This window comes from Thioclava sp. NG1 (assembly GCF_003122275.1).
In the GTDB taxonomy this organism is placed as follows: Bacteria; Pseudomonadota; Alphaproteobacteria; order Rhodobacterales; family Rhodobacteraceae; genus Thioclava; species Thioclava nitratireducens.
The window spans coordinates 337,470-446,864 of sequence record NZ_QFBB01000001.1 but is presented as its reverse complement, the minus strand read 5'-3'; the positions used below and the strand labels follow the sequence as shown (position 1 = coordinate 446,864).

Sequence of the window (109,395 nt, the reverse complement as noted above, 5' to 3'; positions counted from 1 at the left end):
GAAGAGCATTTCGGCCTCGATCGCCTTCTGAAGCTCTGCGAGGGGCTCGCGCCGACGCTGCATGCGATGAAGGTGGGGCGTGTGATTGCGCGGCCGTTCATCGGCGAGAATGGCGAGTTCACCCGCACGCCGAACCGCCGCGATTACGCGATCCCGGCACCGTCTCCGACGCTGCTGGACTGGGCCTATGATGCGGGCCGCGTGACACATGCGATCGGCAAGATCGGGGATATCTTCTCGCATCGCGGCATCACCCATCTGCACAAGGGCAAGGGCGATGCCGATCTGGCCGATCACCTGATCCGGCTGACGGGTGAGGCTGAGGAGGGCTCGCTCACCTTCGCCAATTTCGTCGAGTTCGACAGCCTCTACGGCCATCGCCGCGACATCTCGGGTTATGCCCGCGCGCTGGAATGGTTCGACACGGTGGCGGAGCAATTTCTCGACCGCCTGCAACCGGGCGATCTGGCGATCTTCACCGCCGATCACGGCAATGATCCAAGTTGGCGCGGCACCGATCACACCCGCGAACGCGTGCCTGTTCTGGGCGCGGGCCCGGGTATCGGGTCGCGCAGCGTGGGGAATGTGGGCTATGTCGACCTAGCGGCCTCGCTCGCCACGCATCTGAACATTCCGGCGCAAGGGCCGGGCAAAAGCTTTCTGTGAGGGACAAGACCATGAGTGACCATCTGACCGTCGTCAAACATCCGCTGGTGCAGCACAAACTGACCTTGATGCGCGAGAAGGACACCTCGACCGCGTCCTTCCGCCGTCTGCTGCGCGAGATCAGCCTGCTGCTGGCCTACGAGATCACGTCGGAGTTGGAACTGACCTCGAAGAACATCGAGACGCCGCTTCAGGAAATGGACGCGCCGATCCTCGCGGGCAAGAAGCTCGCGCTGGTCTCGATCCTGCGGGCGGGCAACGGTCTGCTGGATGGGGTGCTGGAACTGGTGCCGGCGGCGCGCGTGGGGTTCGTCGGTCTCTACCGTGACCCCGAGACGCTGAAGCCGGTCGAGTATTACTGCAAGCTGCCGAGCGAGCTCGAAGATCGTCTGACCATCGTGGTCGACCCGATGCTGGCCACCGGCAACTCCTCGGTCGCGGCGATCGACCTGATCAAGGAAAAGGGCGCGAAGAACATCCGCTTCATGTGCCTGCTGGCCGCCCCCGAGGGCGTCGCGCGCATGAAAGAGGCGCACCCGGACGTGCCGATCGTGACCGCCGCGCTCGACGAGAAGCTCAACGAGCACGCCTATATCGTGCCGGGTCTGGGCGACGCGGGCGACCGGATGTTCGGGACGAAGTAAGGGCAACGTCCTTTACTCAAAGGAAAACCCGGCTATCCTCCCCCTAGATAGTTTAGGGGTTGTATATGCGATTGAACGCAGGAGCAGCGGTCGGTCTGGCCGCAATTCTCACGCTGGGGCTGGGAGGCTTCGCATCGGAATTGCGGGCGCAGCAATATGCGCCCGCCGAGATGCCCCCGGCAAGCTATACCGAGCCGCAATATGTCGACAGCGAGGGCTGCGTCTTCGTGCGCGCCGACTATGGTGGCGCCGTGCGCTGGGTGCCACGAATGAATAGCGACCGCGGCATCGTCTGCGGCTATAAGCCTACGATGACGCTGGCGGCGAAGCCTGCAACCGCGAAACCTGCCACCCGGGCTAAGGTGGCAACGCGCGCTCCCTATTCGCCGACCCCTGCGTCCCCGCCCGCGCCGCGCGGCAGCGCGCGTGTCGCACAGGGTGAGCGTCGGTGGGCTCGCGCCGATCGTAACCCGCGCGCCCCAGCCGGAGAACGGCTGGACGAATGCCTTCGAGGACGGGCGCCTCAACCCCTATCGCGGTCCACGCACCGTCCAGGGCAACGAACAGATGCGGGCGCGCTGGACCGAGGAGACGCCGATGCAGCTACGGCCCACCGCGACGCCCGATCAGGTCTATGTCGAAAGCTCTCACCCGCCGGTGCCGAAAACCCGGATCGTGGTGGTGCCGACCGTCACTGTGTCGAACAAATCGGTCGCGCCGGTCAGCTCGAACGGCAAGCAATATGTGCAGGTCGGCAGCTTCGCCAATGTCGCGAATGTTGCGACCGCGACGAAGCGTCTGCAGGCGCTGGGCCTGCCGGTCGCGACGTCCAAGACGCAGGAGCTGACTGTGGTCTATGCCGGGCCGTTCTACGATACCGCGAAGCTGAACTCAGCGCTGGCCTCGGCGCGTCGAGCGGGCTTTCCCGATGCGCTCGTGCGGTGAGGAAGTATGACGACCGAAGCAAGATCGAGCGGCCCTTCGGGGCCGTTTTTCATTGCGCTGAGCAGATATCCTGCAGGGCCACCCATTGCGCATCTTCGAGAACCGGCTTCGGCGCGGGCTGGCCCTTGAACGGATCGGCCTCGATCAGGCCCAGCACGGACTCTCCGGTCGGATCGAGCGCGTAGGCGTAGGGCGTCGCGCTGACCCCGGCCTCGCGGAAGGCGCGCAGAAGCGTGTCGCCATCGGCGCGAGCAGGCGGACGCTGCAACAGGTCCTGCGCATATTCGGCCAGTCCGCTCTCGGGAAGGTCGCCCGTCGTCAGCAGCCGCAGCGCCGCCGCGGGCCCGAGACGGTCGAGCATCCGGTGCAGCGGGCGTTCTCCGGCGGCGCTGTTCTGCGCGGCGATGATGTAGCCCGCGACGACCTCGGGCGTGTCCGGCCCGTTGATCGTGTCGCGACCGACCACGGTCATCCCGCCGGGCAACAGCCGCGCCCCTTCGAGCGCCTGCGGCAGGACCGCGATCGCCGATTGTCCGGGCAGTCGCTCGGCGAGGGCCGAGAGCGCGCGATCGCCGCCGGGGCTGTGACAGGCAGCGCCCGTCATCTTTACCATCTCCGACAGCAGCTTACGCCCGATCTCGACGCGTTTTGCCTGGGGTGCGACGCGCGCGGCATGATCGACCAGCGCCGAGGGTAGCCAGAACAGCGCCACCGCGCCGACTGCCAGCAGAACCGCCCCGATGAGCACGCCGCGCAGCCGCCCCGGATGCGGGCGCTGTGCGGCGATCATCGCGTGAACCTTCTCGATCGCGGCGATCATCGTTTCGTCTTCGACCTCGAGCTCTTCGCCCGGCTCCTCGGATGGGGCGAAGATCGCGGGGCGCTTGCCGGGATTGCGCCGGTGCATCGCGGGCAGCGACCAATGTGCGAGTGCCGTGCCGGAGCGCACCTCCGACAGCACAAGCGTCGCGTCGCCCAGCGAGAGGATCACCTCGCGGCGTTGTGCGTCCGCATCGGGACGCCATATGCCGATCGCCTCGAGGCGCTCATATTCGGAAAGGGCGGTCATGCGGGCCCGTTACTGCTCTTGTTTGTCAAGAGGATAGCCGATCCTGCCGGGGGGTCAATCAAACAGCCCTGTCTGCAACGTAAGCCGCCCCGCACGGAAGGCCGAGCGGGGCGATCTGGGGCGCAATTCAGAGTGGAGTGCGCGGGATGCGTGGTGCTGCCCGCGCTCTCGTCCGTCAGGGGCGCAGATAGGCGTAACCGTCGCGCTGCAGATCGACGAGGTAGGCCGCGCCGGACGGGACGATCTCCGCCTCTTCGACCATCGGAGGCTCCTTGCCGAGCTTCTTCGTCATACCGGCGAGCGTGTTGGCGCAGGCGCGGAAATGGATCGGCTGGCCCAGCATCGCCATTTCCTCGATCCGGGCTTTCACCGGCGAGGTATCGGCGCGCAGCATGTTGAGACCGGGCCCGTAGGTGACCAGCTCGATCTGCACGTCTTCGCCCTGGTCCTTGTAGTATTGGATCATGTTGAGCGCGTTGTTGAGCGCCATGTTCATCACTTGTGGGTCGGCGCTGTTGACCTGAATCGCGATCTTCTCGTTCGCCATCGCGGGCAACGCCCAAACCATCGCCGCGAGCGCGAGCCCGAGGCGCAGTCCTCCCTTGTCCATCGTGATCTCCCTTTCACTTCAATGGAAGCTCAGCCTCGACGTGCCGGGGTCGAAAAGCAAGCGATTGCACGGATCGCTCCGCAAATTTCACGTCCTCGTGATGGATGGCTGGCGCTCTCGGCCCGGCTACGGACGCGCGCGGTGCGCCCATCCGGGCGATTGACCGCATGAGTGCGAATGTCTATCTGCTGCCTTGCGCGGATGGCTGGATGGCCGCGAGCGCCCGTAGCCCCGCGCAATGCGGGCAGCCGGGTGCCCGAGGAAAGTCCGGACTCCATGAAGCAACGGTGCCGGGTAACGCCCGGGCGGGGAAACTCGACGGAAAGCGCCACAGAAAACAGACCGCCCCGGTTTCGGCCGGGGTCAGGGTGAAACGGTGGGGTAAGAGCCCACCGCGGGACTGGCAACAGGACCGGCACGGCAAGCCCCACCGGGAGCAACGCCGAATAGGGATCGTGTGCTGCGCCGCTTGCGGTGATGGCAGGGGAGCTTCGCCCCGAGCGATCCGGGTTGGCGGCTGGACCCTGCGAGCAATCGCAGGGCGAGAGGAATGGTCATCCACGGGGGCGCGAGCCCTCGGGACAAAATCCGGCTTACAGGCCGTCCGCGCAAATTCCGCTTCCAGTATCGCCAGAAAACGCGGGCATGGAACAAGCTCCCACCCGCACGGGTTTCCGCCATTGCGGCACAGCGAGCGCGCGTTGAAGCACAGGCCTCGCCATGATCGTGACTTGCGTTTCGGACCGAATTAACCACGCTCGAAGCAAAAGCAAACAAAGCTGAGACGAACAGGGGAGAGAGATTGCCATGGGCTATACGATCGACAAGGTGATGACCGGGGCATTCGACGAGGTCGAGGCGAAAGTGCGCGAGGGATTGGCTGATGCGGGCTTCGGCGTGCTGACCGAGATCAACGTCTCGGCCACGATGAAGGCCAAGCTCGACAAGGACATGCCGCGCTACAAAATCCTCGGTGCCTGCAACCCGAAGTTGGCCTACGAGGCGATCGGCTTCGCGCCGCGGATCGGGGCGATGCTGCCCTGCAACGTGGTCCTGCGCGAGGTCGAAAACGGGATCGAGGTCAGCGCGGTCGACCCGGTGGCTTCGATGCTGGCGGTCGAGAACGACGATCTCGTGGAAGTCGCCAGCCAGGTGCGCCAGATGCTCGCCGACGTGATCGCCAAACTGTAGGCCGCACGAGTTTTTTCTAGCCAAGCGCGCCGACGCGCGCGAAGCTGTCGCAACAGGAAACCGAATTTCGGGGGAATGATATGAGCTTCGTGAAGACATTGGCCACGCTCGCGGTGGGCTTCGCCGCTGCCAAGGGCGTGGAGCGTTTCAACAAGATGGGCGGTCTCGACGGCATGAAGGACGCGCTCGGCAAGGCGGGCGAACCCGGCGGTATGGGTGACCAGATGGGCGAGTGGGCCGAGAAGATGGGCATGCCCGGCGGCAAGGAGACCGTGCGCGGTCTGTTCGGCCAGTTCGGCTCTCAGGCGGCCTCCGCGACGGCTGCGACCGAGGCGGGACTGGGCGCGCTGATCGGCGCCATGACCGGCGCTGCGAAGACGGGCGCGGGCAATATCTCGGAAATGCTCGGCGCCGTGACCTCCGGCACGCCGGTCAACGCGATGATGGAAGATCAGGCCAAGCTGATGATCCGCGCAATGATTCAGGCCGCGAAAGCCGATGGCGAGATCGACGACAAAGAGCGGCAGACCATTCTCGACCATCTGTCCGATGCCTCCGATGAGGAAATCGCCTTCGTGAAGGCCGAACTCGACGGCCCGATCGACATCACCGCTCTGGCCAATGCCACCTCGGATCACATGAAGTCGCAGGTCTATTCCGCAGCGCTTCTTCCGATCACAGTCGATACCGAGGCGGAGAAGCAATATCTGGCGAATCTGGCTGCCGCGCTGGGCCTCGAGACGGAGAAAGTCGCCCAGATCCACGAGACGATGGGCAAGCCGCTGATCTGAGCGGAGAGAGCCTTCCGGCTTTATGGGGCGCGGGCGAAGAATTTTCAGCTTGCGGCCCGGTTTGCCGGTTGACTCCGCATCGCGCATCGCTAAAAGGCGGGCTTCAAGGATTCCGCGGGTGCGTAGTTTTTTCGATGCCCGGAGCTAGGAGATAGACAATGGCGAAGCCGACGACGATCAAGATCCGTCTGAACTCGACGGCGGGCACCGGGCACTTCTATGTGACCAAGAAGAACGCCCGCACCATGACCGAAAAGATGACCGTGAACAAATACGATCCGGTCGCGCGCAAGCACGTCGAATACAAGGAAGGCAAGATCAAGTAAGATCGCCTGACCTTGACGGTTAGAAGGCCGTGCCTCCGGGCACGGCCTTTTTCTTTTTGTATTGGAAGCTGGCTGCCCGGATCAGCCGCGAAGTCGCCCGGGCCGCGCCCGACCTCTCCCCCGGGGAGGGCGCATTGGCGATGTCGTCGCGGGTCTATGTGTCTTGCGGGCTTGCGAGATAAAGCACCCTGCCATAGGCGGGGAAAGCGCCCACCCGAGGTCGGGCGCGGCCCTCTGGAGGCTCAAAATGGAGTTACCGGGGTTTCCCCGGTGCATTGCTCGCGCAATCCGCGTTCGCCGCTTCGGTGGCTTCTCTGGAGTCCCCGATCTGCGCCTTCAGCGCAGGCTGCGGCTCACACCAGCCACAGCGAGAGGTAAAGCGCTGCGAGCCCGCTCAGAATCGCCCACAGCGTGTTGCGCGTCGCGATCCCGACGCCGAGCGTCGCGAAGGCCGCGATCATCCGCGCGGGGTCGGTCTCACCGCCGGTACCTGCGGGCCACAGCACCAGCGGGGCCACGAGCCCCGGCAGCACCGCAACCGGCGTGTAGCGCAGGTAGCGCAGCGCCCATTCGGGCAATTGCCGGTCGCCGAGAAACCCCATGAAGGAATAGCGCAGGAAGTAGGTGCCGATCCCCAGTGCGACGATGATTCCCCAGACCAAAGCGTCCGAATAGCCGTTCATTCCCGCACCGCCTTTCTACGCGCCACCCAAAGCTCGACCTGCGCGCCTGTCACCATCGCGGCGACGGCGGCGATCATCAGCCCAACGCCCGAGGGCAGGAAGCTCAGCGCCAGTGCGCCCACGACCGAGACGGCCGCCGCGGCGACATGGGCCAACGTGCGCAGCGCCGGCCCGATCATCGCAAGAAAGGTGATCGGCACCGCGAAATCGAGCGCGAATTCCGGCGGGATCTGCGCGCCGACCAATGCGCCGACAAGGGTCGCGACATACCAGTTCGGGCAGACCGGGGAGCAGACGCCCGCGTAATAGGCCAGCTTCTCGGCGCGGCTCAGGTCGGGCTCGGCCTCGTATTCATTGGCCGCCATCGCATAGGCCTGATCGACCATGAAATAGGCCACCAACGCTTTCTGCCACGTCTTCGCCTTGCCGAAATGCGGGGTGAGGGCCGCCGAATACATCGCCATGCGCAGATTGACCGCAAGCGAGGCTGCGAGGATCAGCACGACCGGCGCGTGATCGCCCATCAGTTGCAATGCGGTGAACTGCGCGGCGCCCGCGATGACCATCACCGAGAAGCCCATCACCTGGACCAGATCGAGCCCCGCACTGGTTGCGGCCACGCCGAACAGGAGGCCGAAAGGCACGATGACCAGAAGGAACGGCAGGCCATGCCGAAATCCGCGCCAATAGGCGGCCCGCACCGCGCCTTTCGGGGCCGTCCCGTTCGCAGTCATGTCCGACATGATGCTTGTCTCCCGTTCTCAGTTGCGGGACAGATAGGGAAGGATGCGGGCAAAGGCAAAGCGCGCGATTGTATTGGAGGCAATCATCTTGACCGCTGGCGAAGAAGTCGGGCCGCGCGTGGTCGCGGTGATCCTTGCGGGCGGGCAGGGCCGGCGCATGGGCGGCGTCGACAAGGCGATGGTGATGCTCGCCGGACGCCCGCTATTTGCCCATGTCGCAGCACGGATCGGTCCGCAGGTGGCAGGGCTCGCGATCTCCGCCAATGGTGCGGCGGTTCGATTCGCTCCGATCCCCGTTCTACCCGATCCGCCCCAAAGGCAGGGCGAGGGCCCCCTGGCGGGGCTCCTGAGCGCGCTGGATTGGGCGGCGGAGCAGGGCGCGGATATGCTGCTCAGCGTTCCCGTCGACACACCTTTCCTGCCCCGCGACCTCGTTGCCCGGCTGCGCGCTCCCGGCGGCGCGGCTTACGCCGCCTCGGCCGGTCGCGACCACCCGAGCGTCGCGCTGTGCCCGGTCATGGAGCGGCCGCGGATAGCCGAGCTGTTCGCCTCGGGCGAACGCCGATTGCGTGCGGCCTTCCCGGAGGCGACGCGGGTGGCGTTCGAGGGCAGCCCAGACCCGTTCACCAATCTCAACACGCCCGAGGATCTCGCCACGGCGGCCGCGCATCTGGCTGAGGCGACCCGGTGACCCAGGTGTCGATCCGGCACGGGCTCGCACGCGAGCATCGCGCAGCGGCGGCGGAGCTTTACTGGCAGGCATTCGGCGGCAAGCTCGGCCGCGTGATGGGGCCGGAGCAGCGCGCCTTGGGCTTCATCGCCGAGGTGATCGATCCGAGCCACGCGCTCTCGGCGCTCGATGGCGATGGCGCGCTGGTCGGGGTGGTCGGGTTTCGCACGCTGCGCGGCTCCTTCGTCGGCGGTAGCTGGGCCGATCTGCGCAGCCATTACGGGCGCGGTGGCGGGCTCTGGCGCGGCGCCTGCCTGCATCTTCTGGCCCACGATCTGCCCGAAGGCGGAATGATGGTCGACGGGATCGCCGTCCACCCGGAACTGCGCGGCGCAGGCATCGGGCGCGCGCTGATCGAGGCGCTGTCCCACGAGGCGCGCAGGCGTGGCTACCGGGCGCTCTGTCTCGACGTGATCGACGAGAACCTGCGCGCACGCGCCTTGTACCAACGGCTGGGCTTCGAGGTGACGGGGCGGCGCAGTTCGCGACTGACGCGGCTGGTCTTCGATTTCCGTTCGGTGCAACTGATGCGCCGCGCGCTCTGAAGGCTCCGCCGCGCCCTTTCGTATTGGCTCAAATATCCCCGGGGGGGCGAGGGCGAAGCCCGAGGGGCTGGCCCGTCAGTCGAAACTGCCGGTGACGCGCCCCAGCAGCATGAAGGCGCGGGCGGTGCGGGTTTCGGCCATCTCGGCGATGTCCTGATCGGAGGCGTTCTTCTCGAACTCGGCGAAGGTCCGGTCGAACTGGCGCAGGAAGTGATGCGCCACGTCGCGGAAGATCGTATCGCCGCGCATCCGGCCCGCGCTGAGCGCCAGCGACGAGCGATCGCGAATGCCGCCGAGGCTGGTGATCTCGCGGCCGCGCTCGCCTTGCGCAAAACGACGCCATAGTTCGGGCCGGGCGCGGTCGGGCTTGAGGTCGTCCATGTAGATGCCGTCCTGCGCGAGCAGGTTCAGCACATCCTGCGCCGAGCGCAGCAGCTTTGCCGTCGAACGGTCTTCGAGCGCGCGGCGTAGCGCGCGGAAGCCCTCGGTATCGTCGGGCGAATCCGGGAAGTTCAGCGCGCGGACGAAATCCGCGACCGAGAGCGGCGCGCGGAGGTCCTCCGCCGGGGTGCCGAGCGCCAGCATCGGTTCGCTGTCATCGGGTCGGGGCGGGGGCGGGGCGACCAGCGCCGCCTTGCGGTCGGCGGAGGGCTGGCTTGCCTGCACATCGCGGCGCGAGGCGAAGGTCGCGATCGTGGTCTCCGCCTGACGGGCGACGGCAGCGATCTCGTCGAGCTTCTTCTCGACATTCTGATCGGTACGCATCGCCTGCTGATTGAGCCAAGCGGTACGCATCGCCTCGATCGATTGTCGCAGCGCGGCGGTTTCGGCGCGCATCTCGCGGGTAGCGCGCGCGGTCACGGCGGCGACCCAGACCATCACGATCGGCACCGCCATCCCCACGACGAGGCTGACGGTGGCAAACAGCGACGCGGCGCGCGCGATCCCGGGTGCGAAGAACCAGAAGGCCGCGACCAGGAAGACCCACAGGATGCTCAGCCCCAGCGCGATCCATTCCGGCGCGCCGGGAAAGCGTGTCTTGAGGCGCGGACGACCGGCAGGCGGGTGAGATCCGCCGGGCATGGCGAACCGATCCTTGTCCTGCTCTGCGGGTCCTTCCATTCAGGCTCTCCGTCAGTGGCGCACGGGCACATGCTCAGAGGCAGCCGCGCAGGGGCGTCCGTGTCAGGCGAAAACGATCTTGAGGATTTCGTAAGCCTTGTCGCCACCCGGCGTGCGAACCTCGACAGAGTCGCCCTCGTCCTTGCCGATCAGCGCGCGCGCCAGAGGCGACTTCATGTTGAGCTTGCCCTTCTCCAGATCGGCTTCGGGTTCGCCGACGATCTGGTAGGTCTTCTCTTCGTCAGTGTCCTCGTCGACGATGGTCACTGTCGCGCCGAATTTCACGGCGCCCGACATCTTCGACGGGTCGATTACCTCGGCACGGCCCAGAAGCCCTTCGAGCTCCTTGATCCGGCCTTCGATAAAGCCCTGCTTCTCGCGTGCCGAATGGTATTCGGCATTCTCCGAGAGGTCGCCCAGTTCCCGCGCTTCCGCGATCGCGGCAATGATCGCGGGACGCTCTTCGGACTTGAGCTTTTTCAATTCTGTGTTGAGCGCGTCAAAACCTGCGCGCGTCATCGGTTGTTTGTCCATGGAAGGCTCCCGAACTCGGAACTGTCCCCAATTCAGGGCATCTAAATCTGCTCTCACCCCCGGAAGTCAAGTGGACAGCGCGATTTTCGCGGCGAATTGCCGATCTCGTCAGTTCGGGAAGGCGGCGCAATTTGGCGCAAGATTGTTGCGCGGCATCGCAGCGTAACAATTGCCTCGTTACGCGAGGTAGGCTAGGCAGGACGCCAGCTAGGACGACCAGCAAGGGGTTCGACAGACATGACCGACGTGACGCGCGAGTCGATGGAATATGATGTGGTGATCGTGGGCGCGGGGCCTGCAGGGCTTTCGGCGGCGATCCGCCTCAAACAGATCGACCCGGAGCTCGAGGTCGTCGTGCTCGAGAAGGGCTCGGAAGTGGGCGCGCATATTCTGTCGGGCGCGGTGCTCGACACCAGCGGGTTGGATCAGCTGATCCCCGACTGGAAGGACAAGGGCGCGCCGATCACCGTGCCGGTCAAGAAGGACAATTTCTATGTCCTCGGAGAGGCCGGAGCGATGCGCATTCCGAACTGGCCGATGCCGCGCCTGATGTCGAACCATGGCAAATACATCGTCTCGATGGGCAATGTCTGCCGCTGGATGGCCGAGCAGGCTGAAGCCCTCGGAGTCGAGATTTTCCCGGGCATGGCAGCGTCGGAAATCGTCTGGGATGGAGACCGGGTGGCCGGTGTCGTCGCGGGCGAATTCGGCAAGAACCCCGATGGCACCGAGGGTCCGGGCTACGAGCCGGGCATGGAACTGCGTGGCAAATACGTGATGATCGCCGAGGGCGTGCGCGGCTCGCTCGCCAAGGTGGTGATGGAGAAGCACAACCTCTCCGACGGTCACTGCCCGCAGAAATTCGGCCTCGGCATGAAGGAAATCTGGGAGATCGACCCCGAGAAGCACCGCGAGGGCACCGTGACCCATACGATGGGCTGGCCTTTGGGCGGCAATGCGGGCGGCGGGTCGTTCATCTATCACCTCGACAACAATCAGGTCTATGTCGGCTTCGTCGTGCACCTGAACTACGAGAATCCGCATCTCTACCCCTATATGGAGTTCCAGCGCTTCAAGCATCACCCGATGGTTGCGGAGCTGCTGGAGGGCGGCAAACGCGTGGCTTACGGCGCGCGGGCGATCTCGGAAGGCGGCTGGCAGTCGATCCCGAAACTGACCGTACCGGGCGCGGTGCTGCTGGGCTGTTCGGCGGGGCTCGTGAACGTGCCGCGCATCAAGGGCAACCATAACGCGATGCTCTCCGGCATCGCGGCGGCGGAAGCCGCGGCAGCCGCGATCAAGGGCGGGCGTTCGGGCGACGAGCTGACCGAGTACGAGACCGATCTGCGCTCCGGTCCGATCGCCGAAGACCTCAAGAAGGTCCGCAACGTGAAGCCGATGTGGTCGAAATGGGGGATGGTCCCCTCGCTCGTCCTCGGCGGGCTCGACATGTGGACCAACGATCTCTTCGGCTTCTCGCTTTTCGGCACGCTCAAGCATGGCAAGTCGGATGCGAAAGCGACCGGCGAGGCGAAAAACTTCAAGCCGATCGACTATCCCAAGCCCGACGGCAAGCTGAGCTTCGACCGCCTGACTAATGTCAGCTTCTCCTTCACCAACCACGAAGAGAGCCAGCCCTGCCACCTGAAGCTGAAGGACGCGTCGGTCCCGATCTCGGTGAACCTGCCGAAATATGACGAGCCCGCTCAGCGCTATTGCCCGGCGGGCGTCTACGAGGTGGTCGGCGAGGGCGACGACGCGAAGTTCCAGATCAATTTCCAGAACTGCGTCCACTGCAAGACCTGCGACATCAAGGATCCGAGCCAGAACATCAACTGGACCACCCCGCAAGGCGGCGACGGGCCGAACTACCCGAACATGTGATCGCGAAAGGGGCCTGCGGGCCCCTTTTTCGTTTCCACCCCTCCTCGCCCCCATCACAACGCCGTGTCTGTGACGGCGGCTTCCCGCGTGCGGTGGTTCGGCTCATTGTAATGCCCGCAGCGCCCCGTTACGCTCGATTTCGACCCGAATGAGAGGACCGTTTCGTGCCGAGTTTTAAGACCCCGCTGCGCCTTGCGCTCTTCGCCCTCTTGATGGGCTCCACCGCGCCCCTGCCGCTGTTCGCTCAGGATGCACCGACGGCCGGCAGCGCCGAGGATGCCGCGCAGGCTGCCGATAGTGCTGCTGCCAAAGGCGATGCAGGCGACACCGCGAATGACCCGAGCCCTGCGGAGGCGGGGGCCTATCTCGCCGCGCGCATCGCGTCGCAGCAATTCGATTTCGCCGAAGCCGCGCATTACTACCGCCAGTTGATGGCCAGCGGCGATACCAGTGGCACGACGGCAGAGGCCACGCTCGTCTCGGAGATCGCGATCGCCGATTTCGACCGTGCCAAGCCGCTTGCGCAGCAGATGGTCGAGGCCGGCACCGGAAGCCAGATCGCGGCGCTGACCGTGCTCGCTGCGGACGCGCATGACAAGAACTGGAGCGCCGCGCTCAAGTTGCTCGACAGCGATGCCGATCCGGGGCCGCTCGTGGGCGGGCTGACTAAGGCCTGGGTGCTTGCGGGCGACGGCAAGATGTCCGACGCCTCCGCTGCCTTCGACGAGGTCGGCAAGCAACAGGGCCTCGCAGCCTTCGCGGGTTTCCACAAGGCGCTCGCACTCGCGCTCGTCGGCGATTACGAGGGGGCTGATGCGATCCTCTCGGGCGAAGATGGCGAGAAGATCACCTCGACCCGTCGCGGCGTTCTGGCCCATGTCGAGGTGCTCTCGCAACTCGAGAAGAACAAGGAGGCGCTGAAGCTGATCGAGGATCGCTTCGGCAAGGATCTCGACCCGCAGCTTAAAGATATCCGCTCCAAGCTGGAGGCGGGCGACACGCTGCCTTTCGACGTTGTGCGCAATGCGTCCGACGGCGTTGCAGAGGTCTATTACTCGGTCGCGCAGGCGCTGATCGGGGATGCGCCCGACACGTTCACGCTGGTGCATTCGCGGCTGGCCAACATGATCCGGCCCGACATGGATGACGCCACTCTGCTGACCGCGTCGATGCTCGACCAGCAGGGCCAATACGATCTGGCCATCGAAGCCTATGCCGATATCAAGCCCGACAGCCCGATCTACCACGCCGCCGAAATCGGGCGCGCGGAATCGATGGTGCGCGCGGGCCGCAACGATGCGGCGATCGAAGTGCTCGAGAACCTGTCGCGCAGCCGACCCAACCTCGTCGGCGTCTGGACCGCTCTGGGCGATACGCTGCGCCGTGAGAGCCGCTTCGCCGAGGCTGCGAAAGCCTATGACAAGGCGATCGACCTGCTCGGCCAACCCGAGCCGAAGGACTGGTTCGTCTGGTATTCGCGCGCCATCGCGCAGGAACGCTCGGGTAACTGGGACGAGGCCGAGAAGGGTTTCCGCGAGGCGCTGCGCCTTTCGCCCGATCAGCCCTCTGTGCTGAACTATCTGGGCTATTCCTACGTGGACAAGGGCGAAAACCTCGACGAGGCGCTCGACATGATCCGCAAGGCCGCCGCCGAGCGTCCCGATGCGGGCTTCATCATCGACAGCCTCGGCTGGGCGCTGTTCAAGCTTGGCCATTACCAAGAGGCGGCCCAGAAGATGGAGCGAGCCGTGGAGCTCGAGCCGCGCGATCCGCTGCTCAACGACCACTTGGGCGATGTGCTCTGGGCCGTGGGCCGCCAGCGCGAGGCGAAATTCCAGTGGCGCCGCGCGTTGTCCTTCGCGACCGACGATGCGGAGACCACCGAGGAACTCGATCCCGATGCGATCCGCCGCAAGATCGAGGTAGGTCTGGACCAGCAGCGCAAGGAGCAGGGTCTGCCACCGCTCGAGGATAAGGGCCCGAGCAAGGATAGCCCCAAGGCCGCCCCCGAAACGCCCGCGAGCGATGCGAATAATTGACGCTTTCGCGCCTGCGAAGATCAACCTGACGCTGCATGTCATCGGCCAGAGGGCCGATGGCTATCACCTGCTCGACAGCCTCGTGGCCTTCGGGCCGATGGGCGACCGGCTCGTGCTGCGCGAAAGCGGCATCCTGTCGCTCAGTGTGACGGGCCCGGAAGCGGCAGGTGTGCCTGCCGATCCGTCGAACCTCGTGCTGAAGGCCGCAGCGCTTCTGTCGCGCCCGGCGGGGCAGGGGGCGGAAATCCATCTCGACAAATATCTGCCACCCGCCTCGGGCATCGGCGGTGGATCGTCAGACGCGGCGGCTGCGCTGCGGGCGCTGGCTGCGCTTTGGGACCATCCGCTGCCGGCGGAGACCGCACAACTTGGGGCAGACGTGCCGATGTGCCTGACGCCACGCCCCCAGCGCGTGCGCGGCATTGGTGAGGCGCTCGACCTCGTGTCGCTGCCGCCGCTGCCCGCGCTACTGGTGAATCCGCGTGTGGAGGTGCCGACGCCGGCGATCTTCAAGGGGCTAGATTCGAAGGACAATCCCCCGATGCCCGACGTGCTGCCGACATTTACTGGCGCGCCTGACTGCATCGACTGGCTGGCCACGCAGCGTAACGATCTGCAGGCGCCTGCCATCGCCTCGGCCCCCGTGATCGGGGAGGTGCTGGACGCGCTCATGACGCTCCCCGGCTGTCGTCTCGCGCGCATGTCGGGCTCTGGTGCGACCTGTTTCGCGCTGTTCGAGACGCTGGACGCCGCGCAGGCTGCGGAAGCCACGCTGGCTCAGCGCCACCCTGGCTGGTGGCGGGCCTCCGGCATGCTCGGCGATCAGACGCAAAAGGCGCAGCCCCATAGCCGCGCCTCTTCTTCTTGACCCAAATATCCCGTGGGGAGCCCGCAGGGCGGGGGGTAGTGCCCCCTCAGCGCAACCGCGCCACCACGTAATCGGCCAGATCGTCCAGCATCTGCCGCAGCTCACTTTCCGGCAGGATCTGCAGGCGCTCGCGCCCGCGATCGGCCCACTCGAGGGCTGCGGCGCGGGTCTCTTCCAGCGCCCCGGTCGCCTTCAGCAACTCCAACGCATGCTCCAGATCGCCCTCGCGCTGATCGCCCTTGTCGATGGTGCGGGTCCAGAAAGCGCGGGCCTCGCCGTCGGCCTTGGCCAGCGCCTTGATCAGCGGCAGCGTCAGCTTGCGCTCGCGGAAATCGTCGCCCACGTTCTTGCCCATCGTCTTGGCATCGCTGAGATAATCCAGCAGATCGTCGACCACCTGGAACGCGATCCCGAGGCTTTCGCCGTAATCGTGCAGCGCCGCGATCTGTTCCTCCGGCGCGCCGGCCAGAACCGCGCCCGCCTCGGTCGCCGCCGAGAACAGAGCCGCCGTCTTGCCGCGCACCACCTTGTAATAGGTGTCCTCGGTCGTGTTCAGGTCTTCGGCCGCCGAGAGCTGCAGCACCTCGCCTTCGGTGATGACGGCGGAGGCGTTCGACAGGATAGACAGAACCCGCAGGTTGTCTGTATCCGTCATCAGCTGGAACGACCGCGCGAAAAGGTAATCGCCAACCAGCACGCTCGACTTGTTGTCCCAGAGCAGGTTCGCGGTCGGGCGGCCCCGGCGCTGCTTGCTCTCGTCGACCACATCGTCATGCAGCAGCGTTGCGGTATGGATGAATTCGACCGCCGCGGCGAGGTTGTGGTGCAGATTGCCCTCGTAGCCGCACAGCCGTGCCGCCGCCACCGTTAGCATCGGCCGCAGCCGCTTGCCGCCCGCGCCGACCAGATGGGCGGTCACTTCGGGGATGCGCGGCGCGTTCTCCGAGGCCATGCGCTCGGCGATCAGCGCATCCACCGCCGCCATGTCGTCGGCCAAGGCTTCCGCGAGCCGGTCATGCGGTTTCGCTGTGTTGTCGGGCTTGTCGTCGAGGCTCATGTTCATCCCTTCGATCTGCCTCATCTCGACAGCCCTCGCAAGGGGCCGTAAGTGAGGGATATGAAAGAGCTACTGCGCAGCACGGACCCGGTGAAACTGGCCATGGCGACCGCCCTTCTCGAGGGCGAGGGTATAAGCACGTTTCAACTCGACGTCCATACGAGCGTGCTGGAAGGCTCGCTTGGGATTCTCCCGCGCCGCCTGATGGTGCGTGACAGCGACATGTTCATGGCGCAGGCGGTGCTGCGCGATAACGAGATAAAATCGGATTGAGCGCATGGATCGGTTCGCGCCCGAAGATCTGACAGTCGATGGCTTTCTCGGCGGGCGGTTGCGGATCGCCCAGCCGCGCGCGGGCTACCGCGCCGCGATGGACCCGGTCCTGCTGGCGGCGGCCTGTCCAGCGCAAGCGAGTCAGTCGGTTCTCGAGCTCGGCTGCGGGGCAGGGGTGGCGAGCCTGTGTCTTGGCTGGCGGGTGCCGGGGCTTGCGCAAAGCGGGCTGGAACTGCAGCCGGACTATGCCGATCTCGCGCGGCGCAACGCGGCGGATAACGGGATCGCGCTCGAGGTGATCGAAGGCGATCTGGCGCAGATGCCCGCCGAATTGCGGGCGCGCAGTTTCGATCACGTCATCGCCAATCCGCCCTATTTCAGCCCCGAAGACGGGACGCCCGCCGCCGATCCCGGTCGCGAGCGCGCGCAGCGGGAGGCGACGCCGATCAGCGCATGGCTCGACGCGGGGTTGCGGCGTCTCAAGCCCGAGGGGCGGATCACGCTCATCCAGCAGGCCGACCGGCTGGCAGACCTTCTGGCGGGGCTCCAGGGGCGCGCGGGCGCGATCACCGTCCTGCCGATCTCGCCGCGGGTGGGGCGCCCGGCGCGGCGGGTGATCGTGACGGCGCGCAAGGGGGTGCGAACGCCGCTGCAGCTTCTCGCGCCGCTGATCTTGCACGCGGCGCCGATGCATTCACACGATGCGGAGGATTTGACGGATATTGCGCGCGAAATTCTGCGCGAAGGTCAAAAATTGCCTATTCCTCGTTAGTGCTTTCGCAAGATTTCGCGAAAATGATGGAGATGCCCCGTCACTATACGACATTTCCGTGACACGACTCAAAAGCTGTGCTGCAATCGACGGGCTGACAACTGGAGAGGAGACTGCCATGTCGCTTGGTTCGCATATCACCGAACTTCGCAAGAAACATGAGGCTCTGTCGATGGAGGTAGAGCGCGCTGCGCGCAGACCCGGCGTCGACGATCTTGAAATCGCTCAGATGAAAAGGCAAAAACTTCGGCTGAAAGAGGAAATCCGCCGCCTCGAAACGGCCTGAGGGCCCTCCCACGAGTTTAACCGGGCCGTCCTTTGGGCGGCCCGTGTCATTATAACGGGGCCGTTCGAGAGGGCGCCTACTCAGGCCGAACCTTTCCGCGGTATCTCTTGCCCGGTCATGTCCGGCGGAGGGGGCGAGGCGCGCCGACCCCGACCGCCAAGCGCCGCCAGCCCCGCGCCCCCGGCGATCATCGCTGCCGCAATCAGCAGGGTCGGGCGCGCGCTCGCGATCCCTACGGCGACCAGCACCAGCGTCGAGACCAGCGGTGCCGCATAGGAAGCCGTGCCTAGCAGCTGAATATCGCCGCGCTTCACGCCAAGATCCCATGTGTAGAAAGCGAGCCCGACGGGCCCCAGTCCCAATCCGATCACCGAGGCCCAGCCGACCGCGCTTTGTGGCCAGATCGTTGGCTCCAGCGCCAGATGGGCGACGGCGGACAGCGCTGCGCTCGCCAGACAATAGACCGCGACCGCCGCCGTCGGCACCGCGCCGAAGCGCCGCGACAGCAGCGAATAGCTCGACCATGTCAGCGCGCAAATCAGCGCCAGCCCATAGCCGGGCAGCGCCTCCGGATCGGCGGAGATCCCGCCTCCCAGGATCAGCGCGGCGCCCCCGAAGGCCAGTATCGCGCCCGCGACATGCCAAAGGGTCAGCCGCTCGCCGGGCAGCAGCCCGGAAAACAGCACGATCAGCAACGGCCAGAGATAGGCAATTAGCCCGGCCTCGGCCGGAGGCGCGAGACGTAGCGCCGAGAAATACAGGAAATGATATCCGAAAAGCCCCGCGGTTCCGGCGAGATAGACCTTCCACGAGACATGCCGCAGTTGCCCTAGCGCGCCGGTCGCGAACAGCCAGATTATGCCCACCGCGCCGCCAAGGGCGAAGCACAGCGCGTTCAGCATCAGGGGCGGCACCGGATCCGATCCAACGGTGAACAGCGCCAGGAGCGCCCACAGCAACACTGCCGTGAACCCGATCGAAGTGGCCTTGCCGCGCGTCATCCTGCCCCCGCCAAAACAAAGAGGCCCGCAAAATGCGGGCCCCCGTCGAGAATGCCAAGAGGCGAAATCAGATGAAATACTGACCGCCATTCGCGGTGATCGTCGAGCCGGTGATGAAGCCCGCATCGTCGGAGACGAGGAACACCACGCAGCGCGCGATCTCTTCGGGCTCGCCCAGACGCCCGACCGGGATCTGGCCGATGATCGACTCACGCACCTTCTCCGGCACCGCCATGACCATTTCGGTTGCGATATAGCCGGGGCAGATCGCGTTCACCGTGATGCCCGCGCGGGCGCCTTCCTGCGCCAGAGCTTTGGTGAAACCCAGATCGCCCGCCTTCGCTGCCGAGTAGTTCGCCTGCGCGAACTGGCCCTTCTGGCCGTTGATCGAGGAGATGTTCACGACGCGGCCAAACTTGCGCTCGCGCATCTTCGTCCAGAGCGGATGGGTCATGTTGAAGATGCCGCTGAGGTTGGTGTCGATCACCTCGCTCCACTGCTCGCGGGTCATCTTGTGGAAGGGCGCGTCACGCGTGATGCCGGCGTTGTTGATCAAAACGTCGATCGGGCCGACTTCGGATTCGATCTGCTCGATGCCCGCCGCGCAGGCGTCGTAATCGGCGACCGACCACTTGTAGGTCTTGATCCCCGTTTCCTCGGTGAACTTGGCCGCAGCCTCGTCATTGCCGGCATAGTTCGCGACGACCGTGTAGCCCGCCGCCTGAAGCGCCTTCGAGATCGCCGCGCCAATGCCGCGCGATCCGCCGGTGACCAATGCAACTCTCGACATGATTCCTCCTCCAATGGATTACCCCTTGAAACGCTGTTACCGAAAATGACAAGAGCGCGCAACAAAGTTGCGCGCTCTTTTTGCAGATGCAGCATTTTTTTGCCGTTAGAGGCCTTCAATACACATTGCGACGCCCATGCCGCCGCCGATGCAGAGCGTGGCGAGGCCTTTTTTCGCGCCTTGGCGCTTCATCTCGAAGAGCAGGGTGTTGAGGATTCGCGCGCCGCTTGCGCCGATCGGGTGGCCGATGGCGATGGCGCCGCCGTTGACGTTCACCTTGCTGACATCCCAGCCCATATCCTTGTTCACGGCGCAAGCCTGCGCCGCGAAGGCTTCGTTTGCCTCGATCAGGTCGAGATCGGAGGCTTTCCAGCCCGCTTTTTCCAGCGCTTTGCGAGAGGAGGGGATCGGACCGCAGCCCATGATCGACGGGTCGAGGCCGGCAGTCGCGTAGGACGCGATGCGGGCCAGCGGCGTGAGGCCGCGCTTCTCGGCCTCTTCTTCCGACATCAACAGCACTGCTGCCGCGCCGTCGTTGATGCCGCTCGCGTTGCCCGCGGTCACCGAGCCGTCCTTGGTGAAGGCGGGGCGCAGCTTCTGCATGTTCTCGATGGTCGCGCCGTGGCGGATATATTCGTCCTGATCAACGACGATGTCGCCCTTGCGCGTCTTCACGGTGAAGGGTGCGATCTCGTCGGCGAACTTACCCGCCTTCTGCGCGGCTTCCGCCTTGTTCTGCGAGGCAAGCGCGAATTCGTCCTGCTGCTCGCGCGAAATCTGCCACTGGGTCGCGACATTCTCGGCGGTCTGGCCCATGTGGTAGCCGTTGAACGCGTCCCACAGCCCGTCCTTGATCATCGAGTCGATCATCTTCATGTCGCCCATCTTCTGGCCCGCGCGCAGATGCGCGACATGGGGGCTGAGCGACATGCTTTCCTGACCGCCGGCTACGACGATATCGGCATCGCCGCACATGATATGCTGGGCGCCGAGCGCAACGGTGCGCAGGCCCGAGCCGCAGACCTGGTTGATGGACCAGGCGGCGCTTTCGATCGGCAGGCCCGCGTTGATATGGGCTTGGCGGGCGGGGTTCTGGCCTTGGCCCGCGGTCAGCACCTGACCGAGGATCGTTTCGGACACATCGGACTTCTCGATCCCGGCGCGGGCGACGACGGCCTCGATCACGGCGGCGCCGAGGTCATGTGCGGGCGTATTGGCGAACGCGCCCAAAAACGAGCCGACGGGCGTGCGCGCGGCCGAGACGATGACGACATTGGTCATGGGATCCTCCTCATCACTTAAGCGGGCGCGAAAGCGCGTCCGTTCTGCTGCTGCGCAGCATGGCGGATGGAGGCGAGAGGTCAAGCTTAATCCCGTCGCTCGGGAAATTGTTAGCGCAAGTTTATTGCGCTTTCGCCGGGGTCATGCGCGCCTTCTCTGCGGCTCGGGCGTCTGGCTCCACGGAGGGTGGATCGTCGGCGCGCCAAAGTAATAGCCCTGCATGCAATCGATGCCGAGGCTCGCCAGATATTCGGCATCCTCCAGCGACTCGACCGCTTCGGCGATCGTGAACATCTCAAAATGGCGCGCTACATCGAGCAGCGATTTCGTCAACGCCTGATTGTCCGGATCGTGGGAGATGCCGCGAATGAACTGACCGTCGACCTTGATGATGTCGAAGTAGAAATCCCTAAGGTAGCGGAAGGAGGTGTAGCCCGCCCCGAAATCGTCGAGCGCGAAACTGACACCTCGGGCCTGCAGGTCCTCCATGAAGATGCTGACCAGCTCAGGCATTTCCATGGCCGAGCTTTCGGTAATTTCGAGTATGAGGCGATCGGCGACCGTTTCATCGAGTGCGAGGCCGCGATTGAGCACCTTGGTCCACGGCGCGTAGCCGATAGAGCGCGCCGACATGTTGACCGAAAGGCGCAGATCCGGTTGCCCGAGAAGCGCCTTTAAACCGAGTTCGAGCGAGAGGCAGTCGAGCTTTCGCCCGACCTCCGTGCGTTCGATCGCGTCCATGAAATCTTTGGCCGGGATAATCCGCCCGCGGTCGTCGAGCACACGGATCAGCCCTTCATAGAAGGCAGGACGGTCGGGACGACAGGTTTGGATTACGGGTTGAAAGGCCAGCATGACGTCGTGCCTATCGATCGCCGCGTGCACCATGGTAATGGACTGTCGTCTTTGCTCCGCAGCCGCGAAGCTCAGTGGGCTGTCTTCGTCACGATGCACGGGCATGGCTTTCGCGTTTCGAATCGTCATGTGCCCCTCCTTCACCTTCGCAACAAGCATCCCCGCAAGTGCCTAAGAAGCGGTAAAGAGGGGGAAAGGCATCGGACTCGTGGTTAACAAAAAATTCTTCTGCAGCGTTAAGCCGTTCGTAACCGCCGGTTGCCTAGGCTGAGTCTTGATGGAACAGAATGGGCGATAACGAAAATGGGGCAGCCGGAAATGCGCGGTACCAGCGAGGTGCCTTTCGCGCTGGAAGAATTGTTCTACTCGCGCACCGACACGCGCGGTGTCATCCAATCGGGTAACGAAATTTTTCGCCGCACCGCGGGCTTCGAGTGGTCCGAGATGATCGGTGCCCCGCATAAGATCGTGCGCCACCCCGATACGCCGCGCGCGGTGTTCCGGGTGCTGTGGGATGCGATCAAAGAGGGCTATCCCATGGGCGCCTATGTGAAAAACAGGGCGAAAGGTGGCGGTTGGTACTGGGTGTTCGCGGTCGTCATGCCAATCGAGCGCGGTTATGTTTCCGTCCGGCTGAAGCCGACGAGCGACCTCTCCGATCGGATTCATTCATTCTATCGCGAGCTCTCTGCGCGCGAGCGGGCAGAGGCCCTCGACCCGGGGGAGAGCGCGGGTCTGCTTCGCGATTTCGCAGAGCGTGGCGGCTACTCCAACTACACTGCCTTCATGGCCTATGCTCTGGCGCTTGAACTGACCGAACGGGATCGCCGCCTCGATCGAACTGCCGATGAGAATACGCGGATGCTGGCCGAGTTGAACACCGCGATGGGACGGCTAACGAAGGAACAATTCGGACTTTTGCGCAGTTTCGAGGCGCTGCAATCCGTGCCCAACAATATGCGGATTGTCGCTTCGCGGTTGGAACCATCCGGGGGGCCTGTGTCCGCAATCTCGGAAAATTACAAAGCCTCGTCTGCCGTTATTTCGGAACGGCTGCGCAAATTCGTCGCCGGCCGCGACAATCTTTGTGGCCAGATGGCCTACCAGGTTGCGCGCGCCGTGTTTCAACTAGGATGCGCTCGTGTTCTCAACGAGATGAGCGAAAATTTCATGGGCGAAGAGGCGCAGCCTAGCCAACCTCGCGAAGGTCATACCCGCGACGAGGAGCGCACATTACTTCAGTCTCTCGTCGTCAGGGGCACTGCCGATGCGAATGCCGCGATGCGCCAAGCGGCGGAACTCGCTGACGATATGATGGACCAAAGTCGAGATCTTCGTCGCCAGTTGCTCGGGCTCGACACGATCCGGGTTCTCGGGCGGGTCGAGTGCGGGCGCATGCGGGATACCAACGGTGGGCTCGCGGCCACAATAGACCAACTCGACAGCTTCCATGACGACATCAAGGGACGGCTCGAGGCTATCCTTTCTCTATCCGAAGAGATCGAGCATTGGTTAGGGCGCTACCTCCGAGCCGAAAGAACCGCGGCATGAGCGTGTCTTAGGGCTTATGGCTGTGCCATCACGGCCATGAAGCGTCCAGAGCGATGTGGCACTAGCAGTGCCACATCGCTCAAAGAAAATACGCGAGGTTTCGCGAAGCGCGGAGCCCACGGGGCGCCATCGGGTGTCCGAACGCATGCGCCATGTGAGGTGGAATGCGAAGTACAGTATATGCGAAGTACTGTATAAATGCGCAGCACAGCATCTACGAGAATACCGCGATGGCGCAGCGGTTCGCCTTAAACCACACGCGTCACGGCGTCATCGCGCCTCAATCCTCGTCGATCAATGCCTGAATGACCTTCTTCGCCTCGGGCGAATCCCATTCCGCCCCGCCGATCATTCGTGCAACCTCGTGGCCGTTTTTGTCGACCAGAACCGAAACCGGCAGTCCCAGCACTCCCATCGCGCGGGCGGCGAAATTGGCGTCGTCGTGGAAACGGGGCAAGACGTCTATGCCTTCCTTGTCGAAGAAGGCGGCGACTTTCTCGGGCGAGTTCGATCCGCCCGTGGCGATCGTCATCACCTGAAACCCATCTTCGCCGAACTCTTTTTGCAGCGCATTCAGCGAAGGCATCTCCTCGCGGCAGGGCGGACACCACGTCGCCCAGAAATTGATCAGCACAACCTTGCCTTCGAAATCTTTCATCGAATTCTCGTCGCCGCTTTCATCGGTCACCGTGAAGGGCGGCAGCGGCAGCGGTTCGTCATAGGTAACGAGGGATTCCATCTGCCCCGATTTAATCGCATCGAGATCCGCGGCCTGCGCAACATTTGCACCCAGCGCCAGCGCCGTATAAAGGACGAGAAACCGTAACATATAGCCTCCTAGCAAGGGCCTTCGACCATGACCGATCAGACCGACGAGAACAAGTCCTCCAACGCGATGTGGGGCGGGCGTTTCGCCGCGGGGCCTGATGCGATCATGGAGGCGATCAACGCCTCGATCGGGTATGATCAGCGGCTCTACGCGCAGGACATTCGCGGCAGCCGGGCCCACGCCGCGATGCTCGCTGCGCAGGGCATCATCAGCGACAAGGATGCCGAGGCGATCGGGGAAGGTTTGCTCACCGTCTTGTCCGAGATCGAAGCGGGCGGCTTTCCGTTCTCGACCGCGCTCGAAGACATCCACATGAATGTCGAGGCGCGGCTGAAAGAGGTCATTGGCGAACCGGCGGGGCGGCTGCACACGGCGCGATCGCGCAACGATCAGGTCGCGACCGATTTCCGCCTCTGGGTGCGCGAACAATGCGACGCCGCGATCTCGGGTCTCGACACGCTGATCCGCGCCGCGCTGACCCGGGCCGAGGAAGGCGCCGATTGGGTCATGCCCGGCTTCACCCATCTGCAGACCGCGCAGCCGGTGACTTTCGGCCACCACATGATGGCCTATGTCGAGATGTTCGCGCGCGACAAATCCCGGTTCACTGATGCGCGCAAACGGATGAACGAATCTCCTCTAGGGGCGGCGGCGCTTGCTGGCACAGGTTTCCCGATCGACCGTCATGCCACGGCCGAGGCGCTCGGTTTCGATCGGCCGATGGCGAACTCGCTCGACGCGGTGTCGGATCGCGATTTCGCGCTGGAGTTCCTGTCGGCCTCTGCGATTTGCGCGGTGCACATGTCGCGCCTAGCCGAAGAACTGGTGATCTGGTCCTCCGCGCAGTTCCGTTTCGTCGCGATGTCGGACAAGTGGTCGACGGGCTCGTCGATCATGCCGCAGAAACGCAACCCGGACGCGGCAGAACTGATCCGCGCCAAAATCGGACGCATCCTCGGGGCGTCGGTCGCGCTGTTCACCGTGATGAAAGGGCTACCGCTCGCCTATTCCAAGGATATGCAGGAAGACAAGGAACAGGTCTTCGACGCCGCCGACAACCTGATGCTCGCGCTCGCCGCGATGGCCGGGATGATCGGCGACATGACCGTCAATGCCGACAAGCTGGAGGCCGCGGCCTCGGGCGGGTTCTCCACCGCGACTGATCTGGCCGACTGGCTGGTGCGCGAGGCGGGGCTACCGTTCCGCGACGCTCACCATGTCACCGGTTCGCTGGTCGCGATGGCCGAGGAGCAGGGCTGCGATCTGCCCGATCTGAGCCTCGAGCAGATGCAATCGGTTAACCCGGCGATCACCGAGAGCGTGTTCGACGTGCTCGGGGTTCACAACTCGGTCGCCTCGCGTCAGTCTTACGGGGGCACCGCGCCCGATCAGGTGCGCGCGCAGGTCGCCCGCTGGAAGGAACTGCTTGGATGAACTTTGCGGTCCCTTTCGTGCTGATCGGCCTTCTTGGCGGCTGCGCCGCCGACCCGGCCTTGCATACGCATGTCGGCATCAATCGTGACGGCATCAAAGTCTATCCCGCCGCGACGGCGCGTGTCGGCATCATGACGCTGTCGGTGACTCCATGACCAAGACCCTGACCCTCGCCCTGACGCTTCTTCTTTCGCTCGCTGCCTGCGGTGTCGACGGCCCGCCCGTTCCTCCGTCCGAGGCGGACAGCGCGCAATCCCAGCAGGCTTCGGCCCAGTAATCGAGACCTCTCATGGATCATTTCCTTTATCGCGACGGCGTCCTTCATGCAGAGGATGTGCCGATCCCCGAGATTGCGGCGGCCGTGGGCACGCCGTTCTACGTCTATTCGACCGCCACGCTGGAGAGGCATTTCAAGCTGTTCGAAGAGGCGCTTGGCTGGACCGAACACCTGATCTGCTTCGCGATCAAGTCGAACTCGAACCTCGCCGTACTGAAGGTGCTGGGCGATCTCGGCGCGGGGATGGACGTGGTTTCGGGCGGTGAATATCGCCGTGCGCGGGCGGCTGGCGTGCCGGGCGAGCGGGTGGTGTTCTCGGGCGTGGGCAAGACCCGCGAGGAGATCGCCTACGTTCTCGAAAACGGCATCCGCCAGTTCAATGTCGAATCCGAGCCGGAGCTACTGGCGATTTCCGAGATTGCCGCGTCGATGGGCGTGACCGCGCCGATCGCGCTGCGGGTGAACCCGGATGTCGACGCGAAGACCCATGAGAAGATCGCGACCGGGAAATCCGAGAACAAGTTCGGCATCCCGATCGCCAAGGCGCGCGCGGTCTATGCCGAGGCTGCGAAGCTGCCGGGCATCGATGTCGTCGGCATCGATGTGCATATCGGCTCGCAGCTGACCGATCTGGAGCCGTTCGAGGCGGCTTTTCTGAAGGTCCGCGAACTGACCGAGACGTTGCGCGCGGATGGCCATGATATCCGTCGGCTGGACCTCGGTGGCGGCTTGGGCATTCCCTATGAGCGCTCTAACTCCGCGCCGCCGCTGCCCATCGAATACGGGCAGGTGATCCAGCGCACCGTGGGCGATCTGGGCTGCGAGATCGAAATCGAACCGGGCCGCCTGATCTCGGGCAATGCCGGGCTGCTGGTCTCCTCGGTGATCTGGCTGAAAGAGGGCGAGGGACGCGATTTCCTCATTCTCGACGCAGCGATGAACGACCTCGTGCGGCCCTCGATGTATGGCGCCTATCACGATATCGTCCCGGTGCTCGAACCAGAGCCGGGCACCGACTCCGCGCCTTACGACATCGTCGGCCCGGTATGCGAGACCGGCGACACCTTCGCCAAGGCGCGCAACCTGACGCCGCTGGGCCCGGGCGATCTGGTCGCCTTCCGCTCGGCGGGGGCCTACGGCGCGGTCATGTCGTCGGAATACAATTCCCGCCCGCTGATCCCCGAGGTTCTGGTGCGGGGGGGCGAATTCGCTCTCATTCGGGCAAGACCGAGCTTTGAGGAAATGCTCTCCCGCGATACGATCCCGGAGTGGCTCTGATCCGTAGGAAGGGAATCAGGGCCGACGGATAGGGAGAGAATGCCGGTCAGGAACTGGTTCAGCAAAGCTTCGCGCGATACCGCGACGAAGGAGGACGGGCAGGCCGCTCTGGCCCCGCTCGCCCGGCCTATTTTGCTGACTCATGCCGGGATGATCTTCGAGCGAGGGCTGGCCGCCTTCTGGCCGCTTCTCTCCGTTCTCGCGCTGATCGCCACCGCCATCGCCTTCGCGCTGCCCGCCTATCTGGGGCCGGGCGGGCGCTGGTTCTGGCTGGTCGCGCTGATCGCGTCGCTCGTGGCTTTGGGCTGGGGCGCGTGGCGGATGCGTTGGCCGCGCCGGACCGATGCGATCGCGCGTCTCGATGCGACGTTGCCGGGCCGCCCACTTTCCGCGCTGACCGACGAAATGGCGCTGGGGCAGAACGATCCCGCAGCCCGCGCGCTCTGGATGGCGCATCTGCGGCGCATGGCGAAAGCCGCGCAAGCCGCCCGCGCGCCGCGGCCGAAACCCGATCTCGCCCGCCGTGATCCTTATGCACTGCGTTTGACTGCGCTCACGGCCTTGGTCGTCGCGGTGATCTTCGGGGTGCCGCAGCGACTGTTGCATCCGACCGAGGGGCTGCCGACGCCTGCAGGCTCTGCCGAGGCCGCGATGGGACCGAGCTGGGAAGGCTGGGCCGCGCCGCCGCGCTATACCGGCAAGCCGGGGCTCTATCTGAACAAGGTCGAGGGCGACGAACTGATCGTGCCCGAGGGCACCCGTTTCTCGATCCGGCTGTACGGCTCGTCCGGCGCGATCGGCTTTTCCGAGAGCGTTTCGAATCCGGCCGCGCTGCCCGAACAGGGCGCGGCGCAGACCGCCAGCGGCATCGAGACCCACGAATTCGAAGCGGTCCGCGACGGGCTTTTGGAGTTCAAGGGCCCCGCCGCGCGCCGCTTCAACGTGGTGGTGCGCCCCGACGAGGCGCCCTCGGTCGCGCTGGCCGGTACCCCCGACCGCCGCGCCGATGGTAAGCTGAGCCTGCCCTTCACCGCGCAGGACGACTACGCCGTGACCAAGGGCCATGCGGTGATCTCGCTCGATCTGGCGAAGGTCGATCGCCGCTACGGTCTGCAGATCCCGCCCGAGCCGCGAGACGATCTGATCTATGATCTGCCGCTGCCGATTTCCGGCTCGCGCGCCGATTTCACCGAGAGCCTTGTCGAGGATGCCGCGAAGCATCCTTGGGCGAACCTGCCGGTGAAGCTTACGCTCGATGTCGAGGACGGGCGCGGCCAGACCGGCACCTCCGGCACGCAGGAAATCATCCTGCCCGGCAAGCGCTTCTTCGACCCGCTCGCCGCCGCGCTGATTGAGGTGCGCCGCGATCTGCTGTGGTCGCGCGACAACCGCGGCTATGCCGATCAGCTTCTCCGCGCGATCTCGAACCGGCACGAGGGCTTCATCAAGCGCGAGGAGGTGTATCTGATGATCCGCCTCGTGATCGGGCGGCTCGACGATCCCGACCTGTCCCCCGAGGCCCGCGACGAGATCGCCGAGGCGCTGTGGAAGATGGCGGAGCTTGTCGAAGATGGCGGCTTGGCCGATGCGTTGGCCGCGATGCAGAAGGCGCAGGAGAAGCTTTCCGAAGCGATCCGCAACGGGGCCTCCAAGGACGAAATCGCCAAGCTCATGCAGGAGCTGAAACAGGCCACCGACAATTACATCCGCATGCTCGCCGAACGCTCGCAACAGCAGGATCAGGGTCCGCAATTTGGGCAGCAACCGCAGCAGGGACAGCAGATAACCGGCGACCAGATCCAGCAGATGATGGACCAGATCCAGAAGCTGATGGAGGAAGGCCGGATGGCCGAGGCGCAGGAATTGCTCGATCAGCTCTCGCGGATGATGGAGAACCTCAAGGTCCAGCAGGGCCAGAACGGTCAGGGCGACATGCCCGGTGGTCAGGCGATGCGCGACATGCAGGACACCTTGCGCAAGCAGCAGGAGCTTTCGGACGACGCGTTCCGCGACCTGCAGGACCAGTTCATGACCCCGGAGGAGCGCCAGCAGCAGGCCGAGAACGGTCAGCAGGGCCAAGAAGGTCAGCAGGGCCAAGAAGGTCAGCAAGGGCAACAGGGTCAGCAGCAAGGTCAGCAGGGGCAACAAGGCCAGCAGGGTGAGCAAGGCCGACAAGGTCAGGGCCAGCAGCCCGGCAACCAGCCCGGCCAAGGCCAGGACGGACAAGCGCAGCGCGACGGCCAGGGGCAGGGCGACCAGCCCGGCATGAACGGCGGGCAGGGCGGTGTGGACGGCCAGAGCCTCGCGGATCGCCAACGTGCGCTCCGCCGCGAACTCGACCGCCAGCGCGGGCTGCTGCCGGGCTTTGGCAACGAGGCGGGCCAGCAGGCCGAGAAGCGTTTCGACGATGCGGGGCGCGCGATGGATCAGGCCGAGCAGGCCCTGCGCGAGGGGGACAATTCGGCGGCGATCGACCGTCAAGCCGACGCGATCGAGGCGCTGCGCGAAGGGATGCGCGCGTTGGGCGAGGCGATGCGCAACGAACAGGCGCGCCGCGACGGTCAGCAGCCCGGCCAGCAGGGCAATCAGCAGGCGGGCCAACCTGGACAACTCGGTGGGCGCGAGATGCCACGCGATCCGCTGGGCCGGGCGCAGGGCGAGGGCAACCAGCTCGGCACGGATCGTCAGATGCTCAACGGCGAGGATGTCTATCGCCGGGCGCAGGACCTGCTCGATGAAATCCGGCGCCGCTCGGCCGATCGTCTGCGCCCCGAGGAAGAATTGGATTACCTCAAGCGGCTGCTCGATCAGTTCTCGAATGCGGGCTGATGCCGGGCGCGCATAAGTTCAACTTATGCGCGGCGTCGAAATATTAGGAAAACTTATTCGGTGAAGCCGTCCGAGGCCGTCTCGGGCGAGAGGCGATGGGTGAGGATTTGGAGCTGGTCGTCGAGCCAGATGCGCCCCTCGTCCACCGCGACGACATATTGCGTCAGCGGCGATTTCAGCGCCGGGACCTTCGCTGCGATGTCCGGCGCGAAAGCATAGAGCAGCGCCAAGACCGCAGTCACGGCCATCACGAAGATGAAGCCCCGGCTGAAGCCAGAGCGACGGCGGCGCGCCATCTCCGGCGAGAATTCGGCGACGCTGTCGCCTTCGCGATCGGAGGTCGCGGTGAGGGTCGAATTGATCTCGTCGATATCGGGCAGGCGTTCGCGCCCGCGGATCGTCTGCAGGTCCTCATCGTCCTCGCCGAGCAGGTCGGCCACGCGATCTTCTTCGCGCTCGGCGTCGGGATCGCGGAGGTCGGAAAAATCCTGTGCGCGTTTGCGACGGCGCGCCAGATCGGCGGCGGCGGCCTCTGCGGCGCGTTCAGCATCTTCGCTGGTTTCGCGTTCTTCGAGGTTCAGCTCCTCTTGCGTCTGCAATTCGCTCGAGCCTTCGGCGCGGCGCTGCGCGGCTTCGCGCTCGGCCTCTTCGCGCAGGATCGACAGGAGCCCGTCATCGAGCGGTTTGCGCGGTTTGGCCCCGACGCGCGGGGCGGGGCCTAGGCCCGGCTCGTCCTCGTCATCTTCCTCGGCCTCCGGCGCCGCGACCATCGCCGCGACGGCTGCATCGGTATCATCGTCGCTTTGCTGCGTCACCACCGGCTCGGGCTCGGGCAGATGGGTCGCCGTGTCGTGGCTGGGTTGCTGTTCGGGCTCCGGCATCGGCGCGGGCTCGGACGGCTCCTCGGTCGCCTTTGAGGCAACGGGCGCCTCTGTCTCGGCTCGGGAGGTTTCGGGTTCTGAGGCCGTTTCGGTGTCGGGATCCGGATCCCAGCCTGCCGGCGGGGCCGCAGGGCCTGTCGGGTCGCTGTCGGCAGAGAGCATATCCTTGCTCGGCTGGAACCAGCCATGCCCGCAATTGGAGCATTGCACATCCCGTCCGCCGTCTGGGATGACGGCGTCATCCACTTCGTATTGCGCACCGCAATTGGGGCAAACCAACCGCATATTGTCCCATCCCTGCCCGTGTTGGCGTTTTGCCGTTCTGGCCAACCACTGTCTTATGTTGTAGCAAGCGCGGGCGGAATGTCCAAATGATTTGGGCCGCTTAATTCGCGAAACGCGCACCAAATAGAGGGGCTGGCAGTGATCGAGCTGCAAAATGTGGCGATGAGCTATAGCGGGGCGGAGCTATTGAGCGATATGTCCCTGACGCTTGCCCCAGGGTCATTTCATTTTCTCACCGGGCCGTCGGGCGCGGGGAAGACCACATTTCTCAAATTGTGCTACGCGGAGCTGCTGCCGACGGCGGGTCATTTGTCTCTGTTCGGCAAGGATGTGCGCACGATGAGCCGCGACGAAATCGCGGGGCTGCGCCAGCGTATCGGTGTCGTGCACCAGGACTGCCAGTTCCTCGATCACCTCTCGGTGGAGGAAAACGTGGCGCTGCCGATGACGGTCAATCGCCGCACCCCCGACATGACCCAGCTGCGCGAATTGCTGGCGTGGGTCGGGCTGAAGCGGCAGGCAAATGCGCTGCCGCCGCAGCTGTCGGGCGGGGAGCGCCAACGGGTTGCATTGGCGCGGGCCGTCATCATGTCGCCCGACGTGATCCTTGCGGACGAGCCGACGGGGAACCTCGATTGGGAGATGTCGCTGCGGCTGCTGTCTTTGCTGGTCGAGCTGAACAAGATGGGCAAGACGGTGGTGATCGCGACCCACGATCTGAACCTGATCCGGCAGGCGAAGCCGCAGGTCTCGGCGCGGGTGCTGCGGATCGCGAAGCGCCATCTGCATACGGCGGGGGCCGATCTGTGAAGCTGACCATGCTGACATTCGCATCCGAGACCACAGGGCCGGATCGTGTCGTGCCGCCGACCGGGTTTACCGCGCGGCTGACCCTGTTCACGGCCGCCGCGATGGCGTTTCTGGCGGTTTTTGCGCTCGCTCTGTCGCTGGCGACCGGGCGGCTTGCCGATCGCTGGGCGGATAGCCTCGCGCGGTCCGCCACGATCCGCATCTCCGCCCCGCCCGAGCAGATGGATGCGCAGGTCGCCGCCGTGCAGGAGGTGCTGAAGACGACGCCGGGTGTCGCCTCGTCGCGGGTGTTGGGCGATGACGAGATGAAGGGGCTGCTGAAGCCGTGGTTCGGTCCCGATCTGCCGGTGGATGCGTTGCCGTTGCCGAAGCTGATCGCAGTGACCGAGACCGGCGCGGGCGTCGATGCCGAGGGGCTGCGGCTGCGGCTGCAGGCTGAAGCGCCCGGCGCGATCTTCGACGACCATACCCGCTGGCGGCGCCCGCTGGTGGCCGCCGCGCAGCGGATCCGGACGCTGGGGCTGCTCTCGCTGCTGCTGATCTTCGGCGCGATGGCGGGGATGATCACGCTTGCCGCGCAGGCCGCGCTGGCCGCGAATGGTCAGGTGATCGCGACGCTCCGGCTTGTGGGCGCGCGCGACGCCTTCATCGCGCGGGCCTTCGTGCGCCGGTTCACCACGCGCGGGCTGATCGGTGCGGTGGCGGGCACGGTGTTGGGGATGCTCGCGGTGGCGCTGCTCCCCTCGACCGAGGCCGCGGGCGGCTTTCTCACCGGCCTGGGCTTTTCCGGGGCCGCATGGCTCTGGCCATTGATCATTCCGCCGATCGCCGCGATCGTGGCCTTTGCCGCCACGCGTTTCGCCGCGCTGCGTATGCTCAGGAGACTTCGCTGATGTCCGATCCTTCGCACCGACCCGGAAAGGTCACGCCGCTGACCCATGTGATGACCGGAGTTTACTACGTCCACATTGCGCTCGCGACGGTGCTGATCGGGGCGTGGGGCCTTGTGTTTCAGGTGCTGCCAAAGGGGCGGGACGGGGTGCATCGCGTGGCCGGGATCTGGACGCAGCATCTGTTGACGATGGCGCGCGTCTATCTGGGTTTGCGCTACGAGTTGCGCGGCACGCCGCCGCAGGGCGACTGCATCATCGCGGCCAAGCATCAGAGCTTTTTCGACATCCTTATCCTCGCCAATCACCTGCCGCGCCGGGCTTTCGTGATGAAGAAGGCGCTGTTGAACGTGCCGGTGATGGGCTGGTTCGCGCACAAGGCGGGCTGCATTCCGATCGATCGCTCCAAGGGGTCGGAGGCGATGAAGGTGATGCTTGGGGCGGTCGAAGAGGCGCGTGCGACGCATGGGCTGGGCCAACTGATCATCTATCCCGAGGGCACGCGCGTGCCGCCGGGCGAGAGACGCCGTTACAAGCAGGGCGTGGGGGTGGTGGCGGAGGCCACGAAGCTGCCGGTCGTGCCCGCCGCGACCAATGCCGGGCTGTTCTGGAACAAGCGAGGCTGGCCGATTCGCTCGGGCGTGGCGGTGACCGAGTTCCTGCCGGTGATCGACGCGGCTGGCTCGGCACCACAGACGTTGGCGGCGGTCGAAGCGGTGGTGGAGCCGCGCTCCGATGCGCTCATGGCGGAGGCCGGGTTCGAGCTGCCGAAGCCCTGAGTGGATGGCGGGGGAGGGAGCCTCCGGCGGGGATATTTTAGCCAAGAGGAAGAGGTGCGGCGGCGCCGCGAAGCGCGGGCGCGGAACACGTTGGCGTGATCATCCCTCGCGTAGATCGGCGTCGAGGATCGGGTCGATCAGGCCGGGGAAGCGCGCTTCGAGGTCGTCCCGGCGCAGGGTGAGAAGGCGGCCGCGGCCGTTCGGATTCGGCTCGTTCCGTATTACGCCGGATTCCCGCAAGACCTTGAGAATATGGGATTTCGTAGATTTCGGAACGCCCGCGCCCGCAGAGCTGCAGGCGGCGGCTTCAAGCGGGCCCTCGCGCAGGTTGCGGGCGATTTCGCGCCGCGCCGGATCACTGAGCGCGAAGAGCACTTGCGACAGCGACAGCGAGTCTGCGGGCGGGTGAGGAAGTTCGGGGGGTGTGCTCATGGTTCGACAATACTTGAACCATCGGCTGTGTCGAGTATGTGGAGGTTCAACAATTTTCGAACCTATCGCATCAGGAGACAGCGATGACCGATGAGACCCGTCCCGGCCCGCGCCCCACCTCTCCAAATCCGCCAACGCGGAGCCGCGCGGGCTTCGTTCTGGCCCTTGCAGGGCTCGTGCTGATGCTGGCCGGGGCCAGTGCGCCGTCGCCCTTCTACCCGGTGCTACAGGCGCAGATCGGCTTTTCCTCGGCGATGATGACGGGAATCTTCGCGATCTATGCCGGGGCTCTTCTGGTGACCCTACTGGTCTTCGGGCGGCTCTCCGACCGCCTCGGGCGGCGGCCCGTCCTTTCAGTGGGGTTCGTTCTGCTGGCGGTCGGGATGCTCGAATTCCTCCGGGCCGATACGGCCACGACGCTGCTAATGGCGCGGGTGTTGCAAGGATTGGCGAGCGGTCTGCTGATCTCGACGCTGAGCGCGAGTTCGACCGATCACGAGCCGCCGGCGCGGCCCGGACTGGCGGCGGTCTGGAATGCAGTTGCGCCCTTGGCGGGGCTGGCACTCGGCGCGCTCGCGGGTGGGGCATTGCTGGCCTATGTGCCCGCGCCGCGTTTGGTGACCTTCCTTGGGCTTGCTCTGGTCTATGCCGTGCTGGCGCTGCTGGTCTGGCTGCCGCCGGAGACCGCGCCGCGCCATGCGGGGACGCTCGCCTCGCTGCGCCCGCAGGTCTCGGTCCCGCCGCATATTCGCGCAGCGTTCCGGCGGGGCGCGCCTGCCGTCGTCGCGGGGTGGGGGACCGGCTCGCTGTTCCTGTCGCTGGGCGCGCCCATCGTGGCGCAGGTCTTCGAGGTGCACACGGCGCTGGCGCAGGGCGCGATCGTGGCGCTTTTGGCGGCGACCGGAGCGGCCTCGTGCTATGCGACGCGCAATCTGGCGCCACGCCGGATTGCGCTTCTGGGCACGGACGGGTTGGTGCTGGGCACGCTGCTTTCGCTGGCGGCGCTGATGACGGAGAGTTTTCCGCTCTATATCGCGAGCGTCATTCTCGCCGGGATCGGGTTCGGCACCTGCTTCGCAGGGGTGTTACGTTCGCTTGCGCCGCTGGCTGCGCCGGATGAGCGTGGCGGCCTGTTCGCGGCACTGTTCACACTGGCATATTCGGCCTTCGGGGTGCCTGCGGTGCTCGCAGGGCTGGCGGTGCCGGAACTGGGACTGCGGCTGACGACCGAGATTTATGGCGCGGTCATAATCGCGCTCGCGCTCGGGGCGGGGCTGATGCGCAGGCAGGCGGAGCCGGCGTGAGGCCGGCGCTGGTCTTCGCGTATCGGGAGGAGTTTCGGTTTAGGCCGAAAGCCCCTTCGCGCCCATGTCGAGGAACTTCTTGCGCCGGGCCTTGATGAGATCGGCGGGCTTCTTGCCCTCCAGCTCGGCCAGCATCAGCGAGATTTCAGAGCCGACCGAAGCGATGGTCGCCTTGGGGTCGCGCTGTGCGCCGCCCATCGGCTCCGAGATGATGCGGTCGATCACGCCGAGCTTCTTGAGATCTTGCGCGGTCAGGCGCAGCGCCTCGGCGGCTTCGCGCATCTTCTCGGCATCCTTCCAGAGGATCGAGGCGCAGCCCTCCGGCGAGATCACCGAATAGACGGAATGTTCCAGCATCGCGACACGGTCGCCGGTGGCGAAGGCCACGGCGCCGCCCGAGCCGCCCTCGCCGATGATGACCGAGATCAGCGGAACCCCGATCTGCAGGCATTTCTCGGTCGAGCGGGCGATGGCTTCGGACTGGCCGCGCTCTTCCGCGCCCTTGCCGGGATAGGCGCCGGGCGTGTCGATCAGGGCGACGACGGGCAGTCCGAAGCGGGCGGCCATGTCCATCAGGCGGATCGCCTTGCGGTAGCCCTCGGGGCGAGCCATGCCGAAGTTGCGCTCGATGCGGCTCGCGGTGTCGTTGCCCTTCTCGTGGCCGATCACCATCACCGGCTTGTCGCCGAGACGCGCAAGGCCGCCCATCACCGCATGGTCGTCGGCGAAGTTGCGATCGCCTGCGAGCGGCGTGTATTCGGTGAAGAGCTGGTCGATATAGTCCTTGCAATGCGGCCGGTCGGGATGGCGCGCGACCTGGCATTTCCGCCAGGGCGACAGATCCTTGTAGAGATCGCGCAGCATCGTCTCGGCCTTCTTGTCGAGGGCCGACGCTTCCTTGTCGACATCCATCTCTTCGCTTTGCCGGGCCAGCGCGCGCAGCTCTTCGGCTTTGCCTTCGATCTCTGCCAGCGGCTTTTCGAATTCGAGATAGGTCATGGATCACTCCGCATCCGGAAACTCGGGCCCTTAATGTCTTCAACGCTCGGGAATTGCAACTGGGTGGCGCATGGGCAGCCTATCGCAGATGTGCGGGTGGCGGGAGCCTGCTAGATAGGCGGGGCCGCGCGGAGCGCTAAACTGCTCGGGGCGAGGCTCGGTTAGCTTTCAATGGAGGGTGCGATGGCCTACGAGGTCGAGATACGGACGCTGCCGCCGGTGCGGTTGGCGGGTTTGGCGCATACCGGGCCCTATCCTGCGGTGGCGCCAGTGTTCCAGAGGCTCGTTTCGCTGATTCCCGAGCCGTCTCGGGCGGAGGTCGAGCATCCGGCGATGATCGGGCATGACAATCCGCGCACGGTCCCGGCGGAGGATCTGCGTTCGCATGCCTGTTTCATAGTGGGCGAGGGGTTCGTGATCTTCCCGCCTCTCGAGGAAATCCGCTATCCCGCAGGGAGATATGCGACCCTGACGATCGCAGGGCCCTATGACCAGTTGCCCGAGGCGTATCGCTGGCTGGCGCAGGAGTGGTATCCCGCGTCGGGCGAAGCGCCGCGCGGTCTCGATCGCTACGAGGTCTATCTGAACGATCCCTTCGAGCCGAAGCCCGGAAATCTGCTGACGGAGATTCGTTTGCCGCTCAAGGACTGAGCGGTGGCGGTCTGTCACGGGGCGGTCGAACGGGGCTGTTAAGAAAGGTTACGCGGCGAGAGTGCCCGATTCCAGAAAACGGAAACGCCCCGGCACGGGGCCAGGGCGCTCCTTTTCCCTCATGCGGCCGGGCCTCCCCTCCCAACCGCTCCGGGATTCGATAACTATATCGCGATTCGTTCGCGCGCGGCTTAATCTTTAATCATTTCAGCTTGTCTTACAATCACTTCAGCTTGTTTGATCGACGCTATGTCAACGAGACGGCCTTTGTAAACCGTCGCGCCTTCCCCGCGTGCCTTGGCTTCTTCCATCGCTGCGAGGATTTCGCGCGCCTCGGTGACCGCCTCATCTGACGGCGTAAAGACCTCATTTGCAAGGGAAATTTGTTTGGGATGGATCGCCCATTTGCCGACCATGCCCAGAGTCGCCGAGCGGAGCGCCTGCGCGCGGAACCCGTCATCGTCGGAAAAATCGCCAAACGGGCCATCGACGGGCAGAATCCCGTGCGTGCGGCAGGCGGCGACAATCGCGGCCTGTGCCCAGTGCCACGGGTCGGACCAATGCTTCTCGCCGTTGCGCAGCATGTAGTAGTTTTCCTGCGTCCCGCCGATGCCGGTGGTCTGCATTCCCATCGAGGCGGCGAAGTCGGCCGCGCCGAGGCTCATCGCCTGCAGACGCGAAGAAGATGCAGCGATTTCCTCGACATGCGCGAGACCGGCGGCGCTTTCGATGATGACTTCGAGCGAGATTTTCTTGCTGCGGCCCTTCGCGGTTTCGATCGCCGTGACCAGCGCGTCGACCGCATAGACATCCGCCGCACAGCCGACTTTCGGGATCATGATCTGGTCTATGCGCTCGGAACCTTCTTCGAGCAATTCGACCACGTCGCGATACCAGTAGGGGGTGTCGAGACCGTTGATGCGCACCGAGAGGTACTTGTTGCCCCAGTCGATCTCGTGGCTGGCCTGAATGATGTTGCGCCGCGCCTGCGCCTTGTCATCGGGGGCGACCGAATCCTCGAGGTCGAGATTGATCACATCGGCGGCGGAAGCGGCCATTTTCGGGAAGAGCTTGGTGTTCGAGCCGGGGCCGAAGAGCTGGCAACGGTTCGGGCGGGCAGGGGGCGTAGGTTGAACGCGGAAGCTCATGAAGCGGCCTTTCGCAATGAAGTTACGTTTTTTGTTGCGGATTGGGTATATTGTTGCGCGGACGCATGCAAGGCGATTTTGCAGGCGCAGAATCGAGGCCGCACTGCAGCATCCGATGCGCCTCGAAATCCGCGTGATGCACGAAATTGCGTCGCGATGGCGCTTTTATCGAAGGATCTTCCGTTTTTGCGTGAATATTGCACGGAAATCCCCAAGAAATTTTTGCGTCGCGTCCTAATATCATCGACAAACAAAGACAAAACACAGGGAGACCCGCATGTCGCTGATCGACACCCCTTATCTGCTGTTTCTGGGCGATGCCCACGATCCATTGGCCGCGAAGGTGGCGCAGGGGATCAAGGACTGGCGGCCTGAATACGCCATCGGCCAGTACCGGATGGAGGGATGCCAAGCCGACATGGGCATCCCCGATCTGGATATCAAAGAGGCGGTCGCGAAGGGTTGCAAGACGCTGGTGATCGGCGTTGCTAACCGCGGCGGCGTGATTTCGCAGGCCTGGAAGAAAGTGCTCGTCGAGGCGCTGGAGGAAGGGCTCGACCTCGCGTCGGGGCTGCACAACCTGCTGCGCGACGAACCCGATCTGGTCGCCGTGGCCGATGCCTGCGGGCGTCAGTTGCATGACGTGCGCATTCCGGCGGTGAAATATCCGATCGCGAACGGCGAGAAGCGCACCGGCAAACGCTGCCTCGCCGTGGGCACCGATTGCTCGGCGGGCAAGATGTATACCGCGCTTTGCATGGAGCGCGAAATGCGCGAGCGCGGCATGAAGGCCAGCTTCCGCGCCACTGGGCAGACCGGGATCCTGATCACCGGCGACGGGGTGCCGCTCGATGCGGTGATCGCGGATTTCATGGCTGGCTCGGTCGAATACCTGACACCTGACAACGATCCCGACCATTGGGACCTGATCGAAGGGCAGGGGAGCCTGTTCCACATCTCCTATTCGGGCGTGACGATGGCGCTGATCCATGGCGGTCAGCCCGACGCGCTGATCCTCGCCCACGAGCCGACGCGCACCCATATGCGCGGGCTGCCGGGCTACCAGCTGCCCTCACTGCAAGAGCTCAGCGACATGGCGCTCGCGCTGGCGAAGGTCGCCAATGCCGCCTGTCAGGTGGTCGGCATCTCGGTCAATACCCAGAAGATGGGGGAAGACGAGGCCAAGGCCTATCTGGCCAAAGTCGAGGAGGAAATGGGCCTGCCCGCGACCGACCCGTTCCGCTTCGGCGCGGGCAAGCTGGTGGACGCGCTCGCCGCGATCTGATTGTCTCGCCTGTGACACCCGTCGGATGCCTCCGGCGGGGATATTTTGACCAAGTCGAAGGGGGCGCGGATGATCCGGGTAAGCCATGATACGTTCAAGCTGGCGCAGGTCTTCACTATCGCGCGCGGCTCGCGCACCGAGGCGCATGTACTGAGCGTGACCATAGAGCGCGACGGCAAGATCGGGCGCGGCGAATGCGTGCCCTATGCGCGCTACGGCGAAAGTCTCGACAGTGTGACGGCGCAGATCGAGAGCCTGCCCGAGGGGATCAGCCGCGCCGAGTTGCAGGATGCGCTGCCCGCCGGTGCCGCGCGCAACGCGGTGGATTGCGCGCTGTGGGACTGGGAAGCCAAGAAGAAGGGCGTGCCGGTCTGGGAGCTTGCGGGGCTGGAAAAGCCAGAACCGCAGGTCACGGCCTACACGCTCTCGCTCGACACGCCCGACAAGATGCGCGCGGCGGCGGCCGAACATGCGCATCGTCCGCTGTTGAAGATCAAGCTCGGCACTCCCGAGGATATGCCACGTCTGCGCGCGGTACGCGAGGGCGCCCCGGAGGCGAAGATCATCGTCGACGCGAACGAGGGCTGGGAGATGGAAACCTTCCTCGACATTCAGGGCGAGTTGAAAAAGCTGGGTGTCGCCCTTGTGGAGCAACCTCTGCCCGCGGCGGGGGACGAGGCGCTCTCGGAAATCGAGCGGCTGGTGCCGATCTGTGCGGATGAGAGCTGCCACACGCGCGACGGGCTTCTCAACCTCCGCGGTAAGTATGACGTCATCAACATCAAGCTCGACAAGACCGGCGGGCTGACCGAGGCGCTTCGGTTGCGGGCGCTGGCCCGCGCCGAGGGGTTCAAGGTCATGGTGGGCTGCATGGTCGGGTCGAGCCTCGCGATGGCTCCGGCGATGCTGGTCGCGCAGGGCGCGGATTACGTCGATCTTGACGGCCCGCTGCTTCTGGCCGAAGACCGCGACGTGCCGCTGCGTTACAAGGGCAGCGTGGTCGAGCCGCCGGAGCCGGAACTCTGGGGCTGAGTTTGCAAGGAGCGAGAACATGAGCCGGATCGTCTATCTCAACGGAGAGTATATGCCCGAGGAAGAGGCCAAGGTTTCGGTCTTCGACCGGGGCTTCGTCATGGGCGATGCGGTCTATGAAGTGACCTCCGTTCTGGATGGCAAGATCCTCGAATTCGAAGGTCACATGAACCGGCTCGCCCGCTCGTTGGCGGAGCTGGAAATGACGTGCGATCTGACCCGCGACGAATGGATCGAGATCCATCGCGAACTGGTCAAGCGTAACGATCTCGAAGAAGGGATGATCTACCTCCAGGTCAGCCGCGGCAATGCGGGCGATCGCGATTTCCACTACCCGCCAGAGGGCACGCCCCCGACCGTGGTGCTGTATACGCAGTCGAAGCCGAACCTCGCCGACGATCCCAAGGCGAAAGAGGGCATCAAGGTGATCTCGCTGCCCGACCTGCGCTGGCATCGCCGCGACATCAAGACGGTGCAGCTTCTTTACCCTTCCATGGCGAAGATGGCGGCCGAGAAGGCGGGCAAGAATGATGCGTGGTTCGTGGAAGATGGCTTCGTCACCGAAGGCTCGTCGAACAACGTCTATATCGTCAAGGACAACAAGATCATCACGCGGCACCTGAGCCACGACATCCTGCACGGGATCACCCGCGCCTCGCTGCTGAAATACGCCGCCGAAGCGCAGATGGAGATCGAGGAACGCCCGTTCACCATCGAGGAAGCGCAGGCGGCGGACGAAGCCTTCTTCACCTCGGCTTCGGCCTTCGTGATGCCGGTGGTCGAGATCGACGGCGAGACGGTGGGCGAGGGCGTGGTCGGTCCGGTCGCGGTGCGACTGCGCGAGATCTATCTCGACGAGAGCCGCAAGGCCGCGATCTGATCCGCGCCGAGGCGCAACATCCTGTAGTTAAAAAGAAAAGACCCCGGCCAGCCCAACCGGGGTCTTTTCCTGTCATGCGGGCGGTGTCTCTCAGGCCGCCGCATGAGCGCGGAATTGGAAGGCGTCGGGCGCGAGTTGCTCTGGCGCGACGCCGGTGATGACGAGCTCGGCCCGGCCGTCGATCACGACCAGCGTGCCTTCGGCGCAGGTGCGGAAGGTGATGTCGTCGTGGCGCGGCGCAGCGCCGGTGAAGTCGAGGGCGATCGCGTCTCCCGGCTCGAACCCGTCGATCCGCGGGAGCGGTTCGGGGCCCGCGGCAGGCGCAGGGTTTTCTTTTGCGTGGGCGCCGGCCTGTTGGTTCGAATGCGCCAGCAAGGTTTCGATGCGCGACATCACGGCAGCGTCGAGGTCTTCCGAGGCGTCCGACGCTTCGGGCGTCTGGTCCGACCGGGCGCCATGCGACGGGTCAGCGGCGATCGCTGCAGCGTCGGAGGCGACGCGAACCTGACGCTGGCGCGGCAGACCCTCGGCCCAGCCGAGAAGGCATAACGCGATGGTGGTGGCGATGAACAAGGCGAGCATGGTTTCTCCTGAACTTGCCCTGATCGTCGCGATATTTGATCGCTTGCGCAAAAGCTTTGTGACGCCGAAACCGCTCCATTGTTCAGATGTCGTTAACCATCGGCCGGCATGGCGCGGATTGGTGCCGTGTCCCGGGACGGCCGGATTTCGGGCGCTTTACCAAAACGGAAAGAGGCCGCGCGGTTGGCGGCCTCTGATACGATTCGAGTGGCGGTCAGGCGTAGCTCGGCTGGCCGTAATTGATCCCGTCTGTGCCGTAGATCGCACCGCCCGCCGCCTTCAGCGCGGCATATTCGACATCCTTGAGCGTCGCGACCGTCTGGCCGTTGATCGAGACGATGGAATCGGTGCCGCTTTGCGAGACGGTGAAGTCGGAGATCTGCGCGAGGTCGTCGACCTCGATGCCGAGATACTCGCCGGGTGCGGCCGGGATCGGGTCGGTCTGTCCGAAATCGGTCACCGTCACCGGCGCATCGCCCTCGTGCCAGTCGACCCCGAACCAATCCGACCCGGTGCCCCGGTCATCGTGTCGCCGTCATCGCCGTTCAGGTAGTCGTTATTGGCGCCGCCATCGAGCAGGTCGGGGACACCGTCCAGATCGCTGGCATAGAGCTCGTCATCGCCATAGCCGCCATACAGCGCGTTAGCCCCTTCCGCATCGAAGAGGTAGTCAGCGCCGAGGTTGCCGCGCAGCGTGTCGTCGCCCTGGCACTCACGAAAGCGTCGATGGAATGTGATCAAAATGTGGCTGCGCATGCGTCTGGCGGAAACAACGTGCGCCTGCAGTCGTCACTGTCGCTGATTACAGTCCGCTCTGCGCCAGGACGCGGGTCAGAATCGGCGCAAGGCGGTCCGCCCACGCCGCCTGCTGCTCCGGCGTCGCGATCAGGTCGTTGCGCAGCTCGATCAAAACGTTCGGGCGGCGATGCGCCAGCGCGTGACGGTCGATCGAGTCACCCTCAAGATGCCCAAGATAGGGCTGGTTGTCGCCCACGCAGAGATCCCCCTCGGCCTCGAGGGCCGCGATCATCTCATAGGCGAGGCGCGGATCGGCCGGAGCGTGCAGGATGCCGACATCCCACGGCCGGGGCGGGCGCCCGCGCAGGCGAGGCGTGAAGGAGTGGACGGCACAGATCACCGTATCCTCGCGCCGCGCCGCGAGCCGGGCATATTCCGCATGATAAGGACGGTAGAGCCGGTCCAGTCGTCGCTCGACCTCCGCCGCGTCGGCATGGCGGTTCGCGGGGACGATCGTGCCGTCATAAAGCTTCATCACCAGCGTGGGGTCGTCTTCGCCGCGGTTCGGGTCGATCACCAGCCGCGAGAAGTCGCTGGCAATCATCGGCGAGTCGAGCCGCTCCGCCAGTGCCTCCGACAGCCCCAGCGCGCCGACGTCATAGGCTATGTGTCGCGCCATATCCTCGGCGTCGATGCCCAGGTCGCCACCGCCCACCCAGCCGGGCACGGTGTTGCGCGCATGATCGCACGTGACCAGCCAGCGTCCAGTGCGTGCCTCTCCCGTGATCGAATAGGGCTGTTTTTCGTTCATCTTCTCTTCACGCTTGCTCGATATGGCTCAGATAACGGGAAAGATTGCGCCACGCCAGTTGCGGCCCGGGGCAAATTGCGCCATACGCTTACTTGGCCCACGAAATGACATCAATTTGAACGGAAAACGAGGACGCATGAGACGCCTTCGCAACGTGAAGATCGTGGCTACGCTGGGCCCTTCTTCGTCGGACTATGACAGCATCAAAGCTCTGTTCGTTGCAGGCGCGGACGTGTTCCGCCTGAACATGAGCCACGGCAGCCACGAGGAACATCGCGCCCGCCACGCCATCATCCGCCAACTCGAAGCAGAGTTCGGCCGCCCGATCGCGATCCTCGCGGATCTGCAGGGCCCGAAACTGCGCGTCGGCACTTTCGCCGCGCATGGCGCCGAGCTAGAGGACGGCGACAAGTTCCGCTTCGATCTCGACGAGACGCCTGGCGCAACGCACCGTGTCTGCCTGCCGCACCCCGAGATTTTCCAGGCGCTCGAGCCGGGCTCGGAACTGCTGGTGAATGACGGCAAGATCCGCCTCGTGGTCGACGAATGCGGCGATGATTTCGCCAATTGCACCGTCACCGTGGGCGGCACGATTTCGGACCGCAAGGGCGTGAACGTCCCCGACGTGGTGCTGCCGCTGGCCGCGCTCTCGGAGAAGGATCGCAAGGATCTGGAATTCGCTTGCGAGATGGGTGTCGACTGGCTCGCGCTGAGCTTTGTGCAGCGTCCCGAGGACGTGCAAGAAGCGCGCGAACTGGCCAAGGGCCGTGCGGCGATCCTGTCGAAGATCGAGAAGCCTTCGGCGGTCCGCTGCTTCGACGATATCCTAAAGGTCTCCGACGGGATCATGGTGGCGCGCGGCGATCTGGGCGTGGAGCTTCCGGTGCAGGCCGTTCCGCCGATCCAGAAGCAGCTGATCCGCAAGTGTCGCACCTGGGCGAAGCCGGTGATCGTGGCGACGCAGATGCTTGAATCGATGATCGAGAGCCCGATGCCGACCCGCGCGGAGGTCTCTGACGTCGCGACCGCGATCTACGAGGGCGCGGATGCGGTGATGCTCAGCGCGGAATCCGCTGCAGGCAACTACCCGGTCGAAGCGGTCGAGACGATGAACAACGTCGCGATCTCGGTCGAGAAGGACCCGACCTATCGCGAGGTGATCGAAGCGTCGCGCCATGCGGCCCGCCAGACCGTCGCGGACGGGATCGTGGCCGCCGCCCGCGAGATCGCGGAAACCACGGATATCGCCGCGATCTGCGCCTATACGCAATCGGGCCAGACCGTCGGGCTGATCGCGCGGGAGCGTCCGCGTGTGCCGATCATCGCGCTGTCGCCGATCGAGGCGACGCTGCGCCGGGTCTCGCTGACTTGGGGCGTGCATGCCGTGCCGTGTGGCGAGCTGGAGCGGTTCAAGCAGGCCGTGGTCAACGCGGCCCGTGCCGCGCGCGATTTCGGCTTCGCCGACGAGACGCAGCAGATCGTGGTCACCGCCGGTGTGCCCTTCAACGTGCAGGGCACCACGAACATCCTGCGCGTCGCGCCCTGTGATGAGCGATTGATTTACCGCACCGACCCTGAGTAACCTTTCCCGAAAGGGGTGGTGACAAGGGCACAGGCGATGGATCTTTCTTCGATCGATACCGATCTCCTGCTGACGATCGGGCTGGCGATCGCGATCTTCGCGATCCCGGCCGCGATCTCCGCCTTCTCCGATGGCCGCCCCCCGCGGGCGGCCACCGTCGGAATCGTGGTGGCGGGCGCGCTGATCGTGATCGCCTTCTACGCCCGTCCGGGTGGCTACACGCTCAGGATGGTGCCCGAAGCGGTGGCGCGTACATTGGCCCGCGTGGTCAATCGCTAATACGGTCCCCGGTGCCTTCGACCGATCCGGATTTTTCCCTTGCCAAACCGCCCTGCGGCGTCTAACAGGCCCTCTCTGAACCCGCGCGGCCGGCCTATGTGGCATGCCGAGTCGCGCTTCCACACCCTGCAAAGGAGCTGTAAATGCCCAAGATGAAGACGAAATCCGCTGCCAAGAAGCGGTTCAAGTTCACCGCGACCGGCAAGGTCAAGGTCGGTCCGGCCGGCAAGCGTCACGGCATGATCAAACGCTCGACGAAATTCATCCGCGAAACCTCGGGCACCATGGTGCTCAGCGAGCCGGATACGAAGATCGTCAAGAAATACATGCCCTACAACCGCTGAATTCGGGAGACTTGAACAATGGCACGCGTCAAATCCGGTAAGGTCACCCACGCCGCGCACAAGAAAGTGCTCAAGAAGGCGAAAGGTTACTATTCCTCGCGCTCGCGCAACTTCCGCACTGCGACCCAGGCGGTCGACAAGGCGAACCAATACGCGACCCGCGACCGTAAAGCCCGTAAGCGCAATTTCCGCGCGCTCTGGATCCAGCGTATCAACGCCGCCGTGCGCGCCGTCGATGCCGATCTGAGCTACTCGAAGTTCATCTTCGGCCTGAGCAAGGCCGGGATCGAAGTGGACCGCAAGGTTCTCGCTGATCTCGCCGTGCACGAGCCGGAAGCTTTCGGCGCGATCGTCGAGCAGGCGAAAGCCGCCGCCGCCGCGTAATCGGCTGACGATAGAATTCGGGAAGGGCCGCTCCGTTTGGGGCGGCCTTTTTCGTTTCGAGTGGATGACCGGTCGGGGAGGGGCTCTGCCCCCCGCTCCTTCGGAGCCCCCCCGGGATATTTGGATCAAGAGGAAGAAAAACGCCCGGCTCGGACCCATCATCGGGCGGCAGGCCGGGCGCTTCCCCTTGAGCGGTCATCGGCGTCCCCGCCTGTACCGCCTCTCCGAGTGAACGCGATTCCAGTTAATGAACCGCTAACCTTCCTCTTGATGGAAATATCCCGGGGGTGAATGGCGAAGCCAGAGGGGGCAGCGCCCCCATCCGCCCTTTGCCTGCAAGCGCGAGGTTGCAAAGGCGCGCCGGCGCGGCTAACCCGTCACCGAGGCAAATTCCCGGGGAATGATATGCAAGAGCTTCGCGATAAATACCTGAACGCCGTGGCCGATGTGACCGACGAGGCCGCGCTGGAAGAGATTCGTCTGGCCGCCTTGGGCAAGAAGGGCGAGATCAGCCTGAAGATGCGTGAGCTGGGCAAGATGACCCCGGAGGAGCGCCAGACCACGGGCAAGGCGCTCAACGTGCTGAAGGACGAGATCGACGCGGCGCTGCGCGCGAAGAAGGCGGCGCTGGCGGATGCGGCGCTCGATGCGCGGCTGCGCGAGGAATGGCTGGATGTGACGCTGCCGGGCCGTCCGCGGCGGCAGGGCACGATTCACCCGGTCTCTCAGGTGATGGACGAGGTTACCGCGATCTTCGCCGATATGGGCTTTGCGGTCGCCGAAGGTCCGCAGATCGAAGACGACTGGCACAATTTCGACGCGCTCAACATCGCGCCCGAACACCCCGCGCGGCAGGAGCATGACACGTTCTTCATGCATCGCGACGAGGATGACGACCGCCCGCCGCATGTGCTGCGCACCCATACCTCGCCGGTGCAGATTCGCGCGATGCTGGAGCAGGGCGCGCCGATCCGCGTGATCGCGCCGGGCCGTGTCTACCGTATGGACATGGACCAGACCCACACGCCGATGTTCCATCAGGTCGAAGGTCTGGCGATCGGCAAAGACATCTCGATGGCGAACCTGAAATGGGTGCTGGAAGAGTTCTGCAAGGCCTTCTTCGAGGTGGACGGCGTCGAGCTTCGCTTCCGCGCCTCGCATTTCCCCTTCACGGAGCCGTCGGCCGAGGTCGATATCCGCTGCTCGTGGGAGGGCGGTTCGCTCAAGATTGGTGAGGGCGACGACTGGATGGAGATCCTCGGCTCGGGGATGGTGCATCCGAAAGTGCTCGAATCCGCCGGGATCGACCCGAACGAATGGCAGGGCTTCGCCTTCGGCATCGGGATCGACCGCCTCGCGATGCTGAAATACGGCATCCCGGATCTGCGGGCGTTCTTCGAGAGCGACCTGCGCTGGCTGAAGCATTACGGGTTCAGCGCGCTGGATCTGCCGACGGTGGCTGGTGGGTTGAGCCGGTGAAATGGCGTGATGCGCACCGAGGCCTTAATTGGCCCGTTGCGGGTCTCCTAACGCTCATATGCATCGGAGGCGTTATCTGCCTGCCTACGGCAGCCACGGGTATCATCGGTGCAACCGCAGCTCTCATAATTGGTTTTGTGGCATATCCTTGGCAGAAGGCTCAGGATCGGAAAAACGAACGGCACCGCGAGCTGAGAGAGTTCTACTTTCAAACCGTCTCAGAGCTTGTGGAACTGCGGGGGTCGCTCGCTCGAGGGCCACGTCTAGCAGATGGTGCTTCTCAGTTGGATGCAGCTGAGAATTGGGCCGGCGATATCCTGTTTAAAGTAAATGTAATAGTGAGCAGGGTTTTTCTCGTTTCTGAAGAGCAGAAGACGATCGATGCTGCGATGGAAATGCAGCGCTTTACGCTGGATTTCTTGAGCGGATTCATGAAATTCGCTGAAAAGGAAATTGGAACTGGCATCTTAGGCGGTGCTGAATTGCGCGAAATATCAGCTAAGTACTGGCAACAAACGCGACAGGCCTACGACGCCATGCAAACGAAACTAGAAACGTCCTTTGCGAGTGAGGTTCATGGGCGCGAAATGAAAGTTGAGCATTCGCCATTTGAAAGCGATAATTGAGAAGTGGCCTGATCCAGTTTCGCTAGTGCTAAAGTGATTTTCGCTTTCTGCTTCCCCAACCCCAAAAGGAAGCCCCCATGCCCGCCCCCATCACCTTCACCTTCGGCGACAGCCGCGAACTCTGCGACCAGCTCCTCGCCCTGATCCGCCAAGGCAAGAAGACCGCCACCTGCGGCGCGCTCACTTATTTCACCGAAGGGGGCGAGGATATGCCGGTGGTGGGGCGGCGCGATATCGCGCTCGATTGGGACGGCAAACCGGCGGTGATGATCGAGACCATCGAGGTCACGATCCGACGGTTTTGCGATGTCGATGAAGACTTCGCGCTGGCCGAGGGGGAGAACGAGACGCTGATCGGCTGGCGGCGCGATCATCAGGCCTATTTCGAGCGTAACGGAGGTTTTAACCCCGAGATGGAACTCCTCTGCGAGCGGTTTCGCTTGATAGAGGACTATCAAGGAGCCTCCAATGTCACAGAACAAACGCCTCTTCGACACCCCGAAGCATGAACAGACCCCCGAGCAGCGCCGTTTCGTCGCCATCACCGAGATCGCCTATACGGTCGTGGATTTCGGCGCGGCCTTCTGTTTCGTCGTGGGGTCAATCTTCTTCTTCTACGACAGCCTGATGGTCCCGGGGACGTGGTTGTTCCTGATCGGGTCCATCCTTTTCGCGGCAAAACCCTCGATCCGGCTCTGGCGGGAGTTGAAACTCCTTGAGATGGGGGATTACAAGGACCTCGCTCTGCGCAGAAAATCCTGAGGGAAGTCCGATGAAATTCACCCTGTCCTGGCTCAAGGATCATCTCGAGACCGAGGCCACCGTCGATCAGATCGCCGAGGCGCTCACCGATCTGGGTCTCGAAGTCGAGGAGGTCGTCGATCCGGCGGCGAAGCTCGAGACCTTCACGCTGGCCAAGGTGCAATCCGCCGAGCAGCACCCCGACGCCGATCGTCTCCGGGTCTGCATGGTCGAGACCAACGAGGGGGTGAAGCAGATCGTCTGTGGTGCGCCGAATGCGCGGGCCGGGATTACGGTCGTGCTGGCCAAGCCCGGCGATTACGTGCCCGGCATCGACGTTACGCTGTCGGTGGGCAATATCCGCGGTGTGGAAAGCCACGGCATGATGGCCTCCGAACGCGAGCTGGAGCTGTCGGACGAGCATAGCGGCATCATCGAACTGCCGTCGGGCGAGGTGGGCCAGAAGTTCACCGACTGGCTGGCTCAGAACCGTCCCGAGGCCGTCGATCCGGTGATCGAGATCGCGATCACGCCGAACCGCCCCGATGCGCTTGGCGTGCGCGGTATTGCGCGCGATCTGGCGGCGCGTGGGCTGGGCAAGCTCAAACCGCTCGACGTGCCGAAGGTCGAGGCTGCGTTCGATGCGCCGATCTCGGTGACGATCGACCCGGCGCTGAAGGACAAGGGCTGCCCACTGTTTGCTGGTCGCGTGATCCGCGGTGTGAAGAACGGGCCGTCGCCCGACTGGCTGCAAAAGCGGCTGCGCGCGATCGGTTTGCGTCCGATCTCGACGCTGGTCGATATCACCAACTACTTCACCTATGACCTGAACCGGCCGCTCCACGTCTTCGACATGAAGAAGGTGACGGGCAACCTGGTGATCAAGCAGGCCTCCGGCGGCGAGGAGTTCCTCGCGCTCGACGAGAAGGCCTATACCGTGCGCGCAGGCGACATGGTGATCTGCGACGACAAGGGGGTCGAGAGCCTTGCGGGGATCATGGGGGGCGAGGAATCCGGCGCGGATGAGGACACGGTCGATGTGTTCCTCGAGAGCGCCTATTGGGACCCGATCACCATCGCCGCCACGGGCCGTGCGCTGAAGATCAACTCGGATGCGCGGTATCGGTTCGAGCGCGGCGTCGATCCGGCCTTCACGCTGCCGGGGCTCGATCTGGCGGCGAAGATGGTCGTCGATCTGTGCGGTGGCGAAGTGTCGGAGCTGGTGATGGACGGCGCGGTGCCGGATGTCAGCCGCGCTTACAAGCTGGACCCGGCGCGGGTGATTTCGCTCGTCGGCATGGATATTCCCGAGGCCACGCAGCGCGAAACGCTGAAAGCTCTGGGCTTCACGCTGGAGGGTGACATGGCGACGCCGCCGACTTGGCGCCCGGACGTGCTGGGCTCGGCCGATCTGGTCGAGGAAGTGGCGCGGATCGCTTCGCTGACCAAGCTCGAAGGCAAGCCAATGGGCCGCGAGACGACCGGCGTGCCCGGCGCGATCCTCACCCCGATGCAGCAGCGCGAGCGGATGGCGCGACGCACCACGGCGGCTTTGGGTTACAACGAGTGCGTGACCTACAGCTTCATCGACGAGGCGTCCGCCAAGCTGTTCGGCGGTGGCGCGGATGCGACCAAGCTGGAGAACCCGATCAGCTCGGAGATGACGCATATGCGTCCCGACCTGCTGCCGGGTCTGCTGCAGGCGGCCGCCCGCAATCAGGCGCGCGGCATCGCCGATCTGGCCTTGTTCGAGGTCGGCCCTGCGTTCAACGGCGGCGAGCCGGGGGAGCAGGTTCTGCAAGCGACGGGGCTTCTGGTCGGTCACTCCGCGCCGCGCGATCCCTTCGGCTCGCGCCGTCCGGTGGACCTCTATGATGCGAAGGCCGATGCCGAGGCCGTGTTGGCCGCGGTCGGCGCGCCGGCGCGCGCGCAGATCAACCGCAAGCTCGATGCGTGGTGGCATCCGGGCCGCGCGGGCAATGTGGCGCTCGGTCCGAACCTGCTGGCGACCTTTGGCGAGGTGCATCCCAAGGTGCTGCGCGAGCTGGGCGTGAAAGGCCCGGCGGTCGCCTTCACGATCCGTCTGGCGAACATCCCCTTCCCGAAGAAGAAAGGCGCGACGCGGCCCGCGCTGCAGATTTCCGACCTGCAGGCGGTCGAGCGCGATTTCGCCTTCGTGGTGGATGCGGATGTCGAGGCGCTGACGGCGGTGAACGCGGCGATGGGCGCCGACAAGAAGCTGATTGAGAGCGTGAATGTCTTCGACCAGTTCACCGGCGCCAAGGCCGAGGAACAGATGGGCGCGGGCAAGAAGTCGATCGCGCTGACGGTGCGGATGCAGCCCGCCGACAAGACGCTGACCGATGCCGAGATCGAAGCGGTGAGCAAGAAGATCGTCGAGAAGGTGAGCAAAGCCACCGGCGGCACGCTGCGTAGCTAAGGTTGCCGGCGAGAGAGTTTGGAGCGCCCGGTCGGAGAGACCGGGCGTTTTCTTTTGTGTGCAGCGGAGGGCGGGGCCAGACCGCCGGGTGGGCGTCGCCCTCTGAGGTTGGCGCTTTATCCCCGCCACGTCCGGGCGACCTCGGTCCGCGCGCTGCCGTTAAAAAAGCGCCCGCCCGAGGGGGCGGTCGGGCGCTGCCAGGGCCGCTTCGCGGCTGATCCGGGCATTCAACTCTAGCCGTTCTCACCCGAGGCTCGGGCGCGTCCCTGACCCGTCCGACCCAGCGTAATCCTTTCCTATCTTCCGAAACCCGTTAGGCTTTTCGCGAACGAGGGAAGGAGGAGCCCTTGCGTTTCGATTATCTCATTCTGGGCGGCGGCTCGGCGGGGTCGGTGCTGGCGGCGCGGTTGTCGGAGGACCCGGCCGTGACCGTCTGTCTTGTCGAGGCGGGGCGCGAGGCGCGCGACATCTTCGTGCGTGCGCCTGCGCTGGTCGCCACGATGGTGGCGGGGCTGCCGCCGATCCATAACTGGGCGCTACGCACGGTGCCGCAACCGGGGTTGAACGGGCGGCGCGGGTTCCAGCCGCGGGGCCGGGGGCTTGGTGGGTCGTCGGCGATCAACGCGATGCTCTATGCGCGTGGTCAGCCCGAGGATTACGACGGTTGGGCCGAGGCGGGCGCCGAGGGCTGGGACTGGGAGACCGTGAAGCCGTGGTTCCTCGCCTCCGAGCGCAATGCCCGCGGGGCGTCGGACTGGCATGGCGCGGCGGGGCTGTTGCAGGTCGGCGATCAGCGGCGGCCGCGGGCGATCAGCCGCGCTTTCATCGAGGCGTGCGGCGCGGTGCAATGCCCGCCGAACGAGGATTTCAACGGGCCGCGACAGGAGGGGGCGGGGCTTTATCAGGTCACGCAGTTCTGGGACGGTCCGCGCAAGGGCGAACGCTGTTCGGCGGCGGCAGCCTATCTGCATCCGGTGATGGATCGGCCGAACCTGACCGTGCTGACACGTGCGCGCGCTGAGAAGATCGAGATTGCGGAGGGCCGTGCGACGGGGGCAATCGTCCGGCAAGGCCGCAAGCGGATGAAGATCGACGCGGCGCGCGAGGTGATCGTATCGGCAGGGGCGTTCGGCTCGCCGCAGCTGCTGATGCTGTCCGGGATCGGGCCTGAGGATCATCTGCGTGAGGTCGGGATCGAGCCGCGTCTCGATCTGCCGGGCGTGGGCGCAAACCTTCAGGATCATCTGGATTACGTCATCAGCTACACCTCGCCCCGGCGCGACGTCGTGGGGCTGAACCCGCGCGGGCTGATGCGGCTGGCGCGGGCGGCGGGCGCGTGGCGCAAGCATGGCGAGGGGCTGTTCGCCTCGCCCATGGCCGAGGGCGGGGCGTTCCTGCGGAGCGATCCGAGCCTCACCCGGCCCGATCTGCAAATCCATTTCGTCGTCGGTATCGTCGATCAGCATATGCGCAAGCCGCATTTGGCCGATGGCTGGTCCGCTCATATCTGCCCGCTGCGGCCTCAGTCACGCGGGACGCTGCGGCTGGCCTCAAACGATCCGCGCGCGGCGCCCTTGATCGACCCCGAATATCTCTCCGATCCGCGCGACGCAGAGCTACTGCTGAAGGGCGCACGGCTATTGGACCAGATCGCCGAGGCGGAGCCGCTTCGTCCTTGGCGGGGGCGCAGGTTCTATCCGCATGACGGAACGGATGAAGGGCTGATGGCCGATATCCGGGCGCGGGCGGATACGATCTACCACCCGGTCGGCACCTGCGCGATGGGGCAGGGCGACATGTCGGTGGTCGATCCTCAGCTGCGGGTGCGTGGGATCGACGGGCTGCGCGTTGTCGATGCCTCGGTGATGCCGCATCTCATTTCGGGCAATACCAACGCGCCGACGATCATGATCGCCGAGCGCGCGGCCGCGTTCATCCGAGGGGATCAGTCGGTGCGATCGGTCGGGTGATTGACGCCGTCGTTCCACGGCACCGGATCGAGATCGCGCGGGTTCACCCCTTCCAGACAGGCGGCGTTCACGCCGTATTGGTTCGGGTTCGAGCGGCGCTGGTGATGGGTGTAGACGCCGCAGGTTTTGCAGAAGTAATGCTTCGCGGTCATCGTGCCGAATTGATAGAGCGTCAGGTTGTCCTCGCCCTTTAAGATGCGGATGCCCGAGAGCGGGGCCGAAACCGCCACCGCCCCGCGCCGACGGCAGAAAGAGCAATCGCAGCGCCGCTTGGTGTTGAGCCTGTCGGAAAGCGTCACTTCCATCTCCACCGCGCCGCAATGGCAGATCAGGCGGTGGGGCGACTGGATTTCGGGCAGCATCAGCGTCTCCGTGTGACTGTGGGAATATTGGTCTGGCTCTCGCGCGCCTCTGGGAAGGGCGGGTGGCCATGGGTGAGCCGCCAGAAGAGCGGCCCGCCGAGCCGGAGCCATAGCGGCAGGGTCAGAAGCACGCCCGCCACGAAGCCGCCGATATGGGCCATGTGAGCCACCCCGCCCGAGGCGCTCGAGGTCAGTTCGTTGAACAGTTGCAGCGTGAACCAGAGACCCAGAACCAGCCAGGCAGGGGTGGCCCAGATCTTGAAGAAGACGAGGAAGTAGAACAGCACGTCGATCCGCGCCTTCGGATAGAGCAGCAGATAGCCTCCCATCACGCCTGCGATCGCGCCCGAGGCGCCCACCATCGGCACGGTCGCATCGGGGTTCGCTGCGATCTGCGCGAAGGCGGCGGCCAACCCGCAGGCGAAGTAGAACAGCAGGAAGGCGATGCGGCCCATCCGATCTTCGAGGTTGTCGCCGAAGACCCAGAGAAACAGCATGTTGCCCGCCAGATGCAGGATACCGGCATGCAGGAACATGTGTGTAATGAGCCCGTGCCACGCGACGCCATGGGTCACGGCGGCAGGCCAGAGCGCGTTGTCGAGCCAGAGTTCCCGCAGATCGCCGCCCCATGGCGCGGTCATGACATAAACCACGATATTGATCGCGATCAGGGCCCATGTGACCCACGGGGTATTGTACGAAGGATTGTGATCGCGGATCGGGAACATCGCCCGAGAGGGCCACGCGCAGGGCCCTCGGTCAAGGCGCTTATTGCGTGGCTTCGATCACCGTCTCGCCCTGCGCGATCAACTCCAGCCGGTCCTGCGACAGTTTCACCGTATCGACGCGGGCCATGGCCGAGTGGAAGGCCTTCTCGACACCCATTGCGGGCTCGGCGCACATCATCCGCGTGCCCGCCAGTTCGCCGACTCGCACTCGGCCGTCCTTCTCCGAGATCCGGCCGTTGTAGTGATTGCAGCCGGCCTTGCCCGCGACCAAACCCTTTTCGGGGTGGGTGAGGGTGACCTCCACGCCATTGGGGATCGGTTTGCCGTCAATCGACACCACTTCCCAGATCGCGTTCGGTGCGATTGCCTCAAGAGGGTCGCCCGGCTCCGACTGGCATCCCGTCACCAGCCCCAAGGCCAGCAGCGGCCCGATCACGATCGCACGCATATTCAGCTTCCCTCTTGCTCTCACGCGCCTTGCTTAGACCTTGGGGATGGGGTGCGCCATTCACGGCCCCGTGATCCCGCGTGGGAAAGTTGCGACATCGGCGCGCATCCTCCTTGGCCCGAAGGCCGTATATCTCTATGCTCTCGCCCCGCGACAGGAGGAGTCCCATGATCAACGAACTCGGGCATTTTGCCCTGATTCTCGCCTTTGCGGTGGCCATCGTGCAGGCCATCGTGCCAATCGTCGGCGCACAGAAAGGCTGGCGCGGCTGGATGGCGGTGGGCGAACCCGCAGCGACGGCGCAGTTTTTGCTCATCGCGGTGAGCTTTGCGGCGCTGACCCACGCGTTTGTCGTGTCGGACTTCTCGCTGAAGCTGGTCTGGGCGAATTCCCATACCGACAAGCCGATGCTCTACAAGATCACCGGCGTTTGGGGGAACCACGAGGGCTCGATGCTCCTCTGGGTGTTGATCCTGTCGCTCTTCGGGGCGGCGGCGGCCGTGTTCGGTGGCGCTCTGCCACCGCGGCTGCGGGCGCGTGTGCTGAGCGTTCAGGCGTGGATTGGCGTCGCGTTCCTCGGCTTCATCATCTTCACCTCCAACCCGTTCCTGCGTCTCGCGGAGCCGCCTTTCAACGGCGAAGGGATGAACCCGCTGCTGCAAGATCCGGGTTTGGCCTTCCATCCGCCGTTCCTCTATCTCGGCTATGTCGGCCTCTCGATGTCGTTCTCCTTCGCGGTGGCGGCGCTGATCGAAGGCCGGGTGGACGCGACCTGGGCGCGCTGGGTGCGGCCGTGGACGCTGGCGGCGTGGATATTCCTGACCATCGGCATCGCGTTGGGCTCTTGGTGGGCTTATTACGAGCTTGGCTGGGGCGGCTTCTGGTTCTGGGATCCGGTGGAGAACGCCTCGTTCATGCCGTGGCTTCTGGCCGCCGCGCTGCTGCACTCGGCCATCGTGGTCGAGAAGCGCGAAGCGCTGAAATCGTGGACGATCCTTCTGGCGATCATGGCTTTCGGCTTCTCGCTGATCGGCACCTTCATCGTGCGTTCGGGCGTGATCACCTCGGTGCATAGCTTCGCCTCCGACCCGCAACGCGGCATCTTCATCCTCGGCATTCTCGCCCTCTTCGTGGGCGGGGCGCTGACGCTCTATGCGTTCCGTGCGAGTTCGATGCAGGCAAAGGGCGTGTTCTCGATGCTGTCTCGGGAAACCGCGCTGGTGATCAACAACATCCTGCTGGCCGTCGCAGCCCTCGTCGTCTTCGTTGGCACGGTCTGGCCGCTGGTCGCGGAGATGTTCTTCGGGCGCAAACTTTCGGTCGGCGCGCCGTTTTTCGATCAGGCCTTCACCCCCTTCATGGTGATCCTCGCCCTGATCCTGCCGATCGGCGCGATGATGCCGTGGAAACGCGCGCGTCTCGGCCGCGTGGTGAAACCCTTGGTCCCGGCCTTCGTGCTGGCGCTGGCCCTGGGCGGGCTTGCCTGGGCCGTCGAGAGCGGCAATTCGCTTCTTGCCCTCGTCGCGGTGTTCCTCGGCAGTTGGCTGGTCTTCGGCGCCATGACCGAGTTGTGGCAGCGTTCGGCCCGCAATTTCGGGCGCCTCAAACGCCTGCCGCGCGCCGACTGGGGCAAGGCCACGGCCCATTCCGGCCTTGGCATCACCTTCATCGGCATCGGCCTGCTGACCGCCGGCCAGCTCGAGGATATCCGTGTCGCCAAGATTGACGAGCCTTTCACCGTCGGCGGCTACCAGATCACGCTGACCGAAGTGCATAAGGAGAAGGGGCCGAACTATACCTCGCAGATGGCGACGATGCTGGTCGAGAAGGACGGCAAGAAGATTGCGACGATGCATCCCGAGAAGCGCATCTACCCGGTGCAGCGGATGCCCACGACCGAGGCCGCGATACACACCACGCCGCTGCGCGACATCTACCTCGTGATCGGCGATCCGCAGGATCAGGGCGGCTACGCGGTGCGCACCTATATCAAGCCCTTCGCGGACTGGATCTGGGCGGGCGCGATCATCATGGCGTTGGGCGGGCTTCTGAGCCTGTCGGACCGTCGTTACCGTGTTGCGGCGGGGGCGCGCAAATCGCGTGCGACCTCGGCGCACGCTTCTCCGGCGGAGTGAACGATGCTCAGGAAAACCCTTCTTGTCGTGACGCTGGTTCTCTCGGCGCTGATCTCGCTCGGGCCTGCACTGGCGGTGCAGCCTGACGAGATCATGAAGGACCCGGCGCTTGAGGCGCGGGCACGCGAAATCTCCAAGGTGCTGCGCTGCCCGGTCTGTCAGGGCGAGAATATCGACGATTCCAACGCCGAGGTATCGCGCGATCTGCGGCTGCTGGTGCGCGAGCGGCTCAAGGCGGGCGACACGAATAGCCAGGTGATCGATTACATCACCGCTCGCTATGGCGAGTATGTGCTGTTCGAGCCCGAAAAGCGCGGGGCGAACCTGCTGCTGTGGTATCTCGGTCCGGCGGCGTTGATCGTGGCGCTGATTGGCGGGTTCTTCTATGTCCGCTCGCGCCGCGCGGCGTCCGAGGGGCCGGCCCAGCCCGATCTCTCCGATGAAGAGCGCAAGCGCCTTGAGGAGCTGATGGGCGAGTAGGGGAGCAGGGCGCGCGGCGGCCCGTGGGGTGGCGCATCGCGACCTTGGACGGCAGGCGCTTTGTGCCAGCCACGCCCCTCCATCGAATGAGCGTCGCGCGCGGTCACCAATGCGCCAGCCCGTCGGGACGGGCCGCCGCGCGCCCTGCGCCTTCGGCGCGCTCCGGGCGCAGGCGCTCTTCAGTCCGCGTTTTAAAATGAAAGAAGCGGCGGGAAAGCCCGCCGCTTCTCTATTCTCGCCCTGATGTCTCAGGTGCAGCGGTCACTCGATCCCGCCGAGGCACATGTATTTCAGCTCGGTGAAATCTTCGATGCCGTATTTCGAGCCTTCGCGACCCAGACCGGATTGCTTGATGCCGCCGAACGGGGCTACCTCGGTCGAGATCAGCCCGGTATTCACGCCGACGATCCCGGTCTCCATCGCTTCGGCCACACGCCAGACGCGGGCGAGGTCACGGGCGTAGAAATAGCCCGCCAGCCCGAATTCGGTCGCGTTGGCCATCTCGATCGCCTCGGCCTCGGTCTCGAAGCGGATCAGCGGGGCGAGCGGGCCGAAGGTCTCCTCGCGCGCGACCCGCATCTGTTGCGTCACGCCCGTCAGCAGCGTCGGCTCGAAGAAGGTGCGCCCGAGGTTCGAGCGATGCCCGCCAGCAGCCACCTGCGCACCTTTCTCGGTGGCGTCCGCGATATGCGCCTCGACCTTGGCCAGCGCGTCCGCGTTGATGAGCGGCCCGGTGGTTACGCCCGGCGCGAACCCGTTGCCCGGTCGCAGGGTCGCAAGCCGCGCGGTCAGCTTCTCGGCGAAGGCGTCATAGACGCCGGCCTGCACGTAGATCCGGTTCGCGCAGACGCAGGTCTGTCCGTTATTGCGGAACTTCGCGATCATCGCGCCATCGACCGCCGCATCGAGATCGGCGTCGTCGAAGACGAGGAATGGCGCGTTGCCGCCCAGTTCCAGGCTGATCTTCTTCACCGTCTCCGCCCCTTGGCGCATCAGGATCTTGCCCACGCGGGTCGAGCCCGTGAAGGTAATCTTGGCGACCTTGGGATTGGCGCAGAGCTCTTCGCCCATGCCCGCCGCATCGACGCCGGGGATGATGTTGAAGACACCCGCCGGGATGCCCGCGCGCTCGGCCAGAACGGCCATCGCGAGGGCCGAAAGCGGCGTCAGCTCGGAGGGGCGCCCAACGAAGGTGCAGCCCGCCGCCAGCGCCGGGGCCAGCTTGCGCGCGATCATTGCGTTGGGGAAGTTCCACGGCGTGATCGAGCCCACCACGCCGACCGGCTGACGGATCACGAGAATGCGCTTGTCGCGCTGGTGGCCGGGGATCACGTCGCCATAGACGCGCTTGGCCTCTTCGGCGAACCATTCGAGGAAGCTTGCGCCATAGGCGATCTCCCCCTTGGCCTCGGCGAGCGGTTTGCCCATCTCGGCGGTCAGGATCGCGGCGAGGTCGTCCTGATTTTCCATCATCAGGTCGTGGAAGCGCCGCAGGTAGCCCGCGCGCTCCTTGCCGGTGAGCGCGGCCCAGTCCGGTTTCGCGGCATGGGCGGCCTCGATCGCGGCGCGCGTGGCGTCCACGTCGAGATCGGCGACCTTGGCCACCAGTTCTCCTGTGGCTGGGTCGGTCACGTCAAACGTCTTGCCCGTTTCGATCCACTCGCCGTTCACATAGGCGCGGGTTTCCAGCAGGCTCGGGTCGTTCAGTTTGAGCATGTCAGCCCTCCTTCGCGGCGGTCATCGCCTCTTCGAGGATGTCGAGCGCCTTGGCCATCTGCTCGTCGGGGATGGTGATCGGCGCGAGGAAGCGGATCACGTTGCCATAGACGCCGCAGGTCAGCAGCAGCAGGCCCCGGTTGAGCGCTTCGACACGGATGCGCTGGGTCAGCGCTGCATCGGGCTTGCCGTCCGTCATCAGCTCGACCGCGACCATGAAGCCGGGGCCACGGATCTCGGCGATCTCCGGCATGTTGGCGCGGATCGCCTCCAGTCGTTGCTTGAGGCGCGAGCCAAGCTCGTTGGCGCGGGCGCAAAGGTCTTCCTCCTCGATCACGTCGAGCACCGCGTTCCCGGCTGCGACGCCCAGCGGGTTGCCACCATAGGTGCCGCCCAGCCCGCCCGGGTTCGCCGCGTCCATGATTTCGGCGCGACCTGTCACCGCCGCGATCGGAAGGCCGCCGCCCAGACCCTTCGCCATGGTCGTGATGTCCGCGGCCACGCCATAGGCGTCCATCGCGAACATGGTGCCGGTGCGCGCGAAGCCGGTCTGCACCTCGTCGGCGATCATTACGATGCCATGCTCGTCGCAGAAGGTGCGCAGCCGTTTGACGAAATCATGCGGGGCCGGGTTGAAGCCGCCTTCGCCCTGCACCGGCTCAAAGATCACCGCAGCGAGGCGCGTGGGATCGAGATCGGTTTTGAACAGGCTCTCCATCGCAGCGAAGCTGTCATCGGTCGACACGCCATGCAGCGCGTTCGGGAAGGGGACGTGGAACACATCGGGCATCATCGCACCGAAGCCCGCCTTGTAAGGCGCGACCTTGCCGGTGAGCGTCATCGTCATGAAGGTCCGGCCGTGGAAGCCACCGCCGAAAGCGATGATCGCGTTACGGCCGGTATAGGAGCGGGCGATCTTGATCGCGTTCTCGACCGACTCGGCCCCGGTGGTGACGAAGATCGACTTCTTGTCGAAATCCCCCGGCACCTTCTCGTTGAGGCGTTCGGCAAGGCGCACATAGGGTTCGTAGGGCATCACCTGATGGCAGGTATGGGTGAAGGCATCGAGCTGGGCTTTCACCGCCTCGATGACTTTCGGGTGGCGGTGGCCAGTGTTCACCACCGCGATCCCGGCGGCGAAATCGATTAGTTCGCGGCCATCGGCATCGGTGACGGTGGCGTTCTCGGCGGAGACGGCGAAGTTCTGGGTCTGGACACCCACGCCCCGGGCAAGGGCGGCGGCGCGGCGGGTTTCGAGGTCGGCATTGCTGGACATGGGTACTCCTGAGGTGCTGGAGAATCACGGAATGATGTGACGCTAGTGTTTAACGAATGGCTGTGCAATGTTTAGTTTGTTAAACGTAGGGCGACGGCGCGCGCGCTGGAAATCCGCCCGCCCGCACTCTAGAACAGGCAAAGGACAGGAGGCTTGCGGTGAGCGAATTCGACGTGGGCGGACGGCTTCGGGCGATCCGCGAGGACAAGGGATTGTCGCAGCGCGAGCTGGCGCAGCGGTCGGGCGTGACCAACGGGCTTGTCTCGCTGATCGAGCGCAACAAGACCTCTCCCTCGATCACCTCGCTGCGCAAGATCCTCGAAATCCTCGAGATGACGCTGGCGGAGTTCTTCGACAGCGACACGCCGTCCGAGCCAGGCAAGTTCGTCTTCCGGCACTCCGAGCTGACCGAGATCAACCCTGGCCGGATCTACCGCTCGGGCGGCGCGGCGCTCGATGCGCTTTCGCTGAAACGCGCGGGCAAGTCGGGGCAGACCAACCTTCTGCTGCTTTACGAGACCTATGAGCCCGGCGCCGATACCGGGGCGGAGGCCTATGCCCACGAGGGCGAGGAGGGCGGGTTTGTCATCGAAGGTGAGTTGCTGCTGACGGTGGGCGAGACCACCGAGCTGCTGCGCGCGGGCGATGCCTACCTGTTCGACAGCCGCCTGCCGCACCGTTTCCGCAACGTGGCCAAGGCGCGCTGCGTGGTGGTCTCGGCCGCGACACCGCCCACCTTCTGAGACGCGCGCTCAATAATAGGTGCGCTCTTCCAGATCGCTCTCGGCCATCATCGCATCACAGGCCGCGAGGAATGCGGTTTCCGCGCTCGACTGCTTCCGCTGCGGGTTGGTGAGCAGGTAGATATTCACCATCGGCAACCCGTCATAGGGCGGCAACTGGCGCAGCCGCCCGGCCTCGACATCGCGATGCGCGACATGCAGCGGCAGCGCACCGATCCCGACACCTGCCACGATCATTCGACGCAGCTCGTGAAGGTTCGACGACACCCCGCGCCAGCTCGGCGCGAGCTTGGCCCGCGCGCGGAGCAGTGAGACGGGGTGAAGCGGGCCGTCCTCGGTCTCGGTCTGGAACGACACCGAGGTCTCGCCCTCGATCTCCGCGAGCGAAATGTTCTCGCGCTCGAAAAGCGGGTGCCGCTTGCCGCAGAAAAGGCCGAAATATTCGCGGTAGAGCACCTGTGCGCGCAGGTTCTCGGGTGTCTTGTGAAGCAGGCAAATCCCGAGGCTCGCCCGATTCTGTTGCACCCGATTCACCACTTCCTCGCTCTCGGCCACGGTCATCGAGAAGGTCACCTTGGGATGTTCGGTGGCGAAATCATGCAACACCGCGTCGTAGTGATCGGAGATGACATGTGACGTCGTGGTGATCGCGATATGGCCCCGCAACTCCTCTGCGCCGGTCTCCAGCAGGGAGGGGATCTGCGACACGGCGCCGAAGATCTGCGCGCATTCCTGATAGAGCAGGTTTCCCGCCCTAGTGACCTTGAATTCATTCGGTTTTCGGATGATCAGCTCATGGCCGGTGCGTTCCTCCAGCCGCTTGAGCGCGGCCGAGATCGTGGGCTGCTTCAGACCCAGCAGATAGGCCGCACGCGAGATGCCCCGCTGCTCCACAACGACCATGAAAGTCCGCAGCAGGTTCCAGTCGAGATGCCAGGGGAAACGTTGTTCGTAGGGTTTGACCATAGCTCAGATCTATAGTGAAGATTTCAATTATTTATTTGCGCAATGGCGGTCGCCATGCAAGCGTTCCCGTCAACGAGGCTCCGGATGGGGCGCTCGCCGTGGCGGGACGCGCCGGAAACAAGGCCGCCCGCAGTCATGACCAACAGGAGAGATCCATGACCAACCGCAGAACCGTTCTCAAGACCCTCCTCGGGGCCAGCACGCTCGCCGCCACCGGCATTTCGCTGCCCAGCCTCGCCGCGGCTGACGAGCTCGAAAGCCTCAAGGAAAAGGGCGTGATCCGGATCGCCATGTCGGGCGCCTACCCGCCCTTCAACTTCATCAACGATTCGAACGAGGTCGTGGGCTTCGATCCGGCCATCGGTGAGGAGATCGCCAAGCGCATGGGCCTGAAGACCGAGATCGTGACGACCGCGTGGGACGGGATCATCGGCGGTCTGCTCGCCAACAAGTACGACGCCATCGTCGGCTCGATGTCGATCACCCCCGAGCGCGAGAAGGTCGTCGATTTCGTCGGTCCGTATTACACGACGAAACGCGCGATCTTCGTCCTGCCCGACAGCCCGATCAAGTCGGTTGCCGATCTGAAGGACGTGACTGTCGGTGTGACCCTTGGTGAAACGCACGAAGAGTGGGCGCGTCAGCAAGGCTATAACGTGAAGACCTACAAGGGTCTGCCCGAGCTGATCCTCGAGCTTCAGAACGGTCGTGTCGACGCGATCATCAACGACTCGATCGCGGCGATCCTCGCGATGAAGAAGAACGACTACAAATACCGCATCCTCGACGATCTGAAGACCGACGCGATCGGTGCTGGCATCGCGATCCGCAAGGGCAATCCCGAGTTGAAAGACGCGATGCAGAAGGCGCTCGATTCCATGATGGAAGACGGCACCTACGAGAAGATCGCGATGAAGTGGATCGGCGCTGACATCCGCTGATCGGCACGTCCCAAGGAATGGTGGGCAGCCCGTCTTCTGACGGCTGCCCTGCCTCCCGCAATCTTCGATGGATTCCCGAAAGGACACGGAACGGATGACCGCCGAATATGGAAAGCTGACCTGGGAGCAGGTCCGCGACGCGGACAAGGATCGTGTGGTGATCCTGAATGTCTCTGCGACGGAAGATCACGGGCCGCATATGCCGCTCGATACGGACACGGTTCTGGGGATGGCGGTGGCCAATGGCGTTGCCGAAGCCGCGCCCGACGAAGTATTCGTGATGCCCGCGATCCCCTATGGCTTCAACGAGCACCACAAGGACTTTCCGGGTGTCATCTGGATCCAGCCGGAGACGCTGATCAACTTCGTCTGCGATGTGACCGAGTCGCTCGCGCATCACGGCTTCCGCCGGATCCTGCTGCTGAACTCGCACGGGTCGAACCACCCGATCCTCGATCTCGCGGCGCGCAAGACGGTCATCCGCACCGGCATCATCTGCGTCTCGGCATCGTATTGGAACCTGTGCAGCGACCGTATTCAGGGCCTGCGCAAATCCGAAGTGGGCGGCATCGCCCATGCCGGGGAATTCGAAGCTGCGATGTACAAGCATCTGCACCCCGATCTGGTCGATCTCGACAAGGCCGAAAGCCAGAACCTGCACGATCCCGACACCAAGTTCTTCAATCTGGATTTGGCGGCCGGTGGCGGCAAGGCGATGCTGATGCGCTGGTGGTCCTCGGTCTCGCCCGATGGAACCATGGGCGATCCGACCGTCGCCGATGCCGAGACCGGCAAGGCGTTCCTGGAAGCGGCGATCGAGGAGACGACAGCGCTCGTTCGCGAGATACGCGCGCTGCCGATCCTGCCACGCCGCGATCATCATTGAGGGGAATGCCGTGGATATCGAACTAATCCTCAAGGTCTATCCGTACTTCCTGAAAGCCGCCGTGATCACGGTCGAACTGTCGGTCCTGACCATCGTGCTGGGGCTCATTTGCGGCGCAATTGGCGCAGCGTTCCGGCTGTCGCGCTTCTTCCTCTTGCGCTTCATAGGCGGCGCCTATGTCAGCTTCTTTCGCGGCACGCCCGCGCTGATTCAGCTGTTCCTGCTGTATTTCGGCGGCCCGCAGGTCGGCATCCAGCTCGATGCGTTTCAGGCCGGTGTGATCGGGCTCGGCGTCAATATCGGGGCCTACATGACCGAGACGATGCGGGGCGCCATCGTCGCGGTGGACCGCGGGCAGACCGAGGCCGCGCGCACGCTGGGCCTGTCGAAGGCGCAGGCCTTCCGCAAGGTGACGCTGCCGCAGGCGCTGCGCCTGATGATCCGGCCGCTCGGCGTCAACATCAACGCTCAGATCAAGGGCACCGCGCTGGTCTCCGCGATCTCGGTGGTGGAGCTGACCTACACCGCGCAGCGCTACATCGGTTCGACTTACAAGCCGTTCGAGATGTTCTTCCTCGCGGGGATACTCTACCTCGTCATCATCACGGCGGTGGGCAAGGGTATCGCCTTCCTCGACCGCAGGGTGCGCATCCAATGATCCGCGCATCCGCCCCCCTTTCCCGCCCGCACGAGAAGGAGTGAGCCATGGGTCTCGATTTCTCCGTCATCCCGCCTTTCTACGGCACGCTCTTGCTAGGTGTCCTGTGGACCATTGCCATCACCGCCGCCTCGGCGCTGCTGAGTTTCTTCGGGGGCATCCTGCTCGCGGTGATCGCGCTCTATGCACCCGCCATCATCCGCCTGCCGGTGCGCTTCATCGCCTGGCTTTTCATGGGCACGCCGCTGCTGCTGCAACTCTTCCTGATCTATTTCGGGCTCGTGCAGATCGGCATCGACCTTCCGGCCTTCGTGGCGGGCGTGATCGGCCTCGGCTTCCACTTCGCGGTCTATAATTCCGAACTGATCCAGACTGCGATGGTCGCGGTGGACAAGGGCCAGATGGAGGCCGCACGCACGCTGGGCCTGTCGCGCAGGCAAGCGCTCGTCAAGGTGGTGGTGCCGCAGGCGGTGCGCGACGTGCTGCCGCCGATCGGCAACAATATGATCGCGCTTCTGAAAGACTCGGCGCTGGTCTCGGTGATCGGGGTGTCGGAACTGACGCTCTCGGCGCAGCGCGCCATCGGCCAGACCTACCGCGCCTTCGAGTTCTACGCGGCTGCGGCCGTTCTCTACTACATCATCAATCTCGGCATGGAGGCGGTGATCCGCTGGTTCGAGAACCGCAACCGCCTCTATCGCTGATCCGGGAGATATCGACATGACCGAGACAAAATCCTTCGTCGAGATCCGCCACGCCCAGAAATCCTACGGCTCGCTGGAAGTGCTCAAGGATATCTCGCTCAATGTGGAGCGCGGCCAGATCGTCGCGATCATCGGCCCTTCGGGCTCGGGCAAATCCACGCTGCTGCGCGCCATCAACGATCTCGATCCGCTGACCGGCGGCGAAGTCTGGCTCGACGGGGTGCAGGTGAACAAGTCCCTGCCGCATAACCAGTACGAGAAGCACATCAACAAGATGCGCCAGGACATCGGCATGGTGTTCCAGCACTTCAACCTGTTCCCGCATCTGAGCGTTCGGGACAACGTCACGATGGCGCCGAAGCTGCTCAAGAAGATCTCCGACAAGGAGGCCGACAAGCTCGCCGAGGAGCAGCTCGATCACGTCGGCATGCTGGAGCGGATCGACTATTACCCTGCGCAGCTTTCGGGCGGTCAGAAGCAGCGTGTGGCGATCGCCCGCGCGCTGGCGATGCGGCCGAAGCTGATGCTGTTCGACGAAGCCACCTCGGCGCTCGATCCCGAGCTGGTGGAAGAGGTGAACCTGGTCATGAAGAAGCTCGCCCAAGAGCACATGACCATGATCATCGTCACCCACGAGATGGATTTCGCCGCCTCCGTCTGCGACCGCGTGCTGTTTATGGACAAGGGCGTCGTGGTCGAGGAGGGGCCGCCCGAGCAGGTCTTCAAGAACCCGACCCAGGAACGGACCCGGAATTTCCTGCGCAAACATCTCGAAGGTGCAAAATGACGACTGAAAAGTCTCACCTGTTCTATCAGTCGCGCCAGCCGCGGCCTTTCCTCGAACGCTCCGAGGGAATCTACCACTACGACGAGAACGGGAAACGCTATATCGACGGCTCTTCGGGGGCGATGGTCTCGAATATCGGCCATTCCAACCCGCGCGTGCTGGAGAAGATGAAGGCGCAGATGGACCGTTCGACCTTCGGCTACCGGCTGCATTTCCGCACGCACCCGTCCGAGGATCTCGCCGCGCGGGTCGCCGCGCGGATGCCGGAAGGGCTCGACAAGGTGTTCTTCGTGTCCGGCGGCTCCGAGGCGGTCGAAACCGCGATCAAGCTCGCACGGCAATACGCGGTCACGCAGGGCGAGGAGAGCCGCTACAAGGTGATCTCGCGGCTGCCATCCTACCACGGCGCGACGATGGGCTCGCTCGGCGTCACGGGCAGCCCGATCTTCACCGGGAAGTTCGCGCCGATGTTCACGGAGATGCCGAAGGTTCCGGCACCGACCTGCTATCTCGACCGCGACAACCTTACCGAGGAAGAGCGCGGCATCAAATATGCCGAGATGCTGCGCGAGAAGATCGAGGCCGAGGGTCCCGAGACGGTACTCGCCTTTTTGATGGAGCCGGTGGGCGGGGCTTCGACCGGTGCGCTGGTGGCGCCTGACAGCTACTATACCCGCGTGGCCGAGATCTGCGAAGAATACGGCATCCTGCTGATCTATGACGAGGTGATGACCGGGGCAGGCCGCACCGGCAAGTTCCTCGCCGCCGAGCATTGGGGGATCATCCCCGATATCGTCGCGATGTCGAAAGGCTTCGGCGCGGGCTACGCGCCTCTGGGTGCCGTGGTCGCGCGTCACGACATTGTGGAGACGCTCCTCGACGCGGGCGGCTTCCTGCACGGCTTCACCTATGCGGGCAACCCTCTGGCCTGCGCGGCGGGTCTCGCGGTGCTTGACGAGATGGAAGAGCAGGATCTGATCGGCAACGCCGCGCGGATGGGCGATGTTCTCAAGGCGCGGCTGACCGCGCTCATGGATCGCTACCCCTTCATCGGCGACGTGCGCGGCAAGGGCCTGCTGCTGGCGTTCGAACTGGTCTCGGACCGCGAGACGATGAAGGTTCTGCCGAAAGAGTGGAACGCGCATGTCGAGCTCGTCGAGCTGGCTTATGAGCGCGGTCTCATCATCTATTCGCGTCGCACGCGAAGCGGCTATGAGGGCGACCATTTCCTCGTATGCCCGCCGCTGATCGTGACCGAGGCGCAGATCGACGAGATCATCGCGATCCTCACCGACGCGCTCGACGCCTTTGCCGCCAATCACGACCTGCCGGTGGTCGAGGAGGTCAGCGCATGAAGCTGCCCGACAAATCCATCGCGATGGAAGAGGTGGTGGCGCAGATCCCCGACGGCGCCACGGTGCTGGTGGGCGGCTTCGGTGTGCCCGGTACCCCCTTCGCGCTCCTGCGCGAGTTGGCGCGTCAGGGGCAGCGCGACCTTGTTCTGGTCAAGAACGATGCCAACGAGGCGGGCATGGGCATCGACCACCTGATCGCGGGTGGACAGGTGCGCAAGCTGATCGTCACCCATCTCGGCCTTAACGCCAACGCCATCGCGGCGATGAACGAGGGCCGGATGGAGGTCGAGTTCTGCGCTCAGGGCATCCTCGCCGAACGTATCCGGGCCGGAGGCGCCGGACTCGGTGCCATCCTCACCGATATCGGCATCGATACGGAATTGGCGCAGGGCAAGCAGATCGTCGAGATGAACGGTCGTCCGATGCTGGTCGAGTCCGCTCTGCGCGGCGACTTGGCGCTGGTCCATGCCGCGCGCGCCGATTGCTTCGGCAATCTCGCCTATGCCGCGACCGCGCGTAATTTCAACCCGCTCATGGCGATGGCCGCGAGCCGCGTGATCGCGGAGACCGAAGAGCTGCTACCGCTGGGCGGGCTCGATCCGGACGCGGTCGAAAGCCCCGGCGCCTTCGTCGACCACGTCGTGAAACTCGACTCGATTTCCGAGGAGTATGGCATTGTCAGACGCTAGAGCTCGCATGGTGGCCCGCGCCGCGCGCGAAATCGCGCCCGGCATGGTCGTGAACCTTGGCATCGGCTTGCCCACCAAGGTGGTCAACCACCTGCCTTCCGACTTCCCCGTCTGCCTGCATTCGGAAAACGGGCTGACCGGGATCGGGCCCACGCTGTCGCCGGAACGCGCCGACCGGAACCTGATCGACGCGGGCGGGGCCTATGTCTCGACCATCCCCGGCTCGGCCTTTTTCGACAGCGCGGTGAGCTTCGCGCTGGTGCGCTCCGGGCGGCTCGACCTGACGCTGCTGGGTGCCTTCGAGGTCGCGCAGAACGGCGATCTGGCGAACTGGAAGATCCCGGGCAAGTTCTCCCCCGGCGCAGGCGGCGCGATCGAGCTGGCGCAGAAAGCGCGCCGTGTCGTCGTGATGACCACGCATTGCGACCGCAAGGGCAACCCGAAGCTGCTCGAGACCTGCTCTCTGCCGCTCACCGCGAAGGGACGGGTGGCGCGAATCTACACCGACTTGGCGGTGGTGGACGTGACCGATCAAGGCTTCGCGCTGGTCGAACTGGCCGCGGGCATTTCCGAGGCGGAGATCCGCGAGGCGACCGGCGCGCCCCTTGCGCTGCCGCAAGGCGACATTCCCAGATTCTGAGGCATGACATGGATACCGAGCTTAAAACCCGCATCCTCTCGGCGGTCGACGCCGCATTCGATGACGAGACCGCGTTTCTGTCCGAGCTGACTGCGCACCCCTCCACCCGTGGGCAGGAGCAGAGCGCGCAGGACTTCATGGCCGCCGCCCTCGATGAGCGCGGCTACGAGGTGGATCGCTGGCAGATCGACGTCGAGAAAATCCGCGACATGCCGGGTTTCTCGCCGGTTATGGGCGATTACGAGGACGCGGTGAATGTGGTGGGCACCCATCGCAGCCAATCGCGGAAGGGGCGCTCGCTGATCCTCAACGGCCATATCGACGTGGTGCCTGCGGGGCCTCTGGACATGTGGGACGCGCCACCGTTCGAGCCGCATGTCGCCGATGGCTGGCTCTATGGGCGCGGCGCGGGGGACATGAAGGCGGGGTTGGTGTCGAGCCTCTTCGCGCTCGATGCGCTGCGCAAGGCGGGTTTCGCCCCCGGGGCGGATGTGTTCTTCCAATCCGTCGTGGAAGAGGAGTGCACCGGCAACGGCGCGCTGGCCTGCCTTGAGCGCGGTTACCGCGCCGACGCCGCGCTGATCCCCGAACCGTTCGAGGAAAAGCTGGTCGACGCGCAGCTCGGCGTGGTCTGGGCGCAGGTGCACCTGAAGGGGCTGCCCACACATGTGGCCTATGCTGGCACCGGCGCCAATGCGATCGAGGCCGCAATCCCGCTGATCGAGGCGCTGCACGGGCTGGAGGAGCGCTGGAACGCGCCGGGTTGTCGGCACGGGGATTTCGCCCACGTCCATCATCCGATCAACCTCAATATCGGCAAGATTCAGGGAGGCGATTGGGCGTCCTCCGTCCCGGCCTGGTGCATCTTCGACATGCGCATCGCGATCTATCCGGGTCAGGATATCGCCGCCGCGCGTGCCGAGATCACCGAGACCATCATGGACGCCGCGCGCAATAACGCTTTCCTGAAGAACTCGCTGCCCGAGATCGTCTGGCACGGCTTCATGGCCGAGGGCTATGCGCTTTCCGACGACCACTCAGCCACGGCGACGGCTGCGATTGGTGCTCTCGAAGGGGCGCATCGCAGCGTCAACGAGAGCGATCTCGACCGCGTGGCGATCACCGCGACCACCGATGCCCGTTTCTTCGGGCTCTATGCCGACACGCCCGCGCTGGTCTACGGGCCGCGCACCGAGGCGATCCACGGCTTCAACGAGCGCGTCGAGCTGGAAAGCATCCGTCGCATCACCCAGAGCACCGCCCTGTTCATAGCGGACTGGTGCGGGCTCGAAACCATCTGAGGATACCCATGCGCGACGCTGTCATCGTCTCCACCGCCCGCACGCCCATCGGCAAGGCCTATCGCGGCGCGTTCAACAATCTCGAAGGCCCGGCGCTGGCCGCTCATGCCGTGCGCGCGGCCGTCTCCCGTGCAGGCCTTGAGGGCGGCGAGATCGCCGATGCGATCTTCGGCTCGGCCCTCACGCAGGGCTCCACCGGCGTCAACGTGGCGCGCCATATCGCGCAGGCGTCGGGCCTGCCCGACTCCGTGGCGGGCGTCACGCTGGACCGGCAATGCGCCTCGGGCCTCAACGCGATCGCGGCGGCGGCTCATGGCGTGATGACGGGCGAGATGGACGTGGCGCTTGCGGGCGGGCTCGACTCGATCTCGCTGGTGCAGAACGAGCATTGGAACGGCTATCGCTACCGCAGCCCCGGCGTGCCCGACGCCTATTACATGTCGATGATCGAGACGGCGGAGGTCGTGGCCGAACGCTATGGCGTAACCCGCGAGGCGCAGGATGCCTATGCGCTGCAAAGCCAGACGCGCACCGCCGCCGCGCAGGAGGCCGGTCGCTTCGATGCCGAGATCGTGCCGGTCGAGGCGGTGAAGCTGGTGAAGGACAAGGCCACGGGCGACGTCTCGGAGCAGTCGGTGCGGCTGGAACGCGACGAATGCAACCGGCCGCAGACCACGCTGGAGGGGCTTCAAGGGCTCAAGCCGGTGCTGGGCCCCGACAAATGCGTGACCGCAGGCAATGCGAGCCAGCTCTCCGACGGCGCGTCCGCCTGCGTCGTGATGTCCGCCGAAGAAGCCGCGCGGCGTGGGCTGGAGCCGCTGGGCGCGTTCCGGGGCATGGCGGTTGCGGGCTGTGCGCCTGACGAGATGGGCATCGGTCCGGTCTTCGCGATTCCGCGCCTGCTGGAGCGTGCGGGGCTCTCCATCGACGATATCGACCTTTGGGAAATCAACGAGGCCTTCGCCTCGCAGCTTCTCTATTGCCGCGACCGGCTGGGCATTCCCGACGATAAGCTCAACGTCAATGGCGGCGCGATCTCGATCGGCCATCCCTATGGCATGTCGGGCGCGCGCATGGCGGGCCATATCCTGCTGGAAGGCAAGCGCCGCGGTGCGCGCTACGGCGTCGTGTCGATGTGCATCGGCGGCGGGCAGGGGGCTGCGGGCCTGTTCGAGATCTTCTGAATAAATCGGTGTGGGCGTTGCGCGTGTGACGCCCCGTTCCGCTTTCCCTTCGCGTGACCCGCGTTATCGTGGGCGCGCGACAAAGAGGGAGGCGCGTTTTCCAGATGGTGTTCAAGGTTATCCGTTACGAGGTCGAAGAGCAGGTCGCGGTGATCACGCTCAACCGGCCCGATGTGATGAACGCGCTTAACGCGCAGATGCGCGCGGAAATCCTCGAGGCGGTGAAACGCGCCGAGGATGAGGCACGGGTGATCGTGCTGACCGGCGCGGGCCGTGCCTTCTGCTCGGGGCAGGATCTGGGCGATGGCGTCTCGGCGGCGGGGCTCGATCTGGAGCGGGTGCTGCGCGACGAGTACGAGCCGATGCTCAAAGCGATCTACGAGAGCCCGCTGCCCGTGGTCTCCGCGGTGAACGGGCCTGCGGCAGGGGCGGGCGCGAATATTGCGCTGGCCGCGGATGTGGTGATCGCCTCGGAAGCGGCGAGCTTCATTCAGGCCTTCACGCGGATCGGGCTGATGCCTGATGCGGGCGGCACCTATTGGCTGCCGCGTCAGGTGGGCTTTGCCCGCGCAATGGGCATGGCTCTGTTTGCCGACAAGATCACGGCGCGGCAGGCGGCCGGTTGGGGCATGATCTGGGAGGCCATCGCCGAGGTCGATTTCGACCACCACTGGCGCACCCGGGCGGCGCATCTGGCCAATGGTCCGACGGCGGCCTATCGCGCGGTGAAGCGCTCGCTGCGCGAAGGTTACAGCAATGATCTGTCGACCCAGCTGGAACTGGAAGCGGAGCTGCAGGGTAGCCTCGGTCAGAGTCACGATTTCCGCGAAGGCGTGACGGCGTTCCTCGAGAAGCGCGCGCCGAAATTCGAGGGGCGTTGAGCGCCCAGCGGCCTTGCCAAGCCGCCGCGCCCGCGCTAGCCAGAGCGCGCTGCGGGCGTGGTGGAATGGTAGACACACGGGACTTAAAATCCCTTGGGCATTGCCCGTGCCGGTTCGAGTCCGGCCGCCCGTAGCCTTCCTGCGAAAATGTGAGCTATCGTGAGGCCGTCCGGGCATGCGCGTGCCGCAGGCTTTGCCAATCGAGGCTTGCCCGCAATGCCCCCGCCGCCTAAACCCGTCGTCAAGCAAGGGGGAATTCATGGCTCGCAGACCGACGGGACCGGCCGATGACCGGCCCAAGACGAAGAAGATCGGCGCGCTCAAGGGGCTCGGCCCCTTCATCGCACCTTACAAGGGGCTGGCCTTCGGGGCGCTCTTGGCGCTGATCGCCACCGCCACGATCTCGCTGATCCTGCCGCTCGCGGTGCGCCGCGTGGTGGACGGATTCCAGAAGGGCGCGGCGCTGCTGGATCAGTATTTCTTCGCCGCGCTGGTCATCGCGGGTCTGCTCGCGATCGGGACGGGGCTGCGCTACTACCTCGTGACGCGCTTCGGCGAACGGGTCGTGGCCGATATCCGCAAGGCGGTGTTCGACCGGGTGATCTCGATGAGCCCCGCCTTCTTCGAGCGCATCCTGACCGGCGAAATCATCTCGCGCATCACCACCGACACCACGCTGATCCTCTCGGTGATCGGCTCGTCCGTCTCGGTCGCGCTGCGCAACGTGCTGATCCTGATCGGCGGGTTGATCATGCTGCTCTTCACCTCGGCCAAGCTGACCGGGCTGGTGCTGCTGGTCGTGCCGGTGGTCGTGGTCCCGATCGTGGTTCTGGGCCGCCGCCTGCGGGTGCTGGGCCGCGAGAACCAGGACTGGATCGCGAATTCCTCGGGCTCGGCCTCGGAGTCGCTTTTGGCGGCGCAGACCGTGCAGGCCTTCACCCATGAGGCGATCACTCGCGAGAAATTCTCCGACGTCACCGAGAAAGCCTACCTCTCCGCCAAGAAACGGATCGGTACGCGGGCGGTGATGACCGTGATCGTGATTTTCCTTGTCTTCGCCGGCGTCGTGGGCGTGCTCTGGATCGGCGCGCGCGACGTGCGCGCGGGCGAGATGAGCGTGGGCGAACTGGTGCAATTCGTGATCTACGCGGTGATGGTCGCGGGTTCCGTCGGGGCGCTGTCGGAAATCTGGTCCGAATTGCAGCGGGCGGCCGGCGCGACCGAGCGTCTGGTGGAGCTGCTGCAAAGCGAGGACTCGGTGAAAGACCCCGAGCATCCGGTGCCGCTGCCGATGCCGGCGACCGGCGCGATCCGGTTTGAGGATGTGAGCTTCCACTACCCGTCGCGGCCGCAGGCCTCCGCGCTCGACCATGTCGATCTCGACATCGCGCCGGGCGAGACGGTCGCGCTGGTCGGGCCCTCGGGCGCGGGCAAGACGACCGTCGTGCAGTTGATCCAGCGGTTCTGGGATCCCGAAACCGGCAAAGTCATGATCGACGGCTACGACCTGCGCGACATGGCGCGGCATGATTTCCGGCAGGCGATCGCGCTTGTGCCGCAGGATCCGGTCGTCTTCGCGGCTTCGGCGCGCGACAATATTCGCTTTGGGCGACCCGATGCGACCGACCGCGAGGTCGAGGAGGCTGCGCGCGCGGCCCATGCCTATGACTTCCTCGAGGCTCTACCCGACGGGTTCGACACCTATGTCGGCGAGCGCGGCGTGATGCTTTCGGGCGGGCAGAAGCAGCGTATCGCGATTGCTCGCGCGATCCTGCGCGACGCACCGATCCTGCTTCTGGACGAGGCGACCTCGGCGCTCGATGCAGCCTCGGAACGCGAAGTGCAGGCGGCGGTCGATCAGCTGGCCAAGACGCGCACCACGGTGATCGTGGCGCACCGTCTGGCCACCGTGAAAAAGGCCGATCGGATCGTCGTCTTCGAGGAAGGCAAGATCGTCGCGCAAGGCACGCATGACAGTCTCGTGGCCGAGGGTGGTCTTTATGCGGAACTGGCGAAGCTGCAATTCACCGAAGGAGCATGAGAGGCGTTCGCGCCTTTCCACCTTGAACCCGGACGCTTGTTTCCCCACGTCAGATTTTGCGTGACGTGACGTTTTGGCGGCGGCGTAACTCTTGCCGTGGCGGGCGCTTTTGCCGCATCCTGCGCGTGGCCCGTCAGTGGAGGATCGCGGCGGCCCCGGGAGGAGAATAATGCAGAAATTCGCGACAGTTGCCGACCGTGATGCGGTCGAGGCCGAGAAACCCTGGGAGGCGCGCAACCGCCCCGAAACGCTTTACGGTTTTCTCAGCGAGACCGCCAAGGCCCATGGCGATCGTCCGGCCCTGTCATTCCAGATCATGTCCGGCCCGACCGACAAGGCGGAGACGCTGACATGGTCGCAACTGCACGGCAAGGTCACGCAGGCCGCGAACCTGCTGCGCCATCTGGGCGTCGGGCCGACCGACACAGTGGCCTATCTGCTTCCGAATTCGCTGGAGACCGCGACGGTGCTGCTTGCGGGGGCCACGGCCGGGATCGTGAACCCGATCAACCCGCTTCTCGAGCCCGAGCAGATCGGCGCGATCCTGCGCGAAACCAAGGCGAAGGTTCTCGTCACCCTGAAGGCGTTCCCGAAGACGGACGTGGCGCAGAAGGCGGCTGAAGCCGTGCGGCTTGCGCCGAATGTCGAGGCTGTGCTCGAAGTCGATCTCAACCGCTACCTCTCGCCGCCGAAAAGCTGGATCGTGCCCTTCGTGCGTCCCAAGACCGAGGTGAAGCACAACGCGAAGGTGATGAGCTTCAACGGCGAAGCCGCGAAGATGCCCGGTGACAGGCTGATGTTCGACGATCCCAACGAGGATCGCGTCGCGGCCTATTTCCACACTGGCGGCACCACCGGCATGCCCAAGGTCGCGCAGCACAAATATTCCGGCATGATCTACAATGGCTGGCTCGGTGGTCGGCTCCTGTTCAAGCAGGACGACGTGATGATGTGCCCGCTGCCGCTGTTCCATGTCTTCGCGGCCTATCCGATCCTGATGTCGGCCATCGCCTCAGGCGCGCATGTCATTTTCCCGACCCCTGCGGGCTATCGCGGGGAGGGGGTGTTCGACAATTTCTGGAAGCTGATCGAGCGCTGGCAGGTGACCTTCCTCATCACCGTGCCCACTGCGGTCTCGGCGATGGTGCAGCGCAAGGTCGATGCCGATATCTCCTCGCTGCGGACCGCGCTCTCGGGCTCTGCGCCGCTACCGATCGAGCTTTATAACCGCTTCAAGGCGGCGACCGGGGTCGAGATCGCGGAAGGCTACGGCCTCACCGAAGCGACTTGCCTGGTGTCGGTCAATCCGGTGGACGGGATGAAGAAGGTGGGCTCCGTCGGGATTCCGATGCCCTATACCCATGTGCGCATCCTCAAGAAGCGCAACGGCACGTTCGACGAATGTGGACGTGACGAGGTCGGCGAGATCTGCGTCGCCAATCCGGGCGTCTTCGAGGGCTCGACCTATACCGAGCCGGACAAGAACCACGATCTGTTCGCCGAGGAGCGTTTCCTGCGTACTGGCGATCTGGGCCGCATCGACGAGGATGGCTATCTCTGGATCACGGGCCGCGCGAAGGATCTGATCATCCGGGGCGGGCACAATCTCGACCCGGCAGAGATCGAGGACGCGCTGCTGAGCCACCCGGCCGTCGCTTTCGCGGGCGCGATCGGCCAGCCGGACAGTTTCGCGGGAGAGCTGCCCTGCGCCTATGTCGAGTTGGTGGCGGATGCGGAAGTGACCAACGAGGAGCTGATGGAGCACGCGAAAGCGAATATCCACGAGCGCGCCGCGATCCCCAAATACCTGGAGGTGATGGACGAGTTGCCGAAGACGGCGGTGGGCAAGATCTTCAAGCCCGACCTACGCAAGAAGGCGATCATGCGGGTGCTCAATGGCGAGCTGGAAAACGCCGGCATCAAGGCGCATGTGATCTCGGTCACAGAGGACAAGAAACGCGGTCTGGTGGCGCATGTCGCGACCACTGGCGACTGCGATCAGGACGCGCTGGCCCATAAGCTGGGCGAGTTTACCGTGCCGTGGGACTGGGCACAGTAAGTGCCCCTTCAGATCGCTGCCACCCATTGCGCCGCCCTCAGGGGCGGCGCTTCGATTATGGAGACATCGTGGCGGTGCATCGCGAAATTGCCCCCGACCGGCCCAAGTAGGTTCCGATTTCAATGGTTAAAGAAAGTTAAAGAAGCCGCATTCGCAAGGACGGATCGGCACCATTGAGATCGAGTGTAACGATGTTCCGGATTACCATTGCCCGTTTCGTGAAACGCGCCCTTGCCCTCTTTGTGGCGAGCGTTCTGTACAGTTCCGCCGCGCAGGCGGTGACCGTGGACTTGATCACGAACGGTGATTTCGAGACCGGTAACCTCTCGGGCTGGAGCACATCGAGCACCGCCTTCGCCGATGACTTCCAGATCAATAACGGGCGGTTCAACCCGCGCGGGCCGACGCGGCGCGTCGATCCGATTTCGGGCAATTACGACGTGATGAACGAGCAGACCGGCTACGGTGTATCGACGTTGACGCAATTCTTCGCGGTGCCCGATCAGGTGATCAGCGCCAGCTTCAACTTCACCTATCAGATCGTGAACCATTACCTGCTGGGCTACGATGACCCGAACCAGCAGTTCCGCGTGAGCCTGATCGACAACGCGGGGGCGGTGATCTCGCAGATTTTCGCGACGCAGCCGGGCGATGCGACGACACAGGGTGCGACGGCGCTGAGCTACGACCTGACCAGCTACCTGCAGGCCGGGGTGGGCTCGACGCTGGGAATCCAGTTCGATGTCGAGACGAATTACTACTACATGAACGCCTCGCTGGACGAGATCGCGATGATGGTCGAGACGCCCGCGACGGTGCCGCTGCCCGCCTCGGTCTGGATGATGCTGGCTGGGCTGGGGCTTTTCGTGGGGCTTGGCTGGCTCGGTCGCCGGCGCGCGCGCGACCCGGTCGCAAATTGCGACAGCTTTGCCGCCGCGTAACAGGCCGTGAAAGCGTCCCGACAACGCCACCGACATATCCACAGCCCGCCACGTAAGCGCCTCAATTGAGCGGAAATCTGAAAGGGTGACGCCAGAACGGCGTCGATGCAAAGGAGACACGGAATGAGCCGCCTGATTGCCCTTTTCAGCTTCTTCAAGCGTCGGGAGGACCGTATCGAAGTGAGGATGAAGGCCCTTGGCGCGATGCCCGCGCCCCGCCGCAGCCGCGTCTCGCCCTTCGCCGAGATGCCGAAGCCTCAGTAAGAGCCGCGCGCCTTAGTGCAAGACCAGTGCCAGTGACGAAACGCCCGAGGGTCATTCCCAGCGGGCGTTTGTTTTTTCCGCTTTTCGCGCCGGGAGAGGGCCTCAGAAGTCGACCGCGACGCCGGGCAGGTCCAGCTCCTTCATCAGGTCGCGCACTTCCTGACGGGCCGCCACGTTGGAGATGTTGAGGCTCTCGACGCCGAGGTCCTTCAGGTCCAGAAGCGTCAGCCCGCGCGGGAACAGCTCGCGGAAGATCACCCGTTCGGAGAAGCCGGGCGAGACGCGGAACCCGATGCGCTTCGAGAGCTGTTCGAGCGCCGCGCCCACCTTGCGCTTGTTGTGCATCTGCTGGGCGCCCACGCGGTTGCGCAGCACGATCCAGTCGATCGGCTTCAACCCCGCCTTCGCGCGCAGCTGCCGCGCCGACCAGACCATCTCGGAATAGATCGAGGGGCCGATCACCTTCGACGTCACCGGATCGATCCGCGCCAGCAGGTCGAAATCGATGAAACTGTCATTGAGCGGCGTGACCAGCGTATCGGCCAGGGAATGCGCGACCTGAGACAGCCGCGTATGCGAGCCGGGGCAGTCGATCAGGATGAAATCGCAGGACGGCTCCATCTCGGCCACGGCGGTAGACAGACGGTGGTCATAGGGGTTCTCGCCCGGACCCAGCGTCGAGGCGTCCACCTCGGGCAGTTCGCGATAATCGGGGCAGGGAAGGTCGAGCCCCTCGCGATCCATATAGGCCAGCCGGTTCTCGATATAGCGCCCGAAGCTGCGCTGCCGCAGATCGAGATCGAGCGCCCCGACTTTCCATCCCATCCGCGCCAAGGCGGTCGCCACATGCATCGAGGTGGTGGACTTCCCCGACCCACCCTTTTCGTTGCCCATCACGATGATATGCGCCAAGTCCCATCCCCGCTTTGTCTTGTGTCTTGTCCCTTACCAGACACTATAGATGGCAATAGGGAACTGGGGAAGGTGGCGCGCGAGGGGCGAGGTGCCGTGGCCTAGAAACACTGCGTTTAAGCAACAGAGAAAAGCGCAGAGCATGGTTATGCTCTGCGCTTTCGCTTTTCGTTCGAAGTGTGTGTCGGAACTTACCGGCTGAACTTCTTATACTTCACCCGCTTCGGCTCGACCGCATCCGGGCCGAGACGACGGATCTTGTCTTCTTCGTAGTCCTCGAAGTTGCCCTCGAAGAATTCCACATGGGCGTCGCCCTCGAAGGCGAGGATGTGGGTGCAGAGGCGGTCGAGGAAGAAGCGGTCGTGCGAGATGATGATCGCGTTGCCGGCGAAGTCTTCGATCGCGGCTTCCAGCGCCTGCAGGGTTTCGACGTCCAGATCGTTGGTCGGTTCGTCGAGCAGTAGCACGTTGCCGCCCTCTTTCAGCAGCTTGGCCATGTGGACGCGGTTGCGCTCACCACCCGAGAGGAGACCCACCTTCTTCTGCTGGTCGCCGCCCTTGAAGTTGAACGCGCCGCAATAGGCGCGGCTGTTGACCTGCGCGTCGCCCAGTTCGATGAGTTCGGCCCCGCCGGAGATTTCTTCCCAGACGGTCTTGTTCGCATCCAGCGCGTCGCGCGACTGGTCGACATAGGCGAGCTTGACGGTCTCGCCGAGGGTGATCTCGCCGGTGTCGGGCTTGTCCTGACCGGTGATCATGCGGAACAGCGTGGATTTACCGGCGCCGTTCGGGCCGATCACGCCGACGATGGCGCCCGGCGGGATCGAGAAGGAGAGATCCTCGATCAGTTGCTTGTCGCCGTAGTGTTTCGAGATGCCCTCGACTTCGATCACCTTACCGCCAAGACGCGGGCCGTTCGGGATGATGATCTGGGCCTTGCCGACGCGCTCGCGCTCGGACTGGTCCGCCATCTTTTCATAGGCCGAGATACGCGCTTTGGACTTCGCCTGACGGGCTTTCGCGCCGGCGCGAATCCACTGAAGTTCCTTCTCGAGGACCTTCTGCTTGGCCTTGTCTTCGCGGGCTTCCTGCTCGAGGCGCTTCGCTTTCTGCTCCAGCCATGCGGAGTAGTTGCCCTCGTAAGGGATGCCGCGGCCGCGCTCGAGTTCGAGGATCCACGAGGTGATGTCGTCGAGGAAGTAACGGTCGTGCGTGACGCAGAGGATCGTGCCCTTGTATTCGATCAGGTGCTTTTGCAGCCACGCGATGGTTTCCGCGTCGAGGTGGTTGGTCGGTTCGTCGAGCAGGAGCATGTCGGGCGCTTCGAGCAGCAGCTTGCACAGCGCGACCCGGCGGCGCTCACCGCCCGAGAGGGTTTCGACATCGGCGTCGTCCGGCGGGCAGCGCAGGGCCTCCATCGCGACGTCGACCTGGCTGTCGAGATCCCACAGGTTCTCCGAGTCGATCTCGTCCTGCAGCTGGGCCATCTCCTCGGCGGTCTCGTCCGAGTAGTTCATCGCCAGCTCGTTGAAGCGCTCCAGCTTGGCCTTCTTGGCGGCCACGCCTTCCATGACGTTGCCGCGCACGTTCAGCGCCGGGTCCAGATCAGGTTCCTGCGGGAGGTAACCGACTTTCGCGCCTTTCGCGGCCCAGGCCTCGCCCGAGAAATCCTTGTCGATGCCGGCCATGATGCGCAGCAGCGTGGACTTACCCGCGCCGTTTACGCCCACGACGCCGATCTTCACGCCGGGAAGGAAATTCAGGCGGATGTTTTCGAAGCATTTCTTGCCACCCGGATAGGTCTTCGAGACACCATCCATGTGATAGACATATTGATAGGACGCCATAGTCGACCTCGTATGGAATAAGGGGTTTGGGCGCCTTCTATGCGGAAAGCCGGGATAGGGAAAGGGGGCGTGGCGGGAGCCTACGGGCGAGCCTGCCGCTTCTGTCGCGGAACTGTCAATTTTCAAGGTGCGCAGATGCGCAGAACTGTGTTTGAAATCGCCAGTTTCCTGCGAATGCGAACGATCCTAGATCAGCGTCATCGCCGAGGGCACAGACGCTTCCCCCTGTCGCTTCGCTCTCGGTGAGAAGAACAACATGCGTATTCGTATAGGAGAGTAACCATGAAAACGCTTATCACGACTTCCGTCCTCGCCCTCGCCCTGAGCACGTCGCTGGCTGCTGCCGGCGGTGACGGCTACGGCTCCATCGCGCCCTCGATGTCGCAAAGCTCGTCGGCCAGCAAAGGCTCGGCTGTTGGCGAAGTGACCCCCGGCAAGGCCCAGATCGCGGCCCAACTCGGTCTGAACCCGGCCGAATACACCACCGCCGAGCTGTTCCGCATCCAGAACGCGCTGCGCAACGGCAATCGCGACGAGGCGAAATACGTCATCAACCACACCAACCGTCAGCCGGTCGACGTGGCGCCGCAGCCCGTGATGGGCCGTGACGCGTAAGGTCGACGCAGTGTTCTGACCGAAAACGGCTCCCTCGCGGGGGCCGTTTCTATTTGTGCGAACCTGTCATTTTCTTTCGATAAAATTGGTTTTCACATGTATTCCAGATACTTCACGGCGTCTGGAACGGGCGAGAGTTCCCTGTGTATATGTGTTTGAGTAAACATGGGAGCGGGCCGAAACGGCCTTTTGTGCGATGATTGGGTTCATAAGTCGGGGTCATCGGCGCCAGACGGTGCTGCGGAAAATCAACCTGCTGATGAAAGGATTTCATCATGACCCGCAATCTTCTGACTACTGCTATCGCAGCGCTCGCCCTCACGGCAAGCTCCGCCGGACTCGCTTCGGCCGCCACGACCTATAACGGGTCTGACAATAATTCGGACCTGGGTGTCATCGCGCCTTCGATGACGCCGCAAACCCAAGGGTCATCGATGGTCGTCAACGCGACCAATCAGGGCAGAGCGCAAGTTGCCGCAGAGCTGCAAACCTTCGCCGGTCTAAATAATGTCGATCCCACGCAATATTCGGTGGGCGAGTTGCAGAAAATGCTCCACGCAGCGCGCAAGGGCGATACTGCCAAGCTGGCCTACTACCGCAGCCACGCGGACCGGCAACCGGGCGGTCCCGGCCTCGGCAAGACCACGCCGGGCAAGACCCAGATGGCTTCGCAGCTTGGGCTCAACCCCGACAACTACACCGTTGCCCAGCTTCAGCGCATCCAGCATGACGTGCAGCGCGGCAACTATGGCGACGCCCATTTCATCGTGACCCAAGGCGCTTCGTCGCAACCCACGACGATGCACTTCGCGCCGAAGGCTTCCTGACCTGACATCGCCTGACTTGACGAAAGGGGCGGTCCTTCGGGGCCGCCTTTTTCATGCGCTTTGACAGGGCGGTCAAAGCCTGTATCCCTGAGCGAGACCTATGGGAGAGAACATGCTCGAAACGCTAAGGCATTATTACGAGGGCGAGAGCCACCGGGCGCATGTCTTCCGCTACGGGCTTCTGATTTTCGACCTCTTGACGATCGTCTTCGTCATCGTGACCTCGTTCTTTCCGCATTCCAGCACCATAGGCGCGATCGATGCCGTGATCGGCGTCGTGATCGTGGCGGATTTCCTCGCCCGTTACGCGATCTCGGGCGAGAAGGTGCGGTTCTGGACCCGCGCGCCGACCTGGGCGGACCTGATCGCGATCGGCTCCTTCCTTGCGCCGATCGCGGGGCAGGGGTTGGGCTTTCTGCGAATCCTGCGGACGCTGCGGCTGTTGCACACCTACCAATTGCTCGCGCGCCTGCGGGCGGATTTCTCTCTATTCCGGCACCACGAAGAGATCATCGTCGCGGCGATCAACCTTCTGGTTTTCCTCTTCGTCATGACCGGGCTGATCTATTCGACGCAGGTGCGGATCAACCCGGAGATCAAAAATTACGCCGACGCGCTCTATTTCACCGTCACCACGCTGACGACGACGGGCTTCGGCGACATCACCCCCAAGGGCGAATGGGGGCGGATGATCTCGGTCGCGATCATGATCTTCGGGGTGACGCTGTTCCTGCGGCTCGCTCAGGTTCTGTTCCGGCCAACGAAGGTGCGTCACGAATGCCCGACCTGCGGGCTGAAACTGCACGATGCCGATGCGGTCCATTGCAAGCATTGCGGCGAGGTCATCCATATCGACACCGAAGGGATAACCTGAGCGCCTCAGCAGGGCTTGGCGAGCACCATCACGTACCACGGGCCCTTGCCGTCGCGCTTGGGGACGACCGCCACGCCGATCCGCGTCACGCCGCGTAGCAGGATGTTGCGGCGATGGCCGGACGACTTCATCCAGGCGTCGAAGGTTTCGCCCGGATCGCGCTGGCCCATCGCAACATTCTCGGCGATCAGGCAGGCGTGAAAGCCCGCGCGCTCCGCGCGCGTGAGTGGGGTCGACCCGTCGGAGCCCGTGTGGGCAAAGAAGCCGCGCCGGGCCATGTCGCAGCCCTGTGCCGCGGCTGCCTGTGTCAATTGCGGGTCCATCGCGAGCGCGTTGAGGCCCTGCGCCTGTCGCTGTTGCGAGGTTGCCTGCGCGATCTCTCGCCCCTGCGCGGCATCGATGGCGCACTCGCCAGCCTGCGCCGCGAGCGGGAGCAGGCCGAGAAGCAAGGCGGACAGGGCGAAAATGCGGATCAAACGAGTCGTCCCCAGAGATCGTATTCCGAGGCCTCGTCGACCTCGACCGTCACGATATCACCGGGGCTGAGATTCTCGAAATCCTCATCGATGAACAGGTTGCCGTCGATCTCGGGAGCATCTGCCTTGGTGCGGCAAGTGGCGCCTTCCGCATCGACCGCATCCACGATCACCTGCTGCACAGAGCCCACCTTGGCCTGCAGCTTCGCCTCGGAAATCGCCTGCGCCTTCTCCATGAAGCGGTTCCAGCGGTCCTGCTTGACCTCGTCGGGCACATGATCTGGAAGGCTGTTCGAGCGCGCGCCCTCGACATTCTCGTACTGGAAGCAGCCGACGCGATCGAGCTTCGCCTCGTCCATCCAGTCGAGCAGGTACTGGAACTCCTCCTCGGTCTCGCCGGGATAGCCGACGATGAAGGTCGAGCGCAGCGTGATATCCGGGCAAGCCGCGCGCCATGCCGCGATCTCGTCGAGCGTCTTGGCCGAGGCCGCGGGCCGCGCCATCCGTTTGAGCACGTCCGGATGGGCGTGCTGGAACGGGATGTCGAGGTAAGGCAGAACGCCGCCACCGTTCTCCTGTGCTTCCGCCATCAGCGGGATCAGATTGCGCACATGCGGGTAGGGATAGACGTAATGCAGCCGCACCCATGCGCCGAGCGACCCCAGATCGCGGGCGAGATCGGTGATATGCGCGCGGTGGCCCCGCTCTTCGGCATGTTTGATATCGACGCCGTAAGCGGAGGTGTCCTGCGAGATCACCAGCAATTCGCGCACGCCCGCACCGACCAGCTTCTCGGCCTCGCGGCCGATCGCATGGGCCGGACGACTGACGAGGCGGCCGCGCATGTCAGGGATGATGCAGAACTTGCACTTGTGGTTACAGCCCTCGGAAATCTTGAGGTAGCTGTAATGGCGCGGCGTCAGCTTCACGCCCGCGGCGGGCAGGAGGTCGACGAAGGGATCGGGATCGGGCGGCACGGCCGCATGGACCGCGTCGAGAACCTGCTCGTATTGATGCGGCCCGGTCACTGCGAGCACGGACGGGTGAGCGCCGGTGATATATTCGGGCTCGGCACCGAGGCAGCCAGTTACGATGACCCGACCGTTCTCGTTCAGCGCCTCGCCAATGGCCTCGAGGCTTTCCGCCTTGGCGCTGTCGAGAAAACCGCAGGTGTTCACGATGACAGCATCCGCGCCCGCGTAATCGGGCGAGATCGCGTAGCCCTCGGCGCGCAGTCGCGTCAGGATGCGTTCGCTGTCGACCAGCGCTTTCGGACAGCCAAGCGAGACCATCCCGATCAGCGGCTGACCGGGGCGGGGGGCATCCGTGATGCGCGCGCGGGGCGCGAGATCGGGACGCAGGTTCGGAGGGTTCGTGCTCATGGCGCGCGATATAGCCTTTGCAGGGCGCCCCGAAAAGCCCCTCGCATCGGGGCAGCGTCGGTTGGGGCGGCGGGATTGCGGCGTGTGTGACCGGTTCAAACGAAAAGGGCGCCTCGCGGGGCGCCCTTCGATATCACGGGGGAAGCGGCCTCAGCGGCGACGGTCGCGGCGCGAGCTCATCGGCTGGAAGGCGACGCCGACATGGGCCTCGCAATAGGGCTTACCGGATTGGCTCGGCAGGCCGCAGAACCAGAATTCCTCGGTCGCAGGGTCGCCGATCGGCCATTTGCAAGTGCGCTCGGTCAGTTCCATCAGGCCAAGCTTCTTGGCGTGTTTCTCGACCTCGCCGACCTTGGCCAGCGCGGCCGGGTCGATCTCGTTGGCCGACGGCTGCGGCGGCAGCGGCTGGCCGGCGGGGATGATCGCCTTGCGTGCGGGCGCGGCCGACGGGGCTGCGGCCTGAGCGGGCGCGGGGCTCGCCGGTTTCGCGGCAGGTTTGGGGTCCGGCGCCTCGGCCGCGGGCTGCGCGGCGGGCTTCTCGGGTTTCGCCTCGACCTTCTCGGGCTTGGCTTTCGGCTCGGGTTTCGCGGGCTCTGCTGCGCCGCCGGTGCGGTTCGACAGGCCGAGGCGATGCACCTTGCCGATCACCGCGTTGCGCGTCACACCGCCCAGCTCTTTCGCGATCTGGCTGGCCGATTGGCCTTCGGTCCACATCTTCTTGAGCAATTCGACGCGTTCATCGGTCCAGGACATGGGCATCCTTCCTTGGTTTCCTGCAAGTCCGTCTTGCAGGCCATTCCAGTTTCAATCCCTATTTTAGCGGGAGAGCGCAGAGATACAATCGCGGGGCCCGCTTTTCAAGGGCTACGAGGCGGTTCGGGCGCGTGCGCAAGCGGGAAACCGGCTGTGCGCTCGCTGCGTTGAGCTGCGGGCCGCGAGCGTGTAGGGAGCGGTCAACAACGGGAGTATCAGGATGTACGAGATCGGTGTGCGCCGTTTTGGCGCGGTAAACTGGATGGGCCTGCGGATGTTGGGCTGGCGCGAGATTCGCCGCTTTCTCGCGGTCTGGCAGCAGACGGTGTTGGCGCCGCTGATCACCGCCGGGCTGTTCCTGACCGTCTTCGCGCTGGCCTTCGGGCGCAATCGGGCCGACGTGCTCGGCGTCGATTTTCTGCATTTCATTGCGCCGGGCATCCTGATGATGACGGTGATCCAAAACGCCTTTGCCAATACGTCCAGCTCGATCGTGATCGCGAAGGTGCAGGGCAATATCGTCGACACGCTGATGCCGCCGCTCGCGCCCTGGGAAATCCTCGTGGGGTATCTGACCGGCGCGGTAGCGCGCGCGCTGATCGTGGCGGTCGTGATCTGGATCGGGCTGTTTGTCGTGCTGGGGCAGGGTGTCGCACATCCGCTCTGGGCGCTGGCCGCAGTCGTCTTCGGCGCTGCCTTCCTTGGCGGGCTGGGCATTCTGGCGGCGGTGTTTGCCGACAAGTTCGACCAGATGGCGGCGATCACCAACTTCATCATCACGCCGCTGTCGTTCCTGTCGGGAACCTTCTACTCGGCCAAGGCGTTGCCGCCGGCCTTCCAGATCCTGACCCATTACAATCCGGTCTTCTACCTGATCGACATGGCCCGCTTCGGCTTCCTCGGTGTGTCCGATGCGTCACCGTGGCACGGTCTGGCGGTGATCGGCGTGGCGCTGATCGTGGTTCTGGGACTCGGCTGGTACTGGCTGCGCATTGGCTATCGCATGAAGCCCTGAGCCAGTCGCGGCGCGGCGACTTACGCCGAGTGCGCGCCGCCCGCGAGGCCTTTCACGAAGTCCAGAACCTCGGCCACCGGCTTGCCCTCGGCGATCTCTTTCACGATGGCCGAGCCCACGACGCAGCCATCGGCCACGCCCGCGATGGTCTTGGCCGCATCGGGCGTCGTGATGCCGAAACCAACGATCACCGGCAGATCGGTCTTGGCCTTGATCCGTGCGACTTCCGGGCCGACCTCGGTCGCCTGCGCGGCCTGAGAGCCGGTAATCCCCGTCACCGAGACGTAATAGACAAAACCGGACGTGTTCTGCAGAACCTTGGGCAGGCGCTTGTCGTCGGTCGTCGGCGTCGCTAGGCGGATGAAGTTGATCCCGGCAGCCTGCGCGGGGATGCAAAGCTCCTCATCCTCTTCCGGCGGCAGGTCGACCACGATCAGCCCGTCGATGCCCGCGGCCTTCGCATCTTCGAGGAAGCGATCCACGCCGCGCGAATAGATCGGGTTGTAATAGCCCATCAGCACGATCGGCGTGGTGTCGTCCGTCTTGCGGAATTCCGCCGCCATGTCGAGCGTCTTCTGCAGCGTTTGCCCGCCGTCGAGCGCGCGCTGCCCGGCCAGCTGGATCGTCGGACCGTCGGCCATCGGATCGGTGAAGGGTACGCCCAGCTCGATGATGTCGACGCCTGCCGCCGGCAGGCCCTTCATCACCTCGAGCGAGGTCTCCAGATCCGGGTCGCCCGCCATGATGTAAGAGACGAAGGCTTTCTTGCCCTCTTTCTTGAGGCTGGCGAATTTGGCGTCGATGCGAGTCATGGCGTCCCTCCGGCTGGTCCCGAAGCGGTTTGCGCGATGAGGGCGGGAAAATCAATGCCTCGCGCGCGTGATCGAATGCCACGACGGCCCGCGCATACTGCGGCGACGGACCGCGCCTACATCTTCGAGGGGCCGTTGATCATCCACGCCGTTCCGAAACGGTCACGCAGCATTCCGAACCCGTCGGCCCAGAACGTGTCGTCGAAAGGCATCATGACCTCCTCGGCCCCATCCATCAGCCGCTCGAAGATCGCCTTCGCGGCCTCCCGGCTGTCCGAAACATGCGAGATCGAAACCGAGCTTTGCGGACGATCGCGCCCCTCGGGCCAATCCGAGGCCATCAGCGCGCCATCTCCGAGCTTGATCAGCGCATGCATGATCCGCACCTTGCCGCTATCGCTCATGCCTTCGCTGGCCTCGGGCATGTCGCCATAACGCATGAGGAAGGGGGGCTCAGTGCCGAAGAGGTCGGCATAGAAACGCATCGCCTCTTCGCAGTTTCCTTGAAAGTGGATGTAGGGTTCGAAACTCATCGCGGTCACCTCCCTGAACACGAAGGCCAGCCTATCACGATTCCGGCCCTCGCGCGCGCTTGCACCGGGGGCGGCCAATGAATAAGAAGCGCGCAGCCACAAACAGGAGGGCGAAATGGGTTTCAAGATGGGTATCGTGGGTCTGCCGAACGTGGGCAAATCCACCCTCTTCAACGCGCTGACCAAGACGGCGGCCGCGCAGGCGGCGAATTTTCCCTTCTGCACGATCGAACCGAATGTCGGCGAAGTGGCCGTTCCCGATGAGCGGATCGACACGCTGGCCCAGATTGCAGGCTCGAAAGAGGTGATCCCGACCCGAATGACCTTCGTCGATATCGCCGGGCTCGTGAAAGGCGCCTCGAAAGGGGAGGGGCTGGGCAACCAGTTCCTCGCCAATATCCGCGAGGTCGATGCGATCGCCCATGTGCTGCGCTGCTTTGAAGATGGCGACGTGACCCATGTGGAAGGCCGCGTCGATCCGGTGGCCGATGCCGAAACCATCGAGACCGAACTGATGATCGCCGATCTCGAAAGCCTCGAGAAGCGTATCGCGAACCTCGCCCGCAAGGTGAAATCCGGCGACAAGGAAGCCAAGGAGGCGATGCGCCTTCTGGAGCAAGCGAAAGAGGCTCTGGAAGCCGGTCGCCCCGCGCGCACCGTCGAGGTGTCCGAGGACGACCGCAAAGCGTGGAACATGCTGCAGCTGCTGACCGCCAAGCCGGTTCTCTATGTCTGCAATGTCGAGGAAGGCTCCGCCGCGACCGGCAACTCGAAATCCGAAGCGGTCGCCAAGATGGCCGCCGAGCAGGGCGCGGGCACCGTGGTGATCTCGGCCAAGATCGAAGAGGAAATCTCGCAGCTCGACGCCGAGGAAGCCGAGATGTTCCTCGAAGAGATGGGGCTGGAAGAGGCCGGTCTCGACCGCCTGATCCGCGCGGGCTACGACCTGCTGGGCCTGCAGACCTATTTCACCGTCGGCCCGAAAGAGGCCCGCGCCTGGACGATCCGCAAGGGCACGCTGGCCCCGGCGGCGGCGGGCGTCATCCACGGCGATTTCGAACGCGGCTTCATCCGCGCCGAGACGGTCTCCTACGACGACTACGTCGCCAACAAGGGCGAGGCGGGCGCGAAAGAGGCCGGCAAGTTCCGCGTCGAGGGCAAGACCTACGAAGTCAAAGACGGCGACGTGCTGCACTTCCTGTTCAACGCGTGAACCTCGGCTGGGGGCGTCACTTCTTCGCCCCCGCCTTGACCTCCGTGATCGCGTCGACATCCACGATCTGCCACGGCATCCCCGCATTGCGGTAGAGCCGCTTGGCCTTGTCGGGATAGTCGCCCACGTCATGGGGTAGGCGCTGGCCCATCACGAGCAGCCGCAACATCTCCGATCCGGTATTCTCGATCGTATGGGCCGCGCCGCCCGCGCGGTAGCCGATGAAATCGCCCGGCCCGATCGCGTGACGCTCTTCGCCGATCCGCGCGGTCGCCTCGCCGCTGAGCACGAAGATCGCCTCGTCCTCGTGGTGGTGGCGGTGAAACTCGGTGGTCTCGCAGCCGGGCTCCACTTCGATGATATGCACCCCGATCCCGGTCAGCCCCGTCGCATCGCCAAGGCTCTTGTTGATCCGCCGAGCATTCGGGTTGAGGAAATGCGTCTTGGCCAGCCCCTCCATCGCCGCGATCTCATCGGCCCGGATCAGATATCGGTCTTCGCTCATCGCGCCCCTCCTTCTCCTTGATCCAAATATCCCCGACGGAGGCTTCCGCAGTCTCAGCCAGCGATCCGGTCCAGGATAGCAGAGACATCGCTGCCCGCCATCGCGCCGGTGGTCCGGCCCCCCTCGCCCGCAAGCCGCGTCGCGACGAAGGCGTCACTCACCGCAGCAGGTGCATTTCGGATCAGCAGCGACGCGGTCAGGAGCAGCGCGAGCCGTTCCGCGAACCAGCGCGCCTCGGCCTCGGGTGGGAGCGCAGGCCAGCGGGCGAGGTGATCGGCCAGCGCCGCGTCATAGCGCGGATCGGTGCCGCGCGCCGCGTCCAGCTCCGCGCTCAGCATCTCCGCCGCCAGCGGCTCTTTCGCGAGGGTCCGCAGGATGTCGAGACAGATCACGTTGCCCGAGCCTTCCCAGATGCCGTTCAGCGGGGCCTCGCGGTAGAGCATCGGCATCGGCGTGTCCTCGACGTAGCCGATGCCGCCCAGCACCTCCATCGCCTCGTAGGTCACCACGGGGCAGCGTTTGTTGCCGTAATATTTCGCCAGCGCCACGCCGATCCGGGCGAAGGCGCGATCCTCGGGGCGGGCGCTGTCGAAGGCCTGCGCCACGCGCATCCCCAGCGTCAGCGCGCCTTCCCAATCCAACGTCAGATCGGCCAGCACCGCGCGCATCAGCGGCTGGTCGATCAGGCGCCGTTGGAAGGCGGCGCGATGCGTCGCCCAGTGATGCGCCTCGGAGATCGCCGCGCGCATCAGCCCCGCAGGCGCGAGCGCGGTGTCGAGTCGGGTGTGATGCACCATCTCGATGATCGTGGCGACGCCCCTGCCTTCCTCGCCCAGAAGATGGGCCAACGCGCCCTCATATTCGATCTCGGAGGACGCGTTGGAGCGATTGCCCAGCTTGTCCTTCAGCCGCTGGATTCGGATCGCGTTGCGCTCGCCTTCCAGCCAGCGCGGGACGAGGAAACAACTCAGTCCCTTGTCGGTCTGCGCCAGCGTCAGGAACCCGTCCGACATCGGCGCGGAGCAGAACCACTTGTGGCCGGTCAGTCGCCAATGCCCGTCCGCCGGCTCGGACCGCGTGGTGTTCGCGCGCACGTCCGAGCCGCCCTGCTTCTCGGTCATCGCCATGCCGAGCGTCGCGCCGGTCTTCTCGCCCACCGGCAGCACGCGCGGATCGTAGCTGCGCGCGGTCAGTTTCGGGCGCCAGATCGCGGCGATCTCGGGCGAGGCCTCGAGGGCAGGCACGGCGGCATAGGTCATCGTCATCGGACAGCAGCTGCCGGGCTCGATCTGGCTTGCGAGATAGACCATCGCGGCATGGGTTGCGTGGCCGCCCTTGCCGCCCTCCCATGGCAGCGCGGCGTAGCCCGCGCCGATTCCAGCCTCCATGAAGCGATGATAGGCGGGGTGAAAGCGCACTTCGTCGAGCCGTCGTCCACCCATGTCGAACAGCCGCAGCTCCGGCAGGTAGCGGTTCGCGTCGCGCCCGGCTTCGCGCATCTCGGTCGTGCCGAGGGTCCGGCCGTAATCCGACAGCGTATCTGTCTGACCGCCCGCCCGCGCGACGGCCTCGCGCAGAGGCGCATCCGCGCCGAACAAATCGACGTCGCCGCGCGCGGGCGGCTGGTTCTCGACATGATGGGTGGGCAGATCGGCGCGGGGATCGGGCGTGGTCATGGCAAACTCCTCCTGATCCGGATGGTAGGCGCGCGCCGTAAAACATGCGAGTGAAACGCGGCGGCAGGGCTTTTCTCGCCGCCTGCGCCGCCTAGATCAGGCGCGAAAGGGAGACCCATCATGAGCAAATGGCAGAAATCCGACGACGCGATCGCGAAACTCACCCCCGAGCAATACCGCGTCACGCAACAAAATGGCACCGAGCGCCCCTTCACGGGCGAATATGACGACCACTCCGCCAAGGGCATCTATGTCGACGTGGTCTCGGGCGAGCCGCTTTTCGCCTCCTCGACCAAATACAACGCGGGCTGCGGCTGGCCGTCCTTCACCAAGCCCTTGATCGACGATCATGTCGTGGAGCTGACCGATACCAGCCACGGGATGACGCGCGTCGAGGTGCGCTCGAAACATGGCGATAGCCATCTGGGCCATGTGTTCCCCGACGGCCCGCGCGATCAGGGCGGTTTGCGCTATTGCATCAACTCCGCCTCGCTGCGCTTCGTGCCCTACGAGGAGATGGAGGCCGAGGGCTACGGCGAGTATATGGACCGGGTCGAATAAGCACCGGGTCAGGGGTCTTTACCTTCCCGCGGCCCGGTGGCAGGGTCCGCGCAACATCATATGACAAAGGGGGCGCGGGAATGCGCAAGCTGGAACTTGGTCAAAGCGGGATCATGGTGTCCGAGATATGCCTCGGAACGATGACTTGGGGCAGCCAGAACACCGAGGCCGAGGGCCACGATCAGATCGACTTCGCGCTCGACCGCGGGATCAATTTCCTCGACACCGCGGAAATGTATCCGGTGAACCCGGTCAAGGCCGAGACTTTGGGCCGGACCGAGCAGATCGTGGGCACTTATCTGGCCAAGCGCGGCAAGCGCGACGATCTCGTGGTGGCGACGAAGATCACCGGCGAAGGCTCGCACGCGATCGAGGGAGGCCCGGTAATCAGCCCGACCCGGATCCGGCAGGCTGTGACGGACTCGCTGACCCGGCTGCAGACGGATTACATCGACCTCTACCAGTTCCACTGGCCCAATCGCGGCTCCTATCACTTCCGCAAGACGTGGCGCTTCGATCCGTCGAAGCAGCCCTCGAAGCAGGAGGTGCTCGACGATATGAGCGCCTGTCTGGAGACGCTCGAGGCGCTGCGCCAGGAAGGCAAGATCCGCGAATTCGGTCTGTCGAACGAGAGCGCCTGGGGCACCGCGCAATGGCTGGCACTGGCCGCGGCGGGTAAGGGGCCGCGCGTCGAGTCGATCCAGAACGAGTATTCGCTGATGTGCCGCTATTATGATCTCGATCTCGGCGAGCTCGGCCAACAGGAGAAGGTGACGCTGCTGGCCTATTCGCCGCTCGCGGCCGGTATCCTGACGGGCAAATATTCCGGCGACGTGATCCCCGAGAATACCCGTCGGTCGCTGGTCAACAATCTCGGTGGGCGGGCCAATCCGCGCGCTTTCGAGATCGCGGACCGCTATGTGGCGCTCGCCAAGGAGTTCGACCTGCACCCGGTCACGATGGCGATCGCCTGGGTGATGAGCCGTCCCTTCCCGGTGATCCCGATCGTCGGCGCGACTTCGGTCGACCAGCTCAAACCTAACCTCGACGCGGAAGGGGTGGAACTGCCGAAGGAGCTGCTCGACAAGATCGCGGAGCTCCATAAGCACTACCCGATGCCCTATTGATGCGGGCGGCGTCGATCCTTCTGGGTGCTGCACTCGCCCTCGCGGCCTGCAAGCCTTTCGGCACCACGGACGGGGGCGATACGGCAGAGCAACTGCCGCTGGTCGGGCAGGAAAAGATCGATGCCGGTAAATTCGAATGCGTCGCGCGCGGCGGCAACTGGGTCGCGCGCGACGGGGCGTTCATCTGCGTGAAGATGACCTCCGATAGCGGCAAGAGCTGCCAGGCGGGCAGCGAATGCGAGGGCGAATGCCTCGCGCGCTCCAAGACCTGCGCTCCGGTAACACCGCTTCTGGGCTGTAACGACGTGATGAGCGAGGCGGGCTACCCGATGCAACTATGCGTGCAATGAGCTGGGCGAAGATCGCCGCGCTGGGCGGCATGATCGCGCTGACCCTCGCGGGCTGTGGGCCTCAGCCGGAGACCGCCTCGCTCCGCAAGCCGGGGGCGCTGATCTCTTCGGCCTCGCTGTTCGATCCGCAGCGCTTCGCTGGCGAGTGGCATGTCGTCGAAAGCGGTATTCCGGGCTGCTCGGGCACGCAAAACTGGACGTGGGACGGCAAGAGCGCCTATCGCCTGCGCGGCACGAATTGCGCCATCAAGCCTGCCGCTGTCGACGAGAAAGTCACGCTCACCGGACCGGGCGGGCGGCTTCTGGCGAAGGACGCGTTCGGCGGTGAGCCGATCTGGGTGCTCTGGGTCGATTTCGATTATCGGGTGGCTGTGCTCGGCACGCCGTCGGGCCGTTGGGGGATGATCCTGTCGCGGCAGACCCCGCCCCGGCCCGATCTAATCAAGGCGGCGCGCGACGTCATGGACTTCAACGGCTATGAGATGACGCGGGTCGGCAAGTGACCGACGCGCCGGCGCATCTCTGGGTTTGGGTGACCCTGTTCGCGGCGGCGGTTCAGACCATCCGCTTCATGCTGCAAAAGCTGTTGGCGGGAGCGCAACTCTCGGTCGGCGGCGCGACGTTTTCACGCTTCCTGTTCGGCTTCCCGCTCGCGGCGGTGACGGCGCTGGGCTTTCTGGCCGCGACCGCCACGCGGTGGCCGCATCTGAGCGGCCCCTTCTGGGGTTTCGTCATAGCGGGCGGCGCGGCGCAGGTGGCGGCGACCTTCCTGACGGTCGCGCTGTTCGGCTTGCGCAACTTCGCGGTGGGCGTGGCCTTCACCAAGACCGAAACGGTACAGGTCGCCCTGTTCTCCGCGATCATCCTTGGCGAGTTCGTCGGACCCATCGGCTGGATCGGAATTGCGATCGGGCTGGCGGGGGTGCTGTTCCTGACCAAGCCGCCCGAAGGCGGCTTCAACCCGCGTGCGGCGCTTTACGGCGTGGGGGCGGGGGCGCTGTTCGGCCTGTCCTCGATCTTCTATCGCGGCGCGACGCTGGAGCTTGAGCCGCTCGACTTTTTCGGCCGCGCCATCGTCGCGCTGGCCTGCGCGACCTTCGCGCAGTCAATCGGGATGGGGCTTTACCTGCGGCTGCGCGAGCCGGGCGAATTAACCCGCGTGTTCGGCGCGTGGCGGCGCACGGTGCTCGTGGGGATCACCGGCGTTCTGGGCTCGGCGGGCTGGTTCACTGCCTTCTCGCTGCAAAACGCGGCTTTCGTGCGCGCGCTGGGACAGGTGGAGATCGTCTTCACGCTGCTTGCCTCGGCGCTGGTCTTCCACGAGCGGCTGCACAAGCGCGAAGGGGTGGGCATCGCGCTCGTCGTGGTTTCGCTGATCGTGATTGTGCTGGCGGGGCGTTAGAGCCCGATCCGCCGGAACTCCGATCGCGATCCACGATTATCGAAGAACGGCACCGAATGCGGCGCGCCAAGCGCGTGATCGGTGGTGATCAGCGCCGCGATCTCGGCCAGCACGACTTCGGTGATGAACGGTAGGTTCAGCGCGCGCGCCTCCGGCAGGGGCACCCAATGCAGATGCGAGAGCTCGTCGCAGGCCCGCGAGAAATCGTCGAGATCGCCTTGGATTGCGTCCGCGTCGATTAGGAAAAACCGTGCATCGAAGCGGCGCGGACGGCCTGGCGGCGTGATCGCGCGGAACACGAAACGCAAATTGGCCGCCGAGGGCAGAAAGCCCAGATCGGCAAAGCCCTGCCAATCGTCCGGTACCGCGCCGGGCCAGTTGGTTCTCTCGCCCAGTACGAGCCCGGTCTCTTCCCACAACTCGCGAAGGGCGGCGGCGGCGAGGGCCGCACCGATGCCCCTCGGCGCATCGGCCTCGAGCCGCGCATGATCGGGCGCGGGCAGCGGAGACGCGAAGGGCACCTCCCAATCGGTAGCGTCGAGCGCACCGCCCGGAAAGACGTATTTCGAAGGCATGAACGCGGCCCCAGCGCCGCGCTGACCCATTAGCACACGAGGAGCTGTCGTCCCGTCACGGCGCAGGACGATCACGCTCGCCGCATCGCGCAGCGCAGTTTTGTCCTCCGGGGGCTTGGTGTCAGTCATGAACGATCTCGCCCTCGCCGAAACCATGCATCCGGCGCGACCATTGGATGCCTACCAGCATCCCTTTCATCAGCGGCAACAGGATCGCCGAGAGCACCATCGACCCGATGCCGAAAATCCAGATCATCTCCCACGGGCCGGGACGGAAAGCGATGAAATAGGCCGCCATCATCGGGATCGCGAGATGGCCCACGATCAGGATCGTCAGATAGGCCGGGCCGTCATCAGCGCGCTGGTGCGAGAGGTCTTCGCCGCAGGACGGGCAAGTGTCGCGCACCTTGAGATAGCTGTGCAAGATCCGCCCCTTGCCGCAGGCCGGACAGAGACAGCGCAGGCCTCGCCCGATCGAGCGGCCCAGCGGGCGGTCATCGTGATATTCGTCATGCGACTGCATTGCGCTCTCCCTTGTGGCGGTCTCTCTCCGCCCGTTTGCCGGGCAGTATGGCGGCAGCCGGAGCGGATGGAAAGTCCGGCGGGTCTATCACGGGTGTGTGAGATTCGCGACGGAATGCTGCGCGTGCCGCGTTGGGACAGACATCGACGGCGCGAGACGTGCCGTGGGAGCGAGAACAGGAGTTTCTTATGAAAGTCATGAACAGGCAGACCCTCGTCGCGGCGATCCTCGCCGGGAGCGCGATCACCCTCGCAATGCCGGTGGTGGCGCAGAACCAGACCGGCAACCAGATGCAGGGGCAACAGGCGATGCCGGGGAAGGGGCCAGCTAACGGACCGGGTAACGGTCCCGGCGCTGGCCAAGGTAATGGCCCGGTCAACGGTATGGGGCAGACCATGCAGCCCGGTGCGATGGACGGTCGGGGCGGACGCGGCTTCGGCTTCGACATCAGCCGTTTCGACAGCAATGGCGACGGTCAGGTGACGATGGACGAGATTCAAGCCAAGCGCGCCGCCGACGCGCAGGCGCTCGACGCGAATGGCGACGGCATGGTCTCGCAAGAAGAACTCGTCAATTTCGAGATGGCGAAGGTCAAGACCCGCATCGAGGCCCGCGTGAAGGCGCGTTTCGCTGCGCAGGACAGCAATGGCGATGGCGAGTTGTCGGCCGCCGAACTGATGGCCCACCCGATGCCGACGCGCATGTTCGAGCGTATGGACCGTAACGGCGACGGGGCGGTCAGCGCCGACGAGATGCAGATGGCCAAGAGGTTCATGCGGCGGATGCACGACCGCTACGAGCATGGCCGGAAGGGCAAGGGCGATCACCATGGGTACGACCGCATGGGCAAAGGGGATCGCTACGGCCATGACCGCATGGGCTGGGACGACGACCGCGACGAATATGGCCCCGGCTATGGCCGGATGATGCTAGGGGATGGTCCGATCGGGCAGGGCCCGAACGGTCAAGGCCCTCAGGGCACGCCGCCGATGCAACCGGGCAGCGGTGCTGGCCAAGGGCAAGGTCAGGGGCCGGGCAACGGTCCGGCCGACGGCTCGGGCCGATCCGCGAACTGAGTTTCGAGCAGTACAAAGAGCCGGGGCGCAGCAGTGCGCCCCGGTCGCATGTCAAATTGCATGCGTAGGGAAAGCAGGCTAGGCCTTTGACGGAATGACGATGGCACTGGATGCGATGAACGAGGCTTCGGACGAGGCTCTGCTGGAGCTATACGCGCAGGGCGACCCGGCGGCAGCGCGGGCTTTGACGTTGCGCTTCGGGCCGTTGGCCTACCGGCTCGCCTATCGCTATCTTCGCGATGCGGCCGAGGCCGAGGATGTCGCGCAAGAGGGGCTTTTGCGGCTCTGGAAGATCGCGCCGGAATGGCGGGCCGGCGAGGCCAAGGTCTCGACATGGCTTTACCGGGTGGTTGCCAATCTCGCGACGGACCGGCTGCGCAAGCGCCGCGGCGTGGGGTTGGACGAGGCGCCCGAGGTGGCCGATGACCGGGCGAGCGCTCTGGACGAGTTGATCGCGCGCGACCGCGTGGCGGCGCTGGAAGCCGCGCTGGAGCAATTGCCGGAACGACAGCGGATCGCGGTGACACTGCGACATATCGACGGTTTGTCCAATCCCGAGATCGCTGCCGCGATGGAAACCGGCGTCGAAGCCGTAGAAAGTCTGACAGCGCGGGGAAAGCGCGCTTTGAGCAAGCTGCTTCGGGGGCAGCGAGAGAAATTGGGGTTTGGCGATGACTGACAAACGCATGGATCGCGAGACGGACGCATTTGACGACGCGGCGCTGGAGCAGCTTTTCAGCGAAGCGCGCGCGGCGGGCGGGGCCGAGCCAGGCGAGGGCTTCCTTGCCCGGGTTTTGGCCGATGCCGAGGCGGAGCAAGCAGCCTTTGCGCGCCAGGCCCCGGCGGATGGGTCCGAAGCATCCGATGTCCTAGCCGGTATCTGGGACGCGCTTCGCGGCGCGTTCGGCGGCTGGGCTCCGATGGGCGGTTTGGTGACGGCCGCTCTGGCCGGGGTCTGGATCGGCTTTATCGGCGCAGACGAGATCGGCGCGCTCAGCCCGTTTTACGCCAGCAGCACGACCGAAAGCCTCGGCACGGTCAACCTGCTACCCGAAGGCGATACCTTCGCCTTCGTCGATGAAGGAGGGTTCTGATGGCGATTGCCGAGACGCGAAACGGCCGGGGGTTGCGTTGGGCGCTGATAGCGTCCGCGGTGCTGAACCTGCTGCTGCTGGGATTTTTCATCGGCGGCTGGCTTGGCCATGAGCGGCATCCGCCGCGCCCGGTCGTGGGCGATGTCAGCCTTGGCGCCTTCACCGGAGCTCTGAGCCCCGAAGATCGCGACGCGCTGCGCAAGGCGGCGCAGGCGCGCGGCTCCGAATTCCGCGACATGCGGCGGCAGGCGCGCAGCGATATGGCGGCGCTGATCAGCGCGATCGACGCGGAGCCGTGGGATCGCGATCAAGTGGCCAAGCTGCTCGAGCGGCACAAGGCGCGGACCGTGCAGCGGGTCGATATCGGCGAGCGGCTGATCCTCGACAGGCTCGAAGCAATGAGCCCGGCGGCCCGCCACAGCTTCGCCGAGCGTCTGCGCGAGGGTGCGGCGCGGTTCGACCGGCACAAGAAAGACCGCGACAGGGATCGTCAGGACAAGCCTTGAGGCCGGTGCGATGGCCGGCGCGTCGGAGTTGGCCGCTATCTGAAATAGTGAAGAGTTTCGGCTCGTCTCATCATCATGCGTGGCGTGATGCTGTTTCCCGGCGTCACGCTGCGTTCGTGTGAGGGGCGAGCGAGACCTGGTTCCGGCCGCTTCCCTTGGCGCAGAGAAGAGCCGCATCGGCCTCGTCGATAAGATGCTGTGGGTCGTCGCGACGGGTGCCGCCGAATGCGAGGCCGATCGAGATCGTGGCCTGCATTTTGCTTCCGTCCGGAAGCGTGATTGTCGTCTCCTCGATATCACGTCGGAGCCGTTCCGCGATCCGATAGCTCTCATCGAGCGAGCTGTCCGGCAGCGCCACGAGAAACTCCTCGCCGCCGATGCGCCCGATCAGGGCGACGTCGCGGAGGCTGCGGCGCAGATGGCGGGCGATATTGGTCAGCACCTCGTCCCCCGCGCCGTGGCCATAGGTGTCGTTCACCGATTTGAAGCGATCGAGATCGAGCAGCATCACCGCGTAGCCGCGGCCGGTGCTGCGCGCGCGTTCGGACATGCGAGCCAGATGCGCATTGACGTAGCGGCGATTGTGGAGCCCGGTCAGCGGATCGACCAGCGCGAGACGCAAGCCTTCATCGACCGAGAGGCGAAGTTGATCGGAGAGCTGCTTGCGGCGCAGCTGCGCGCCGATCCGGAGTGCCGTTTCCTGTGCTGCGAGTGGCGTGGAGATATCCGAGGGCAGAAGGTCGTCCGCCCCTAGATCGAGCGCGCTCGCTTGCGTCTCCGAGGCTTCGGGCATGCACGCGATCAGGATCGCTGCGTGGCGCGTTTCTGGATGCGAGCGCAATTCCGACATCAGCCGCAGCCCGTCCCCGCGATGCACGAGATCCGCGCCGATCACGAAGAGATCGGGGGGGCGGCGCGCGGGGTCGCCGCCGCAGGGCTGTTCGCAACTGGTCAACAGGATCCGACTGGCCTCGAGCCGCGGTGCGAGCGCGGCTTTCCAGCGCATCCCCTCGGCCGGGTCGGGGGCGATCATCGCGATCCGGGCGGGAGGTGCGAATTCATTCGCGGCCTCGGCGAAACCGAGTGCCCGGCAGGTTTGTTCGCGCAGGGCCGAATCCTCGTCGCCGGCATGGGCGCGGATCAGGCTGCGCAGACGTGCGAGCAGTACGAGTTCGTCGAAAGGTTTGACGATGACATCGTTCGCCCCGGCCGCCAGCAGCGCCACGCGCAGCTCCGGAATGTCGCGCTGCGTCATCGCGATGATCGGGATGCGCCGTGTCTGTGGATCGTTCCGCAGCCGTTTGATGACAGCCTCCCCTGTCATGTCGGGCAGGGTGATGTCGAGCAGGATCAGGCGAGGCCGTTCCGTTGTGGCGAGGGCGAGCGCCTCTGCTGCGCTCGCAGCTTGCAGCGTGTTGTAGCGCGCACCGGTCAGCTTCGCCTTCAGCACGATGCGATTGGTCGCCACGTCATCAACGATGAGGATCGTTCCCGGCATTCCAGGCTACTCCTTACAACCTCTTGCGTCCTCCGGTTTGCGGCAGGGCGATCGCGAATGCGCGAGCTTCTGGACGCGCCTTTTCTTGACCTTAGCGATCTATAGGTTAACAAAGCGTTTCCCCTGACAGAGAAGGATCCGCCATGCGGCAAGAAAACGCTCACACGCTCGCATTGCAGACCCTCGGTTGGCTCGTCAACCGTGAAGAGTTGATCGGTGCATTCCTCGCCAATTCCGGGGCGAGCGCGGATGATTTGCGTGCGCAGGCGAGCGATCCGGACTTCCTCGCAGGGGTTCTCGACCATGTCCTGCAGGACGATCAGGTGGTTCTGGATTGCGCGCAGGACCTCGGGGTGCAGCCCGAGGCGCTGATGCAGGCCCGCGCGGTTCTCGGGCGCGGCGATCTGCGCCACTGGACCTGACGCCCCGCTTTGGGCAATCTGCCCGCAAAGGGAGGGCGGATCGCAGATGGCAGGCGGCAAGATACGGGCGGTGCTGTTCGACAAGGATGGCACGCTTTTCGATTTCGACGCGACATGGGGCGCTTGGGCGAAGCTGCAGATCGAGGCGTTGGCCGAAGACACCAGTCAGGCCGCGCGGCTTGCCGAGGCGATCGGGTTCGACCTCGAGCGTGTGGAGTTCGAGCCGCACTCGCCGGTGATCGCGGGCACGGTCCGGGAGGCGGCAGAATTGTTGCTGCCGCATCTGCCGGGGCGCACGCTCGACGACCTGGTAATCGAGCTGGAGCGCGCAGCGCATGATGTGCCGCTGGTGGAGCCGGTGCCGCTGAGCAAGCTTCTGTCTGATCTGCGCGCGCGCGGGTTGCATCTGGGTATTTGCACGAACGACGCCGAGTCCTCGGCGCGCGCGCATGCGGCGCAGGCGGGCATCACCGATCTTTTCGACCTGATCATCGGCTATGACAGCGGGCATGGCGCGAAACCCACGCCGAGCCCGCTTCTGGCCTTCGCGGACTCGCTCGGTCTGGACCCGGCGGAGGTGGTGATGGTCGGAGACAGCCAGCATGATCTGCACGCGGCGCGCGCGGCGGGGATGATCGCGATCGGCGTATTGAGCGGGCCAGCGATGCGGGACGATCTTGCTCCGCTGGCCGATGCCGTGCTCGATCATATCGGGGGGCTTCCCGACTGGCTCGCACAGCGCGCGGGCTGACGAGACGCGTCGGATGCGCGCGAGAGCCTCGCGCAAGAACAGGAGAGGGACGCATGCAACTACGTTTGCAACATATTCTGCTCGGGCTGCTGGCGGGCGTGTTCTTCTGGGCTCTCGATAGCGAGTTGCAGACGGCGCTGCCGCTCGACGCCCACGGGCAATTCGGCGTCTCGGTTCTGGGAACGGTGTTCTTCGCGACCGCGCTGGCGATGCTGGGCGAGATCGGCTGGCGCAAGGCCTTCGGTGCGGCGGCGCTGATTGCGATTCCGGTCGCGCTGCTCGGCTGGTGGGCATCGCTCGGCTATTCTCCGACCGAGTCGCTGGCGGGATTCATGCCGTTCGAGATGCTCGCGCTCGCGGTTCTGGCGACGCTGCCGATGCCCTTCGCGATGGCCGTGGCGCGGGGTGGCGGACTCGCTTGGAACGACTATCCAGCGCTGTTTCTTCATGCATGGAATATCGTCGTGCGCTATGCCGCCGCGTGTATTTTCCTCGGGATGGTCTGGCTCGTCCTCTATCTCTCGGCGCGCCTGCTCGAAAGCGTGGACCTCGATTTCCTGCGTCAGCTTCTGCGCCAGAAACTATTCGCCTTCTCCGTGTCGGGCGGCATTCTCGGGCTCGGGCTGGCGGTGGTGACCGAGTTGGAGGAGATGATCTCTCCTACCCTCATACTGCGGCTTCTCAGGCTGTTGCTGCCGCCCGTCCTGCTGGTCGCCGTGATCTTCGTGGCCGGGTTCATTGCGCGCCGCGGGCAGGTCTCGCTGATCGGGTTCTCGCAAATCGAGACGCTGCTGGCGATGGCCGTGGCCGCTGTGACGCTGATCTCGATCGGCGTGGAGCGCGACGATCACAGCGCAGTGCGGGCCCGGGTTTTGCGGCTGTCGGCTCAGGGGCTGGCGCTGGCGCTGCCCGTGCTGGTCGGCGCAGCGGCCTGGACCGGCTGGCAAAGCGTGACGGCGCAGGGCTGGACGCCAGGGCGCGTGGCGCAGGCGGTGCTGATCGTGCTGCTCGCGGGATATGCACTGGGATATGCCGGCTCTGTCCTGCTGGGGCGCGGCTGGATGGCGCGCCTGCGGCGAATCAATATCGCGATGGCGGGCGTGCTGTTTCTCGCGGCTCTGGCGTGGCTGACGCCAGTGCTGGATGCGAATGCCATCGCCGCGCGCTCGCAACTGGCGCTCTATCGCGACGGGCGGATCACTGCGGGGGCCCTGCCGCTCTACGCCTTGAAAAACCAATGGGGGCTTGCCGGGCAGTCGGCCTACTCGGAGCTGGAGGCCCAAGCCGGTGATGATCGAGCGCTCGCGACCGCCTTGGCGCGTCTGCGCCCGTCGGCGGATGGGGGCGAAGGGGATAGTGCGGCGCGCGCCCAGTTGCGCCGGGATCTCGTGCTGCCGCCCGGAGCGACGCCGCCCGAGGATGCGTTGCTCGATGCGATCCGCGCGCGGGCTCCGGAAGTCGCGTCGGGGCTTTGCGCCTCTGGCGAGGGCGCGGCGGCGAACTGCGCCCTGATCGAGGCCGATTTCCTGAAAGATGTACCCGGCGACGAGGCGATGGTCCTGCTGCATCTGCCCGATCGCGATGCGATCTACGTTCTGCGCCAGTCGGATGGCGCTTGGGATTCGATCGGGTGGGGTAGCGTGGTCGACGCGCAGGGCGAACCGCGCTTCCGCGTCGATCTGGCACCTGTCATCGCCGCCATCAAGCGCGGCGAGATGAAAGTCGTCCCAAGCGGGATCATGTCGCTCGAGGCCGGTGGGCTGCGCCTGTTGCCGCTCTCGCGCTGAGCCGAGCGATTTTGGAGCTTTGTTAACTTCTGGTCGCTAGCGTGGCGGGGAGGAGGGCACATGCTCGGCTTGATCAACCGCTCTATCGAAAACTTCCTTACCGACACCCACGGGGCGGCGCTCTGCGCGCGTGTTAGGCGGTGCGCGGAGCTGCCGAGTGAAGGCTATGAACCGCTGCTGCAATATGCCGATGCGCAAACCTTGCGGCTGATTGATACCGCTTGCGACGCGTTGGGGCGTGAACGGTCCGAGTTGCTCGAGGACCTTGGTGCGCATCTGTGCACGCGCGAAGCCGTGCGGCGCCTGTTGCGCTATGGCGGGTGCGATTATCGCGGGTTCCTGAATTCGCTGAACGAGTTGCACGACCGCGCGCGAATGGCGTTACCCGATCTCGAGCTGCCGCATCTTCATCTCGTTGCGACCGAGTCGGGCCAGTTTCGTCTTCGCGTCATCGGGGACGTGCCGGGCTGGGGGGCGGTGCTGGCGGGTATTCTGCGTGCGATGGCGGATGACTATGGCAGCCTCGCGCTTATTGAAATGCCGCAGCGCAGGGCAGGCCGCGACCCGCGGATATTCGAGCCGGCGGAAGAGGTGGTGACAATCCAACTGCTCGACGCCGCCCATGCCGAGGCGCGTCAATTCGCCCTAGCGCACATGACTGGAGAGGTGTGATGGGCGCACCGGCCAAAACCACTGTTGCCCCGAGGGCTGCACCGACTGTGCCGCCGCCTGACCGGGGCGGCCAGGCCTATTGGCTGCCCCTCCTGACCGGGCTTTTGCCGATGTTTCTCTGGATAGATGAGCGGGCGCGCATCCTTGGCGTTGGTCGCACGTTGCGCAAAGTGCTCGGTGTGCCCGAGGCGCAGATCCTCGGCGCGCCGTTCGCACGATTTTTCGCGGTCGCGCGACGAGGGGCGGCAGGTCGTCTTTGCACGGACACCTTGTGCAGGAATTGCGAGACACGCGATTGCGATGGTCAGGCCGGTCGCTGCGGGCGTTCGCTTGGTGCGCTGATGGCGGAGGAGGTACTGCATGTCACCCTGCGCATGCATCCTAAGGTGAGCCTGCGTGGCGCGGTCGTCAGCCATGTGGGGCTATCTGCGCAGACATCTGCAGGCGCGACTGCGGGCGATATGCTCCTCAATTTCAGCTTCGGTATTCACCTGCGTGAACTCGTGGCGGAGTTCGACCTGACAGAACGCGACTTCTCCGCCGCGGATCTCGCGATGGAAATGCTTTACCTGGAAGAAGCCAAATCGCTCGTGATGGAAGAATTGCGAGCCTTGACCGGGCGGCTCGATCAGGCCCGCAAAGCGGCAGAGAAACAGGCGCTGACCGATCCGCTGACGAAACTCGCCAACCGCCGCGCAATGGCGCAGGCGCTTGCGCAGGCAGTCGATCACGCGACGAATGACGCGGCGCATTTCGCTTTGCTGCAGATCGACCTCGACCACTTCAAGGCGATCAACGACAGTCGGGGCCACGCGGCAGGGGATTACGTGTTGCAACTTGTGGCCCGCAACCTGTGCGAAAGCGTTCGCGAGGACGATCTTGTTGCGCGCATGGGCGGCGACGAATTTCTCGTGCTGCTGCGGGGCGCTCCGAATTACGCGGAGGTCAGGGCTCTTGCGGCGCGGATTATCGAACAGATCGAGACACCGAAATGGTATCAGGGCCAGGAGTGCCTGGTGTCCGGATCGGTCGGCGCGGTTTCGTCACGCGACTACGAGAAGCTTGTGATCGGGGCGCTGCAGAGCGATGTCGACCGGGTAACCTATGCGGCGAAGGCAGCAGGGCGCGGATGCCTTCGTTTCGGGTCGCGATCGTCCGAAAAGGTTGATCGCAGGCGCCCGCGACCGCCTAACTCGGCGTCTGATACGCATAAAACGCTCTTTTCTTGACCGGTCGCCTTCGGGTAAGGGCAGCGCATGAGACAAGGTTTCCCATTTGCCCGCGCCGGACAGCGCATCGGTCTTCTGGGCGGGTCGTTCGATCCTGCGCATGAAGGTCACGTGCTGATCACGCGCGAGGCGCTGCGCCGTTTCAACCTCGACCGGGTCTGGTGGGTCGTGAGCCCCGGCAACCCGCTCAAGGCGCATGGGCCTGCACCGCTAGATCAGCGGATCGCGAGTGCACGGGCCATCCTCGGGGGAGACCCTCGGGTCGTGGTGACAGATATCGAAGCGCGGCTCGGTACCCGCTACACCGCCGACACGATCATCGCGCTGCGTGCGCTCTATCCCGGTGTGAATTTCGCATGGCTGATGGGAGCGGATAACCTCGTACAGCTCGATCGCTGGGACCATTGGCGGACGATCATAGAAAGCGTGTCGGTCGGCGTTCTGGCGCGTCCGGGCTGGCGGATGCCGGGGCGTTGGGCGCGCGCGGCGCGCATCTATGCGCAGGCCGAATTGCCCGCGGTTGCCTCGCAGCGCCTGCTCGACGGGCCAGCGCCACGCTGGTGTTTCGTAAACATCCCGATGTCGTCGATTTCCTCCACGGAAATTCGCGAGAAAGGCGGCTGGGGGGCATCGACGCCTGCTTGAAGACGGCGCAGGGCGCGCTACGCTCGGGCTAACGCCGAGGGGGAATCGCCATGCCGCTAACGATATCGCGTCGCTTTGCATTGCTGGGTGGCGCCGCGCTTTTCGTCACTCCGAAAACGGTTTTGGGTCAGGCGCCCGCAGCCGCCGAACTGGTTCGGATGGCGGGGCTGAGCGGCGATGTCGGCTATGTCGTGGCAGATCTGAAAACGGGCCAGATCCTTGAACAGCGCAATCCCGGCCAAGCGATGCCGCCCGCCTCCGCGCTCAAATCGATCACTTCGATTTACGCGATGGAGCAACTGGGCGGCGATTTCCGCTTCGGTACGCAGTTGATCGCGACGGGGCCAATCTCTGGCGGGCGGATTCAGGGTGATCTGATCCTCGCGGGCGGTGGCGATCCCACGCTGACGACCGACGATCTCAATGCGATGGCGAAGTCGCTCGCAGCCAAGGGGGTGCAGGGCGTCACGGGGCGGTTCCTGACCTGGGCCGGCGCGCTTCCGTACAAGAGCGAGATCGCAAATGATCAGCCGATTTTCGCAGGCTACAACCCGTCGATCTCCGGGCTGATGCTGAATTTCAATCGCGTGCATTTCCAATGGCGTCGCTCCGGGGGCGGCTGGGCGCTGAGCATGGACGCGCGTGGGCGCGACGTGCAGCCTCAGGCCTATACAGCGAAAGCCTCGATCGCGAAGCGGTCCTCACCCACGTTCACCTATTCGGATCGCGGCGGGGTAGAGCATTGGACGGTTGCCTCGGCGGCTTTGGGGCGTGGCGGAAGCCGTTGGTTGCCGGTGCGCCATCCCGCGGCCTATGCGGGCGACGTGTTCCAGACGCTGGCCCGCGCACAGGGCACGCCGCTGCCCGCGCCGGAAGAGGCGCGCAACCTGCCCGGCGGCACGGTTCTGGTAAGCCATGGCAGCGATCCGCTTGTGCCAGTGCTGCGCGCGATGATGAAATACTCGACCAATATCACCGCCGAGGCGGTGGGCATGACGGTCAGCAAACGGCTGGGCGCGGGTAGTTCCCTGATGCAATCGGGGCAGGCCATGACCCAATGGCTGCAGCAGCGCACGGGCGCACGCTCGGCCCGGTTCACCGACCATTCCGGGTTGCGCGCCGATGCCGAGATTTCGCCGCAGGACATGGTCGCGGCGCTGCGCAATCTTGGCGCACCGATGGGGCTGCGCAGCTTGATGAAACCTTTCAAGCTGCGCGATGCGACGGGTAGGGCCTCGAAATCGCAGCCGTTCAGCGTCGATGCCAAGACCGGGACGCTGAATTTCGTCTCGACCTTGGCGGGCTACATGACCGCGCCGGATGGCACCGAGCTTGTGTTTGCGATCTTCACCGCCGATCTCGACCGTCGCCGGCGCGCGGGCTCCGCACCGCGCCCGCCGGGGCAGGTGCAATGGGTGCGTGCGTCGAAAATACTGCAGAGCCAGCTACTGGAACGTTGGGCCGGGATTTACGGGTGAGGCGCGATCCGGGCGGTGAACATGCCGCGTTCCCGCCCGAAGTGCCGCCGAGGATCAGAGCGTGACGTGACGCACTTTCGCGCCCCATTCGATGGCGACGGCGTGCAGCCGGTCGATCGCCAGCTCGCCGCGGATCTCCTCCAGCAGACGCAACTCGGCCTGTCGGATCGTGCCATCGGCCGCAGCTACGTCGCAGGCCAGCGCATAGGCGGTCTCGAAGATATGCTCGGGCAGCGCATCGCGGACCAGGCCGAACAGCGCTTCGAGCCCGTCTTCCTCTTCGAACAGTGTGAACACAGAGCGCGAGACCCGGGAGACGCGGTCGAAATCGTAGCCCGCGAAGATCGGCATGTGGTTCACGATCCGCTCGATGGCGACGAGTTCCGAGGTCGGCACGTCCTCGTCGGCGGCGGACACAGCGACCATCACGGCGACGAGCGCGTCTTGGGGCGAAAGCGAGGAGAGAACGTCTGGCAAGTCGGAGCTCCTTGATGGTGTTCGAGTGCTAATTATTGACTGTCCCCCTTCGCTTCAATAGGTCAGGCGCGACCGGGCGCACGGGGCGCCTTCATGAGGTATGCAATGACGAGCTTGCGTGACGCTGCGATGAAATCCAAGGCCTGGCCCTTCGAGGAAGCCCGCCGGGTGCTCAAGCGTTACGAGAAACGCGATCCGGAGAAGGGCTACGTCCTGTTCGAAACGGGCTACGGGCCGTCGGGGCTGCCGCATATCGGCACGTTCGGGGAGGTTGCGCGCACGACGATGATCCGTCGCGCTTTCGAGGTGATCTCGGATATCCCGACGAAGCTTCTGTGCTTCTCGGACGATATGGACGGGATGCGCAAGGTGCCGAGCAACGTGCCTAATCAGGACATGCTGCGCCAGCACGAGCAGAAGCCGCTGACCTCGGTGCCCGATCCGTTCGGCGATTTCGACAGCTTCGGCAACCACAACAACGCGATGCTGCGCCGTTTCCTCGACACGTTCGGCTTCGAGTACGAATTCGCGAGCGCGACCGACTACTACAAGTCGGGCCGGTTCGACGAGATGCTGATGAAATCGGCCCACGAATACGATCAGATCATGGAAATCATGCTGAAGTCGCTTCGCGAAGAGCGTCAGCAGACCTATTCGTGCTTCCTGCCGATCCATCCCGAGACGGGTCGCGTGCTGTATGTTCCGATGAAGGAGGTCAACGCGCGCGACGGCACCGTGACCTTCGACGACGAGGAAGGGCGCGAATGGACGCTGCCGGTCACCGGTGGCAATGTGAAGCTGCAGTGGAAACCCGATTTCGGGATGCGTTGGGCCGCGCTCGGCGTCGATTTCGAGATGTATGGCAAGGATCACTCGACCAACACGCCGATCTATGACGGTATCTGCCGCGTCCTCGGCGGGCGTGCGCCGGAACACTTCACCTACGAGCTGTTCCTCGACGCGAATGGCGAGAAAATCTCGAAGTCGAAGGGCAACGGCCTTTCGATCGACGAGTGGCTGACCTATGCAGCGACGGAGTCCTTGAGCTACTTCATGTATCTCAAGCCGAAGACCGCGAAGCGGATGCATTTCGACGTGATCCCGAAGGCGGTGGACGAATATCACCAGCAGCTGCGGGCCTATCCCGATCAGCCGATCGAGCAGCAGGTGAACAACCCGGTCTGGCACATCCATGGCGGCAATCCGCCCGAGAGCCGGATGGTGGTGCCTTTCGCGATGTTGCTCAATCTTGCGAGCGTCGCAGGCGCGACCGAGAAGGAAGGGCTGTGGGGTTTCATCAAGCGCTATGCGCCCGAGGCGAGCCCGGAAGGCAATCCGGACCTCGATCAGGCGGCAGGCTTCGCGCTGAAGTATTTCGAGGACTTCGTGAAGCCCACGCTGGTCTTCCGCGCGCCCTCCGAGCAAGAGCGGGCGGCGCTGGAAGATCTGGCCAAGGCGCTGAAATCGGAGGAGGCGGCGCTCGATCAGATCGCGCGCAAGAACGCGGCGGCAGGCAACGACGAGCCGCTGCCGGAGGCCGATTTCCACAGTGACGAGTTCCTGCAGTCGGTCGTCTTCGCGGTCGGCAAGAACCACGAATTCGCCAACCTGCGCGATTGGTTCAAGGCGCTCTACGAGGTACTCTTGGGCCAGAGCCAAGGTCCCCGCTTCGGCGGGTTCATCGCGCTTTACGGTGTCGATGAGACCGTCGCGCTGATCGAGCGGGCGCTGGCGGGCGAACTGGTCGCCTAGGCTTTCCAGAGTTCGAACCAAGCCCCCCAGCGGTCGCAGAGCGGCTCGGGGGGCTCGGCAAATATTTTGGCGCCGAGAGTGAAGGCTTCGGCCTCGAGCCGGGCGGATTCGGTGCGGATCAATGCAAGCAACGCCTCGGCCCTTTCGGGATCGAGATGCTCGGGCACCCTCATCTCGAGCACATGCAGGTCGTGATGATCTCCGATCAACTCGCCCAGAGTGTCGAGCGCGTCTTCGCGTGGGTGCAGCATCTCGGGCCAGATTGGGGCGAGCAGGCGGGTGTGATACCAGTGCTGCTTCACCCGCGTCCGCCAATGGTGGAGGTCTGCGCCAGCGTGTGATTTCTGGGCGGTTTTCAGACGCTTGCGGCAATCTTTCAGGGTCTCGTGCAATCCGGTCTCATAGGCGGGCCAGCCCTTTGCGCTGACCTCCCAATCCTTTGCGCGTTTGCGGATTTCCGTGACGCGTTTGACGAATGTCGAAATATCGCCTTCCTTCGGGGGCGGGGTTGCGGGGAGTGCTTCGAGCATGGTGCGGGCCGCCGAGGCGCCATCAAGATCGGGCCCTTCGCGCCCCAGCCGGATCAACGA

118 protein-coding genes, 1 tRNA gene and 1 other RNA gene (2 of these 120 running past the window's edge) are annotated in these 109,395 nt (G+C 64.7%); 80 read left to right on the top strand and 40 right to left on the bottom strand.

The window, feature by feature from the left end:
* The 3 genes from DEM26_RS02135 to DEM26_RS02125 all read left to right on the top strand — a co-directional run.
* Positions 1-666: the 3' portion of a phosphopentomutase gene (locus DEM26_RS02135; RefSeq protein WP_109171595.1), read on the top strand. Its footprint begins 552 nt before the window's first position; only the last 666 of its 1,218 coding nucleotides appear in the window; its start codon lies off the left edge, out of view; the stop codon is at positions 664-666.
* Positions 667-677: 11 nt separating this feature from the next.
* On the top strand, positions 678-1,310 hold the full coding sequence (gene upp / locus DEM26_RS02130) for a uracil phosphoribosyltransferase (RefSeq protein WP_075773947.1): 633 nt from the start codon (positions 678-680) through the stop codon (positions 1,308-1,310).
* A gap of 426 nt (positions 1,311-1,736) precedes the next feature.
* A complete protein-coding gene (locus DEM26_RS02125) occupies positions 1,737-2,255 on the top strand; it encodes an SPOR domain-containing protein (RefSeq protein ID WP_146194422.1) in 519 nt (172 codons plus the stop codon).
* A gap of 49 nt (positions 2,256-2,304) precedes the next feature.
* On the opposite strand, the gene DEM26_RS02120 is transcribed toward DEM26_RS02125, so the two are convergent.
* Positions 2,305-3,324 (bottom strand): hypothetical protein, encoded by a 1,020-nt coding sequence (locus tag DEM26_RS02120; RefSeq protein ID WP_088719533.1) that lies wholly within the window; start codon positions 3,322-3,324, stop codon positions 2,305-2,307.
* Positions 3,325-3,499: 175 nt separating this feature from the next.
* Entirely contained in the window at positions 3,500-3,934 is a 435-nt protein-coding gene (locus DEM26_RS02115; RefSeq protein WP_075773950.1) for a DsrE family protein, read from the bottom strand.
* Positions 3,935-4,131: 197 nt separating this feature from the next.
* Here DEM26_RS02115 and rnpB point away from each other — a divergent pair.
* The 4 genes from rnpB (at position 4,132) to rpmG (ending at position 6,242) form a co-directional block, all read left to right on the top strand.
* An RNA gene (gene rnpB, locus DEM26_RS02110) (RNase P RNA component class A) lies at positions 4,132-4,546 on the top strand.
* A gap of 195 nt (positions 4,547-4,741) precedes the next feature.
* Complete coding sequence (locus DEM26_RS02105; RefSeq protein WP_075773951.1) at positions 4,742-5,125, top strand: DUF302 domain-containing protein; 384 nt, start codon at positions 4,742-4,744, stop codon at positions 5,123-5,125.
* 80 nt (positions 5,126-5,205) lie between these two features.
* Positions 5,206-5,916 (top strand): tellurite resistance TerB family protein, encoded by a 711-nt coding sequence (locus DEM26_RS02100; protein ID WP_088719534.1) that lies wholly within the window; start codon positions 5,206-5,208, stop codon positions 5,914-5,916.
* 158 nt (positions 5,917-6,074) lie between these two features.
* Positions 6,075-6,242, top strand: a complete 168-nt coding sequence (gene rpmG, locus DEM26_RS02095) for a 50S ribosomal protein L33 (RefSeq protein ID WP_036638206.1) — start codon at positions 6,075-6,077, stop codon at positions 6,240-6,242.
* Positions 6,243-6,595: 353 nt separating this feature from the next.
* Here the strand turns inward: rpmG and DEM26_RS02090 are convergent, their stop codons facing one another.
* Entirely contained in the window at positions 6,596-6,925 is a 330-nt protein-coding gene (locus DEM26_RS02090; RefSeq protein ID WP_075773953.1) for an AzlD domain-containing protein, read from the bottom strand.
* A complete protein-coding gene (locus tag DEM26_RS02085) occupies positions 6,922-7,668 on the bottom strand; it encodes an AzlC family ABC transporter permease (RefSeq protein ID WP_233242997.1) in 747 nt (248 codons plus the stop codon). Before DEM26_RS02085 ends, DEM26_RS02090 begins: the two co-directional genes overlap by 4 nt.
* An 88-nt stretch (positions 7,669-7,756) precedes the next feature.
* On the opposite strand from DEM26_RS02085, the gene mobA reads away from it, so the two are divergent.
* A complete protein-coding gene (gene mobA / locus DEM26_RS02080) occupies positions 7,757-8,359 on the top strand; it encodes a molybdenum cofactor guanylyltransferase MobA (protein ID WP_255415013.1) in 603 nt (200 codons plus the stop codon).
* Entirely contained in the window at positions 8,356-8,943 is a 588-nt protein-coding gene (locus DEM26_RS02075) for a GNAT family N-acetyltransferase (protein ID WP_233242996.1), read from the top strand. Before mobA ends, DEM26_RS02075 begins: the two co-directional genes overlap by 4 nt.
* A gap of 75 nt (positions 8,944-9,018) precedes the next feature.
* Here the strand turns inward: DEM26_RS02075 and DEM26_RS02070 are convergent, their stop codons facing one another.
* Positions 9,019-10,065, bottom strand: coding sequence for a hypothetical protein (locus DEM26_RS02070; protein WP_233242995.1), 1,047 nt, complete (start codon positions 10,063-10,065; stop codon positions 9,019-9,021).
* 63 nt (positions 10,066-10,128) lie between these two features.
* A complete protein-coding gene (gene greA / locus DEM26_RS02065) occupies positions 10,129-10,599 on the bottom strand; it encodes a transcription elongation factor GreA (protein ID WP_078522518.1) in 471 nt (156 codons plus the stop codon).
* A 237-nt stretch (positions 10,600-10,836) separates the two neighbouring features.
* Here greA and DEM26_RS02060 point away from each other — a divergent pair, with 237 nt between their 5' ends.
* The 3 genes from DEM26_RS02060 to DEM26_RS02050 all read left to right on the top strand — a co-directional run bounded on the left by DEM26_RS02060 (position 10,837) and on the right by DEM26_RS02050 (position 15,390).
* Positions 10,837-12,483: an electron transfer flavoprotein-ubiquinone oxidoreductase gene (locus tag DEM26_RS02060; RefSeq protein WP_088722299.1), complete on the top strand. Its 1,647-nt coding sequence runs from the start codon at positions 10,837-10,839 to the stop codon at positions 12,481-12,483.
* A 164-nt stretch (positions 12,484-12,647) separates the two neighbouring features.
* Positions 12,648-14,522 (top strand): tetratricopeptide repeat protein, encoded by a 1,875-nt coding sequence (locus tag DEM26_RS02055; protein ID WP_109171593.1) that lies wholly within the window; start codon positions 12,648-12,650, stop codon positions 14,520-14,522.
* Positions 14,509-15,390 carry a 4-(cytidine 5'-diphospho)-2-C-methyl-D-erythritol kinase gene (locus DEM26_RS02050; RefSeq protein ID WP_109171592.1) on the top strand — a complete coding sequence of 294 codons (882 nt, stop codon included), beginning with the start codon at positions 14,509-14,511 and terminating at the stop codon, positions 15,388-15,390. Before DEM26_RS02055 ends, DEM26_RS02050 begins: the two co-directional genes overlap by 14 nt.
* Positions 15,391-15,436: 46 nt before the next feature.
* On the opposite strand, the gene DEM26_RS02045 is transcribed toward DEM26_RS02050, so the two are convergent.
* Positions 15,437-16,471: a polyprenyl synthetase family protein gene (locus DEM26_RS02045; RefSeq protein ID WP_233242994.1), complete on the bottom strand. Its 1,035-nt coding sequence runs from the start codon at positions 16,469-16,471 to the stop codon at positions 15,437-15,439.
* Positions 16,472-16,507: 36 nt separating this feature from the next.
* On the opposite strand from DEM26_RS02045, the gene DEM26_RS02040 reads away from it, so the two are divergent.
* The 3 genes from DEM26_RS02040 to DEM26_RS02030 all read left to right on the top strand — a co-directional run bounded on the left by DEM26_RS02040 (position 16,508) and on the right by DEM26_RS02030 (position 17,778).
* Entirely contained in the window at positions 16,508-16,720 is a 213-nt protein-coding gene (locus tag DEM26_RS02040) for a putative signal transducing protein (protein WP_075773958.1), read from the top strand.
* A 4-nt stretch (positions 16,721-16,724) separates the two neighbouring features.
* The gene (locus tag DEM26_RS02035; protein ID WP_109171591.1) at positions 16,725-17,492 is read left to right on the top strand and encodes a tRNA1(Val) (adenine(37)-N6)-methyltransferase; all 768 of its coding nucleotides are present in this window, start codon (positions 16,725-16,727) and stop codon (positions 17,490-17,492) included.
* Between the two features lie 118 nt (positions 17,493-17,610).
* Positions 17,611-17,778: a YdcH family protein gene (locus tag DEM26_RS02030; protein WP_075773960.1), complete on the top strand. Its 168-nt coding sequence runs from the start codon at positions 17,611-17,613 to the stop codon at positions 17,776-17,778.
* A gap of 80 nt (positions 17,779-17,858) precedes the next feature.
* Here the strand turns inward: DEM26_RS02030 and yddG are convergent, their stop codons facing one another.
* From yddG to DEM26_RS02010, 4 genes are all read right to left on the bottom strand, one after another.
* On the bottom strand, positions 17,859-18,779 hold the full coding sequence (gene yddG / locus DEM26_RS02025; protein WP_088725444.1) for an aromatic amino acid exporter YddG: 921 nt from the start codon (positions 18,777-18,779) through the stop codon (positions 17,859-17,861).
* Between the two features lie 67 nt (positions 18,780-18,846).
* A complete protein-coding gene (locus DEM26_RS02020; RefSeq protein WP_075773961.1) occupies positions 18,847-19,569 on the bottom strand; it encodes a beta-ketoacyl-ACP reductase in 723 nt (240 codons plus the stop codon).
* 105 nt (positions 19,570-19,674) lie between these two features.
* Positions 19,675-20,850 (bottom strand): acetyl-CoA C-acetyltransferase, encoded by a 1,176-nt coding sequence (locus tag DEM26_RS02015; RefSeq protein ID WP_075773962.1) that lies wholly within the window; start codon positions 20,848-20,850, stop codon positions 19,675-19,677.
* A gap of 141 nt (positions 20,851-20,991) precedes the next feature.
* Positions 20,992-21,810 carry an EAL domain-containing protein gene (locus DEM26_RS02010; protein WP_109171671.1) on the bottom strand — a complete coding sequence of 273 codons (819 nt, stop codon included), beginning with the start codon at positions 21,808-21,810 and terminating at the stop codon, positions 20,992-20,994.
* Positions 21,811-22,008: 198 nt separating this feature from the next.
* On the opposite strand from DEM26_RS02010, the gene DEM26_RS02005 reads away from it, so the two are divergent.
* A complete protein-coding gene (locus DEM26_RS02005; protein ID WP_109171590.1) occupies positions 22,009-23,256 on the top strand; it encodes a PAS domain-containing protein in 1,248 nt (415 codons plus the stop codon).
* A 280-nt stretch (positions 23,257-23,536) separates the two neighbouring features.
* Here the strand turns inward: DEM26_RS02005 and DEM26_RS02000 are convergent, their stop codons facing one another.
* Positions 23,537-24,085 carry a TlpA family protein disulfide reductase gene (locus DEM26_RS02000; protein WP_088725445.1) on the bottom strand — a complete coding sequence of 183 codons (549 nt, stop codon included), beginning with the start codon at positions 24,083-24,085 and terminating at the stop codon, positions 23,537-23,539.
* 27 nt (positions 24,086-24,112) lie between these two features.
* Between DEM26_RS02000 and argH the strand changes: the two genes are divergently transcribed.
* Genes argH through DEM26_RS01985 form a run of 5 tightly spaced genes read left to right on the top strand, consistent with a single transcriptional unit; the run spans position 24,113 to position 29,903 of the window.
* Complete coding sequence (gene argH / locus DEM26_RS01995) at positions 24,113-25,519, top strand: argininosuccinate lyase (protein ID WP_088722305.1); 1,407 nt, start codon at positions 24,113-24,115, stop codon at positions 25,517-25,519.
* A complete protein-coding gene (locus DEM26_RS20295; protein WP_157771608.1) occupies positions 25,516-25,674 on the top strand; it encodes a hypothetical protein in 159 nt (52 codons plus the stop codon). The genes argH and DEM26_RS20295 overlap by 4 nt, the downstream gene beginning before the upstream one ends.
* Complete coding sequence (locus DEM26_RS20785) at positions 25,671-25,796, top strand: hypothetical protein (RefSeq protein ID WP_255415012.1); 126 nt, start codon at positions 25,671-25,673, stop codon at positions 25,794-25,796. The genes DEM26_RS20295 and DEM26_RS20785 overlap by 4 nt, the downstream gene beginning before the upstream one ends.
* A 12-nt stretch (positions 25,797-25,808) precedes the next feature.
* On the top strand, positions 25,809-27,074 hold the full coding sequence (gene lysA / locus DEM26_RS01990; RefSeq protein WP_088719544.1) for a diaminopimelate decarboxylase: 1,266 nt from the start codon (positions 25,809-25,811) through the stop codon (positions 27,072-27,074).
* Positions 27,075-27,113: 39 nt separating this feature from the next.
* The gene (locus DEM26_RS01985; protein WP_233242993.1) at positions 27,114-29,903 is read left to right on the top strand and encodes a DUF4175 domain-containing protein; all 2,790 of its coding nucleotides are present in this window, start codon (positions 27,114-27,116) and stop codon (positions 29,901-29,903) included.
* Positions 29,904-29,956: 53 nt separating this feature from the next.
* Here DEM26_RS01985 and DEM26_RS01980 read toward each other — a convergent pair whose 3' ends face one another.
* Positions 29,957-31,069 (bottom strand): zinc-ribbon domain-containing protein, encoded by a 1,113-nt coding sequence (locus DEM26_RS01980; protein ID WP_109171589.1) that lies wholly within the window; start codon positions 31,067-31,069, stop codon positions 29,957-29,959.
* Positions 31,070-31,207: 138 nt separating this feature from the next.
* Here DEM26_RS01980 and DEM26_RS01975 point away from each other — a divergent pair, with 138 nt between their 5' ends.
* From DEM26_RS01975 to DEM26_RS01965, 3 genes are read left to right on the top strand one after another with little or no spacing between them, the layout of a single operon-like run.
* Positions 31,208-31,879 (top strand): cell division ATP-binding protein FtsE, encoded by a 672-nt coding sequence (locus DEM26_RS01975; RefSeq protein ID WP_075773969.1) that lies wholly within the window; start codon positions 31,208-31,210, stop codon positions 31,877-31,879.
* Between the two features lie 8 nt (positions 31,880-31,887).
* Positions 31,888-32,772, top strand: a complete 885-nt coding sequence (locus DEM26_RS01970; protein ID WP_088722625.1) for a cell division protein FtsX — start codon at positions 31,888-31,890, stop codon at positions 32,770-32,772.
* On the top strand, positions 32,772-33,548 hold the full coding sequence (locus DEM26_RS01965) for a lysophospholipid acyltransferase family protein (RefSeq protein ID WP_233242992.1): 777 nt from the start codon (positions 32,772-32,774) through the stop codon (positions 33,546-33,548). Before DEM26_RS01970 ends, DEM26_RS01965 begins: the two co-directional genes overlap by 1 nt.
* 99 nt (positions 33,549-33,647) lie before the next feature.
* Here DEM26_RS01965 and DEM26_RS01960 read toward each other — a convergent pair whose 3' ends face one another.
* A complete protein-coding gene (locus tag DEM26_RS01960) occupies positions 33,648-33,980 on the bottom strand; it encodes an ArsR/SmtB family transcription factor (protein WP_075773971.1) in 333 nt (110 codons plus the stop codon).
* An 83-nt stretch (positions 33,981-34,063) separates the two neighbouring features.
* Between DEM26_RS01960 and DEM26_RS01955 the strand changes: the two genes are divergently transcribed.
* Positions 34,064-35,284, top strand: coding sequence for an MFS transporter (locus DEM26_RS01955; RefSeq protein ID WP_109171588.1), 1,221 nt, complete (start codon positions 34,064-34,066; stop codon positions 35,282-35,284).
* 39 nt (positions 35,285-35,323) lie between these two features.
* On the opposite strand, the gene DEM26_RS01950 is transcribed toward DEM26_RS01955, so the two are convergent.
* Positions 35,324-36,283, bottom strand: a complete 960-nt coding sequence (locus DEM26_RS01950; RefSeq protein WP_088719547.1) for an acetyl-CoA carboxylase carboxyltransferase subunit alpha — start codon at positions 36,281-36,283, stop codon at positions 35,324-35,326.
* Between the two features lie 183 nt (positions 36,284-36,466).
* Between DEM26_RS01950 and DEM26_RS01945 the strand changes: the two genes are divergently transcribed.
* Positions 36,467-36,934 carry an AraC family transcriptional regulator gene (locus tag DEM26_RS01945; protein WP_158275069.1) on the top strand — a complete coding sequence of 156 codons (468 nt, stop codon included), beginning with the start codon at positions 36,467-36,469 and terminating at the stop codon, positions 36,932-36,934.
* Positions 36,935-37,125: 191 nt separating this feature from the next.
* Here the strand turns inward: DEM26_RS01945 and DEM26_RS01940 are convergent, their stop codons facing one another.
* Entirely contained in the window at positions 37,126-38,082 is a 957-nt protein-coding gene (locus tag DEM26_RS01940; RefSeq protein WP_075773975.1) for an L-malyl-CoA/beta-methylmalyl-CoA lyase, read from the bottom strand.
* A 283-nt stretch (positions 38,083-38,365) separates the two neighbouring features.
* On the opposite strand from DEM26_RS01940, the gene dgcN reads away from it, so the two are divergent.
* The 3 genes from dgcN (at position 38,366) to DEM26_RS01925 (ending at position 41,279) form a co-directional block, all read left to right on the top strand.
* On the top strand, positions 38,366-39,367 hold the full coding sequence (gene dgcN / locus DEM26_RS01935) for an N-acetyltransferase DgcN (RefSeq protein WP_109171668.1): 1,002 nt from the start codon (positions 38,366-38,368) through the stop codon (positions 39,365-39,367).
* 69 nt (positions 39,368-39,436) lie between these two features.
* Entirely contained in the window at positions 39,437-40,399 is a 963-nt protein-coding gene (dgcA, locus tag DEM26_RS01930) for an N-acetyl-D-Glu racemase DgcA (RefSeq protein ID WP_075773976.1), read from the top strand.
* 19 nt (positions 40,400-40,418) lie between these two features.
* Positions 40,419-41,279, top strand: a complete 861-nt coding sequence (locus DEM26_RS01925) for a D-amino-acid transaminase (protein WP_075773977.1) — start codon at positions 40,419-40,421, stop codon at positions 41,277-41,279.
* Positions 41,280-41,369: 90 nt separating this feature from the next.
* On the opposite strand, the gene DEM26_RS01920 is transcribed toward DEM26_RS01925, so the two are convergent.
* The 4 genes from DEM26_RS01920 to DEM26_RS01905 all read right to left on the bottom strand — a co-directional run bounded on the left by DEM26_RS01920 (position 41,370) and on the right by DEM26_RS01905 (position 43,410).
* Complete coding sequence (locus DEM26_RS01920; protein ID WP_109171586.1) at positions 41,370-41,861, bottom strand: hypothetical protein; 492 nt, start codon at positions 41,859-41,861, stop codon at positions 41,370-41,372.
* A gap of 214 nt (positions 41,862-42,075) precedes the next feature.
* On the bottom strand, positions 42,076-42,327 hold the full coding sequence (locus DEM26_RS01915) for a hypothetical protein (RefSeq protein WP_109171585.1): 252 nt from the start codon (positions 42,325-42,327) through the stop codon (positions 42,076-42,078).
* The gene (locus DEM26_RS01910) at positions 42,324-42,602 is read right to left on the bottom strand and encodes a hypothetical protein (protein ID WP_146194421.1); all 279 of its coding nucleotides are present in this window, start codon (positions 42,600-42,602) and stop codon (positions 42,324-42,326) included. The genes DEM26_RS01915 and DEM26_RS01910 overlap by 4 nt, the downstream gene beginning before the upstream one ends.
* 61 nt (positions 42,603-42,663) lie before the next feature.
* Positions 42,664-43,410, bottom strand: a complete 747-nt coding sequence (locus DEM26_RS01905; protein WP_088722313.1) for an N-formylglutamate amidohydrolase — start codon at positions 43,408-43,410, stop codon at positions 42,664-42,666.
* Between the two features lie 136 nt (positions 43,411-43,546).
* Here DEM26_RS01905 and pyk point away from each other — a divergent pair, with 136 nt between their 5' ends.
* From pyk to DEM26_RS01855, 10 genes are all read left to right on the top strand, one after another.
* On the top strand, positions 43,547-44,992 hold the full coding sequence (gene pyk, locus DEM26_RS01900; RefSeq protein WP_075773982.1) for a pyruvate kinase: 1,446 nt from the start codon (positions 43,547-43,549) through the stop codon (positions 44,990-44,992).
* A 36-nt stretch (positions 44,993-45,028) separates the two neighbouring features.
* Positions 45,029-45,271, top strand: coding sequence for a hypothetical protein (locus tag DEM26_RS01895; protein WP_233242991.1), 243 nt, complete (start codon positions 45,029-45,031; stop codon positions 45,269-45,271).
* Between the two features lie 143 nt (positions 45,272-45,414).
* Positions 45,415-45,615: a 50S ribosomal protein L35 gene (gene rpmI, locus DEM26_RS01890; protein ID WP_075773983.1), complete on the top strand. Its 201-nt coding sequence runs from the start codon at positions 45,415-45,417 to the stop codon at positions 45,613-45,615.
* Positions 45,616-45,633: 18 nt separating this feature from the next.
* Entirely contained in the window at positions 45,634-45,999 is a 366-nt protein-coding gene (gene rplT / locus DEM26_RS01885) for a 50S ribosomal protein L20 (RefSeq protein WP_075773984.1), read from the top strand.
* Positions 46,000-46,404: 405 nt separating this feature from the next.
* Positions 46,405-47,478 carry a phenylalanine--tRNA ligase subunit alpha gene (gene pheS, locus DEM26_RS01880; protein ID WP_109171583.1) on the top strand — a complete coding sequence of 358 codons (1,074 nt, stop codon included), beginning with the start codon at positions 46,405-46,407 and terminating at the stop codon, positions 47,476-47,478.
* Positions 47,475-48,104, top strand: a complete 630-nt coding sequence (locus tag DEM26_RS20170) for a hypothetical protein (RefSeq protein WP_146194420.1) — start codon at positions 47,475-47,477, stop codon at positions 48,102-48,104. Before pheS ends, DEM26_RS20170 begins: the two co-directional genes overlap by 4 nt.
* A gap of 77 nt (positions 48,105-48,181) precedes the next feature.
* The gene (locus tag DEM26_RS01870; protein ID WP_109171581.1) at positions 48,182-48,613 is read left to right on the top strand and encodes an ASCH domain-containing protein; all 432 of its coding nucleotides are present in this window, start codon (positions 48,182-48,184) and stop codon (positions 48,611-48,613) included.
* Positions 48,573-48,866 (top strand): YrhK family protein, encoded by a 294-nt coding sequence (locus DEM26_RS01865; RefSeq protein ID WP_075773997.1) that lies wholly within the window; start codon positions 48,573-48,575, stop codon positions 48,864-48,866. Before DEM26_RS01870 ends, DEM26_RS01865 begins: the two co-directional genes overlap by 41 nt.
* 10 nt (positions 48,867-48,876) lie before the next feature.
* Positions 48,877-51,285, top strand: coding sequence for a phenylalanine--tRNA ligase subunit beta (gene pheT, locus DEM26_RS01860; RefSeq protein WP_109171580.1), 2,409 nt, complete (start codon positions 48,877-48,879; stop codon positions 51,283-51,285).
* A 347-nt stretch (positions 51,286-51,632) separates the two neighbouring features.
* The gene (locus DEM26_RS01855; RefSeq protein WP_109171579.1) at positions 51,633-53,255 is read left to right on the top strand and encodes a GMC family oxidoreductase; all 1,623 of its coding nucleotides are present in this window, start codon (positions 51,633-51,635) and stop codon (positions 53,253-53,255) included.
* Here DEM26_RS01855 and DEM26_RS01850 read toward each other — a convergent pair.
* From DEM26_RS01850 to DEM26_RS01840, 3 genes are read right to left on the bottom strand one after another with little or no spacing between them, the layout of a single operon-like run.
* On the bottom strand, positions 53,231-53,617 hold the full coding sequence (locus DEM26_RS01850; RefSeq protein WP_109171578.1) for a GFA family protein: 387 nt from the start codon (positions 53,615-53,617) through the stop codon (positions 53,231-53,233). The genes DEM26_RS01855 and DEM26_RS01850 overlap by 25 nt on opposite strands.
* Entirely contained in the window at positions 53,617-54,345 is a 729-nt protein-coding gene (locus DEM26_RS01845; protein WP_075774001.1) for a rhomboid family intramembrane serine protease, read from the bottom strand. Before DEM26_RS01845 ends, DEM26_RS01850 begins: the two co-directional genes overlap by 1 nt.
* 40 nt (positions 54,346-54,385) lie before the next feature.
* Positions 54,386-54,793: an META domain-containing protein gene (locus DEM26_RS01840; RefSeq protein ID WP_088727362.1), complete on the bottom strand. Its 408-nt coding sequence runs from the start codon at positions 54,791-54,793 to the stop codon at positions 54,386-54,388.
* Between the two features lie 167 nt (positions 54,794-54,960).
* Between DEM26_RS01840 and DEM26_RS01835 the strand changes: the two genes are divergently transcribed.
* Together DEM26_RS01835 and DEM26_RS01830 are read left to right on the top strand one after the other, a co-directional pair.
* Complete coding sequence (locus tag DEM26_RS01835) at positions 54,961-56,928, top strand: heme lyase CcmF/NrfE family subunit (protein ID WP_088719560.1); 1,968 nt, start codon at positions 54,961-54,963, stop codon at positions 56,926-56,928.
* A gap of 3 nt (positions 56,929-56,931) precedes the next feature.
* Complete coding sequence (locus DEM26_RS01830) at positions 56,932-57,408, top strand: cytochrome c-type biogenesis protein (RefSeq protein WP_109171577.1); 477 nt, start codon at positions 56,932-56,934, stop codon at positions 57,406-57,408.
* A gap of 261 nt (positions 57,409-57,669) precedes the next feature.
* On the opposite strand, the gene DEM26_RS01825 is transcribed toward DEM26_RS01830, so the two are convergent.
* Entirely contained in the window at positions 57,670-59,124 is a 1,455-nt protein-coding gene (locus DEM26_RS01825) for an NAD-dependent succinate-semialdehyde dehydrogenase (RefSeq protein WP_088734831.1), read from the bottom strand.
* Between the two features lies 1 nt (position 59,125).
* The gene (locus tag DEM26_RS01820) at positions 59,126-60,400 is read right to left on the bottom strand and encodes a 4-aminobutyrate--2-oxoglutarate transaminase (protein ID WP_075774006.1); all 1,275 of its coding nucleotides are present in this window, start codon (positions 60,398-60,400) and stop codon (positions 59,126-59,128) included.
* Between the two features lie 158 nt (positions 60,401-60,558).
* On the opposite strand from DEM26_RS01820, the gene DEM26_RS01815 reads away from it, so the two are divergent.
* Positions 60,559-61,143 carry a cupin domain-containing protein gene (locus DEM26_RS01815; RefSeq protein ID WP_075774007.1) on the top strand — a complete coding sequence of 195 codons (585 nt, stop codon included), beginning with the start codon at positions 60,559-60,561 and terminating at the stop codon, positions 61,141-61,143.
* Between the two features lie 9 nt (positions 61,144-61,152).
* Here DEM26_RS01815 and DEM26_RS01810 read toward each other — a convergent pair whose 3' ends face one another.
* A complete protein-coding gene (locus DEM26_RS01810) occupies positions 61,153-62,109 on the bottom strand; it encodes a LysR family transcriptional regulator (protein ID WP_075774008.1) in 957 nt (318 codons plus the stop codon).
* Positions 62,110-62,264: 155 nt separating this feature from the next.
* Between DEM26_RS01810 and DEM26_RS01805 the strand changes: the two genes are divergently transcribed.
* From DEM26_RS01805 to DEM26_RS20290, 16 genes are all read left to right on the top strand, one after another.
* A complete protein-coding gene (locus DEM26_RS01805; protein ID WP_075774009.1) occupies positions 62,265-63,050 on the top strand; it encodes an ABC transporter substrate-binding protein in 786 nt (261 codons plus the stop codon).
* Between the two features lie 94 nt (positions 63,051-63,144).
* Entirely contained in the window at positions 63,145-63,936 is a 792-nt protein-coding gene (locus DEM26_RS01800) for a creatininase family protein (RefSeq protein WP_075774010.1), read from the top strand.
* A gap of 10 nt (positions 63,937-63,946) precedes the next feature.
* The gene (locus DEM26_RS01795) at positions 63,947-64,594 is read left to right on the top strand and encodes an amino acid ABC transporter permease (RefSeq protein WP_075774011.1); all 648 of its coding nucleotides are present in this window, start codon (positions 63,947-63,949) and stop codon (positions 64,592-64,594) included.
* A 47-nt stretch (positions 64,595-64,641) separates the two neighbouring features.
* Positions 64,642-65,298: an amino acid ABC transporter permease gene (locus DEM26_RS01790; RefSeq protein ID WP_075774012.1), complete on the top strand. Its 657-nt coding sequence runs from the start codon at positions 64,642-64,644 to the stop codon at positions 65,296-65,298.
* Between the two features lie 16 nt (positions 65,299-65,314).
* The gene (locus DEM26_RS01785) at positions 65,315-66,085 is read left to right on the top strand and encodes an amino acid ABC transporter ATP-binding protein (protein ID WP_075774013.1); all 771 of its coding nucleotides are present in this window, start codon (positions 65,315-65,317) and stop codon (positions 66,083-66,085) included.
* Positions 66,082-67,440, top strand: a complete 1,359-nt coding sequence (locus tag DEM26_RS01780) for an aminotransferase family protein (protein WP_075774014.1) — start codon at positions 66,082-66,084, stop codon at positions 67,438-67,440. Before DEM26_RS01785 ends, DEM26_RS01780 begins: the two co-directional genes overlap by 4 nt.
* Entirely contained in the window at positions 67,437-68,129 is a 693-nt protein-coding gene (locus DEM26_RS01775) for a CoA transferase subunit A (RefSeq protein WP_109171576.1), read from the top strand. Before DEM26_RS01780 ends, DEM26_RS01775 begins: the two co-directional genes overlap by 4 nt.
* Positions 68,116-68,769, top strand: a complete 654-nt coding sequence (locus DEM26_RS01770) for a 3-oxoacid CoA-transferase subunit B (protein ID WP_233242990.1) — start codon at positions 68,116-68,118, stop codon at positions 68,767-68,769. Before DEM26_RS01775 ends, DEM26_RS01770 begins: the two co-directional genes overlap by 14 nt.
* A gap of 8 nt (positions 68,770-68,777) precedes the next feature.
* Positions 68,778-70,070, top strand: a complete 1,293-nt coding sequence (locus DEM26_RS01765; RefSeq protein ID WP_109171575.1) for an ArgE/DapE family deacylase — start codon at positions 68,778-68,780, stop codon at positions 70,068-70,070.
* 8 nt (positions 70,071-70,078) lie between these two features.
* On the top strand, positions 70,079-71,254 hold the full coding sequence (locus DEM26_RS01760) for an acetyl-CoA C-acyltransferase (RefSeq protein ID WP_109171574.1): 1,176 nt from the start codon (positions 70,079-70,081) through the stop codon (positions 71,252-71,254).
* A gap of 104 nt (positions 71,255-71,358) precedes the next feature.
* On the top strand, positions 71,359-72,135 hold the full coding sequence (locus DEM26_RS01755; RefSeq protein WP_109171573.1) for an enoyl-CoA hydratase-related protein: 777 nt from the start codon (positions 71,359-71,361) through the stop codon (positions 72,133-72,135).
* A 51-nt stretch (positions 72,136-72,186) separates the two neighbouring features.
* Positions 72,187-72,268 (top strand) — tRNA-Leu (locus tag DEM26_RS01750).
* Between the two features lie 126 nt (positions 72,269-72,394).
* Positions 72,395-74,176, top strand: a complete 1,782-nt coding sequence (locus DEM26_RS01745) for an ABC transporter transmembrane domain-containing protein (protein WP_075774020.1) — start codon at positions 72,395-72,397, stop codon at positions 74,174-74,176.
* A gap of 169 nt (positions 74,177-74,345) precedes the next feature.
* On the top strand, positions 74,346-76,235 hold the full coding sequence (locus DEM26_RS01740) for an acyl-CoA synthetase (protein WP_109171572.1): 1,890 nt from the start codon (positions 74,346-74,348) through the stop codon (positions 76,233-76,235).
* Positions 76,236-76,426: 191 nt separating this feature from the next.
* Complete coding sequence (locus tag DEM26_RS01735) at positions 76,427-77,176, top strand: VPLPA-CTERM sorting domain-containing protein (protein WP_075774022.1); 750 nt, start codon at positions 76,427-76,429, stop codon at positions 77,174-77,176.
* A gap of 123 nt (positions 77,177-77,299) precedes the next feature.
* Positions 77,300-77,440 carry a hypothetical protein gene (locus DEM26_RS20290; protein WP_157771605.1) on the top strand — a complete coding sequence of 47 codons (141 nt, stop codon included), beginning with the start codon at positions 77,300-77,302 and terminating at the stop codon, positions 77,438-77,440.
* A 102-nt stretch (positions 77,441-77,542) separates the two neighbouring features.
* Here DEM26_RS20290 and DEM26_RS01730 read toward each other — a convergent pair whose 3' ends face one another.
* Entirely contained in the window at positions 77,543-78,352 is an 810-nt protein-coding gene (locus DEM26_RS01730; RefSeq protein ID WP_075774023.1) for a division plane positioning ATPase MipZ, read from the bottom strand.
* 191 nt (positions 78,353-78,543) lie between these two features.
* Complete coding sequence (gene ettA / locus DEM26_RS01725) at positions 78,544-80,199, bottom strand: energy-dependent translational throttle protein EttA (RefSeq protein ID WP_075774024.1); 1,656 nt, start codon at positions 80,197-80,199, stop codon at positions 78,544-78,546.
* A gap of 282 nt (positions 80,200-80,481) precedes the next feature.
* Between ettA and DEM26_RS01720 the strand changes: the two genes are divergently transcribed.
* The 3 genes from DEM26_RS01720 to DEM26_RS01710 all read left to right on the top strand — a co-directional run bounded on the left by DEM26_RS01720 (position 80,482) and on the right by DEM26_RS01710 (position 82,515).
* Positions 80,482-80,814: a hypothetical protein gene (locus DEM26_RS01720; RefSeq protein WP_075774025.1), complete on the top strand. Its 333-nt coding sequence runs from the start codon at positions 80,482-80,484 to the stop codon at positions 80,812-80,814.
* Between the two features lie 275 nt (positions 80,815-81,089).
* Positions 81,090-81,641: a hypothetical protein gene (locus DEM26_RS01715; protein WP_109171571.1), complete on the top strand. Its 552-nt coding sequence runs from the start codon at positions 81,090-81,092 to the stop codon at positions 81,639-81,641.
* Positions 81,642-81,753: 112 nt separating this feature from the next.
* The gene (locus tag DEM26_RS01710; RefSeq protein ID WP_075774027.1) at positions 81,754-82,515 is read left to right on the top strand and encodes an ion channel; all 762 of its coding nucleotides are present in this window, start codon (positions 81,754-81,756) and stop codon (positions 82,513-82,515) included.
* A gap of 5 nt (positions 82,516-82,520) precedes the next feature.
* Here the strand turns inward: DEM26_RS01710 and DEM26_RS01705 are convergent, their stop codons facing one another.
* The 3 genes from DEM26_RS01705 to DEM26_RS01695 form a co-directional block, all read right to left on the bottom strand.
* The gene (locus tag DEM26_RS01705) at positions 82,521-82,991 is read right to left on the bottom strand and encodes a CAP domain-containing protein (protein ID WP_109171570.1); all 471 of its coding nucleotides are present in this window, start codon (positions 82,989-82,991) and stop codon (positions 82,521-82,523) included.
* Entirely contained in the window at positions 82,988-84,373 is a 1,386-nt protein-coding gene (gene rimO, locus DEM26_RS01700) for a 30S ribosomal protein S12 methylthiotransferase RimO (RefSeq protein WP_109171569.1), read from the bottom strand. The genes DEM26_RS01705 and rimO overlap by 4 nt, the downstream gene beginning before the upstream one ends.
* A 150-nt stretch (positions 84,374-84,523) precedes the next feature.
* The gene (locus DEM26_RS01695; protein WP_075774030.1) at positions 84,524-85,126 is read right to left on the bottom strand and encodes a GcrA family cell cycle regulator; all 603 of its coding nucleotides are present in this window, start codon (positions 85,124-85,126) and stop codon (positions 84,524-84,526) included.
* 220 nt (positions 85,127-85,346) lie between these two features.
* Here DEM26_RS01695 and DEM26_RS01690 point away from each other — a divergent pair, with 220 nt between their 5' ends.
* On the top strand, positions 85,347-86,141 hold the full coding sequence (locus DEM26_RS01690) for an ABC transporter permease (protein ID WP_075774031.1): 795 nt from the start codon (positions 85,347-85,349) through the stop codon (positions 86,139-86,141).
* A 20-nt stretch (positions 86,142-86,161) separates the two neighbouring features.
* Here the strand turns inward: DEM26_RS01690 and trpA are convergent, their stop codons facing one another.
* Together trpA and DEM26_RS01680 are read right to left on the bottom strand one after the other, a co-directional pair.
* Positions 86,162-86,953: a tryptophan synthase subunit alpha gene (trpA, locus tag DEM26_RS01685; RefSeq protein WP_109171568.1), complete on the bottom strand. Its 792-nt coding sequence runs from the start codon at positions 86,951-86,953 to the stop codon at positions 86,162-86,164.
* Positions 86,954-87,069: 116 nt separating this feature from the next.
* Positions 87,070-87,486 (bottom strand): VOC family protein, encoded by a 417-nt coding sequence (locus DEM26_RS01680; RefSeq protein ID WP_088719578.1) that lies wholly within the window; start codon positions 87,484-87,486, stop codon positions 87,070-87,072.
* A 115-nt stretch (positions 87,487-87,601) separates the two neighbouring features.
* Here DEM26_RS01680 and ychF point away from each other — a divergent pair, with 115 nt between their 5' ends.
* The gene (gene ychF, locus DEM26_RS01675; protein WP_078600446.1) at positions 87,602-88,699 is read left to right on the top strand and encodes a redox-regulated ATPase YchF; all 1,098 of its coding nucleotides are present in this window, start codon (positions 87,602-87,604) and stop codon (positions 88,697-88,699) included.
* Between the two features lie 16 nt (positions 88,700-88,715).
* Here the strand turns inward: ychF and DEM26_RS01670 are convergent, their stop codons facing one another.
* Positions 88,716-89,204, bottom strand: coding sequence for a cupin domain-containing protein (locus tag DEM26_RS01670; RefSeq protein ID WP_088719579.1), 489 nt, complete (start codon positions 89,202-89,204; stop codon positions 88,716-88,718).
* 53 nt (positions 89,205-89,257) lie between these two features.
* Complete coding sequence (locus tag DEM26_RS01665) at positions 89,258-90,880, bottom strand: acyl-CoA dehydrogenase family protein (RefSeq protein ID WP_109171567.1); 1,623 nt, start codon at positions 90,878-90,880, stop codon at positions 89,258-89,260.
* A 120-nt stretch (positions 90,881-91,000) separates the two neighbouring features.
* Here DEM26_RS01665 and msrB point away from each other — a divergent pair, with 120 nt between their 5' ends.
* From msrB to DEM26_RS01640, 5 genes are all read left to right on the top strand, one after another.
* Complete coding sequence (msrB, locus tag DEM26_RS01660; RefSeq protein ID WP_088725476.1) at positions 91,001-91,441, top strand: peptide-methionine (R)-S-oxide reductase MsrB; 441 nt, start codon at positions 91,001-91,003, stop codon at positions 91,439-91,441.
* Between the two features lie 80 nt (positions 91,442-91,521).
* On the top strand, positions 91,522-92,568 hold the full coding sequence (locus DEM26_RS01655; protein WP_075774038.1) for an aldo/keto reductase: 1,047 nt from the start codon (positions 91,522-91,524) through the stop codon (positions 92,566-92,568).
* Positions 92,568-92,918: a hypothetical protein gene (locus DEM26_RS01650; RefSeq protein WP_075774039.1), complete on the top strand. Its 351-nt coding sequence runs from the start codon at positions 92,568-92,570 to the stop codon at positions 92,916-92,918. The genes DEM26_RS01655 and DEM26_RS01650 overlap by 1 nt, the downstream gene beginning before the upstream one ends.
* On the top strand, positions 92,915-93,421 hold the full coding sequence (locus DEM26_RS01645) for a lipocalin family protein (RefSeq protein WP_109171566.1): 507 nt from the start codon (positions 92,915-92,917) through the stop codon (positions 93,419-93,421). The genes DEM26_RS01650 and DEM26_RS01645 overlap by 4 nt, the downstream gene beginning before the upstream one ends.
* The gene (locus DEM26_RS01640; protein WP_233242989.1) at positions 93,418-94,320 is read left to right on the top strand and encodes a DMT family transporter; all 903 of its coding nucleotides are present in this window, start codon (positions 93,418-93,420) and stop codon (positions 94,318-94,320) included. Before DEM26_RS01645 ends, DEM26_RS01640 begins: the two co-directional genes overlap by 4 nt.
* On the opposite strand, the gene DEM26_RS01635 is transcribed toward DEM26_RS01640, so the two are convergent.
* Positions 94,317-95,024: an NUDIX hydrolase gene (locus DEM26_RS01635; protein WP_109171565.1), complete on the bottom strand. Its 708-nt coding sequence runs from the start codon at positions 95,022-95,024 to the stop codon at positions 94,317-94,319. The genes DEM26_RS01640 and DEM26_RS01635 overlap by 4 nt on opposite strands.
* Positions 95,017-95,418, bottom strand: coding sequence for a DUF983 domain-containing protein (locus tag DEM26_RS01630; protein ID WP_075774041.1), 402 nt, complete (start codon positions 95,416-95,418; stop codon positions 95,017-95,019). Before DEM26_RS01630 ends, DEM26_RS01635 begins: the two co-directional genes overlap by 8 nt.
* 188 nt (positions 95,419-95,606) lie before the next feature.
* Between DEM26_RS01630 and DEM26_RS01625 the strand changes: the two genes are divergently transcribed.
* The 4 genes from DEM26_RS01625 to DEM26_RS01610 all read left to right on the top strand — a co-directional run bounded on the left by DEM26_RS01625 (position 95,607) and on the right by DEM26_RS01610 (position 98,094).
* A complete protein-coding gene (locus DEM26_RS01625) occupies positions 95,607-96,494 on the top strand; it encodes an EF-hand domain-containing protein (RefSeq protein WP_109171564.1) in 888 nt (295 codons plus the stop codon).
* 94 nt (positions 96,495-96,588) lie between these two features.
* Positions 96,589-97,173 (top strand): RNA polymerase sigma factor, encoded by a 585-nt coding sequence (locus DEM26_RS01620; RefSeq protein ID WP_075774043.1) that lies wholly within the window; start codon positions 96,589-96,591, stop codon positions 97,171-97,173.
* Positions 97,166-97,588, top strand: a complete 423-nt coding sequence (locus DEM26_RS01615; RefSeq protein ID WP_109171563.1) for a hypothetical protein — start codon at positions 97,166-97,168, stop codon at positions 97,586-97,588. Before DEM26_RS01620 ends, DEM26_RS01615 begins: the two co-directional genes overlap by 8 nt.
* On the top strand, positions 97,588-98,094 hold the full coding sequence (locus tag DEM26_RS01610; protein ID WP_109171562.1) for a periplasmic heavy metal sensor: 507 nt from the start codon (positions 97,588-97,590) through the stop codon (positions 98,092-98,094). The genes DEM26_RS01615 and DEM26_RS01610 overlap by 1 nt, the downstream gene beginning before the upstream one ends.
* 103 nt (positions 98,095-98,197) lie before the next feature.
* Here DEM26_RS01610 and DEM26_RS01605 read toward each other — a convergent pair whose 3' ends face one another.
* Positions 98,198-99,592, bottom strand: a complete 1,395-nt coding sequence (locus DEM26_RS01605) for a diguanylate cyclase (RefSeq protein WP_109171561.1) — start codon at positions 99,590-99,592, stop codon at positions 98,198-98,200.
* Positions 99,593-99,735: 143 nt separating this feature from the next.
* On the opposite strand from DEM26_RS01605, the gene DEM26_RS01600 reads away from it, so the two are divergent.
* Genes DEM26_RS01600 through dacB form a run of 7 tightly spaced genes read left to right on the top strand, consistent with a single transcriptional unit; the run spans position 99,736 to position 106,576 of the window.
* Positions 99,736-100,014, top strand: coding sequence for a DUF3572 domain-containing protein (locus tag DEM26_RS01600; protein WP_109171560.1), 279 nt, complete (start codon positions 99,736-99,738; stop codon positions 100,012-100,014).
* A 46-nt stretch (positions 100,015-100,060) separates the two neighbouring features.
* Positions 100,061-100,765, top strand: a complete 705-nt coding sequence (locus DEM26_RS01595) for an HAD family hydrolase (RefSeq protein ID WP_075774048.1) — start codon at positions 100,061-100,063, stop codon at positions 100,763-100,765.
* Between the two features lie 53 nt (positions 100,766-100,818).
* Positions 100,819-102,552: a DUF4153 domain-containing protein gene (locus DEM26_RS01590; RefSeq protein ID WP_075774049.1), complete on the top strand. Its 1,734-nt coding sequence runs from the start codon at positions 100,819-100,821 to the stop codon at positions 102,550-102,552.
* A 60-nt stretch (positions 102,553-102,612) separates the two neighbouring features.
* Positions 102,613-103,224: a heme NO-binding domain-containing protein gene (locus DEM26_RS01585; protein ID WP_109171559.1), complete on the top strand. Its 612-nt coding sequence runs from the start codon at positions 102,613-102,615 to the stop codon at positions 103,222-103,224.
* Positions 103,224-104,453: a GGDEF domain-containing protein gene (locus tag DEM26_RS01580; RefSeq protein WP_109171558.1), complete on the top strand. Its 1,230-nt coding sequence runs from the start codon at positions 103,224-103,226 to the stop codon at positions 104,451-104,453. Before DEM26_RS01585 ends, DEM26_RS01580 begins: the two co-directional genes overlap by 1 nt.
* A 27-nt stretch (positions 104,454-104,480) precedes the next feature.
* Positions 104,481-105,098: a nicotinate-nucleotide adenylyltransferase gene (locus tag DEM26_RS01575; RefSeq protein WP_109171557.1), complete on the top strand. Its 618-nt coding sequence runs from the start codon at positions 104,481-104,483 to the stop codon at positions 105,096-105,098.
* Between the two features lie 50 nt (positions 105,099-105,148).
* Positions 105,149-106,576 carry a D-alanyl-D-alanine carboxypeptidase/D-alanyl-D-alanine endopeptidase gene (gene dacB / locus DEM26_RS01570; RefSeq protein ID WP_109171556.1) on the top strand — a complete coding sequence of 476 codons (1,428 nt, stop codon included), beginning with the start codon at positions 105,149-105,151 and terminating at the stop codon, positions 106,574-106,576.
* Positions 106,577-106,630: 54 nt separating this feature from the next.
* Here the strand turns inward: dacB and DEM26_RS01565 are convergent, their stop codons facing one another.
* Positions 106,631-107,053: a tellurite resistance TerB family protein gene (locus tag DEM26_RS01565; RefSeq protein WP_075774054.1), complete on the bottom strand. Its 423-nt coding sequence runs from the start codon at positions 107,051-107,053 to the stop codon at positions 106,631-106,633.
* Positions 107,054-107,158: 105 nt separating this feature from the next.
* Between DEM26_RS01565 and DEM26_RS01560 the strand changes: the two genes are divergently transcribed.
* Positions 107,159-108,805, top strand: a complete 1,647-nt coding sequence (locus tag DEM26_RS01560) for a lysine--tRNA ligase (RefSeq protein ID WP_088719592.1) — start codon at positions 107,159-107,161, stop codon at positions 108,803-108,805.
* Here the strand turns inward: DEM26_RS01560 and DEM26_RS01555 are convergent.
* Positions 108,802-109,395 carry the 3' portion of a CHAD domain-containing protein gene (locus DEM26_RS01555; RefSeq protein ID WP_158275068.1) on the bottom strand. It continues 261 nt past the right edge of the window, so 594 of the gene's 855 nt are visible here — the last part of the coding sequence; the start codon falls outside the window, past its right edge; its stop codon occupies positions 108,802-108,804. The two genes, DEM26_RS01560 and DEM26_RS01555, sit on opposite strands and share 4 nt — an antisense overlap.

Excerpts from the sequence above, each read along its gene's own strand:
- upp (WP_075773947.1), top strand. The coding sequence starts at position 678 with ATGAGTGACCATCTGACCGTCGTCAAACATCCGCTGGTGCAGCACAAA.
- DEM26_RS02120 (WP_088719533.1), bottom strand. The coding sequence starts at position 3,324 with ATGACCGCCCTTTCCGAATATGAGCGCCTCGAGGCGATCGGCATATGG.
- DEM26_RS02115 (WP_075773950.1), bottom strand. The coding sequence starts at position 3,934 with ATGGACAAGGGAGGACTGCGCCTCGGGCTCGCGCTCGCGGCGATGGTT.
- DEM26_RS02105 (WP_075773951.1), top strand. The coding sequence starts at position 4,742 with ATGGGCTATACGATCGACAAGGTGATGACCGGGGCATTCGACGAGGTC.
- DEM26_RS02100 (WP_088719534.1), top strand. The coding sequence starts at position 5,206 with ATGAGCTTCGTGAAGACATTGGCCACGCTCGCGGTGGGCTTCGCCGCT.
- rpmG (WP_036638206.1), top strand. The coding sequence starts at position 6,075 with ATGGCGAAGCCGACGACGATCAAGATCCGTCTGAACTCGACGGCGGGC.
- DEM26_RS02090 (WP_075773953.1), bottom strand. The coding sequence starts at position 6,925 with ATGAACGGCTATTCGGACGCTTTGGTCTGGGGAATCATCGTCGCACTG.
- DEM26_RS02085 (WP_233242997.1), bottom strand. The coding sequence starts at position 7,668 with ATGTCGGACATGACTGCGAACGGGACGGCCCCGAAAGGCGCGGTGCGG.
- DEM26_RS02070 (WP_233242995.1), bottom strand. The coding sequence starts at position 10,065 with ATGGAAGGACCCGCAGAGCAGGACAAGGATCGGTTCGCCATGCCCGGC.
- greA (WP_078522518.1), bottom strand. The coding sequence starts at position 10,599 with ATGGACAAACAACCGATGACGCGCGCAGGTTTTGACGCGCTCAACACA.
- DEM26_RS02060 (WP_088722299.1), top strand. The coding sequence starts at position 10,837 with ATGACCGACGTGACGCGCGAGTCGATGGAATATGATGTGGTGATCGTG.
- DEM26_RS02050 (WP_109171592.1), top strand. The coding sequence starts at position 14,509 with ATGCGAATAATTGACGCTTTCGCGCCTGCGAAGATCAACCTGACGCTG.
- DEM26_RS02045 (WP_233242994.1), bottom strand. The coding sequence starts at position 16,471 with ATGAGGCAGATCGAAGGGATGAACATGAGCCTCGACGACAAGCCCGAC.
- DEM26_RS02040 (WP_075773958.1), top strand. The coding sequence starts at position 16,508 with ATGAAAGAGCTACTGCGCAGCACGGACCCGGTGAAACTGGCCATGGCG.
- DEM26_RS02035 (WP_109171591.1), top strand. The coding sequence starts at position 16,725 with ATGGATCGGTTCGCGCCCGAAGATCTGACAGTCGATGGCTTTCTCGGC.
- DEM26_RS02030 (WP_075773960.1), top strand. The coding sequence starts at position 17,611 with ATGTCGCTTGGTTCGCATATCACCGAACTTCGCAAGAAACATGAGGCT.
- yddG (WP_088725444.1), bottom strand. The coding sequence starts at position 18,779 with ATGACGCGCGGCAAGGCCACTTCGATCGGGTTCACGGCAGTGTTGCTG.
- DEM26_RS02020 (WP_075773961.1), bottom strand. The coding sequence starts at position 19,569 with ATGTCGAGAGTTGCATTGGTCACCGGCGGATCGCGCGGCATTGGCGCG.
- DEM26_RS02015 (WP_075773962.1), bottom strand. The coding sequence starts at position 20,850 with ATGACCAATGTCGTCATCGTCTCGGCCGCGCGCACGCCCGTCGGCTCG.
- DEM26_RS02010 (WP_109171671.1), bottom strand. The coding sequence starts at position 21,810 with ATGCCCGTGCATCGTGACGAAGACAGCCCACTGAGCTTCGCGGCTGCG.
- DEM26_RS02005 (WP_109171590.1), top strand. The coding sequence starts at position 22,009 with ATGGGGCAGCCGGAAATGCGCGGTACCAGCGAGGTGCCTTTCGCGCTG.
- DEM26_RS02000 (WP_088725445.1), bottom strand. The coding sequence starts at position 24,085 with ATGTTACGGTTTCTCGTCCTTTATACGGCGCTGGCGCTGGGTGCAAAT.
- argH (WP_088722305.1), top strand. The coding sequence starts at position 24,113 with ATGACCGATCAGACCGACGAGAACAAGTCCTCCAACGCGATGTGGGGC.
- DEM26_RS20295 (WP_157771608.1), top strand. The coding sequence starts at position 25,516 with ATGAACTTTGCGGTCCCTTTCGTGCTGATCGGCCTTCTTGGCGGCTGC.
- DEM26_RS20785 (WP_255415012.1), top strand. The coding sequence starts at position 25,671 with ATGACCAAGACCCTGACCCTCGCCCTGACGCTTCTTCTTTCGCTCGCT.
- lysA (WP_088719544.1), top strand. The coding sequence starts at position 25,809 with ATGGATCATTTCCTTTATCGCGACGGCGTCCTTCATGCAGAGGATGTG.
- DEM26_RS01985 (WP_233242993.1), top strand. The coding sequence starts at position 27,114 with ATGCCGGTCAGGAACTGGTTCAGCAAAGCTTCGCGCGATACCGCGACG.
- DEM26_RS01980 (WP_109171589.1), bottom strand. The coding sequence starts at position 31,069 with ATGCGGTTGGTTTGCCCCAATTGCGGTGCGCAATACGAAGTGGATGAC.
- DEM26_RS01970 (WP_088722625.1), top strand. The coding sequence starts at position 31,888 with ATGCTGACATTCGCATCCGAGACCACAGGGCCGGATCGTGTCGTGCCG.
- DEM26_RS01965 (WP_233242992.1), top strand. The coding sequence starts at position 32,772 with ATGTCCGATCCTTCGCACCGACCCGGAAAGGTCACGCCGCTGACCCAT.
- DEM26_RS01960 (WP_075773971.1), bottom strand. The coding sequence starts at position 33,980 with ATGAGCACACCCCCCGAACTTCCTCACCCGCCCGCAGACTCGCTGTCG.
- DEM26_RS01955 (WP_109171588.1), top strand. The coding sequence starts at position 34,064 with ATGACCGATGAGACCCGTCCCGGCCCGCGCCCCACCTCTCCAAATCCG.
- DEM26_RS01950 (WP_088719547.1), bottom strand. The coding sequence starts at position 36,283 with ATGACCTATCTCGAATTCGAAAAGCCGCTGGCAGAGATCGAAGGCAAA.
- DEM26_RS01945 (WP_158275069.1), top strand. The coding sequence starts at position 36,467 with ATGGCCTACGAGGTCGAGATACGGACGCTGCCGCCGGTGCGGTTGGCG.
- DEM26_RS01940 (WP_075773975.1), bottom strand. The coding sequence starts at position 38,082 with ATGAGCTTCCGCGTTCAACCTACGCCCCCTGCCCGCCCGAACCGTTGC.
- dgcA (WP_075773976.1), top strand. The coding sequence starts at position 39,437 with ATGATCCGGGTAAGCCATGATACGTTCAAGCTGGCGCAGGTCTTCACT.
- DEM26_RS01925 (WP_075773977.1), top strand. The coding sequence starts at position 40,419 with ATGAGCCGGATCGTCTATCTCAACGGAGAGTATATGCCCGAGGAAGAG.
- DEM26_RS01920 (WP_109171586.1), bottom strand. The coding sequence starts at position 41,861 with ATGCTCGCCTTGTTCATCGCCACCACCATCGCGTTATGCCTTCTCGGC.
- DEM26_RS01905 (WP_088722313.1), bottom strand. The coding sequence starts at position 43,410 with ATGAACGAAAAACAGCCCTATTCGATCACGGGAGAGGCACGCACTGGA.
- pyk (WP_075773982.1), top strand. The coding sequence starts at position 43,547 with ATGAGACGCCTTCGCAACGTGAAGATCGTGGCTACGCTGGGCCCTTCT.
- DEM26_RS01895 (WP_233242991.1), top strand. The coding sequence starts at position 45,029 with ATGGATCTTTCTTCGATCGATACCGATCTCCTGCTGACGATCGGGCTG.
- rpmI (WP_075773983.1), top strand. The coding sequence starts at position 45,415 with ATGCCCAAGATGAAGACGAAATCCGCTGCCAAGAAGCGGTTCAAGTTC.
- rplT (WP_075773984.1), top strand. The coding sequence starts at position 45,634 with ATGGCACGCGTCAAATCCGGTAAGGTCACCCACGCCGCGCACAAGAAA.
- pheS (WP_109171583.1), top strand. The coding sequence starts at position 46,405 with ATGCAAGAGCTTCGCGATAAATACCTGAACGCCGTGGCCGATGTGACC.
- DEM26_RS01870 (WP_109171581.1), top strand. The coding sequence starts at position 48,182 with ATGCCCGCCCCCATCACCTTCACCTTCGGCGACAGCCGCGAACTCTGC.
- DEM26_RS01865 (WP_075773997.1), top strand. The coding sequence starts at position 48,573 with ATGTCACAGAACAAACGCCTCTTCGACACCCCGAAGCATGAACAGACC.
- pheT (WP_109171580.1), top strand. The coding sequence starts at position 48,877 with ATGAAATTCACCCTGTCCTGGCTCAAGGATCATCTCGAGACCGAGGCC.
- DEM26_RS01850 (WP_109171578.1), bottom strand. The coding sequence starts at position 53,617 with ATGCTGCCCGAAATCCAGTCGCCCCACCGCCTGATCTGCCATTGCGGC.
- DEM26_RS01845 (WP_075774001.1), bottom strand. The coding sequence starts at position 54,345 with ATGTTCCCGATCCGCGATCACAATCCTTCGTACAATACCCCGTGGGTC.
- DEM26_RS01840 (WP_088727362.1), bottom strand. The coding sequence starts at position 54,793 with ATGCGTGCGATCGTGATCGGGCCGCTGCTGGCCTTGGGGCTGGTGACG.
- DEM26_RS01835 (WP_088719560.1), top strand. The coding sequence starts at position 54,961 with ATGATCAACGAACTCGGGCATTTTGCCCTGATTCTCGCCTTTGCGGTG.
- DEM26_RS01830 (WP_109171577.1), top strand. The coding sequence starts at position 56,932 with ATGCTCAGGAAAACCCTTCTTGTCGTGACGCTGGTTCTCTCGGCGCTG.
- DEM26_RS01825 (WP_088734831.1), bottom strand. The coding sequence starts at position 59,124 with ATGCTCAAACTGAACGACCCGAGCCTGCTGGAAACCCGCGCCTATGTG.
- DEM26_RS01820 (WP_075774006.1), bottom strand. The coding sequence starts at position 60,400 with ATGTCCAGCAATGCCGACCTCGAAACCCGCCGCGCCGCCGCCCTTGCC.
- DEM26_RS01810 (WP_075774008.1), bottom strand. The coding sequence starts at position 62,109 with ATGGTCAAACCCTACGAACAACGTTTCCCCTGGCATCTCGACTGGAAC.
- DEM26_RS01805 (WP_075774009.1), top strand. The coding sequence starts at position 62,265 with ATGACCAACCGCAGAACCGTTCTCAAGACCCTCCTCGGGGCCAGCACG.
- DEM26_RS01800 (WP_075774010.1), top strand. The coding sequence starts at position 63,145 with ATGACCGCCGAATATGGAAAGCTGACCTGGGAGCAGGTCCGCGACGCG.
- DEM26_RS01790 (WP_075774012.1), top strand. The coding sequence starts at position 64,642 with ATGGGTCTCGATTTCTCCGTCATCCCGCCTTTCTACGGCACGCTCTTG.
- DEM26_RS01785 (WP_075774013.1), top strand. The coding sequence starts at position 65,315 with ATGACCGAGACAAAATCCTTCGTCGAGATCCGCCACGCCCAGAAATCC.
- DEM26_RS01780 (WP_075774014.1), top strand. The coding sequence starts at position 66,082 with ATGACGACTGAAAAGTCTCACCTGTTCTATCAGTCGCGCCAGCCGCGG.
- DEM26_RS01775 (WP_109171576.1), top strand. The coding sequence starts at position 67,437 with ATGAAGCTGCCCGACAAATCCATCGCGATGGAAGAGGTGGTGGCGCAG.
- DEM26_RS01765 (WP_109171575.1), top strand. The coding sequence starts at position 68,778 with ATGGATACCGAGCTTAAAACCCGCATCCTCTCGGCGGTCGACGCCGCA.
- DEM26_RS01760 (WP_109171574.1), top strand. The coding sequence starts at position 70,079 with ATGCGCGACGCTGTCATCGTCTCCACCGCCCGCACGCCCATCGGCAAG.
- DEM26_RS01755 (WP_109171573.1), top strand. The coding sequence starts at position 71,359 with ATGGTGTTCAAGGTTATCCGTTACGAGGTCGAAGAGCAGGTCGCGGTG.
- DEM26_RS01745 (WP_075774020.1), top strand. The coding sequence starts at position 72,395 with ATGGCTCGCAGACCGACGGGACCGGCCGATGACCGGCCCAAGACGAAG.
- DEM26_RS01740 (WP_109171572.1), top strand. The coding sequence starts at position 74,346 with ATGCAGAAATTCGCGACAGTTGCCGACCGTGATGCGGTCGAGGCCGAG.
- DEM26_RS01735 (WP_075774022.1), top strand. The coding sequence starts at position 76,427 with ATGTTCCGGATTACCATTGCCCGTTTCGTGAAACGCGCCCTTGCCCTC.
- DEM26_RS20290 (WP_157771605.1), top strand. The coding sequence starts at position 77,300 with ATGAGCCGCCTGATTGCCCTTTTCAGCTTCTTCAAGCGTCGGGAGGAC.
- ettA (WP_075774024.1), bottom strand. The coding sequence starts at position 80,199 with ATGGCGTCCTATCAATATGTCTATCACATGGATGGTGTCTCGAAGACC.
- DEM26_RS01720 (WP_075774025.1), top strand. The coding sequence starts at position 80,482 with ATGAAAACGCTTATCACGACTTCCGTCCTCGCCCTCGCCCTGAGCACG.
- DEM26_RS01715 (WP_109171571.1), top strand. The coding sequence starts at position 81,090 with ATGACCCGCAATCTTCTGACTACTGCTATCGCAGCGCTCGCCCTCACG.
- DEM26_RS01710 (WP_075774027.1), top strand. The coding sequence starts at position 81,754 with ATGCTCGAAACGCTAAGGCATTATTACGAGGGCGAGAGCCACCGGGCG.
- rimO (WP_109171569.1), bottom strand. The coding sequence starts at position 84,373 with ATGAGCACGAACCCTCCGAACCTGCGTCCCGATCTCGCGCCCCGCGCG.
- DEM26_RS01695 (WP_075774030.1), bottom strand. The coding sequence starts at position 85,126 with ATGTCCTGGACCGATGAACGCGTCGAATTGCTCAAGAAGATGTGGACC.
- DEM26_RS01690 (WP_075774031.1), top strand. The coding sequence starts at position 85,347 with ATGTACGAGATCGGTGTGCGCCGTTTTGGCGCGGTAAACTGGATGGGC.
- trpA (WP_109171568.1), bottom strand. The coding sequence starts at position 86,953 with ATGACTCGCATCGACGCCAAATTCGCCAGCCTCAAGAAAGAGGGCAAG.
- DEM26_RS01680 (WP_088719578.1), bottom strand. The coding sequence starts at position 87,486 with ATGAGTTTCGAACCCTACATCCACTTTCAAGGAAACTGCGAAGAGGCG.
- ychF (WP_078600446.1), top strand. The coding sequence starts at position 87,602 with ATGGGTTTCAAGATGGGTATCGTGGGTCTGCCGAACGTGGGCAAATCC.
- DEM26_RS01670 (WP_088719579.1), bottom strand. The coding sequence starts at position 89,204 with ATGAGCGAAGACCGATATCTGATCCGGGCCGATGAGATCGCGGCGATG.
- DEM26_RS01665 (WP_109171567.1), bottom strand. The coding sequence starts at position 90,880 with ATGACCACGCCCGATCCCCGCGCCGATCTGCCCACCCATCATGTCGAG.
- msrB (WP_088725476.1), top strand. The coding sequence starts at position 91,001 with ATGAGCAAATGGCAGAAATCCGACGACGCGATCGCGAAACTCACCCCC.
- DEM26_RS01655 (WP_075774038.1), top strand. The coding sequence starts at position 91,522 with ATGCGCAAGCTGGAACTTGGTCAAAGCGGGATCATGGTGTCCGAGATA.
- DEM26_RS01650 (WP_075774039.1), top strand. The coding sequence starts at position 92,568 with ATGCGGGCGGCGTCGATCCTTCTGGGTGCTGCACTCGCCCTCGCGGCC.
- DEM26_RS01645 (WP_109171566.1), top strand. The coding sequence starts at position 92,915 with ATGAGCTGGGCGAAGATCGCCGCGCTGGGCGGCATGATCGCGCTGACC.
- DEM26_RS01635 (WP_109171565.1), bottom strand. The coding sequence starts at position 95,024 with ATGACTGACACCAAGCCCCCGGAGGACAAAACTGCGCTGCGCGATGCG.
- DEM26_RS01630 (WP_075774041.1), bottom strand. The coding sequence starts at position 95,418 with ATGCAGTCGCATGACGAATATCACGATGACCGCCCGCTGGGCCGCTCG.
- DEM26_RS01625 (WP_109171564.1), top strand. The coding sequence starts at position 95,607 with ATGAAAGTCATGAACAGGCAGACCCTCGTCGCGGCGATCCTCGCCGGG.
- DEM26_RS01620 (WP_075774043.1), top strand. The coding sequence starts at position 96,589 with ATGACGATGGCACTGGATGCGATGAACGAGGCTTCGGACGAGGCTCTG.
- DEM26_RS01615 (WP_109171563.1), top strand. The coding sequence starts at position 97,166 with ATGACTGACAAACGCATGGATCGCGAGACGGACGCATTTGACGACGCG.
- DEM26_RS01610 (WP_109171562.1), top strand. The coding sequence starts at position 97,588 with ATGGCGATTGCCGAGACGCGAAACGGCCGGGGGTTGCGTTGGGCGCTG.
- DEM26_RS01605 (WP_109171561.1), bottom strand. The coding sequence starts at position 99,592 with ATGCCGGGAACGATCCTCATCGTTGATGACGTGGCGACCAATCGCATC.
- DEM26_RS01600 (WP_109171560.1), top strand. The coding sequence starts at position 99,736 with ATGCGGCAAGAAAACGCTCACACGCTCGCATTGCAGACCCTCGGTTGG.
- DEM26_RS01595 (WP_075774048.1), top strand. The coding sequence starts at position 100,061 with ATGGCAGGCGGCAAGATACGGGCGGTGCTGTTCGACAAGGATGGCACG.
- DEM26_RS01590 (WP_075774049.1), top strand. The coding sequence starts at position 100,819 with ATGCAACTACGTTTGCAACATATTCTGCTCGGGCTGCTGGCGGGCGTG.
- DEM26_RS01585 (WP_109171559.1), top strand. The coding sequence starts at position 102,613 with ATGCTCGGCTTGATCAACCGCTCTATCGAAAACTTCCTTACCGACACC.
- DEM26_RS01580 (WP_109171558.1), top strand. The coding sequence starts at position 103,224 with ATGGGCGCACCGGCCAAAACCACTGTTGCCCCGAGGGCTGCACCGACT.
- DEM26_RS01575 (WP_109171557.1), top strand. The coding sequence starts at position 104,481 with ATGAGACAAGGTTTCCCATTTGCCCGCGCCGGACAGCGCATCGGTCTT.
- dacB (WP_109171556.1), top strand. The coding sequence starts at position 105,149 with ATGCCGCTAACGATATCGCGTCGCTTTGCATTGCTGGGTGGCGCCGCG.
- DEM26_RS01560 (WP_088719592.1), top strand. The coding sequence starts at position 107,159 with ATGACGAGCTTGCGTGACGCTGCGATGAAATCCAAGGCCTGGCCCTTC.